Origin of the sequence: Salipiger mangrovisoli, from assembly GCF_015223355.1 — a bacterium.
In the GTDB taxonomy this organism is placed as follows: domain Bacteria; phylum Pseudomonadota; class Alphaproteobacteria; order Rhodobacterales; family Rhodobacteraceae; genus Salipiger; species Salipiger mangrovisoli.
The window spans coordinates 162,296-275,451 of the sequence record NZ_JADFFK010000004.1 but is presented as its reverse complement, the minus strand read 5'-3'; the positions used below and the strand labels follow the sequence as shown (position 1 = coordinate 275,451).

The 113,156-nt window shown below is 66.2% G+C and carries 101 protein-coding genes and 3 tRNA genes (2 of these 104 running past the window's edge); 58 read left to right on the top strand and 46 right to left on the bottom strand.

Annotation, left to right across the window (positions count from 1 at the left end; genetic code table 11):
• Positions 1-536, top strand: partial view of an ABC transporter permease gene (locus tag IQ782_RS07790; protein WP_194134053.1) — the 3' portion only. Its footprint begins 295 nt before the window's first position; the window shows 536 of its 831 coding nt (coding positions 296-831); the start codon falls outside the window, past its left edge; the stop codon is at positions 534-536.
• 82 nt (positions 537-618) lie between these two features.
• Positions 619-1,239 (top strand): COG3650 family protein, encoded by a 621-nt coding sequence (locus IQ782_RS07785; RefSeq protein WP_194134052.1) that lies wholly within the window; start codon positions 619-621, stop codon positions 1,237-1,239.
• Positions 1,240-1,257: 18 nt separating this feature from the next.
• On the opposite strand, the gene IQ782_RS07780 is transcribed toward IQ782_RS07785, so the two are convergent.
• The gene (locus IQ782_RS07780) at positions 1,258-1,863 is read right to left on the bottom strand and encodes an alpha-ketoglutarate-dependent dioxygenase AlkB family protein (protein ID WP_194134051.1); all 606 of its coding nucleotides are present in this window, start codon (positions 1,861-1,863) and stop codon (positions 1,258-1,260) included.
• Between the two features lie 221 nt (positions 1,864-2,084).
• Between IQ782_RS07780 and dnaK the strand changes: the two genes are divergently transcribed.
• From dnaK to radC, 3 genes are all read left to right on the top strand, one after another.
• Positions 2,085-4,016, top strand: coding sequence for a molecular chaperone DnaK (gene dnaK, locus IQ782_RS07775; RefSeq protein WP_194134050.1), 1,932 nt, complete (start codon positions 2,085-2,087; stop codon positions 4,014-4,016).
• Positions 4,017-4,092: 76 nt separating this feature from the next.
• Positions 4,093-5,244: a molecular chaperone DnaJ gene (gene dnaJ / locus IQ782_RS07770; RefSeq protein ID WP_194134049.1), complete on the top strand. Its 1,152-nt coding sequence runs from the start codon at positions 4,093-4,095 to the stop codon at positions 5,242-5,244.
• 115 nt (positions 5,245-5,359) lie between these two features.
• Entirely contained in the window at positions 5,360-6,124 is a 765-nt protein-coding gene (gene radC, locus IQ782_RS07765; RefSeq protein WP_194134048.1) for a RadC family protein, read from the top strand.
• Here radC and IQ782_RS07760 read toward each other — a convergent pair.
• The 3 genes from IQ782_RS07760 to secA all read right to left on the bottom strand — a co-directional run bounded on the left by IQ782_RS07760 (position 6,121) and on the right by secA (position 11,554).
• On the bottom strand, positions 6,121-7,695 hold the full coding sequence (locus IQ782_RS07760; protein WP_194134047.1) for a phosphate ABC transporter substrate-binding/OmpA family protein: 1,575 nt from the start codon (positions 7,693-7,695) through the stop codon (positions 6,121-6,123). The genes radC and IQ782_RS07760 overlap by 4 nt on opposite strands.
• Positions 7,696-7,717: 22 nt before the next feature.
• Complete coding sequence (locus IQ782_RS07755; protein ID WP_194134046.1) at positions 7,718-8,677, bottom strand: translocase; 960 nt, start codon at positions 8,675-8,677, stop codon at positions 7,718-7,720.
• Positions 8,678-8,830: 153 nt separating this feature from the next.
• Entirely contained in the window at positions 8,831-11,554 is a 2,724-nt protein-coding gene (gene secA, locus IQ782_RS07750; protein ID WP_194134045.1) for a preprotein translocase subunit SecA, read from the bottom strand.
• A 184-nt stretch (positions 11,555-11,738) separates the two neighbouring features.
• Between secA and IQ782_RS07745 the strand changes: the two genes are divergently transcribed.
• The 4 genes from IQ782_RS07745 (at position 11,739) to IQ782_RS30155 (ending at position 14,618) form a co-directional block, all read left to right on the top strand.
• Complete coding sequence (locus IQ782_RS07745; RefSeq protein ID WP_194134044.1) at positions 11,739-12,614, top strand: peptidylprolyl isomerase; 876 nt, start codon at positions 11,739-11,741, stop codon at positions 12,612-12,614.
• Positions 12,615-13,844: a bifunctional glutamate N-acetyltransferase/amino-acid acetyltransferase ArgJ gene (gene argJ / locus IQ782_RS07740; protein ID WP_194134043.1), complete on the top strand. Its 1,230-nt coding sequence runs from the start codon at positions 12,615-12,617 to the stop codon at positions 13,842-13,844. It abuts the gene before it with no gap.
• A gap of 90 nt (positions 13,845-13,934) precedes the next feature.
• A complete protein-coding gene (gene mutT / locus IQ782_RS07735; protein WP_194134042.1) occupies positions 13,935-14,336 on the top strand; it encodes an 8-oxo-dGTP diphosphatase MutT in 402 nt (133 codons plus the stop codon).
• A 159-nt stretch (positions 14,337-14,495) separates the two neighbouring features.
• Positions 14,496-14,618 carry a hypothetical protein gene (locus IQ782_RS30155; protein ID WP_092423579.1) on the top strand — a complete coding sequence of 41 codons (123 nt, stop codon included), beginning with the start codon at positions 14,496-14,498 and terminating at the stop codon, positions 14,616-14,618.
• Between the two features lie 324 nt (positions 14,619-14,942).
• On the opposite strand, the gene infB is transcribed toward IQ782_RS30155, so the two are convergent.
• The 4 genes from infB to rimP are packed head-to-tail and all read right to left on the bottom strand — an operon-like array spanning position 14,943 to position 20,363.
• Complete coding sequence (gene infB / locus IQ782_RS07730) at positions 14,943-17,471, bottom strand: translation initiation factor IF-2 (protein WP_194134041.1); 2,529 nt, start codon at positions 17,469-17,471, stop codon at positions 14,943-14,945.
• Between the two features lie 10 nt (positions 17,472-17,481).
• The gene (locus IQ782_RS07725) at positions 17,482-18,135 is read right to left on the bottom strand and encodes an RNA-binding protein (protein WP_194134040.1); all 654 of its coding nucleotides are present in this window, start codon (positions 18,133-18,135) and stop codon (positions 17,482-17,484) included.
• Between the two features lie 7 nt (positions 18,136-18,142).
• Complete coding sequence (gene nusA / locus IQ782_RS07720) at positions 18,143-19,774, bottom strand: transcription termination factor NusA (protein ID WP_194134039.1); 1,632 nt, start codon at positions 19,772-19,774, stop codon at positions 18,143-18,145.
• Between the two features lie 4 nt (positions 19,775-19,778).
• A complete protein-coding gene (gene rimP, locus IQ782_RS07715; RefSeq protein ID WP_194134038.1) occupies positions 19,779-20,363 on the bottom strand; it encodes a ribosome maturation factor RimP in 585 nt (194 codons plus the stop codon).
• Positions 20,364-20,684: 321 nt separating this feature from the next.
• Between rimP and IQ782_RS07710 the strand changes: the two genes are divergently transcribed.
• Positions 20,685-21,641 carry a zinc-binding metallopeptidase family protein gene (locus tag IQ782_RS07710; RefSeq protein WP_194134037.1) on the top strand — a complete coding sequence of 319 codons (957 nt, stop codon included), beginning with the start codon at positions 20,685-20,687 and terminating at the stop codon, positions 21,639-21,641.
• Positions 21,642-21,650: 9 nt separating this feature from the next.
• Here the strand turns inward: IQ782_RS07710 and IQ782_RS07705 are convergent, their stop codons facing one another.
• Together IQ782_RS07705 and IQ782_RS07700 are read right to left on the bottom strand one after the other, a co-directional pair.
• Positions 21,651-23,507: an FUSC family protein gene (locus tag IQ782_RS07705; protein ID WP_194134036.1), complete on the bottom strand. Its 1,857-nt coding sequence runs from the start codon at positions 23,505-23,507 to the stop codon at positions 21,651-21,653.
• Positions 23,504-23,965 carry a MarR family winged helix-turn-helix transcriptional regulator gene (locus IQ782_RS07700; protein WP_194134035.1) on the bottom strand — a complete coding sequence of 154 codons (462 nt, stop codon included), beginning with the start codon at positions 23,963-23,965 and terminating at the stop codon, positions 23,504-23,506. The genes IQ782_RS07705 and IQ782_RS07700 overlap by 4 nt, the downstream gene beginning before the upstream one ends.
• Before the next feature lie 200 nt (positions 23,966-24,165).
• On the opposite strand from IQ782_RS07700, the gene IQ782_RS07695 reads away from it, so the two are divergent.
• Complete coding sequence (locus tag IQ782_RS07695) at positions 24,166-25,887, top strand: tetratricopeptide repeat protein (protein WP_194134034.1); 1,722 nt, start codon at positions 24,166-24,168, stop codon at positions 25,885-25,887.
• The gene (locus IQ782_RS07690) at positions 25,874-26,758 is read left to right on the top strand and encodes a 4-(cytidine 5'-diphospho)-2-C-methyl-D-erythritol kinase (RefSeq protein ID WP_194134033.1); all 885 of its coding nucleotides are present in this window, start codon (positions 25,874-25,876) and stop codon (positions 26,756-26,758) included. Before IQ782_RS07695 ends, IQ782_RS07690 begins: the two co-directional genes overlap by 14 nt.
• Before the next feature lie 10 nt (positions 26,759-26,768).
• On the opposite strand, the gene IQ782_RS07685 is transcribed toward IQ782_RS07690, so the two are convergent.
• Positions 26,769-27,770 (bottom strand): polyprenyl synthetase family protein, encoded by a 1,002-nt coding sequence (locus tag IQ782_RS07685; RefSeq protein WP_194134032.1) that lies wholly within the window; start codon positions 27,768-27,770, stop codon positions 26,769-26,771.
• Positions 27,771-27,824: 54 nt separating this feature from the next.
• Here IQ782_RS07685 and IQ782_RS07680 point away from each other — a divergent pair, with 54 nt between their 5' ends.
• From IQ782_RS07680 to IQ782_RS07670, 3 genes are all read left to right on the top strand, one after another.
• Positions 27,825-28,046, top strand: coding sequence for a putative signal transducing protein (locus IQ782_RS07680; RefSeq protein ID WP_194134031.1), 222 nt, complete (start codon positions 27,825-27,827; stop codon positions 28,044-28,046).
• Positions 28,043-28,822, top strand: a complete 780-nt coding sequence (locus IQ782_RS07675; protein ID WP_194134030.1) for a methyltransferase — start codon at positions 28,043-28,045, stop codon at positions 28,820-28,822. Before IQ782_RS07680 ends, IQ782_RS07675 begins: the two co-directional genes overlap by 4 nt.
• A gap of 114 nt (positions 28,823-28,936) precedes the next feature.
• Positions 28,937-29,110, top strand: a complete 174-nt coding sequence (locus IQ782_RS07670; RefSeq protein WP_194134029.1) for a YdcH family protein — start codon at positions 28,937-28,939, stop codon at positions 29,108-29,110.
• Positions 29,111-29,429: 319 nt separating this feature from the next.
• Here the strand turns inward: IQ782_RS07670 and IQ782_RS07665 are convergent, their stop codons facing one another.
• From IQ782_RS07665 to IQ782_RS07650, 4 genes are all read right to left on the bottom strand, one after another.
• Positions 29,430-30,353, bottom strand: coding sequence for a VOC family protein (locus IQ782_RS07665; RefSeq protein WP_194134028.1), 924 nt, complete (start codon positions 30,351-30,353; stop codon positions 29,430-29,432).
• 179 nt (positions 30,354-30,532) lie between these two features.
• The gene (gene phbB / locus IQ782_RS07660; protein WP_194134027.1) at positions 30,533-31,255 is read right to left on the bottom strand and encodes an acetoacetyl-CoA reductase; all 723 of its coding nucleotides are present in this window, start codon (positions 31,253-31,255) and stop codon (positions 30,533-30,535) included.
• Positions 31,256-31,400: 145 nt separating this feature from the next.
• The gene (locus tag IQ782_RS07655) at positions 31,401-32,576 is read right to left on the bottom strand and encodes an acetyl-CoA C-acetyltransferase (RefSeq protein ID WP_194134026.1); all 1,176 of its coding nucleotides are present in this window, start codon (positions 32,574-32,576) and stop codon (positions 31,401-31,403) included.
• Positions 32,577-32,816: 240 nt separating this feature from the next.
• Positions 32,817-33,644: an EAL domain-containing protein gene (locus tag IQ782_RS07650; RefSeq protein ID WP_194134025.1), complete on the bottom strand. Its 828-nt coding sequence runs from the start codon at positions 33,642-33,644 to the stop codon at positions 32,817-32,819.
• Positions 33,645-33,897: 253 nt separating this feature from the next.
• Between IQ782_RS07650 and rpsD the strand changes: the two genes are divergently transcribed.
• The 3 genes from rpsD (at position 33,898) to preA (ending at position 37,354) form a co-directional block, all read left to right on the top strand.
• A complete protein-coding gene (gene rpsD / locus IQ782_RS07645) occupies positions 33,898-34,518 on the top strand; it encodes a 30S ribosomal protein S4 (RefSeq protein ID WP_194134024.1) in 621 nt (206 codons plus the stop codon).
• Positions 34,519-34,717: 199 nt separating this feature from the next.
• A complete protein-coding gene (locus tag IQ782_RS07640; protein WP_194134023.1) occupies positions 34,718-36,040 on the top strand; it encodes an NAD(P)-dependent oxidoreductase in 1,323 nt (440 codons plus the stop codon).
• A gap of 12 nt (positions 36,041-36,052) precedes the next feature.
• A complete protein-coding gene (gene preA, locus IQ782_RS07635; RefSeq protein WP_194134022.1) occupies positions 36,053-37,354 on the top strand; it encodes an NAD-dependent dihydropyrimidine dehydrogenase subunit PreA in 1,302 nt (433 codons plus the stop codon).
• Between the two features lie 28 nt (positions 37,355-37,382).
• On the opposite strand, the gene IQ782_RS07630 is transcribed toward preA, so the two are convergent.
• Positions 37,383-38,018 carry a TetR family transcriptional regulator C-terminal domain-containing protein gene (locus tag IQ782_RS07630; protein WP_194134021.1) on the bottom strand — a complete coding sequence of 212 codons (636 nt, stop codon included), beginning with the start codon at positions 38,016-38,018 and terminating at the stop codon, positions 37,383-37,385.
• Positions 38,019-38,216: 198 nt separating this feature from the next.
• Between IQ782_RS07630 and IQ782_RS07625 the strand changes: the two genes are divergently transcribed.
• From IQ782_RS07625 to IQ782_RS07595, 7 genes are all read left to right on the top strand, one after another.
• On the top strand, positions 38,217-39,467 hold the full coding sequence (locus IQ782_RS07625) for a Zn-dependent hydrolase (protein ID WP_194134020.1): 1,251 nt from the start codon (positions 38,217-38,219) through the stop codon (positions 39,465-39,467).
• Positions 39,468-39,579: 112 nt separating this feature from the next.
• Positions 39,580-41,031: a dihydropyrimidinase gene (gene hydA, locus IQ782_RS07620; protein WP_194134019.1), complete on the top strand. Its 1,452-nt coding sequence runs from the start codon at positions 39,580-39,582 to the stop codon at positions 41,029-41,031.
• 67 nt (positions 41,032-41,098) lie between these two features.
• On the top strand, positions 41,099-41,917 hold the full coding sequence (locus IQ782_RS07615) for an ABC transporter ATP-binding protein (RefSeq protein WP_194134089.1): 819 nt from the start codon (positions 41,099-41,101) through the stop codon (positions 41,915-41,917).
• 282 nt (positions 41,918-42,199) lie between these two features.
• Positions 42,200-42,616: a GNAT family N-acetyltransferase gene (locus tag IQ782_RS07610; RefSeq protein ID WP_338092561.1), complete on the top strand. Its 417-nt coding sequence runs from the start codon at positions 42,200-42,202 to the stop codon at positions 42,614-42,616.
• Positions 42,613-43,473: an ABC transporter permease gene (locus IQ782_RS07605; RefSeq protein WP_194134017.1), complete on the top strand. Its 861-nt coding sequence runs from the start codon at positions 42,613-42,615 to the stop codon at positions 43,471-43,473. Before IQ782_RS07610 ends, IQ782_RS07605 begins: the two co-directional genes overlap by 4 nt.
• Positions 43,470-44,309 carry an ABC transporter permease gene (locus IQ782_RS07600; RefSeq protein WP_194134016.1) on the top strand — a complete coding sequence of 280 codons (840 nt, stop codon included), beginning with the start codon at positions 43,470-43,472 and terminating at the stop codon, positions 44,307-44,309. The genes IQ782_RS07605 and IQ782_RS07600 overlap by 4 nt, the downstream gene beginning before the upstream one ends.
• Before the next feature lie 55 nt (positions 44,310-44,364).
• Positions 44,365-45,357: an ABC transporter substrate-binding protein gene (locus tag IQ782_RS07595; RefSeq protein WP_194134015.1), complete on the top strand. Its 993-nt coding sequence runs from the start codon at positions 44,365-44,367 to the stop codon at positions 45,355-45,357.
• A 220-nt stretch (positions 45,358-45,577) separates the two neighbouring features.
• On the opposite strand, the gene IQ782_RS07590 is transcribed toward IQ782_RS07595, so the two are convergent.
• Positions 45,578-45,952, bottom strand: coding sequence for a response regulator (locus tag IQ782_RS07590; protein ID WP_194134014.1), 375 nt, complete (start codon positions 45,950-45,952; stop codon positions 45,578-45,580).
• Positions 45,953-46,029: 77 nt separating this feature from the next.
• On the opposite strand from IQ782_RS07590, the gene IQ782_RS07585 reads away from it, so the two are divergent.
• Entirely contained in the window at positions 46,030-46,761 is a 732-nt protein-coding gene (locus IQ782_RS07585; protein ID WP_194134013.1) for a Crp/Fnr family transcriptional regulator, read from the top strand.
• 5 nt (positions 46,762-46,766) lie between these two features.
• Here the strand turns inward: IQ782_RS07585 and IQ782_RS07580 are convergent, their stop codons facing one another.
• Entirely contained in the window at positions 46,767-47,789 is a 1,023-nt protein-coding gene (locus IQ782_RS07580) for a LacI family DNA-binding transcriptional regulator (protein ID WP_194134012.1), read from the bottom strand.
• Between the two features lie 134 nt (positions 47,790-47,923).
• Here IQ782_RS07580 and IQ782_RS07575 point away from each other — a divergent pair.
• The 5 genes from IQ782_RS07575 to IQ782_RS07555 all read left to right on the top strand — a co-directional run bounded on the left by IQ782_RS07575 (position 47,924) and on the right by IQ782_RS07555 (position 53,379).
• Positions 47,924-48,000, top strand: a tRNA-Arg gene (locus IQ782_RS07575).
• A gap of 95 nt (positions 48,001-48,095) precedes the next feature.
• Positions 48,096-48,983: a LysR family transcriptional regulator gene (locus IQ782_RS07570; RefSeq protein ID WP_194134011.1), complete on the top strand. Its 888-nt coding sequence runs from the start codon at positions 48,096-48,098 to the stop codon at positions 48,981-48,983.
• 74 nt (positions 48,984-49,057) lie between these two features.
• On the top strand, positions 49,058-49,771 hold the full coding sequence (locus IQ782_RS07565) for an ATP-binding cassette domain-containing protein (protein WP_194134010.1): 714 nt from the start codon (positions 49,058-49,060) through the stop codon (positions 49,769-49,771).
• Between the two features lie 4 nt (positions 49,772-49,775).
• On the top strand, positions 49,776-52,136 hold the full coding sequence (locus IQ782_RS07560; protein ID WP_194134009.1) for an ABC transporter permease: 2,361 nt from the start codon (positions 49,776-49,778) through the stop codon (positions 52,134-52,136).
• A 4-nt stretch (positions 52,137-52,140) separates the two neighbouring features.
• The gene (locus IQ782_RS07555; protein WP_240989152.1) at positions 52,141-53,379 is read left to right on the top strand and encodes an efflux RND transporter periplasmic adaptor subunit; all 1,239 of its coding nucleotides are present in this window, start codon (positions 52,141-52,143) and stop codon (positions 53,377-53,379) included.
• Between the two features lie 73 nt (positions 53,380-53,452).
• On the opposite strand, the gene IQ782_RS07550 is transcribed toward IQ782_RS07555, so the two are convergent.
• A complete protein-coding gene (locus IQ782_RS07550) occupies positions 53,453-53,698 on the bottom strand; it encodes an accessory factor UbiK family protein (protein ID WP_194134008.1) in 246 nt (81 codons plus the stop codon).
• Between the two features lie 94 nt (positions 53,699-53,792).
• On the opposite strand from IQ782_RS07550, the gene lgt reads away from it, so the two are divergent.
• The 4 genes from lgt to IQ782_RS07530 all read left to right on the top strand — a co-directional run bounded on the left by lgt (position 53,793) and on the right by IQ782_RS07530 (position 57,526).
• Positions 53,793-54,680: a prolipoprotein diacylglyceryl transferase gene (gene lgt / locus IQ782_RS07545; protein ID WP_194134007.1), complete on the top strand. Its 888-nt coding sequence runs from the start codon at positions 53,793-53,795 to the stop codon at positions 54,678-54,680.
• Positions 54,677-55,741, top strand: coding sequence for a class I SAM-dependent methyltransferase (locus IQ782_RS07540; RefSeq protein WP_194134006.1), 1,065 nt, complete (start codon positions 54,677-54,679; stop codon positions 55,739-55,741). The genes lgt and IQ782_RS07540 overlap by 4 nt, the downstream gene beginning before the upstream one ends.
• Entirely contained in the window at positions 55,738-56,493 is a 756-nt protein-coding gene (pgeF, locus tag IQ782_RS07535) for a peptidoglycan editing factor PgeF (RefSeq protein WP_194134005.1), read from the top strand. The genes IQ782_RS07540 and pgeF overlap by 4 nt, the downstream gene beginning before the upstream one ends.
• A 352-nt stretch (positions 56,494-56,845) precedes the next feature.
• The gene (locus IQ782_RS07530) at positions 56,846-57,526 is read left to right on the top strand and encodes a Hint domain-containing protein (RefSeq protein WP_194134004.1); all 681 of its coding nucleotides are present in this window, start codon (positions 56,846-56,848) and stop codon (positions 57,524-57,526) included.
• A gap of 47 nt (positions 57,527-57,573) precedes the next feature.
• Here the strand turns inward: IQ782_RS07530 and IQ782_RS07525 are convergent, their stop codons facing one another.
• Complete coding sequence (locus IQ782_RS07525) at positions 57,574-58,074, bottom strand: Lrp/AsnC family transcriptional regulator (protein WP_194134003.1); 501 nt, start codon at positions 58,072-58,074, stop codon at positions 57,574-57,576.
• 191 nt (positions 58,075-58,265) lie between these two features.
• On the opposite strand from IQ782_RS07525, the gene trxB reads away from it, so the two are divergent.
• From trxB to IQ782_RS07510, 3 genes are all read left to right on the top strand, one after another.
• Entirely contained in the window at positions 58,266-59,270 is a 1,005-nt protein-coding gene (gene trxB / locus IQ782_RS07520; protein WP_194134002.1) for a thioredoxin-disulfide reductase, read from the top strand.
• Between the two features lie 249 nt (positions 59,271-59,519).
• Positions 59,520-61,238 (top strand): bifunctional sulfate adenylyltransferase/adenylylsulfate kinase, encoded by a 1,719-nt coding sequence (locus IQ782_RS07515; protein WP_194134001.1) that lies wholly within the window; start codon positions 59,520-59,522, stop codon positions 61,236-61,238.
• Positions 61,239-61,502: 264 nt separating this feature from the next.
• Positions 61,503-62,411 carry an autotransporter domain-containing protein gene (locus IQ782_RS07510; protein WP_194134000.1) on the top strand — a complete coding sequence of 303 codons (909 nt, stop codon included), beginning with the start codon at positions 61,503-61,505 and terminating at the stop codon, positions 62,409-62,411.
• 19 nt (positions 62,412-62,430) lie between these two features.
• Here the strand turns inward: IQ782_RS07510 and IQ782_RS07505 are convergent, their stop codons facing one another.
• Genes IQ782_RS07505 through IQ782_RS07495 form a run of 3 tightly spaced genes read right to left on the bottom strand, consistent with a single transcriptional unit; the run spans position 62,431 to position 63,966 of the window.
• Complete coding sequence (locus tag IQ782_RS07505; protein WP_194133999.1) at positions 62,431-63,315, bottom strand: PhzF family phenazine biosynthesis isomerase; 885 nt, start codon at positions 63,313-63,315, stop codon at positions 62,431-62,433.
• A gap of 9 nt (positions 63,316-63,324) precedes the next feature.
• Entirely contained in the window at positions 63,325-63,552 is a 228-nt protein-coding gene (locus tag IQ782_RS07500) for a DUF1150 family protein (protein ID WP_194133998.1), read from the bottom strand.
• 3 nt (positions 63,553-63,555) lie between these two features.
• Complete coding sequence (locus tag IQ782_RS07495; RefSeq protein WP_066104369.1) at positions 63,556-63,966, bottom strand: Hsp20 family protein; 411 nt, start codon at positions 63,964-63,966, stop codon at positions 63,556-63,558.
• 159 nt (positions 63,967-64,125) lie between these two features.
• Between IQ782_RS07495 and IQ782_RS07490 the strand changes: the two genes are divergently transcribed.
• The 4 genes from IQ782_RS07490 to IQ782_RS07475 all read left to right on the top strand — a co-directional run bounded on the left by IQ782_RS07490 (position 64,126) and on the right by IQ782_RS07475 (position 66,706).
• Complete coding sequence (locus tag IQ782_RS07490) at positions 64,126-64,350, top strand: YdcH family protein (protein ID WP_194133997.1); 225 nt, start codon at positions 64,126-64,128, stop codon at positions 64,348-64,350.
• Between the two features lie 259 nt (positions 64,351-64,609).
• Positions 64,610-65,425: a pyrroline-5-carboxylate reductase gene (gene proC / locus IQ782_RS07485; RefSeq protein WP_194133996.1), complete on the top strand. Its 816-nt coding sequence runs from the start codon at positions 64,610-64,612 to the stop codon at positions 65,423-65,425.
• Positions 65,418-65,756: a tRNA-binding protein gene (locus IQ782_RS07480; RefSeq protein WP_194133995.1), complete on the top strand. Its 339-nt coding sequence runs from the start codon at positions 65,418-65,420 to the stop codon at positions 65,754-65,756. Before proC ends, IQ782_RS07480 begins: the two co-directional genes overlap by 8 nt.
• The gene (locus IQ782_RS07475) at positions 65,753-66,706 is read left to right on the top strand and encodes a 2-hydroxyacid dehydrogenase (RefSeq protein ID WP_194133994.1); all 954 of its coding nucleotides are present in this window, start codon (positions 65,753-65,755) and stop codon (positions 66,704-66,706) included. The genes IQ782_RS07480 and IQ782_RS07475 overlap by 4 nt, the downstream gene beginning before the upstream one ends.
• Before the next feature lie 49 nt (positions 66,707-66,755).
• Here IQ782_RS07475 and IQ782_RS07470 read toward each other — a convergent pair whose 3' ends face one another.
• Positions 66,756-67,343, bottom strand: coding sequence for a thymidine kinase (locus tag IQ782_RS07470; protein WP_194133993.1), 588 nt, complete (start codon positions 67,341-67,343; stop codon positions 66,756-66,758).
• A 217-nt stretch (positions 67,344-67,560) separates the two neighbouring features.
• On the opposite strand from IQ782_RS07470, the gene IQ782_RS07465 reads away from it, so the two are divergent.
• Entirely contained in the window at positions 67,561-68,382 is an 822-nt protein-coding gene (locus IQ782_RS07465) for an autoinducer binding domain-containing protein (protein ID WP_194133992.1), read from the top strand.
• Positions 68,383-68,759: 377 nt separating this feature from the next.
• On the opposite strand, the gene rimO is transcribed toward IQ782_RS07465, so the two are convergent.
• The 3 genes from rimO to IQ782_RS07450 all read right to left on the bottom strand — a co-directional run bounded on the left by rimO (position 68,760) and on the right by IQ782_RS07450 (position 72,892).
• Positions 68,760-70,133, bottom strand: a complete 1,374-nt coding sequence (gene rimO, locus IQ782_RS07460) for a 30S ribosomal protein S12 methylthiotransferase RimO (RefSeq protein WP_194133991.1) — start codon at positions 70,131-70,133, stop codon at positions 68,760-68,762.
• Between the two features lie 214 nt (positions 70,134-70,347).
• The gene (locus tag IQ782_RS07455) at positions 70,348-72,129 is read right to left on the bottom strand and encodes an SLC13 family permease (protein ID WP_194133990.1); all 1,782 of its coding nucleotides are present in this window, start codon (positions 72,127-72,129) and stop codon (positions 70,348-70,350) included.
• 157 nt (positions 72,130-72,286) lie between these two features.
• On the bottom strand, positions 72,287-72,892 hold the full coding sequence (locus IQ782_RS07450; protein ID WP_194133989.1) for a GcrA family cell cycle regulator: 606 nt from the start codon (positions 72,890-72,892) through the stop codon (positions 72,287-72,289).
• Between the two features lie 123 nt (positions 72,893-73,015).
• On the opposite strand from IQ782_RS07450, the gene IQ782_RS07445 reads away from it, so the two are divergent.
• Positions 73,016-73,825 carry an ABC transporter permease gene (locus tag IQ782_RS07445; protein WP_194133988.1) on the top strand — a complete coding sequence of 270 codons (810 nt, stop codon included), beginning with the start codon at positions 73,016-73,018 and terminating at the stop codon, positions 73,823-73,825.
• A gap of 79 nt (positions 73,826-73,904) precedes the next feature.
• On the opposite strand, the gene IQ782_RS07440 is transcribed toward IQ782_RS07445, so the two are convergent.
• From IQ782_RS07440 to dapF, 4 genes are read right to left on the bottom strand one after another with little or no spacing between them, the layout of a single operon-like run.
• Positions 73,905-74,609 carry a CDP-alcohol phosphatidyltransferase family protein gene (locus tag IQ782_RS07440; RefSeq protein WP_194133987.1) on the bottom strand — a complete coding sequence of 235 codons (705 nt, stop codon included), beginning with the start codon at positions 74,607-74,609 and terminating at the stop codon, positions 73,905-73,907.
• 39 nt (positions 74,610-74,648) lie between these two features.
• On the bottom strand, positions 74,649-75,275 hold the full coding sequence (locus IQ782_RS07435; protein ID WP_194133986.1) for an FMN-binding negative transcriptional regulator: 627 nt from the start codon (positions 75,273-75,275) through the stop codon (positions 74,649-74,651).
• 4 nt (positions 75,276-75,279) lie between these two features.
• Positions 75,280-76,542 (bottom strand): tRNA (N(6)-L-threonylcarbamoyladenosine(37)-C(2))-methylthiotransferase MtaB, encoded by a 1,263-nt coding sequence (mtaB, locus tag IQ782_RS07430; protein ID WP_194133985.1) that lies wholly within the window; start codon positions 76,540-76,542, stop codon positions 75,280-75,282.
• Positions 76,539-77,372 carry a diaminopimelate epimerase gene (gene dapF / locus IQ782_RS07425; protein WP_194133984.1) on the bottom strand — a complete coding sequence of 278 codons (834 nt, stop codon included), beginning with the start codon at positions 77,370-77,372 and terminating at the stop codon, positions 76,539-76,541. Before dapF ends, mtaB begins: the two co-directional genes overlap by 4 nt.
• 179 nt (positions 77,373-77,551) lie before the next feature.
• On the opposite strand from dapF, the gene IQ782_RS07420 reads away from it, so the two are divergent.
• Both IQ782_RS07420 and IQ782_RS07415 read left to right on the top strand, forming a co-directional pair.
• Positions 77,552-77,627: transfer RNA gene (locus IQ782_RS07420), tRNA-Lys, on the top strand.
• 23 nt (positions 77,628-77,650) lie between these two features.
• Positions 77,651-77,726: transfer RNA gene (locus IQ782_RS07415), tRNA-Lys, on the top strand.
• Positions 77,727-77,964: 238 nt separating this feature from the next.
• Here the strand turns inward: IQ782_RS07415 and IQ782_RS07410 are convergent.
• Complete coding sequence (locus tag IQ782_RS07410; RefSeq protein ID WP_194133983.1) at positions 77,965-79,443, bottom strand: O-antigen ligase family protein; 1,479 nt, start codon at positions 79,441-79,443, stop codon at positions 77,965-77,967.
• Between the two features lie 199 nt (positions 79,444-79,642).
• Positions 79,643-80,572, bottom strand: coding sequence for an oligosaccharide flippase family protein (locus tag IQ782_RS07405; RefSeq protein WP_194133982.1), 930 nt, complete (start codon positions 80,570-80,572; stop codon positions 79,643-79,645).
• Between the two features lie 323 nt (positions 80,573-80,895).
• On the opposite strand from IQ782_RS07405, the gene IQ782_RS07400 reads away from it, so the two are divergent.
• From IQ782_RS07400 to IQ782_RS07355, 10 genes are all read left to right on the top strand, one after another.
• Complete coding sequence (locus tag IQ782_RS07400) at positions 80,896-82,062, top strand: GumC domain-containing protein (RefSeq protein ID WP_194133981.1); 1,167 nt, start codon at positions 80,896-80,898, stop codon at positions 82,060-82,062.
• Between the two features lie 62 nt (positions 82,063-82,124).
• Entirely contained in the window at positions 82,125-83,369 is a 1,245-nt protein-coding gene (locus IQ782_RS07395; RefSeq protein WP_194133980.1) for a glycosyltransferase, read from the top strand.
• A gap of 240 nt (positions 83,370-83,609) precedes the next feature.
• On the top strand, positions 83,610-83,891 hold the full coding sequence (locus tag IQ782_RS07390; protein ID WP_194133979.1) for a hypothetical protein: 282 nt from the start codon (positions 83,610-83,612) through the stop codon (positions 83,889-83,891).
• A gap of 581 nt (positions 83,892-84,472) precedes the next feature.
• Positions 84,473-85,462: a UDP-glucuronic acid decarboxylase family protein gene (locus tag IQ782_RS07385; protein WP_194133978.1), complete on the top strand. Its 990-nt coding sequence runs from the start codon at positions 84,473-84,475 to the stop codon at positions 85,460-85,462.
• 93 nt (positions 85,463-85,555) lie between these two features.
• The gene (locus IQ782_RS07380; RefSeq protein WP_194133977.1) at positions 85,556-86,713 is read left to right on the top strand and encodes a pectate lyase family protein; all 1,158 of its coding nucleotides are present in this window, start codon (positions 85,556-85,558) and stop codon (positions 86,711-86,713) included.
• A 457-nt stretch (positions 86,714-87,170) separates the two neighbouring features.
• Entirely contained in the window at positions 87,171-88,385 is a 1,215-nt protein-coding gene (locus tag IQ782_RS07375; protein WP_194133976.1) for a sugar transferase, read from the top strand.
• Between the two features lie 139 nt (positions 88,386-88,524).
• Complete coding sequence (locus tag IQ782_RS07370) at positions 88,525-94,620, top strand: malectin domain-containing carbohydrate-binding protein (RefSeq protein WP_194133975.1); 6,096 nt, start codon at positions 88,525-88,527, stop codon at positions 94,618-94,620.
• Positions 94,621-94,669: 49 nt separating this feature from the next.
• The gene (locus tag IQ782_RS30290) at positions 94,670-95,791 is read left to right on the top strand and encodes a glycosyltransferase (RefSeq protein ID WP_194133974.1); all 1,122 of its coding nucleotides are present in this window, start codon (positions 94,670-94,672) and stop codon (positions 95,789-95,791) included.
• A complete protein-coding gene (locus tag IQ782_RS07360; protein WP_194133973.1) occupies positions 95,788-96,948 on the top strand; it encodes a glycosyltransferase in 1,161 nt (386 codons plus the stop codon). The genes IQ782_RS30290 and IQ782_RS07360 overlap by 4 nt, the downstream gene beginning before the upstream one ends.
• A 12-nt stretch (positions 96,949-96,960) precedes the next feature.
• The gene (locus tag IQ782_RS07355) at positions 96,961-98,136 is read left to right on the top strand and encodes a polysaccharide biosynthesis/export family protein (RefSeq protein ID WP_194133972.1); all 1,176 of its coding nucleotides are present in this window, start codon (positions 96,961-96,963) and stop codon (positions 98,134-98,136) included.
• Positions 98,137-98,152: 16 nt separating this feature from the next.
• On the opposite strand, the gene IQ782_RS07350 is transcribed toward IQ782_RS07355, so the two are convergent.
• The 11 genes from IQ782_RS07350 to IQ782_RS07300 form a co-directional block, all read right to left on the bottom strand.
• A complete protein-coding gene (locus tag IQ782_RS07350; protein ID WP_194133971.1) occupies positions 98,153-99,091 on the bottom strand; it encodes an MYG1 family protein in 939 nt (312 codons plus the stop codon).
• 68 nt (positions 99,092-99,159) lie between these two features.
• Positions 99,160-100,647 carry an acyl-CoA dehydrogenase family protein gene (locus IQ782_RS07345; protein ID WP_194133970.1) on the bottom strand — a complete coding sequence of 496 codons (1,488 nt, stop codon included), beginning with the start codon at positions 100,645-100,647 and terminating at the stop codon, positions 99,160-99,162.
• A gap of 111 nt (positions 100,648-100,758) precedes the next feature.
• Positions 100,759-101,634 (bottom strand): amidohydrolase family protein, encoded by an 876-nt coding sequence (locus IQ782_RS07340; protein WP_194133969.1) that lies wholly within the window; start codon positions 101,632-101,634, stop codon positions 100,759-100,761.
• Positions 101,635-101,644: 10 nt separating this feature from the next.
• Positions 101,645-103,513, bottom strand: a complete 1,869-nt coding sequence (locus IQ782_RS07335; protein ID WP_420832630.1) for a feruloyl-CoA synthase — start codon at positions 103,511-103,513, stop codon at positions 101,645-101,647.
• Between the two features lie 27 nt (positions 103,514-103,540).
• Positions 103,541-104,314 carry a crotonase/enoyl-CoA hydratase family protein gene (locus IQ782_RS07330; RefSeq protein ID WP_194133967.1) on the bottom strand — a complete coding sequence of 258 codons (774 nt, stop codon included), beginning with the start codon at positions 104,312-104,314 and terminating at the stop codon, positions 103,541-103,543.
• A gap of 32 nt (positions 104,315-104,346) precedes the next feature.
• Positions 104,347-105,111: an SDR family NAD(P)-dependent oxidoreductase gene (locus IQ782_RS07325; RefSeq protein WP_194133966.1), complete on the bottom strand. Its 765-nt coding sequence runs from the start codon at positions 105,109-105,111 to the stop codon at positions 104,347-104,349.
• Positions 105,112-105,121: 10 nt separating this feature from the next.
• On the bottom strand, positions 105,122-106,402 hold the full coding sequence (locus IQ782_RS07320) for a TRAP transporter large permease (protein WP_194133965.1): 1,281 nt from the start codon (positions 106,400-106,402) through the stop codon (positions 105,122-105,124).
• Entirely contained in the window at positions 106,402-106,950 is a 549-nt protein-coding gene (locus IQ782_RS07315) for a TRAP transporter small permease (protein WP_194133964.1), read from the bottom strand. Before IQ782_RS07315 ends, IQ782_RS07320 begins: the two co-directional genes overlap by 1 nt.
• Before the next feature lie 71 nt (positions 106,951-107,021).
• Positions 107,022-108,125, bottom strand: coding sequence for a C4-dicarboxylate TRAP transporter substrate-binding protein (locus IQ782_RS07310; protein ID WP_194133963.1), 1,104 nt, complete (start codon positions 108,123-108,125; stop codon positions 107,022-107,024).
• Between the two features lie 57 nt (positions 108,126-108,182).
• Complete coding sequence (locus IQ782_RS07305) at positions 108,183-108,656, bottom strand: MarR family winged helix-turn-helix transcriptional regulator (RefSeq protein WP_194133962.1); 474 nt, start codon at positions 108,654-108,656, stop codon at positions 108,183-108,185.
• A 112-nt stretch (positions 108,657-108,768) separates the two neighbouring features.
• The gene (locus tag IQ782_RS07300; protein ID WP_194133961.1) at positions 108,769-110,628 is read right to left on the bottom strand and encodes an FAD-dependent monooxygenase; all 1,860 of its coding nucleotides are present in this window, start codon (positions 110,626-110,628) and stop codon (positions 108,769-108,771) included.
• Between the two features lie 102 nt (positions 110,629-110,730).
• On the opposite strand from IQ782_RS07300, the gene IQ782_RS07295 reads away from it, so the two are divergent.
• Positions 110,731-111,162 (top strand): MarR family winged helix-turn-helix transcriptional regulator, encoded by a 432-nt coding sequence (locus IQ782_RS07295; RefSeq protein ID WP_240989150.1) that lies wholly within the window; start codon positions 110,731-110,733, stop codon positions 111,160-111,162.
• A 113-nt stretch (positions 111,163-111,275) separates the two neighbouring features.
• Positions 111,276-112,148 carry an MBL fold metallo-hydrolase gene (locus IQ782_RS07290; RefSeq protein WP_194133960.1) on the top strand — a complete coding sequence of 291 codons (873 nt, stop codon included), beginning with the start codon at positions 111,276-111,278 and terminating at the stop codon, positions 112,146-112,148.
• Between the two features lie 58 nt (positions 112,149-112,206).
• Here IQ782_RS07290 and IQ782_RS07285 read toward each other — a convergent pair whose 3' ends face one another.
• Positions 112,207-112,857 carry an isochorismatase family protein gene (locus tag IQ782_RS07285; RefSeq protein ID WP_194133959.1) on the bottom strand — a complete coding sequence of 217 codons (651 nt, stop codon included), beginning with the start codon at positions 112,855-112,857 and terminating at the stop codon, positions 112,207-112,209.
• A gap of 1 nt (position 112,858) precedes the next feature.
• Positions 112,859-113,156: the 3' portion of a flavin reductase family protein gene (locus IQ782_RS07280; RefSeq protein ID WP_194133958.1), read on the bottom strand. 194 nt of this gene lie beyond the right edge of the window; 298 of the gene's 492 nt are visible here — the last part of the coding sequence; its start codon lies off the right edge, out of view; its stop codon occupies positions 112,859-112,861.

Below are 113,156 nucleotides of genomic sequence, written 5' to 3'. Positions count from 1 at the left end.
CGGCGAGCCCGATGATGCAACACGCGCCGATGAACACGGCGATCGCCATCGCCTCGGCCATGCTCTCGACTCTCTACATCCAGGTCCTGTCGCTCTTCGCGATCCTCTTCGTCTACGACGTGGCCTTCAATCCCTTCGTCATGTCGGAGATTCACGATCCCATCGGCGCATTGGCGATGCTGATGCTGTCGTGGTTCTCGGGGGCGGCGATCGGCATGGTGTTCCTGGCGGCCAAGCCGTGGTTCCCGACCCCGGTGTCGATCCTGACCACCATCTACCAGCGGGCCAACATGATCGCCTCGGGCAAGATGTTCGTCGCCAATTCTCTGACGCCCGGGATGCTGGCGATCTTTGACTGGAACCCCCTGTTCCACACCATTGACCAGTCGCGTGGCTATGCCTTCGCCAATTACTTCCCGCGCAACTCCAGCTGGGAATATGCGCTTTGGGTGTCGATCGTGCTGCTGATGATCGGCCTCATGGGCGAATTCTACACCCGCAAGCACGCCTCGGCCTCCTGGTCGGCCCGCCGCTGAGTTGCCGCCCGCGCCCGTCGCGCTGGACGCGGGGCGGGCCTCTGCCTCATGATGGGGGAGACGGAGCCGGGAGGAGCCCTTCATGCGACATGCCTTCACGCGACATGCAATTTTCCTGACCGCGGCGCTGCTCGCGGCACCGGTCACGGCGCAGGATCTGCCCGCCTTCTACGCGGTGACCGGCGTGGCGGCGGACGATGTCTTGAACATCCGCGCGGCGCCCGACTCCGGGGCGGACCTGCTGGGCACACTGGCTCCCGATGCCATCGACATCCAGGTCAGCGCGCTGAACGATGCCGGGACCTGGGGGCGGATCACCACGGGCGAGGGGGTCGGCTGGGTCTCGATGAGCTTTCTCGCTCCGGAGGAGAACGGCAGCCTGCCTCAGGTCGCGGGGCTGCGTTGCTTTGGTACAGAGCCCTTCTGGACCTACGAGGTTCGCCAGGGAGAGAGCGCCAGCTGGTCCACGCCGGATGACCCGGAAGACCTGCTTCAGGCGGGTCCCTTCGAAACCGCGAGCGGCCGCAGCTGGCCTTTCAGTTCGGTGGCGGGGGCGGATCAGCTGCAGGCGGTCCTCGTCGCAAGCCCCGAATCGCAATGCAGCGACGGTATGTCTGACCGGCTCTATGGGCTGGCCGCGACACTGGTGCTGACCGGCCGGATCAGCCGCACGCTGGGCGGCTGCTGCGAGCTGATGCGCTGAGGCTGAGGCAACCGTGCCTCAGGTGACCACCCGCAGGGTGAGGTTGATGCGCCCGCCCTGTGGCAGCAGCGTGGAAGAGCCGAAGCGGATGCGGTCAACCCCGTGATGCTTCAGCCGGGCCTCGCCGCCCATGACGACCACGTCGCCGGACTTCAGCCAGACCGACTCGGTCTTGCCGCCGCGCGCCTCGTTGCCCATGCGGAAGAGCCCGTCGTCGCCAAGCGAGACCGACACGACGGGACAGGAAAAGTCCGCCTCGTCCTTGTCCTGGTGCAGCCCCATGCGCGCGCCCTCTCCGTACCAGTTGATCAGGCAGCATTCGGGCGCGCGGGCCACGCCCGCGACCTCGCGCCAGATCGTCAGAACTTCCTCTGGAATCGGCGGCCAGCCCATGCCTGCGGGGTGCTGCGGCTCATAGCGGTAGCCGCGGCGGTCGGTGACCCATCCGAAGCGCCCCGCTGCGCTCATCCGAACCGACATCTTCTGCCCGCGCGGCGTGACGGGCTGGTAGAGCGGCGCGGCCCGCAGCAAGCCGCGCAGCACGGCGACCAGCGCCTCCTGTGCCGGACGGTCGAGATGGCCGGAAAACAGCCGGAAGCCGCGGATATCGAGAGGCGAGGTCATGGCCTTTTTCTGCGGCATTCCGTGGCGGCGGGCAAAGAATTTCCCGCTAAATGCAGGCAAAGCCCCGCCAAGGCCGCTTGCAGGGCTCAAACCCCCTCCTTATATACCCTCCGAACGCCGCGAGGCCCCCGCCGGACGGCTTCTTCAACAAGCGGGGCTGGATGCCGTAACGGGTCCGTATGCCTCGCGTCATCGCCTTGAATTGGAAAAGGGATCGAATCATGGGCAAAGTGATCGGTATCGACCTCGGCACCACGAACTCCTGCGTCGCCATCATGGACGGCAGCCAGGCGCGCGTGATTGAAAACGCCGAAGGCGCACGTACCACCCCGTCGATCGTCGCCTTCACCGACGACGAACGCCTCGTTGGCCAGCCCGCCAAGCGGCAGGCCGTGACCAACCCGGAAGCCACCATCTTCGCCGTAAAGCGTCTGATCGGCCGCCGCACCACCGATGCGGAAGTGACCAAGGACCAGAACATCGTCCCCTACAAGATCGTGGACGGCGGCAATGGCGATGCCTGGGTTGAGGCCAAGGGCGACAAGTACTCCCCGTCGCAGATTTCCGCCTTCATCCTCGGCAAGATGAAGGAAACCGCCGAGAGCTATCTCGGCGAAGAGGTGACCCAGGCCGTTATCACGGTTCCGGCCTACTTCAACGACGCCCAGCGTCAGGCCACCAAGGACGCCGGCAAGATCGCCGGTCTCGAAGTGCTGCGCATCATCAACGAGCCGACCGCGGCTGCGCTGGCCTATGGCCTCGACAAGAAAGAATCGAAGACCATCGCCGTCTATGACCTCGGCGGCGGCACCTTCGACGTGACCATCCTCGAGATCGACGACGGTCTCTTCGAAGTGAAGTCCACCAACGGCGACACGTTCCTCGGCGGTGAAGACTTCGACATGCGGATCGTCAACTACCTGGCGGACGAGTTCAAGAAAGAGCACTCGGTCGACCTGACCAAGGACAAGATGGCCCTGCAGCGTCTCAAGGAAGCTGCGGAGAAGGCCAAGATCGAACTGTCGAGCTCGAGCCAGACCGAGATCAACCAGCCGTTCATCTCGATGGGCTCGAACGGCCAGCCGCTGCACATGGTCATGAAACTGACCCGCGCCAAGCTGGAAAGCCTTGTCGGCGACCTGATCAAGGCCTCTCTGAAGCCCTGCGCGGCCGCGCTGAAGGATGCCGGCCTCTCCAAGGACGAGATCGACGAGGTCGTTCTGGTCGGCGGTCAGACCCGTATGCCGAAGGTCATCGAAGAGGTGACCAAGTTCTTCGGCAAGGAGCCGCACAAGGGCGTGAACCCGGATGAAGTGGTCGCCATGGGCGCCGCCATCCAGGCCGGCGTTCTGCAAGGTGACGTGAAGGACGTGGTCCTGCTCGACGTGACCCCGCTGTCGCTGGGCATCGAGACGCTGGGCGGCGTGTTCACCCGCCTGATCGATCGCAACACCACGATCCCGACCAAGAAGTCGCAGATCTTCTCCACCGCCGAAGACCACCAGTCGGCCGTGACGATCCGCGTCTTCCAGGGTGAGCGCGAGATGGCGGCCGACAACAAGCTGCTCGGCCAGTTCAACCTCGAGAACATCCCGCCCGCACCGCGCGGCATGCCGCAGATCGAGGTGACCTTCGACATCGATGCCAATGGCATCGTCTCCGTGTCGGCCAAGGACAAGGGCACCGGCAAGGAACAGAAGATCACCATCCAGGCGTCGGGTGGCCTCTCGGACGAGGACATCGAGCGCATGGTCAAGGATGCCGAGGAAAATGCCGAGGCGGACCACAAGCGCAAGGAACTGGTCGAGGCCCGCAACCAGGCGGAAAGCCTCATCCACTCGACCGAGAAGTCGATCGAGGAGCATGGCGACAAGGTCGATCCGTCGACCATCGAAGCCATCGAGCTGGCGATTGCCGCGCTCAAGGATGACCTCGAGAAGAGCGATGTCACCGGCGAGAAGCTCAAGTCCGGCATCCAGAACGTGACCGAAGTGGCCATGCGTCTGGGCGAGGCGATCTACAAGGCCCAGGCCGAGTCGGGCGATGCTTCCCCCGAAGCCGAGGACCCCGATGCGGCCAGTTCCGGCCCGTCGGAAGACGACAACATCGTGGACGCGGACTTCGAAGACCTCGACGACCGCAAGCGCAGCTAAGCCATAGCGGAACCAGACGGGGGCCGGTCCGGATGCCGGACCGGCCCTTTTCTGTTCCGGGCCAAGGAGGGCATCTATGTCCAAGCGTGACTATTACGAGCTGCTCGGCGTTGCCAAAGGGGCCTCTGCGGACGAGATCAAGAAGGGCTATCGCAAGAAGGCGAAGGAACTTCACCCCGACCGGAACGCGGACAATCCTGACGCGGAAGCGCAGTTCAAGGAAATCAACGAAGCCTATGAGGTTCTGAAGGACGCCGACAAGAAGGCGGCCTACGACCGCTTCGGCCACGCCGCCTTCGAGGGTGGCATGGGCGGCGGCGGACGTCCGGGCGGCGGTTTCGGCCAGCAGGGCGATTTCGCCTCGGCCTTCTCCGACGTGTTCGACGATCTTTTCGGCGATTTCATGGGTGGCGGGCGCGGGGGCGGCGGACGCCAGCGCGCGGCGCGTGGTGCCGACCTGCGCTACAACCTCCGCGTGACGTTGGAAGAGGCCTTCGGCGGCCTTCAGAAGACCATCAACGTGCCGACCTCGGTGCAATGCGGGTCCTGCCATGGGTCCGGCGCCGAGGGCGGCGCCGAGCCGGTGACCTGTCCGACCTGTTCGGGCATGGGCAAGGTCCGTGCGACGCAGGGCTTCTTCACCGTCGAGCGCACCTGCCCGACCTGCTCGGGGCTGGGGCAGATCATCAAGAACCCCTGTTCCTCCTGTGGCGGCCAGGGCCGCGTGCAGAAGGAGCGGTCCTTGTCGGTGAACATCCCGGCGGGGGTCGAGACCGGCACCCGCATCCGTCTGGCCGGCGAAGGCGAGGCGGGAATGCGCGGCGGTCCTCCGGGAGATCTCTACATCTTCATCGAGGTGAAGAAGCACGGGATCTTCGAGCGCGAGGGCACCGAGCTGCATTGCCGCGTGCCGGTGTCGATGACCACCGCGGCGCTTGGCGGCGACATCGAGGTGCCGACCATCGACGGCGGCCGCAGCCGGGTGAAAATCCCGGCAGGCAGCCAGTCGGGCCGTCAGATGCGCCTGCGCGGCAAGGGCATGCCGGCGCTGCGCGGCGGCGCGGCCGGGGACATGTTCATCGAACTTGCCGTGGAGACGCCGGTCAACCTGACGTCGCGCCAGAAGGAACTGCTGCGCGAATTCGAGGACCAGTCCGAGGACAACAACCCGGAGTCGAAGAGCTTCTTCTCTTCGGTCAAGGGCTTCTGGGATTCGATGAAGGGCTGAGCGCCGGGCGGATGCCCGATCGCTGATCGAGAAGAGTGATCCGAAAGGCCGTGCCTCTGGTGCGGCCTTTCTGCGTTTAACTCTTTCCTAACGACGTTGCGGTCAGGCTGCCGCCATGAGCCCGCCCCGCCACTTTTCTGAGAGCCAGCCCTCGCTTTTCGCCGGAGACGAGCCGCCTGTACGGCCCGCGCCCGCGGCGCGAACGTTGCCGTCGTATATCCGCGACCACCGGAAACGGCTCAGAGACCGCTTCCTCGCGGGCGGGGCCGAGGCCGTGCCCGACTACGAGTTGCTGGAGCTGCTGCTGTTTCGCGCCATACCAAGGCAGGACGTCAAGCCACTTGCGCGCCGTTTGCTGGAGCGACTGGGCGATTTCAACGCGGTTGTCTCTGCTCCGGCGGCACGGCTGCGCGATGTGGAGGGGGTCGGCGATGCGGTGGTGCTTGAGCTGAAGATCGTCGAGGCGGCGGCGCATCGTCTCGCCCGTAGCCGCGTGCTGCGACGGCAGGTGGTCAGTTCCTGGGACGCGCTGCTTGCCTATTGCCAGACCGCCATGGCGCACCAGCCGATCGAGCAGTTCCGCATCCTGTTCCTCGACCGCAAGAACGTGCTGATCGCCGATGAGGCGCAGGCGCGGGGCACCGTGGATCACGTGCCGGTCTACCCGCGTGAAGTGGTGAAGCGCGCCTTGGAGCTGAACGCCAGCGCGCTGATCCTCGTGCACAACCACCCCTCTGGCGATCCCACGCCCAGCAGCGCCGACATCGAGATGACCAGGCAGATCCAGGCGGCCGCCGAGGTGCTGGGCATCACGCTGCACGACCACCTTGTGATCGGCCGCTCGCGTGAGCTGAGCTTCCGGGACCTGGGGCTGCTCTAGCGCAGCCAGACCTCGACGCGGCGGTTCACCTGGCGCCCCCAGACGGTATCGTCGCAGGCCATGGGCATGGCCTCGCCGAAAGCATCGGTGTCCAGCGTGACGCCCGCAAGGTCGGTCGCTTCGGCCGCCGCGATCACCGCCTCGCGGACCGAGGCGGCGCGCTCGGTGGCAATCGCAAGGTTGTCGGCGCTCGGTCCCTGTCCGTCGGAGAACCCGACGAAGACCAGCGCGTGCCCGTCGTATTCGCCAAGTTCGAGGGCCCGTGCGAGTTGCTGCACGTTCGAGCGCGACTGCGCGTCGAGATCGGCGGACCCGGTTTCGAAGCGGAAAGAGGTTGTCAGCCGCCGCATCGTTGCCAGGGTGCCAGCGAGCCGCTTCAGCTCGGCCAGCCCGTCCTCGCCCTCTGCGACGGCGACGGCATTGGCCAGCCGGTCTCCTTGCGCGTCAATCGGCAGCTCTTCGGGTGTCTGGTCGACGAAGCCGGCGCGGCGGATCACGATCTGCGCCGGGGCGGAGCGGGTGAATTCGAGGAACTCGCGGGCCAGCTTCGGCAGCCGGCGCGCGGGCACATAGGCAAAGACCGGCATGGTAAGCGGATAGTCCTCGGTCTTGATGGCCTGCCGGGTGCCCCGAAGACGAAAGCCGCAGCTTCCGGTGAGGACGATCGCTCGGCTGTTGCCAATCTCGGCGGCATTGACGAAACCCAGACCGAGCGGGTCCTCTGCCACCGCCGCCGCTAGTCCGGCGGCGCTCTCGTGGCGGCGGGTCTCGGTGCTGCGCAAGGTCAGGGCGGGCGGATGCAGCAGCTGGTCCTCCAGCGCCTGCACCAAGCCCGAGCCCTCGCGCGGGAGGTGCAGAACGATGGGCGCATCCGGCCCGCCGAGATCCTGCCAATTGTCGATCTCGCCGGAGAGCACGGCCGCAAGCTGGGTCAGCGAAAGCGCGGTGACCGGATTGCCCGGCGCGACCACGGGCAGAAGCGCGTCGAGCGCCAGGACACGGCTCCGGTTCGGATGGGCAAGATCTCCCAGTCCGGCCTGCTGGGCCAGCTCGCGCTCGGCCGGGCGGATCTCGCGCAGGGCGATCACCAGATCAGCTTCGTCCGCGAGCAGGTCGGCGAAGCCCTCGTCGGTCGAGGAGGGCAGCACGTCGAACCGGCCGATCACCCGCGCGCCGTCGCTCAGGGTGAAGCGGATGCCGCCATCGGCGATCGTGGCGCGCGCCGCGCTGAAATCATTGCGCTGCGCGAAACTCTCGATCAGCGCGGGGATCAGCAGATCGCCCATGGTCGCGGCACCGGAAATGCGCAGCTCGGCGACGAAATCGGTGAGCGAAGGGCAGCCGACACCCTCGCAGAGCACCCCCGACGCATCGACCGTCAGCTCGCCATAGCGGCTGTCGATCCGGTAGAACTCGCCATCGAAGCCAAGCATCGTGCCACTGAGCTCGATGCCGCCATCGCGCGAGCGCAGCGTGACATCCTGGGCATGTGCCGGCGTGGGGAAAAGCAGGCCCGAAAGGGCGCCCGCAATGAGAAGTGCGGCGATGTTCGCCGCACGGACCTGTCGCATCGGGGCCTCTTGACCGCTCGTTCTAGTTGGCGGCGATCTTCAGGTCTTCGAGCAGGTTTTTCAACACCAGAAAGTCACCGGTGGCACTGCAATCGGGCATGGCGAGGCTCAGGTCGCGCGCGCGCAGGCTGTTGCCAAGGCGGCGCTCCAGCGTCTGCGCGTCCAGCTCCTTGCCGCAGTTGGCCGCGGTGATCTCGGCCTCGATGGTCAGCGACACGGCACCCGCCGTTTTCGAGGCAGCGGCCGGGAAAGTATATACCTCGGCCAAGCGGGCTTCTGCGCTGGCGGCATCGCCGAGCCGGGTCAGAAATCCGCCTTCGCCGCGCGCGGTGCGGGTCAGATCGCCCGCGGCGGCGGCCCAGACGTGGCCCGCCTCGTCGCCCGCGGCACCGAACTCGTTGGCATGCAGGGAAAGTCCGCCGTTGCCACGCCATTGCAGCACGACGCGGTCATAGAAGGGCAGGGCGGGCACTTCGGCCAGGGCGGTCGCGCCAGCGCCATTGGCAAAGGCGGCGATGAAAAGCGCCTGTTCGGCCAGCGCGGGCACCTCGACGCGGAGCGTGCCGTCGGGCTGGGTAACCTCGGTGAACATCAGCCCGTTGTGATGGATCGTCAGCCGTTCCGAGGCGAAGCAGGGCGCGTCGATCGACACGGTGACCATAGCGCCGGCGCCGGTGCGGGCAGCCATGCTGACCGCGCAATCGATGGGCCTTGCCTCGACTTCCTGCGGCAGCGTGGCCGGGGCAGCCTTTGGCTCCGCCACTGCGGCGGCAAGCGTATGCTGCGCGTCGGGCAGGCGCGGCGCGGCGGCGCGATCATCGGGGATGCTGGGCAATGCGGCGGAGGAGGTGTCCTCGATCCGGGCAATCTGTATCGTTCCGGCGCGCTTGCTGCGCGCGTCATGCTGCTGCATCGCGAAGCCGATGCTCACGGCTGCGCTGAGGGTGACAACTGCAAGCCTGTAGGTCTTCATCCGTCCCATGATGGTCCCCGACACTCGAACTCGTACGGGAAACAATCTGCCGCGAAAAAGCGGCGGTGTTGCGGCGAAGGGGGGGAGTCATCAGGGCGAGCCCCGGGCATCTCCGCCCCGAACCCGCCCCGAAATGTCAGTTCTTCTGGTCAGCTACGCCGCTCAGGCGAGGCTGCCGTGGCAGTGCTTGAACTTCTTGCCCGAGCCGCAGGGGCAGGGGTCGTTGCGGCTGGGGGTGCCCCAGGTCGCCTGATCGTTCTCGTCGAAGCCATCGACCAGCGGCTCGTGCGATTCGGGTACGGCGACGTTCTCGCTCGGTCCAACCGCCTTGGCCTGCTCGGCGAGCTTCTGCTGCTGAAGCTGCTGCGCCGCCATCTGCTGGAGCATCTTCTGCTGCTCTTCCTCGGTCATCGGGCGCACCCGGCCAAGTTGCTCGGTCACGCGCTCGCGCAGCGATTCCAGCATCGACTCGAAAAGCTGGAAGGCCTCGGTCTTGTATTCGTTGAGCGGGTCACGCTGCGCGTAGCCGCGGAAGCCCACCACCGAGCGCAGGTGTTCGAGCGTCAGAAGGTGCTCGCGCCACTTGGTGTCGATGGTTTGCAGCAACACCTGCTTCTCGATCTGACGCATGGTCTCGGGGCCGAAGGCCTCGGCCTTCTCGGTCATCTGCTTGTCGGTCGCGTCCTCGATGCGCTCGCGGATGGTCTCGGCGTCGACACCCTCCTCCTCGCCCCAGGCGATGACCGGCAGGTCGATGCCGAGCTTCTCGATGCTGGCGGCGTAGAGACCCTGCATGTCCCACTGGTCAGCATAGGCCTTGGTGGGAGCATAGGTCTCGACCAGCTCATCGATCACCTCGTGGCGCATGTCCTCGACGATCTCCGACAGATCCTTTGCCTCCATGATCTCGAGGCGCTGCGCAAAGATCACCTTGCGCTGGTCGTTCATCACGTCGTCGAACTTCAGCAATTGCTTGCGGATGTCGAAGTTGCGGCCCTCGACCTTGGCCTGGGCGCGTTCCAGCGACTTGTTCACCCAGGGGTGGATGATTGCCTCGCCTTCCTTCATGCCCAGCTTCGAGAGCACGCGGTCGAGCCGTTCCGAGCCGAAGATGCGCATCAGGTCGTCTTCCAGCGACAGGTAGAACGAACTGCGGCCCGGATCCCCCTGGCGGCCTGAACGACCGCGCAGCTGGTTGTCGATGCGGCGGCTCTCGTGGCGCTCGGTGGCCAGCACGAAGAGGCCGCCTGCCTCCTTAACCTCGGCCTCGGCCTTGGCGTGCTCGGTCTCGATATGGGCGCGGATCTCTTCGGGATCGGCCTCGGGATCGGCGGCGATCGCCTCCATCACCAGGAACTCGAAGTTGCCGCCCAGTTTGATGTCTGTGCCCCGGCCGGCCATGTTGGTGGCGATGGTGATCGCTCCCATCTTGCCCGCGTCGGCGACGATCTGCGCTTCCTGCTCGTGCTGGCGCGCGTTGAGCACGTTGTGCGTCAGCCCTGCCTTGGTAAGCAGCTGCGACAGCATCTCGGATTTCTCGATCGAGGTGGTGCCGACGAGCACCGGCTGGCCCTTCTCATGGGCCTTCTTGATCTCTTCGGCGATCGCCGCGTATTTCTCGGTGGCGGTGCGATAGACCTTGTCGTCCTCGTCGATCCGCGCGATCGGCCGGTTGGTCGGCACTTCGACCACGCCCAGCTTGTAGATCTCGGCGAATTCCTCGGCTTCGGTCAGCGCGGTGCCGGTCATGCCGCCCAGCTTCTGGTAAAGGCGGAAGTAGTTCTGGAACGTCACGCTGGCGAGGGTGACGTTCTCGGGCTGGATCTGGCAGCCTTCCTTCGCCTCGATCGCCTGGTGCAGGCCGTCGGACAGCCGACGTCCGGCCATCATGCGGCCGGTGAATTCGTCGATCAGCACAACCTGACCGTCACGGACGATATAGTCCTTGTCCTTGGTGTAGAGCTTGTGCGCGCGCAGGCCCTGGTTCACGTGGTGCACGATGGTCGTGCTTTCCGGATCATAGAGCGTCTGGCCCTCGGGCAGGATGCCGCGGCGGTGCAGCATCTGCTCCAGCGCCTCGTTGCCCTCGTCGGTGAAGGTGACGTTGCGGGTCTTCTCGTCGAGCGTGTAGGCGTCTTCGGGCAGCTCGGGGATGATCCGGTCGATCGCCACGTAGAGGTCGGAGCGGTCCTGCGACGGGCCCGAGATGATCAGCGGCGTACGGGCCTCGTCGATGAGGATCGAGTCCACCTCGTCGACAACGGCAAAGCCATGGCCGCGCTGCATCATCTGGTCCAGCTCGGACTTCATGTTGTCGCGCAGATAGTCGAAGCCCAACTCGTTGTTGGTGGCATAGGTGATGTCGCAGGCGTAGGCCTGCTTCTTCTCGGCTTCGGGCTGCTGCGGGTAGACCACCCCGGTGGTCATGCCGAGAGCGGCAAACACCTTCGACATCCATTCCGCGTCGCGGCGCGCAAGGTAGTCGTTCACCGTCACCACGTGCACGCTCTTGCCCGAGAGGGCGTTGAGGTAGGAGGGGAAGGTGGCGACCAGCGTCTTGCCTTCGCCGGTCTTCATCTCGGAGATGTTACCCTGGTGCAGGAAGACGCCGCCCATCAGCTGCACATCGAAGGCGCGCAGACCAAGAGCGCGCTTGGCGGCCTCGCGGCAGTTGGCAAAGGCCTCGGGCAGCAGCGCATCGAGGGTTTCACCCTCGGCGAAACGCTTGCGGAATTCCTCGGTCTTGGCGATCAGCCCGGCATCGTCCAGCGCCTCATACTCGGGTTCCAGAGCGTTGATCTGGACGATCAGCGGTCGGGTGGCCTTGATCTTGCGGTCGTTCGGAGTTCCGAACATCTTCCGCGCGAGTTTTCCCATTCCGAGCATTTGGCCTGCCTGTGCTGTCTGACAAAGTCGTGTTCTGCGTGAGGCATCCGCTTGCCCGCCTCGCACTCAACCCATATGACACAGGGGAACGACCGGCCTTGCAGAGCCTTCAGGCGATGTAAGCGGCGGGTTGGTAAGTGTCAACGCCGCCCTGTGGCGGGCGGCCAACTGGAAGGACGCCTAGATGCCCAAAACCCTCACCAAACTGGGGGCGGCAGCGCTTGCCCTGACCCTTGCGATGCCCCTCCACGCCCAGGAACAGGCCCAGGAGCAAACCGAGGCGATGAGCGCCGACACCGTCGTGGCCACGGTGAACGGCACGGACATTACCCTCGGCGAGATGCTGGTGGTCCGGGCCAGCCTGCCCGAGCAATACCAGCAACTCGGCGATGACGTGCTTTGGGATGGCATCCTCGACCAGCTGGTGCAGCAAGAAGTGCTGGCCCAGGACGAGAAGGCCGTCGAGACCAAGCGCGTGGACCTGTCGCTGAAGACCGAACGTCGCACGCTGCTCGCTGCCGAGACCGTTTCGGCCGTGGCCGATGCCGCGGTGACCGACGAGGCGCTGCAGGCCGCCTATGACGCGCAGTTCGCCGATGCCGAGCAGGGCCAGGAATACAATGCCTCGCACATCCTCGTGGAAACCGAGGACGAGGCCAAGGCGATCATCGAGGAACTGAACGGCGGTTCCGACTTCGCCGAGGTGGCCAAATCGAAATCCACCGGCCCGTCGGGCCCGAATGGCGGTGAACTCGGCTGGTTCAGCAAGGGCATGATGGTCGAGCCCTTCGAGACGGCCGTCGAGGGCATGGAGCCCGGCACGATCTCGGAGGCACCCGTGCAGACCCAGTTCGGCTGGCACGTGATCAAGCTCAACGAGACCCGTGCCAAGGAAGCGCCGAAGCTCGACGAGGTGCGCGACCAACTGGCCCAGCAGGTGCAGCAGGAGGCCGTGGCGGCCTATATGGACGAAGCCGAGGCCGGTGCCGAGATCACCCGCAAAGCATCGGGGGATGTCGATCCCTCGATCCTGTCCAACCTCGAGCTGCTGGAGGACTGAGTGGCCAAGACCCTCGCCGTTTCCCCGCTGGCCCCTGCGGCCTTTCCCGACCTGCCGGTGATTGAGGGGGTTCGTTTTGCCTCCGTCGCGGCGGGGGTGCGCTACGCAGGGCGCACTGACGTCATGCTTGCCCTGCTCGACGCGGGCAGCACCATGGCGGGGGTCTTTACCCGCTCGGCCACGCGGTCGGCACCCGTGCTCGACTGCCAGGCCAAGATCGGCGGCACCTCGGATGAGGGTGCCGCGATCATCGTGAACTCGGGCAATTCCAACGCCTTCACCGGCCGCAACGGCATCGAGTCCACCCGTGCGGTGACCTCGGCCGTGGCGGCGGCGACCGGCCTGCCCGAGGCCCGCGTCTTTTCCTCTTCAACCGGGGTGATCGGCGAGCCGCTGCCCCACGAGCGCATCACTGCCAAGGTCGATGAACTGGTGGCCGCGCTCGACGCCGGCGGAATTGCCGGCGCGGCCAAGGCGATCATGACCACCGACACCTTCCCCAAGGGCTCGACCGTCACGGTCGAGTTGCCGGGCGGGCCGGTGAAGATCGCCGGCATCGCCAAGGGTTCGGGCATGATCGCGCCCGACATGGCGACCATGCTGGTCTACGTCTTCACCGACGCGAAGGTGCCGCAGCCGCTGCTGCAGAAGCTGGTCAGCCAGATCAATGACCGCAGCTTCAACTGCATCACGGTGGACAGCGACACCTCGACCTCGGACACGCTGCTCATGGGCGCCACGGGCGCCTCGGGAGTCGAGGTGACCGAGGCTGACAGCGCCTTTGCCGAGGCGCTCGAGGGCGTGTTCCTCGATCTCGCGCATCAGGTGGTCAAGGACGGCGAGGGGGCGACCAAGTTCGTCACCGTCGAGGTCACCGGTGCCGCGAGCGATGCGGACGCGCGTACCCATGCTTTGGCCATCGCCAACTCGCCGCTGGTCAAGACCGCCATCGCCGGCGAGGATCCCAACTGGGGCCGCATCGTCATGGCGATCGGCAAGTCCGGCGCGGCGGCTGATCGTGATCTGCTGACCATCCGTTTCGGGGACGTGCTGGTGGCCGAGAAGGGCTGGCGCGCGCCGGACTACCGCGAGGAAGACGGCGCGCGACTGATGAAGGCGCCCGAGATCACCCTCTCGGTCGATCTCGGGCTCGGGCAGGGCAGGGCCACCGTCTGGACCTGCGACCTCACCCACGGCTACATCAGCATCAACGCCGATTACCGGTCGTAACGGGGTTGCCCCTTCTTCTAGGGGCAAATATCCCGGGGAGCGCGAGGGGCAGAGCCCCTCGCCTTTTTGCATCCACCAAAGGCGCCGCCCATGAAAAAGATCGTCCTTGTCTCCGCCGTTGCGCTCATCGACGTCGAGGGGCGCGTGCTGCTGGCACAGCGGCCCGAGGGCAAATCGATGGCCGGCCTCTGGGAGTTTCCGGGCGGCAAGGTCGAGCCCGGCGAGACCCCAGAGGCCGCGCTGATCCGCGAGCTGCACGAGGAACTGGGGATCGAGACCTGGGACAGCTGCCTTGCGCCGCTGACCTTCGCCTCGCATGCCTACGAGGATTTCCACCTGCTGATGCCGCTCTTCGCCTGCCGCAAATGGCAGGGCGCGCCGCAGGCACGCGAAGGTCAGCGACTGAAATGGGTCCGCGCCCGCGAGTTGACCGACTACCCGATGCCGCCAGCGGACGTGCCGCTTATCCCGATTCTCAGGGATTTGCTATGATCAAGGGTTTTCTGACGCCAAGGTGCCCTTGATCATTAATTCATCGTAAAAACATGCAGATTTGCCTACAATTGAAACAGATTTGTGCAATTTTCATGTAGTTTTGTCGCTCTTCCTGGGGTAATAATCTGCCCATAGAGTTTTAGTTGAGGACACAACATGTTGCGCACCATCATCATGGGTAGCTGCATTTCGGTCCAGGGCTTTCTTGAGAAGACTCTTCCCGATGGACGCATCATGGTGCGTGTCGGGCAGCAGATCTTCACCGGGCGCCCGGTCTGAATTGACGCCCACAGAAGTCAACGACATGCGAGTCGCCTGAAAAGGCGGCTCGCATTTTTTTTGCTGCATCGCATCGTGTCGGGCGGGGGTGATCCAATGGCGTCTCGCTGAGCGTGAACGTGCCGAAAATCCCAACGCCGGGGCAGGCGATCAGCACGAAGCACCAGGGCCGCGCCCTTGGGCACATCTTTCCCCACAGGCGTCAGCTACGCACTGGTGAAGGCGTTCGGCCACGGTGCGCCAAGACATCCGAGGTGCCAAGAAGAAAGCCCCGGCGAAATCGCCGGGGCTTGTCGGTGTTCTGTCCTGCGGAGGGCAGGGAGGTCAGAGCGAGCGCTCGACTTCCTCGCGCTCGAAGATCTCGATGACATCGCCGGGGCGGATATCGTCGTAGTTCTCGAAGGCCATGCCGCATTCCTGGCCGGACTGCACTTCGGCAACCTCGTCCTTGAAGCGCTTGAGGGTCTTCAGCGTGCCTTCGTGGATCACCACGTTGTCGCGCAGCAGGCGCACGCCGGCGGAGCGGCGGGCAACGCCCTCGGTGACCAGACAGCCGGCGACCTTGCCGACGTTGGACACCTTGAAGACTTCCTTGATCGCCGCGTAGCCGATGAAGTTCTCGCGGATTTCGTTCGACAGCAGGCCCGAGGCCGCGGCTTTCACGTCGTCCACGAGGTCGTAGATCACCGAGTAGTAGCGGATCTCCACGCCCTTCTGGTTGGCCCCGTTGCGGGCCGGAGCGTTGGCACGAACGTTGAAGCCGATGACCGGGCAGCCCGACGCTTCGGCAAGGCCGATGTCGGTCTCGGTGATCGCGCCGACACCCGAGTGGATGACGCGCACGCGCACCTCGTCGTTGCCGACCTTCTCGAGCGCCTGGACGATCGCTTCCGCCGAGCCCTGCACGTCCGCTTTCACGATGACGGGCAGTTCCGAGACGTTCTCGTCGTCCTTGGCTTTCTGCATCAGCTGCTCGAGGGTCGTTGCGGCACCTGCAGCGGCGCGCTTGTCCTTCGAGACATGTGCACGGTACTCGGCGATCTCGCGGGCCTGCGCTTCGGTCTCGGTGACGTTGAGAACGTCGCCGGCCTCGGGCGTGCCATTGAGACCCAGCACCTCGACGGGCACCGACGGTCCGGCTTCCTGCACGCGCTCACCCTTGTCGTTGATCAGCGCACGGACCTTGCCGTACTGCTCGCCCACGACGAAGATGTCGCCCTGCTTGAGCGTGCCGTTCTGCACGAGCACCGTCGCGACCGGGCCGCGGCCCACGTCGAGCTGCGCTTCGATCACGGCACCTTGTGCGGCGCGGTTCGGGTTGGCCTTGAGCTCGAGGATCTCGGCCTGCAGCGCGATGGCTTCGAGCAGCGAGTCGAGACCCAGGCCGGTCTTGGCCGAAACCTCGACATCCTGCACTTCGCCCGACATCTCTTCGACGACGACTTCGTGCTGCAGCAGGTCGGTGCGCACCTTGGTCGGGTTTGCCGAGGGCTTGTCGACCTTGTTGATCGCCACGATCATCGGCACCTTGGCCGCTTTCGCGTGGCTGATCGCCTCGACCGTCTGCGGCATCACGGCGTCATCCGCCGCGACCACCAGCACCACGATGTCCGTCACCTGTGCGCCACGCGAGCGCATCGAGGTGAAGGCGGCGTGACCGGGCGTGTCGAGGAAGGACAGCACGTCGCCGTTCTTCGTCGTCACCTGGTAGGCGCCGATGTGCTGGGTGATCCCGCCGGCTTCGCCGGAGGTCACGCTGGTGTTGCGGATCGCGTCGAGCAGCGAGGTCTTGCCGTGGTCGACGTGGCCCATGATCGTGATGACCGGCGGACGCGACTGGAGGTCCTCCGGCTTGTCGTCCACGGTCTTGATCACGTCTTCGACGTCGGCATCGGACACGCGGGTCACGCGGTGGCCGAATTCCTCGATGATCAGTTCCGCGGTGTCGGCGTCGATGGTCTGGTTCTGCGTCACCATGATGCCGCTCTGCATGAGCGACTTCACCACGTCAGCCACGCGCTCGGCCATACGGTTGGCGAGTTCCGCCACCGTGATCGCCTCGGGAAGCTGCACGTCACGCACGACCTTTTCGCGGGCCTGCGCCCCACCCATCGCCTTCTGACGCGCACGCTCCTGCTTGCGCTTCATCGCGGCCATGGATTTCTGCCGTCCGCCTTCGCCGCCCAGAGCCTGGTTCAGCGTCAGCTTGCCGGAACGGCGCTCGCCATCGTCGCGGCCACGGGTCGACCGGCCACGCTCTTCGCGCTCGCGGTCGGCCTTGCGCTGCTGCGGCTGTGCCGGCGCGGAGGGCTTGGCACCCGGAGCCGCGGCGGTACGGGCCGCCGGAGCAGCCGCGTCGTCCTTGGCCGCCGCCGGTTTCTTGGCAGCGACTTCGGCCTTCTTCGCGGCTTCAGCAGCCTGTGCGGCCTCGCGGACCTTGCGCTCTTCTTCCTCGGCTTTCGCCTTGGCGCGCTCTTCGGCCTCGCGCTGCTCGCGCTCTTTTTGTTCCTTTTCGGCGCGCATGCGCTCACGCTCCTCGGCGCGGGCCTTTTCCTCGGCCTCGCGCTGAGCAGTCTCTTCGGCTTCGCGCGCCTTGGCGGCCTGCAGCGCACGCAGCCGGCGTTCCATCTCCGCATCGGTGATGCCCGCCGGGCGTTTGCCCGATCCGCCATGCGATCCGCCGCCCGAACCCTTTGCACCGCCAGCGGCGCCCGTTTTCGGCACCACGACGCGTTTGCGCTTGGTCTCCACCACGACGTTCTTTGTGCGGCCGTGGCTGAAGCTCTGCTTCACGTTCCCCGAGTGGGACCCGCCGCGCAAACCCAAAGTCTTCTTGCCGTCGTTATCGCTCATTAAGATTCTCTTATCCTTTCCGGCGGCTGTTGCCGCCCGCGGCAGCCCCTGCTGCCGGTCTCGCGTCCGCCGATGCGACGCGCAGGCCCTTCAAACGTTGGGCTTCCTCTACAACACGTTTGGTGAGTCCACCAGCGCCAAGCGCGGCATGTATCACCTTTTCACGTCCGAAGGCCAGCCCCAGCTCGTCTGCGGTGAGCCAGCCGATGTAGTTCCCCCCGTAGGGAGTACTCAATTTCGTCTTTCCACGGGCCGATCCATCCTCGGCCTGGATCAGGACGCGGGCTTCCTCTTTCATAAGCCAGTCCTTCACCTTCTCGTAGCCCGAGACGGCGCCGCCGCCCTTGCGGGCGAGGCTGATCAGCTCGACCACCCGCCGGGCGAGCATGCCCTCGACAAGGTCGGGCAGCCCCTCGGGCACGGTCACCGGTGCCTTGGCTGCGCGGGCAAAGAGTCCTTTGCCCGCCGCCTTTTCCAATGCCTTGCGATCGGCCGAGACCCAGATGCCCCGACCGGGCAGCTTGCCCGCGAGGTCGGGAACGACCTGACCCTCGGGCCCGACCACGAACCGGATCAGACCGCCCTTGGGCTCCACGTCGCCGGTGGCGATGCAGCGCCGTTCGGGACCGTCTTCCCTGTCTTTTTCCTGACCTCCGCGACTCATCTGTGGCTCAGGCCTCCGCCTCGTCCGATTCGCCATCCTCGGCGTCGAGCTCATCGCCCTCTGCCGCGCTGGCAACCAGTTCCTCGGGGTCGACCCAGCCCAGCATAACGCGGGCAGTCATGATCAGGTTCTGCGCCTCGTCGAGGTCTACGCCGAATTTCTCGAGCAGGCCGTCGTCCTTCTGGCGCTGGCCGTCGACCGTGGTCCACCCGCCGGCCAGTTCCCAGTCGGCGCAGGTGGCGAAGTCTTCGAGCGACTTGATGCCGTCTTCGGCCAGTGCCTCTACCATCTGGGGGGTGAGGCCCTCGAATTCAATGAGGCTCTCCTCGACACCCAGTTCGCGCGCCTTCTCGAGCGCCTTGCGGGCCTGCTCTTCGATGAACTCGCGGGCACGGGTCTGCAGCTCTTCGGCGGTGCCTTCGTCAACGCCGTCGATCACCAGCAGCTCGTCAAGCTCGACGTAGGCCACTTCCTCGAGGTTGGTGAAGCCTTCGGCGACCAGCAGCTGGGCGAAGAACTCGTCGACGTCCAGCGTTTCCATGAACAGCTTGGTGCGCACTTCGAACTCGGCCTGGCGGCGCTTGGATTCTTCTTCCTCGGTCATGATGTCGATATCGAGACCGGTCAGCTGCGAGGCGAGGCGCACGTTCTGGCCGCGACGACCGATGGCCAGCGACAGCTGCTCGTCGGGCACGACGACCTCGATGCGCTCTGCATCCTCGTCGAGAACCACCTTCGACACTTCGGCCGGCTGCAGCGCGTTGACGAGGAAGGTCGGCATGTCCTCGTTCCACGGGATGATGTCGATCTTCTCGCCCTGCAGCTCGTTCACCACGGCCTGCACGCGCGAACCGCGCATACCGACGCAGGCGCCGACCGGGTCGATCGAGCCATCGTAGGAAACGACGCCGATCTTGGCGCGCGAGCCGGGGTCACGGGCGACGGCCTTGATCTCGATGATGCCATCGTAGATTTCCGGCACTTCCATCTTGAACAGCTCGGCCATGAATTCCGGCGCGGTGCGCGACAGGAAGATCTGCGGGCCGCGGGCCTCGCGGCGCACGTCCTTGACGTAGCAGCGGATGCGGTCGCCGGGGCGATAGCTTTCGCGGCCGATCTTCTCGTTGCGGCGCAGGATGGCTTCGCCACGGCCGACGTCGACGATGACGTTGCCATATTCCTCGCGCTTGACCTGACCGTTGATGATCGTGCCCTGACGGTCCTTGAACTCTTCGTACTGGCGGTCACGCTCGGCTTCGCGCACCTTCTGCAGGATCACCTGCTTGGCGCTCTGCGCGGCGATCCGGCCGAGGTCCACGGGCGGGACCTCCTCGACGAACTGGTCGCCCACCTTGGGGTCGGCCATGTACTGCTTGGCCTGCTGGACGGTCATCTCGGCCTGGTAGTTCTCGAGCAGGTCGTCCTCGACCACGGTGCGCACGCGGGTGAAGCTGGCGCGACCGGTCTTGCGGTCGATCTTCACGCGGATGTCCATCTCCGAGCCGTAGCGGCTCTTGGCGGCGCGGGCGAGGCTCTCCTCCATCGCTTCGATCACCAGCGAGGGGTCGATCATCTTCTCGCGAGCGACGGCTTCGGCGGTCTGCAGAAGCTCGAGCTGGTTGGCAGAGGTGATTGCCATGGTCTTAGTCCTCCTGAGCGGCCGCGTCGTCGGCCTCGATGTCGTCGAATTTGGTTTCGTCCACTTCCTGCGCCTTGCGGGCGCGGAGCATGTCTCGGATCAGATCGTCGGTGAGCACCAGCTTGGCGTCCGACAGCCAGTCGAATTGCAGGCCGATGGTCTGCTCCTCGCCGCCTTCCTCGATGTTGAGCAGTACCTCGTCACCTTCGACACCCGCGACGACGCCGCGCCAGCGCTTGCGGCCGTCGATCATCTCGGAGGTCTCGATCTTTACCTCGTAGCCCTCGAAGGTCTCGAAGTCCTTGAGGCGCGTGAGCGGGCGGTCGATGCCGGGCGAGGAAACCTCGAGCGTATAGGCGTCGATGATCGGATCCTCGACGTCGAGCACGGCAGACACTGCCGTGGAGATATTGGCGCATTCATCGACTTCGATGCCGCCTTCGGGGCGTTCGGCCATGATCTGCAGGGTCGCGGTCTTGCCGCCCATCAGGCGAATGCGCACGAGTTCGAACCCCATGTCTTCGATGACGGGGCCGATGATCTCGGCGAGGCGCTTGTCGAGCGAGGACTTGGCGATGAGGTCGGTCATTTTCTCCGACTCCTTCGGAAACAAAAATACGGGCGCGCGGCCCGTCGATGTTTCCCGGTGGAGCTTCGGTGCAGGACCGACGCGCCGCTGTTGAAGGGGCATATACGTGCCCGTGACGGATTTCGCAAGGGTGATTCACCCGCGAGACCGCGTGGGCCGCGGGCTGGCGGCCTCTGACCGGCGAGCCCGCGCGAAGCGACCTGTCATCAGTCCTTCATGCAAGGCGCTTCCCATGCGTCGTCCCTTGCGGCTTCATTGGCGTCGGGAACGTCTGCCCGTCTTGCGAAGTTACCGACCCGTGTCCAGCACATGAGGCTCTCGATGCAAATCTTCCGCTGCCCCGCTTGCGCCAGCCCGGTCTATTTCCACAACCTTGCCTGCGGATGCGGGCAGGAGGTCAGTTTCGATCCCGACGCGCAGGCGATGGTGGCGGGGGCCGCGCATTGCGCCAACCGCGATGACATCGCCTGCAACTGGGTGGCCGAGCAGGGTGGACTCTGCCGCGCCTGCGCCATGACCGAAACCGTTCCCGACCTGCGTGCCGAGCAGAACCTGCCGCTTTGGGAGCACAGCGAGCTGGCCAAGCGGCGGATGCTCGCCGAACTGGCCCGCTGGGGCTGGTTCACACCCGCTGATCCGGGTGCGCGCCCGGTGTTCCGCATGCTGTCGGAAGAGACACTTCATGGCGAGGCGGACGTGATCATGGGACACGCCGATGGTGTCATCACCATCAACGTGTCCGAGGCGAGCGGCGCCGTGCTGGCCGAACGGCAGGAGCAGTTCGACGAGCTTTACCGCACCATGCTTGGCCACATGCGGCACGAGATGGCGCATTTCCTGTTCCTGCGGCTGGCCGAGTTGCCAGAGTTCCTTGCGGATTTCCGCTCGCTGTTCGGCGACGAGCGTTCCGATTACGCGGAAGCCCTGCAACGGCACTACGACGCGCCGATGGAGCCGGGCGAGCAATACATTACCACCTATGCCACCGCTCACCCGCACGAGGACTGGGCCGAGACGCTGGCGCATCTCCAGCACCTCGTCTCGATGCTCGACAGCGGCGTGGCCAGCGGGCTGCGCCTGCCGGAGATCCCCGGCGAGGGCTATGACCCCTATCGAGAGGCCGACACCGAGGCGCTGATCAGCCGGGCCGTGCACCTGTCCATCGCGGTGAACCACGTGAACCGGGCGCTCGACCTGCCAGACCTCTATCCCTTCGTGTTGACCCAGCCGGTACGCGAGAAAATGGCGCTCGCGCACCGCTGGCTGCGGCAGGTCTGATCGGGCCGGTCACCCCGCCAGCGAGGCGGCGCTGCGGGCGGCGTGGCGGAAGACCTCGGCGTCCGGGCCGGCCGCGCGGCGGGCGAGACGGCTGAGCGCGCCTTCGGCCCGGCCCGGCGTTTCGCCGATCCGCTCAAGGCGCGCCAGTGCGGCCCTCAGGGCACGGCGCTCGGCGGCCGGAGTGTCCGGCGCGGCGAGCATCTCATGCGCCCGCATCGTCGCATGGCCAAGATCGAGCAGCGCCAGCCCGCTGTCCAGCGCAGCGCGCTGTGCCCGCGACGAGCGTTCGGTCAGCCGGAACATCCTCAGCATCCGATGGTAGAGCCGCGCCCGCCAGATCGCGCGGTGCGCAAGGGCCTGCGCGTCGCCGGCCAGCGCGGCCACGTCGTGCAGCATCATCTTCGCCAGCGTCACCTGCTTGCGGCGCAGGGTTGGTGGATAGACCGAGCGGTAGGCCAGCAGCGCCGCCAGGGGGGCGGCGACCACCGCCAGTCCCATCAGCATCGAGGTGCCGACATCGCCTGTGAGGGGCAGCGCCGGTTGCAGCAGCAGAAGCATCACCATGTTGTAGTCGAAACTGACCTTCATGCCCCTGTCGTGCCCCGCGAGAAGCGCGCCGAGGAAGACAAACGGCAGAACCATCGCCACCAGCTGCCATTCCGACCCGGCCTGCGGCCAAAGCAGCCAGCGGATCGCCAGGGCCGTGCCCGCGCCCATGAGTTGCCCAAGGAAGGCGAAGGGCAGCATGGCAATCGGGTTTTCGAAAGTGGAGAAGATCGAGATCATGATCGACATGCCGAGCAGCAGGAACGCCCCGGCCGCAAACCCGGTGATCTGCCAGAGCGCGCCGAAGATCAGCAGCGCGCCGGTGGCGCGGATCGCCGCTTCCCGTGCGCCGATCCAGTCGCGGTGGAGCACGACGGGAACCGCGGGCTCGGCGCCGGGGGCGGTGCGGTTCTCGGGCGCGCGCCAGCGGGCGAGCGTCGATACCAACGGGCCGAGGGTCTCGTGCAGACCGGGCAATGCCGCCGCGCGAGCGAGGGCCTCCTGTGCCGCGGCGCTGTCCCCGGCGCGCAGGGCGACGGCGGCCGCGGTCACGGCAAGCCGGGCAGGTTCCGGGAGCGCGGCACCGTCGCGGCCGCGTCGCCAGAGCAGCACCGAAAGCGCGGTGGACAGAAGCGCGCGGCTGGCGCGGGTCTCGCGGTGCGAGCGCAGCGAACCGGCGGCATGGGGGTCGAGCGACTCCTCGGTGCTGGCCATGGCAGAGATCAGCTGACGCGCGGCCTCGGGGTCGGCGGGGGTGGCGGCAAGCTGGTCGCAGAGATCGGCGAGGATGCCGCGGATCCGGACGCGCAGGGCGGTGCCGTCGGCAGCGGGGGCAAAGAGCCAGCCCACCAGCAACGCCGCCAGCACCCCCACCAGCACCGTCGCCATCCGATCCGCGCCAAGCGTCAGCACGTTCTCGGGGTGGCCGACGTCGAGCAGGGCCACCATCGCGGCGGTGTATCCCGCCAGCACCGTGCCATAGGCCACGAAGCCACGCAGCAGGTTGGCCAGCCCGGTGCAAAGGCCCACCCAGAGCGCAAGGCCGACCACCAGCAGCGCCGGGTGCACTTGCAGAAGCAGGATCAGCCCGACCCCTGCAATGGTGCCGATCACCGTGCCCGCGAACCGAAAGAGACCCTTTTCCAGAAGCTGGCCGCGTACCGGTTGCGAGGCGGCCCAGACGGTCATCCCGGCCCATTGCGGATGCTCAAGCCCAAGCAGCCAGGCCACGATCAGCGCAACGCAGGCGGCAAGGCCGGTGCGCAGCGCGAAGGCGAGCCTTGCGGGGGTGAAGCCGAATGAAGCGAGCCGGGCGTTCATGCAGAAACCTCTTCGCTCAGCGTGGCCTCAGCGCGGGCGGCCATGCGCGCGAAGCCGTCGAGCATCGCGGCAAGCTCGTCATCGCCGAGGTCCGCAAGCAGGTCGCGCTCGGCCTCCAGCAGCATGGCGCGGATATTGGCAAGCTCGGTCCGGCCGTCGCCCGTCAGGTGGATGCGGCGCGCGCGGCGATCGGAGGGATCGATCCGCCGTTCGACCAGGCCGCGCGATTCCAGCAGGTCGAGGAGGCGCACCAGCGTCGAGGTATCGAGCCCGATCCGCGCCGCGAGGTCGCGCTGGCTGATGCCATCGCCGCCCTCGGCAAGATGCACGAGCGGACGCCAGGTGGCATCTGTCAGCCCGGCTTCAGCCAGTCGCTTGTCGACCACGCGGTGCCACTGCCGTGCGAGCGTGACGAAGGCGAAGCCGAAGCGGTTTCGGGGAGAGGATATCTGGGTCATCGAAATGATGTATATTAAAATGATTTGCATTGCAAACTAAAGTGCCTCAGCCAGCCTCAGCCAAAAGAGCCAAAAGATCTTGCACCAGGTGGGCCGGTCCTCGGCAGGCTCTCGCGCTCGCCTTCGCGTGAACGGTGGCTGGATTGCGCCGGGGGGCGGCGCGGTCTAGTCTTTGCCCCAAGCAGACAACAGGAGGCGGCATGTCGGGCAAGGCATACGGGACACTTCGCGGCACGGTGCTCGCACTTGCGCTCATGGCGGCAGGGGCGGCGTCCGCCGAAAGCCTTTCGGGCGACTATCTCGCGGCACGGCAGGCCAGCTTCGAGGGCGACTTCAAGGCGGCGGCGCTCTACTACGGCGAAGCGGTCAAGCACGACCCGGAAAATGCCGACCTGCTCGAGCGCGCCGCCCTGTCGAACATCGGTCTTGGCGATTTCGTGCGGGCCGAGGCATTGGCCGAACGGCTGACTGCGCTGGGACACACGAGCCAGATCGGCCAGCTTGCCGAGATCGCCGTGCTGGCGCGCGCCGAGGATTACGCTGAGCTGCTGAAGCGCGTCGAGGAAGACCGCTCTGCCGGGCCGCTGATCGATGGCCTGCTGAAGGCCTGGGCCGAGCTTGGCCGGGGTGACGTGAGCACCGCGCTGACGTCCTTCGACGCTGTCGCCAAGGAACGCGGGCTTGCCGGGTTCGCGGCCTATCACAAGGCGATGGCCCTGGCCTCGGTCGGGGATTTCGAGGGGGCCGAGGCGATCTTCTCCGAGCCCGCAGCCGGAGCCATGCAGATGACCCGCCGGGCCGTGCTGGCGCGGATCGAGATCCTGTCGCAGATCGACCGGCAGGCCGATGCGGTGGCGCTGATCGACGACGCCTTCGGGCCGCAACTCGATCCGGGCATGACGGAGCTGCGCGGAAAGCTCGACGCGGGAGAGACGCTGCCTTTCGACATCGTGACCTCTGCACGGGACGGTATCGCCGAGGTCTTCTTCACCATCGCCGGTGCGCTCGCCAGTGAGTCCGCCGAAGATTACACGCTGCTGCACGTGCGTGTGGCGGAGTACCTGCGCCCCGACCATGTCGGCGCGCTGCTGATGGCGGGTGAATTGCTCGAGAAGATGGGCCAGTACGAGCTCGCCGCCGCCACCTACCGCCGCGTGCCGCGCGACGATGCCGCCTTCCACGTGGCGGAACTGGGCCGCTCCGACGCGTTGCGCGCCGAGGGGAAGATGGACGCGGCCGTCGAGGTTCTGGAACAGCTCGCCGACACGCATGGCAACCTGCCAGCGGTGCAATCCGCTCTCGGCGACCTGATGCGCCAGCTCGAACGCTACGGCGAGGCGATCGAGGCCTATGATCGCGCGCTTGCCACCTTTGGGGAACCTGATCCGGCGCAATGGTTCCTCTATTACGCCCGCGGTATCTGCAAGGAACGCGATGGCGACTGGGAGGCCGCGGAGACGGACTTCCGCGCGGCGCTCGAGTTCGCTCCGGACCAGCCGCAGGTGCTGAACTACCTTGGCTATTCCATGGTCGAGCACCACGTGAACCTCGACGAGGCGCTGGAGATGATCGAGCGTGCGGTCGAGGCGGAGCCGCAGAGCGGTTACATCGTCGACAGCCTTGGCTGGGCGCTTTATCGCCTCGGCCGCTACGACGAGGCGGTGGGCCACATGGAACGCGCCGCCGAGCTGATGGCGGTGGACCCGGTGGTCAACGATCACCTGGGCGACGTCTATTGGGCCGTGGGCCGCAAGGTCGAGGCGCGCTTCCAATGGCAGCGCGCGCTGTCTTTCGTCGGCTGGGAGGACGCCTCGGATGATGTCGATCCCGAGCGCATCCGCCGCAAGCTGGCGGTCGGGCTGGACACGGTTCTGGCCGAGGAGGGCCGGCCGCCGTTGAAGGTGGCGCATGACGCCGACTGACGTCTTCGCCCCGGCGAAGATCAATCTGACCCTGCACATCACCGGCCAGCGCGACGATGGGTATCACCTCCTCGACTCGCTGGTCGTCTTCGCGCCGGTGGGCGATGTATTGCGCCTCGTGCCCGCGGCGGAGCTGTCGCTGAGTCTCGAGGGACCGGAGGCCGCAGGGCTGCCCGCCGACGGGGACAATCTCGCGCTGCGCGCCGCCGCGATGGTGGGCGACGGGCAGGGGGCCGCGATCGCGCTGGAAAAGCTGCTGCCGGTCGCCTCGGGCATTGGTGGCGGTTCGGCCGATGCGGCGGCGACGGCGCGGGCCATGCTGGCCGCAGCCGGGGCGCTGGACGAAGGCGGTCTGGCGCGGGCAGGGACCGCGCTTCTCGCGCTCGGGGCTGACGTGCCCATGTGTCTTGCGTCTCGCCCTGTCCGGGTGCGCGGCATCGGCGAAAGGCTGGAGCCGGTCAACCTGCCGCCGCTTCCCGCCGTGCTGGTCAATCCGCGCGTGCCGGTCTCGACCCCTCGGATCTTCCGCAGCCTGACAGCGCGCGACAATCCCCCGATGCCCGAGCCGCTGCCGGAGTTTCCCGACGCAGAGGTGCTGATTGCCTGGCTGAAGGACATGCGCAACGACATGGAGCCGGCGGCAAGCGCGCTGGAGCCGATGATCGGGGTGGTTCTCGGGGAATTGGCGGCGCTGCCGGGCTGCCGCCTCGCACGCATGTCGGGATCCGGGGCGACCTGCTTCGGCCTCTTCGCCACGATGGCAGACGCCGGTGCAGCGGCTGCCGCGCTGCGCGTCGCGCGACCGGACTGGTGGATTGCCGAGGGTCTTCTGGGGGATCAGCAGGCGCGAGCGATGCCGCGCCTGGGGTGAGGAGGCGGGCTCAGTAGAGCCGCGCCACCACGAAATCAGCCAGTTCGATCATCACGTCGCGCACTTCGGACTGCGGCAGCCGCGCCATCGAGGCCTTGGCCTTTTCCGACCATCCGAGCGCGTCTTCGCGGGTGGCGTCCAGCGCGCCGTGCTTGTTGAGCAGCTTGAGCGCGTGCTCGAGATCGCCGTCTTCCTGCTTGCCCTTCTCGATGGTGCGCTGCCAGAAGGCGCGCTCTTCGGCGTCGGCGGCGGCGACGGCCTTGATCACCGGCAGGGTCAGCTTGCGCTCGCGGAAGTCGTCGCCGACATTCTTGCCGGTCGCCGAGCTGTCGCCCATGTAGTCAAGCAGATCGTCGGCGATCTGGAAGGCGATGCCGAGCGCGTCACCATAGTCGAAGAGGGCCTGCACCTGTGCCGGGTCTGCCCCTGCGATCACGCCGCCCACCTCGGTCGCCGCCGAGAAGAGTGCGGCGGTCTTGCCGCGCACCACCTGAAGGTAGATGTCCTCGCTCGTGCGCAGGTCCTGCGCCGCGGTCAGTTGCAGCACCTCGCCCTCGGCGATGGTGGCCGAGGCGTTCGACAGGATCTCGAGCACCCGCAAGTTGCCGGTTTCGGTCATCAGCTGGAAGCTGCGGGCAAAGAGGTAGTCGCCGACCAGAACTGAAGACTTGTTGTCCCACAGCAAGTTGGCGGTGGGGCGGCCACGGCGCTGCCCGCTCTCGTCCACCACGTCGTCATGCAGCAGCGTCGCGGTGTGGATGAACTCCACCGTCGCGGCGAGATGCACGTGGAAGGGGCCGTCGTAATTACAGATATTCGCCGCTGCGAGCGTCAGCATCGGGCGCAGGCGCTTGCCGCCCGCTTCGACCAGATGCGCGGTCACCTCAGGAATGCGCGGCGCGTGTTTCGACGCCATGCGCTCGCGGATCAGCGCGTTCACCGCGCCCATCTCGTCGGACAGCATCGTCGCCAGGCGATCGTGCGGTTTCGCTTTTGCCGTATCCAAGCCCATCAGACCCCCGTCACAGGCTCGACAAGGCCGGGGCCCTGTCCTTACATCCCCAGTATGGAAGAACTTCTGCGCACAACCGACATCACACTGATCCCGCTGGCGAAGACCCTCCTAGATGGGCAGGGTATAGACAGCTTTGAGTTGGACGTAAATATGAGCGTCCTCGAGGGCTCGCTCGGCATCCTTCCGCGCAGGCTGATGGTCCGCAGCGGGGACTTGCAGGCGGCACAGCGGGTGTTGCGCGACTTCGGCGTCTCCTTCGAGGCCGGGTCGTGAGAGCCGAGCCCTTCGCCGAGGAGGCGCTGCGCCGTGACGATTTCCTTGGGGGGTCTGCGAAAATATGGCAGCCAAAACAGGGTCTTGGATATAGGGCTGGCGTGGATCCCGTATTGCTTGCGGCAAGCGTCGAGGCGCGTCCAGGGCAGGACATCCTGGAGCTGGGCTGCGGCGCGGCTCCGGCTCTCGTGTGCCTTGGTGTGCGCGTCGGCGACCTGCGCTTGGTGGGGGTCGAGCTCCAGCCTGCCTACGCCGCCCTCGCGCGCCGTAACATTGCCGAGAACGGATTGCAGGGGGAAATCCTTGAAACCGACCTGGCACGGCCGCCCGCCGAGCTGAAAGCGCGGTCCTTCGATCACGTTCTCGCAAACCCTCCGTATTTCGAGCAGGGCAAGCGCAGCGCCGCGCTGGACGCGGGCGTCGAACTTGCGCAGGCCGGGGCGCTTCCCCTGGCCGATTGGGTCGCGCTTGCGGCGAAACGCCTCAAGCCGCGTGGCACGGCCACCTTCGTGCAACGCGTGGAAAGGCTGCCCGAACTGCTGGCGGCCCTGAGCATGCATCTGGGCTCTGTCGAGGTGCTGCCGCTGGCTCCGCGGGTGGGCCGCGCGCCCCGGCTGATTCTCGCCCGCGGACGCAAGGGCGGCCGGGCGGCTTTCCGCCTCTGCCCGCCGCTCGTGCTTCACGCTGGCGCGGCCCATCTTGAAGACGGCGAGGATTATACAAATGTCGTTAAAGCAGCCTTGCGTGACGGAAAACCGATCATCTTTGACGGGTAAGCGAAAGTCCGAGCATCGACTTGAGCCTGCGTAAAGCAATGCTGCGGGTGCGGCGTGACAGAATGTAAAAGTTATGCTGCACTGTACCTGCCCAAAGCAAAAAAGGAGGACATAATGAGCTTAACTTCTCACCTGCAGGAACTGAAGAAGAAGCACCAAAACCTCGCCACGACCGTGGAAGAAATGCAGCGCAGTCCGGGCGTGGATGACCTGCACGTCGCCGCCCTAAAAAAACAGAAACTTCGCATCAAGGAAGAGATTAGTCGGCTCTCGGCCGAGGCCAGCTGACGCGGCCAGGGCAGGTCGCTTCCCACCGAGGAGAGCCACCCACCCGCCTAGAGAGCGATCAGGTCCCAGCGGCTGCCGCGCCGCAGGACCGCAGAGGATCCGGGCCCGAGATTCGGGCCCGGGCAGCAGGGCGAAACGCCGAGCGGCTTTTTCGGATCACTTCTTTTCGACACGCATCCCTTTTCTCCCCTTGCAAGGATGGCTTTGGCTCCCTCAGCCTGCGCCTGCGAAAGGACGTGCGTGTCTTGCCCTGCAAAGAAATGCGCCCCCGGAGAGCCAAGCTCCGGAGGCGCAAACGTGAGAAGGGGGCCGGGCGCGGTCAGTCCAGCGGCTCGAGCGTCCGTTCGAGCTGCGCGCGAAGATGCGCGTGCTGGGTCGGCAGCTTCAGGGCCTCGCCGAGATGGGCGCGCTCCTCGTCGCGGTCGAAGCCGGGTTCGTTGGTCGCCACCTCGAAGAGCACGCCACCGGGGCTGCGGAAGTAGATCGCGTAGAAATAGTCCCGGTCGATCTGTGGCGTGATCTGGAAGCCTTGTTCGGTGAGGGCCTTGCGCACTTCGAGCTGGGCCGCGCGATCCTCCACCGCAAAGGCGATGTGGTGCACGCTGCCTGCAGCTTGTGTTCCGCGCGGGGCGTCGACCGTTTCGATATCGATGGTGCCAGCGCCGTTGTGCTCCGGCAGCACCAGGCGCATCACGTTGGCCTGGCGACACTCTTCCTGGTAGCCCATCGCACCGAGCAGCTCCGCGGTCGGCCCGGCGTCGCGCAAGCGCATCTGCACCGAATGAAAGCCGCGGATCGCCATGTCCGCCGCGACAGTGCCGCCCGTCCAAGGGGTGCGGTCGTCTTCGGCTTCAACCAATGCCAGGCCCTCGCCGTCCGGCCCTTCGAAGGCGAGCCTGTGCTCGCCGTAACGGTTGAGCCGGTCGAGCCCGGTGACGCCCGCTTCGGTCAGCCGGGCCTCCCAGGCATCCAGAGAGCCCTCGGGCACCGTGAAGGCGGTGGTCGCGACCTCGCCGGTGCCCCGGCGTCCGCGGGCGGCCTGGGGGAAGGGGAAGTAGGTCATGACGCTGCCGGGCGTGCCAAGTTCGTCACCGTAGTAAAGGTGATAGACATCGGGGGCGTCGAAGTTGACGGTTTTCTTGACCCGGCGCAGGCCGAGCGTGTTGGTGAAAAAGCTGTTGTTTCGAGACGCGCTGCTGGCCAGCGCGGTCACGTGATGCAGGCCCTTGATCTGTGTAAGCATGGTCTCTCTCCTGATGAGGATTTGACCCCGATATAGGCTCAACTGGCTTTCCGGAAAACGGACATCCCCGCGCGGAAGGGCTGCACCAGTGCACAGCCAGCCCTCGATCCGCGGCGTTCACGCAAAAAGGCCCCGGCGCGGCAGCGCTCGGGGCCTTCCGTTTCCATGCCGCGCGGCGCTCAGACGAAGAACTGGCCGCCGTTGGCCGAGATCGTCGAGCCGTTCACGAAGCCGGCCTTTTCATCCGCGAGGAACACCACGCAGCGCGCGATCTCCTCGGGCTCGCCGAGGCGCCCGGTGGGGATCTGCGCGATGATCTGCTCGCGCACCTTCTCGGGCACGGCCATGACCATCTCGGTGGCAATATAGCCGGGGCAGATGGCGTTGGCGGTGATGCCGTAGCGCGCGCCTTCCTGCGCCAGGGACTTGATGATCCCCAGGTCCCCGGCCTTGGTCGCGGCGTAATTCACCTGCGCAAACTGGCCCTTCTGGCCGTTGATCGAGGAGATCACGATGATGCGGCCGAACTTGCGCTCGCGCATTCCCGGCCAGACCGGGTGCACGGTGTTGAACACGCCGGTGAGGTTGGTGTCGATCACCTCTTTCCATTGCTGCGGTGTCATCTTGTGGAACGGTGCGTCGCGGGTGATGCCGGCATTGGCCACCACCACGTCGATCGGACCAAGATCGGCTTCGATCTGCGCGATTCCGGCCTTCGATGCCTCGTAGTCCGCCACGTCCCATTTGTAGGTCTTGATGCCGGTATCTGCGGTAAATGCCTGCGCCTTCTCGTCGTTTCCAGCATAGGTCGCTGCCACTTCGTAACCTTCGGCCTTGAGTGCCTTCGAGATCGCCTCCCCGATCCCGCGGCTGCCGCCGGTGACCAATGCAACTTTCGCCATTCTGTCCTCCAATTCGGAACTTCCACAGTTCAGTAATGTTATTACTGAACTTAAATAAATCTAGCAACAATGTTGCGTCGTCATTTTGCGCATGCAGCATGACCGCGCAAGGAAAAGGGGCGCCGCAGCGCCCCTTTCCAATTCGTCAGTCGCGTTCGACGCAGAGCGCGACACCCATGCCGCCGCCGATGCAGAGCGTCGCGAGGCCCTTCTTGGCGTCGCGGCGCTTCATCTCGAACAGCAGCGTGTTGAGGATCCGCGCGCCCGAGGCGCCGATCGGGTGGCCGATGGCGATGGCGCCGCCGTTCACGTTCACGATCGACGGATCCCAGCCCATGTCCTTGTTCACCGCGCAGGCCTGCGCGGCGAAGGCCTCGTTCGCCTCGACGAGGTCGAGGTCCTCGGGCTTCCAGCCAGCCTTTTCCAGCGCCTTGCGCGAGGCGTGGATCGGGCCAACGCCCATGATCGACGGATCGAGGCCGGCGGTGGCGTAGGAGACGATGCGCGCGAGCGGTTCGATGCCGCGCTTTTCGGCGTTGTCCGCGCTCATCAGCAGCACGCCGGCGGCACCGTCGTTGATCCCGGAGGCGTTGGCCGCGGTGACCGAGCCGTCCTTGGTGAAGGCCGGGCGCAGCTTCTGCATGGCCTCGATGGTCGCCCCGTGGCGGATGTACTCGTCCTTGTCGACCACGATGTCGCCCTTGCGGGTCTTCACGGTGAAGGGGATCACCTCGTCGTCGAACTTGCCGGCCTTTTGCGCCGCCTCGGCCTTGTTCTGCGAGGCAACGGCGAACTCGTCCTGCTGCTCGCGGCTGATCTGCCACTGCTGCGCGACGTTCTCGGCGGTCTGGCCCATGTGGTAGCCGTTGAAGGCATCCCAGAGGCCGTCGCGGATCATCGTGTCGATGTAGCTGACGTCGCCCATCTTGTGGCCCGCGCGCAGGTGCGCGGCATGGGGCGAGAGGGTCATGTTCTCCTGTCCGCCGGCACAGACGATGTCGGCATCGCCCAGCAGGATGTGCTGTGCGCCCAGCATCACCGTGCGCAGGCCAGAGCCGCAGACCTGGTTGATCGACCAGGCAGAGCTTTCCTTCGGCAGGCCGGCATTGATGTGCGCCTGGCGCGCCGGGTTCTGGCCCTGCGCCGCGGTCAGCACCTGCCCCAGGATGGTTTCGGATACCTCGCCCTTGTCGATGCTGGCGCGGGCGACCAGCGCTTCGAGCATGGCAGCACCGAGATCATGGGCGGGTGTATTGGCAAAGGAGCCGCTGAAGCTACCCACGGCGGTCCGTGCCGCGGATGCGATTACGACGTTGGTCATGAAGTTCTCCCTCCAAGCAAAGCGTAGTGTGAGCGCTTTTCCTCCGCCCTCAGCGGCCGAGGGAAGCGGCTCGGTCATTGGCCTCAGGGATGTTGATAGCCTGCCATTCTGCGGCTGCACAGGGGCGGTTTTCGGGAAATGTCACTGTTTGCGCAATTCGTCGCAGGCGCGCCGCAGTGCGGCATCCGGCGGGCCGCGCTCCAGATGACGCGCCTCAGGCCGCGCCGGGAGAGCGTGGCGTCACCCGCGTGCAACTCCGGGGCTGGAGTCGCGCCAGGCCGGGCGCAGAACCGGCGAACCGTAGAGATACCCCTGCATGCAGGTCACGCCGCAGGCGGCAACCAGCGCGGCCTCGGACGCGGTTTCCACCGATTCGGCAATGGTGAACATGTCAAACTGCTCGGCCAGGGCGACGATGGCGCGCAGGAGGACCTGATTGTCCGGGTCCTGGTCTATGCCGCGGATCACCTGACCGTCGATCTTGAGCATGTCGAAACTGAACCGCTTGAAGTGGCGAAGCACCGTCTGGCCCGCGCCGAAGTCATCCATGGCAAAGGTGATGCCGCGCTTGTGCAGATCGGCCATGAAGCCGATCACCAGCTCGGGCAGCAGCATGGCCGAGTTTTCGGTGATTTCCAGGATTAGACGCCCGGCGAGTGTGGGGTCGGCGGCAAGTCCCCTCTCGAGAAGGCGCATCCAGCGGCGGTAGCCGATCGATCGGGCGGACATGTTGATCGACAGTCGCAGGTCGGGCGTACGGATCAGCTCGGCCATCCCCTGCTCGAGCGCAAGACAGTCGAGAATGCGCCCCTCTTCCAGTTCCTCGACCTGGAAGATGAACTCGCGGGCCGGAACGATCCGCCCGGTTTCGTCCATCACCCGCAGCATCGCCTCGTGAAAGGCAACGGTGGCCGGAGTCCGCGCCTGAACGACAGGTTGAAACACCAGCATCACCTGTCGATGGCGGATCGCCTCCCGCACGCGGTGGACGATGTCTCGGTCGCGCAGGTCGAGCGCGCTGTCGAGCAGGGCGCCCGTGCCGGCGGCCGGTCGCTTGGCGATATGCATCGACGAATCTCCTGAGCATTGTTCACTGCCGCCAAACGGGGGGGCGGCTGTCAGTCTGTGGCCGAAGGGTTTAACCTGTGATTAAACGGGGTCGCGCGGTGAAAGCGGTTCAAGCCTGCGATGAGCGGTTGACTCCCCCCGCAATCCCCATATAAGCGCCCGCTCATTGGTGTTGGTGGCCCCCGCAAGGGGATGCCTGTCGGCCTTCGGGCAGAAGGACAACGCCCTTCACAACTTATGAAGGAGATCAGCCGTGACCAAACGCACGTCTGCCAAGTACAAAATCGACCGCCGCATGGGCGAAAACATCTGGGGCCGTCCGAAGTCCCCGGTGAACAAGCGCGAATACGGCCCCGGCCAGCACGGCCAGCGCCGCAAGGGCAAGATGTCGGACTTCGGTCTGCAGCTGCGCGCCAAGCAGAAACTCAAGGGCTACTACGGTGACCTGACCGAGAAGCAGTTCCGTCGCATCTTCGGCGACGCGGAACGCCTCAAGGGTGACACCGGCGAGCTGCTGATCGGCCTGCTCGAGCGCCGCCTCGACGCCGTCGTCTACCGCGCCAAGTTCGTGCCGACCGTCTTCGCAGCCCGTCAGTTCGTGAACCACGGCCACGTGCTGGTGAACGGCAAGCGCGTGAACATCCCCTCCTACCGCGTGAAGGAAGGCGACGTCATCGAGGTCCGTGAGAAGTCGCGGCAGATGGTCGTTCTGCTCGAGGCCGTCCAGCTCGCAGAGCGTGACGTTCCCGACTACATCGAGGCCGACCACTCCAAGATGACCGCGACCTTCGTGCGCACCCCCGGCCTCGCCGACGTGCCCTACGCGGTTCAGATGGAACCGAACCTCGTCATCGAATACTACGCGCAGAACTGATCCTTCTGCCCGTACGATCCTTGGAAGGCCGCGCAGCGATGCGCGGCCTTTCTGCGTTTCCCGACCGGCTCTGCACGACTTTTGGGCAGGCATCACGGCTTTCCCCCGCACGGTTCCCTGCAATTATTTTACCGATTGATAAAAAAATCGACCTGTGAGACCGTTTCCCCATTGCGCACAGGCAGCGGGGAGGCGACCGATGGACGCAAGGCAACTGGCAGCGGGGATCCGCGCGGGACGGCTGGAGCCGCAAGCGCTGGACGAGGGTTTCTCGGACCTGCACCCTCCATACGACGATCACGAGGCTCTGGTGGCGGCGGACCGCTGCTACTTTTGCCATGACGCGCCCTGCGCGACGGCATGCCCGACCTCGATCGACATTCCACTCTTCATTCGGCAGATCGCCACCGGCACGCCCGAGGCGGCGGCCAAGACGATCCTGTCGCAGAACATCCTCGGCGGCATGTGCGCGCGGGTCTGTCCGACCGAGACGCTCTGCGAGGAGGTCTGCGTGCGCGAGGTGGCCGAGGGCAAGCCGGTCGAGATCGGCCGTCTGCAGCGCTACGCCACCGACCGTATCATGGCGCGCAACATCCACCCCTTCGAGCGCGCCGCGCCCACGGGCAAGCGCGTGGTGGTGGTGGGGGCGGGGCCCGCGGGCCTGTCCTGCGCGCACCGGCTGGCGATGAAGGGTCATGACGTCGTCATCCTCGACGCGCGTGCCAAGCCCGGCGGGCTCAACGAATTCGGCATCGCCGCCTACAAGAGCACCGACGATTTCGCCGCGCGCGAGGTGGACTGGCTGCTTGGCATCGGCGGCATCACCATCGAGACCGGACGCATGCTCGGGCGCGACCTCACGCTGGCGGAGCTGACTTCCGACTATGACGCGGTCTTCCTTGGTATCGGCCTTGGCGGGGTCAACGCGCTGGGCATCGAGGGCGACGACCGCGACGGCGTGCGCAACGCGGTGGAATTCATCTCCGACCTGCGGCAGTCGGACGATCTGACCGCGATGCCCGTGGGCCGCGACGTGGTGGTGATCGGCGGCGGCATGACCGCCGTGGACGCTGCCGTTCAGTCCAAGCTTCTGGGCGCGCTCAACGTCACCATCGTCTACCGCCGCTCGCAGGAGCGCATGGCGGCGAGCGCATTCGAACAGGAACTGGCGCAGGCCAAGGGGGTGCGGATCATCTGCAACGCGACGCCCAAGGCCGTGCACGGCAATGGCGCGGTGCGCGAGATCGAGTTCGAGTTCACCGGCGACGACCTCACCCCGACGGGCGAGAGCTTCCGACTGCCCGCCGATCAGGTGTTCCGCGCCATCGGCCAGAGCCTGATCGCCGATGGTCTGCCCGCGCTCGCGGGCCGCAAGATCGCGGTCGAAGGGCCGGGGCGTACCTCGGTGGCCCGGGTCTGGGCCGGGGGCGATTGCGCCGCCGGGGGTGATGACCTGACCGTCACCGCCGTCGCCGAGGGCCGCGACGCGGCCGAAGACATCCACGCCACGTTGATGCGCTGAGGAGGGACCGACATGGCTGATCTGACAAGCACCTTCGTGGGCATCAAGTCGCCCAACCCGTTCTGGCTCGCCTCGGCGCCGCCGACGGACAAAGAGTACAACGTGCGCCGCGCCTACGAGGCGGGCTGGGGCGGGGTGGTCTGGAAGACCCTCGGCGAGGAAGGCCCGCCGGTGGTCAACGTCAACGGCCCGCGCTACGGCGCGATCTGGGGCGCGGACCGGCGGCTCTTGGGGCTCAACAACATCGAGCTGATCACCGACCGCCCGCTCGAGGTGAACCTGCGCGAGATCAAGGCGGTCAAGCGCGACTACCCCGACCGCGCGCTGGTCGTCTCGCTGATGGTGCCCTGCGAGGAGGCGGCATGGAAGGCGATCCTGCCGCTGGTCGAGGAGACCGGCGCCGACGGGGTCGAGCTCAACTTCGGCTGCCCGCACGGCATGAGCGAGCGCGGCATGGGCTCGGCGGTCGGGCAGGTGCCCGAGTACATCGAGATGGTGACGCGCTGGGTGAAGCAGAACAGCCGCATGCCCTGCATCGTCAAGCTGACGCCCAACATCACCGACATCCGCAAGCCCGCCGAGGCCGCCAAGCGCGGCGGGGCCGACGCGGTCAGCCTGATCAACACGATCAACTCGATCACCTCGGTCGATCTCGACCTCTTCGCCCCCGAGCCGACCATCGACGGCAAGGGCGCGCATGGCGGCTACTGCGGCCCGGCGGTGAAGCCCATCGCGCTCAACATGGTGGCCGAGATCGCCCGCTCGCCGGAAACCCGCGGGATGCCGATCTCGGGCATCGGCGGGGTCACGACATGGCGCGACGCGGCGGAGTTCATGGCGCTCGGGGCGGGCAACGTGCAGGTCTGCACGGCGGCCATGACCTACGGCTTCAAGGTCGTGCAGGAGATGATCTCGGGCCTGTCGCAGTATCTCGACGAGAAGGGCGTGGGGCTGTCCGATCTGGTGGGCCGGGCGGTGCCGAACGTGTCGGACTGGCAGAACCTCAACCTCAACGCCATCTCGAAGGCGAAGATCGACCAGGACCTCTGCATCTCCTGCGGGCGCTGCTACGCCGCCTGCGAGGACACGTCGCACCAGGCGATCGCCATGTCCGAGGATCGGGTCTTCACCGTCAAGGACGATGAATGCGTGGCCTGCAACCTCTGCGTCAACGTCTGCCCGGTCGAAGGCTGCATCAGCATGGAGCGGATGGACGTCGGGGCGACGGACCCGCGCACCGGCAAGGTGGTGCCGGCCGAGTTCGGTGATTGGACGACCCACCCGAACAACCCGATGGCCCGCGCGGCGGAGTGATCCGAGGGGCGGGCCCATGGGGCCCGCCTCACCCCGTCGGCGTCAGGATCGCCCGGAAGATCGTCTCCACATGGGCATTCGCCGCGTCCCAGCCCGCGACCTCGTCGGGCACCAGAACCCGCACCTGCGTGTCGAAGTCGGCGAAATGCTGGGTCAGCGCCCAGATCGACATGATCAGCTGCTGCGGGTCCTGCAGTGCCAGCTTGCCCGCGTCCATCCACCCCGCGATCAGCGCGCATTTCTCGTCGAAGAGCGGCTTCAGGTCGCTCTCCAGGTGCGGCAGCATGCGGGGCGCGCCCTGGATGATCTCGATGGCGAAGAGCCGGCTCTCGCGCGGGAACTGGCGGCTCATCTCCATCTTGCGGCGCACGTATCCGAGGATCTCCTCGAGCGGATCGCCGGATGCATCCATCTCGCGCAGCGGGTCGAGCCATTCGGTCATCAGCGCGTTCAGCAGGGCGACGTGGATCGCTTCCTTGCCGTCGAAATAGTAGATGAGGTTGGGCTTGGACATGCCCGCGGCCTCGGCGATCTGGTCGAGCGTCGCGCCGCGGAATCCGTGCTGCGAGAACACGTCGAGCGCGGCGTCCATGATTTTCCGGCGGTTGCGGATCTGGATTCGACTGCGCTTCTTCTCGGGGGTCTTCGCGGGAGGAGCGGGCATGGCATTCCTTGGCTGCTGCTTTTCCGGGCGGGGCTGCCCGCTCTATGCGCATCGGTGCCGGGGGCCAAGGCAGGGATTTCTTGACAGGTCCGGGGCGCATTGCAATCGTGGCTTTACCAAATGGTAAAAAACACGCGCGGCCCGCGCAAGCGCGACCGCGCAATGCAAGACGCAAAGCAAGGCAGCGAGGACAAAAAGATGGCGGCACCGGGCGAGAACCTCCGGATCGATGGCGACCGACTCTGGGACAGCCTGATGGAGATGGCCAAGATCGGTCCCGGCATCGCCGGGGGCAACAACCGCCAGACGCTGACCGACGAGGACGCCGAGGGCCGCGCCCTGTTCCAGAGCTGGTGCGAGGCGGCGGGCATGACCATGGGGGTCGACGCCATGGGCACGATGTTCGCCACCCGCGCGGGCGAGGATTCCCAAGCGCTGCCGGTCTACGTGGGATCGCACCTCGACACGCAGCCGACGGGCGGCAAGTACGACGGCGTTCTCGGGGTGCTCGGCGCGCTCGAGGCCGTGCGCACGATGAACGACCTCGGCATCAAGACCAAACACCCGATCGTGGTCACCAACTGGGCCAACGAGGAGGGCGCGCGCTTCGCCCCCGCCATGCTGGCCTCGGGCGTCTTCGCCGGGGTGCATGATCTGGACTACGCCTATGGGCGCAAGGACCTCGAGGGCAAGAGCTATGGCGACGAGCTGAAGCGCATCGGCTGGCAGGGCAGCGAAGAGGTCGGCGCGCGCAAGATGCACGCCTATTACGAGCTGCACATCGAGCAGGGCCCGATCCTCGAGGCCGAGGGCAAGGATATCGGCGTGGTCACCCATTGCCAGGGGCTGTGGTGGCTCGAGTTCACCCTGACCGGCCGCGCCGCGCATACCGGATCGACGCCGATGAACATGCGTGTGAACGCGGGGCTCGCCATGAGCCGCATCTTCGAGATGGTGCAGGAGGTGGCCATGGCCGCCCAGCCCGGCGCCGTCGGCGGCGTGGGGCAGGTGACCTTCTCGCCCAACTCGCGCAACGTGCTGCCGGGCAGCGTGGTCTTCACCGTCGACATCCGCTCGCCGGACCAGGCCAAGCTCGACGGCATGCGCGCCGAGATCGAGCGCCGCGCGCCGGAAATCTGCGCCGAGCTGGATGTCGGCTGCGCGGTCGAGCCGGTCGGCCATTTCGACCCGGTGACCTTCGCACCCGAGCTGGTCGAGAACGTCCGCAAGGCCGCCGAGCGGCTTGGGTATTCGCACCTCGACATCATTTCGGGCGCGGGCCACGACGCCTGCTGGGCCGCCAAGGTGGCGCCCGCGACCATGGTCATGTGCCCCTGTGTGAACGGCATCTCGCACAACGAGGACGAGGAGATCTCGAAGGAGTGGGCGACCGCCGGGACGGACGTGCTCTTCCACGCGGTGCTCGAGACCGCGGAGATCGTCGCCTGAGGCGAGGGCCAGATAAGGGGCTCTGCCCCGCCCGCGGCCCAAGGGCCGCGGACTCCCCGGGATATTTTCGCCTAGAAGAAACCCCGGGCACCGAGTTCCAAGGGAGGAAACCATGTCCACTGTGATCAAGGGCGGTACCATCGTCACCGCCGATCTGAGTTACGAGGGCGACGTGCGGATCGAGGGCGGCCGCATCGTCGAGATCGGCGCGAACCTGACGGGCGACGAGGTGCTGGACGCCTCGGGCTGCTACGTGATGCCGGGCGGGATCGACCCGCACACCCACCTCGAGATGCCCTTCATGGGCACCTATTCGGCCGACGATTTCGACAGCGGCACCCGTGCGGCGCTGGCGGGGGGCACCACCATGGTGGTCGACTTCGCGCTGCCCTCGCCGGGGCAGGGGCTGCTCGACGCGCTGCAGATGTGGGACAACAAGTCGACCCGCGCGCATTGCGACTACTCCTTCCACATGGCGGTGACCTGGTGGAGCGAGCAGGTGTTCAACGAGATGAAGGAGGTGGTCGATCGCGGCATCACCACCTTCAAGCACTTCATGGCCTACAAGGGCGCGCTGATGGTGAACGACGACGAGCTCTTCGCCTCGTTCCAGCGCTGCGCCGAGCTGGGGGCGATCCCGCTGGTGCATGCCGAGAACGGCGACGTGGTGGCCGAGCTCTCGGCCAAGCTGCTCGCCGCTGGAAACAACGGTCCCGAGGCGCATGCCTATTCGCGCCCGCCGCAGGTCGAGGGCGAGGCCACCAACCGGGCCATCATGATCGCCGACATGGCGGGCGTCCCGCTCTACGTGGTGCACGTCAGCTGCGAGGAGAGCCACGAGGCGATCCGCCGCGCGCGGCAGGCGGGAAAACGGGTCTGGGGCGAGCCGCTGATCCAGCACCTGACCTTGGATGACAGCGAATATGCCAACCCCGACTGGGATCATGCCGCGCGCCGGGTGATGTCGCCACCGTTCCGCAACAAGGCGCATCAGGACAGCCTCTGGGCCGGGCTGGCGGCGGGCTCGCTCTCCTGCGTCGCCACCGACCACTGCGCCTTTACCACCGACCAGAAGCGCTACGGCGTGGGTGATTTTACCAAGATTCCGAATGGCACCGGCGGGCTCGAGGACCGGCTGCCGATGCTCTGGACGCAGGGCGTCGCCACCGGCCGGCTGACGCCGCAAGAGTTCGTCGCGGTCACCTCGACCAATATCGCCAAGATCCTCAACATCTACCCGCGCAAGGGGGCGATCCTCGCGGGGGCCGACGCCGATATCGTGGTGCTCGATCCCAACCGCGAGAAGGTGATCTCGGCCAAGACCCAGCAGTCGGCCATCGATTACAACGTCTTCGAGGGCATGACCGTGAAGGGCCTGCCGCGCTTCGTGCTGAGCCGCGGCAAGGTCTCGGTGACCGAGGGCGCGATGAGCTCGGAGGAGGGCCACGGCCAGTTCGTCGCCCGCACGCCCGCCGGGCCGGTGAACAAGGCGCTGAGCTCGTGGAAGGAGCTGACCGCGCCGCGCAAGGTGGAACGAACCGGCATCCCGGCCTCCGGGGTGTGACATAGACAGATCAAGACCGGGGCAGGGGGCCGGAAGACGCCCCCGCCCCGCACAGGGAATGAAGATGATGACAGAACAAGTGGCCGCGCCAGCGGCCAGCGTCCCGCAGGCCCCGACGGTGATCTCGGCGCAGGGGCTGAACCTCGTCTACGAGACGAGCGACGGCCCGGTGCAGGCGCTCAAGGACGTGGACCTGAAGATCGACAAGGGCGACTTCGTCTCCTTCATCGGCCCCTCGGGCTGCGGCAAGACTACCTTCCTGCGGGTGATGGCGGATCTCGAGACGCCGACCTCCGGCACGGTGCTGGTCAACGGCGTGACCCCAGAAGCGGCGCGCAAGGCGCGTGCCTATGGCTATGTCTTCCAGGCGGCGGGGCTCTACCCGTGGCGCAGCATCGGCGGCAACATCCGCCTGCCGCTGGAGATCATGGGATATTCGAAAGCCGAGCAGGCCGAGCGCGTGCAGCGCGTGCTGGAGCTGGTCGAGCTTTCGGGCTTCGATAAGAAATACCCCTGGCAGCTCTCGGGCGGCATGCAGCAGCGGGCCTCGATTGCCCGCGCGCTGGCGTTCGACGCCGACATCCTGCTGATGGACGAACCCTTCGGCGCGCTCGACGAGATCGTCCGCGACCACCTCAACGAGCAGCTGCTGGCGCTCTGGTCGCGCACCGAGAAGACCATCTGCTTCGTCACCCACTCGATCCCCGAGGCGGTGTACCTCTCGACCAGGATCGTCGTCATGTCGCCGCGTCCGGGGCGGATCACCGACGTGATCGAAAGCCCGCTGCCGAAGGAGCGCCCGCTGGAAATCCGCGACAGCCCGGAGTTCCTCGAGATCGCCCACCGCGTGCGAGAGGGGCTGCGGGCGGGGCATGCCTATGACTGATCCCGGCAAGAGGGGCATTCGGGGACGTCCAATGGCTGCGACCCGGAGCGCGCCAAGAAATCGGCGCGCCCCGGTACCGCCCCGCAGAGGGTCTCGGAACGCGGGCTCCCCTTTCATCGTTCGCGGTCATCGGCTCGCCAGCCTGTACCGCGCGGCCACTCCAACACATGATCCTTTCATTGTTCTTAAAATACGCATGGCACCGTCCTTGGGCAGCCGTGCGCCATTTGCGTATTTGCGGAACAATGAAACGGCAGAGGTGGCACGATGACGGGGCTCCGAGTGAGACGCGCCACCGAGGCCGATGTGCCCGGCTGCGCGGCGGTGGTGAACGGCTGGATCGATGCCACGGGGTGGTTCCCGCGCGTGCATTCGCACGAGGAGATCGAGGGCTTTCTGCGCGAGGCGCTGCCGGCGCGCGAGATCTGGGTGACCGGCGATCCCATCGAGGGCTACGTCTCGGTCGATCCGGAGATCGGCAAGGTCGGCGCGCTTTACTGCGCCCGCAGCGGGGCCGGGCTGGGCAAGGCCCTGCTGGACAGGGCGAAGGAGGGGCGGGCGCGCCTCTTCCTGCACACCCATGTGACCAACCTCGCGGCGCAGCGCTTCTACCGGCGCGAGGGCTTCCGGGACGCGGGCGAGGTCGATCCCGAGCCGCCCGAGACCCTGCGTGAGTTGCGGATGGAGTGGCGGCGATGAAAAACGTGATCCCTGTTCTGACCGTCGTTCTGGCGATCCTGCTGCTCTGGTACGGCGGTGCCATCTTGCTCAACAAGCAATGGGTGCTTGACCAGGCGGCGCGGCAGGACCGCGTGCTGACCACGCCCGAGCTGATCGCCGAGACCTGGGCGCAGGACAAGCCCAAGCTGCCCGCGCCGCACCAGGTGGCTGTCGAGCTCTGGGACACGGTGGCGATGAAGAAACCCACCTCCAAGCGCAGCCTCGTCTACCACGCCTGGGTGACGATGAGCGCGACGGTGCTGGGCTTCGGCCTCGGCACGCTGCTCGGCTTCGCGCTGGCGGTGGGCATCGTCTACAACCGGGTGATGGACAAATCGGTCATGCCCTGGGTGATCGCCAGCCAGACCATCCCGATCCTCGCCATCGCGCCGATGATCATCGTGGTGCTGAACGCCATCGGAATCTCGGGGTTGCTGCCCAAGGCGATGATCTCGATGTACCTGTCGTTCTTCCCGGTGGTGGTGGGCATGGTGAAGGGGCTGCGCAGCCCCGACGCGATGCAGCTTGACCAGATGCGCACCTGGAGCGCCACGCGGGCGCAGGAGTTCCGGCGGCTGCGGCTGCCGGCCTCGATGCCCTATCTCTTCGCCTCGATGAAGATCGCCATGGCGGCGAGCCTCGTCGGCGCCATCGTCGGCGAGCTGCCGACCGGCGCGGTGGCGGGGCTGGGCGCGCGGCTGCTGGCGGGCAGCTACTACGGCCAGACCATCCAGATCTGGTCGGCGCTGCTGATGGCCGCGGCGCTGGCGGCGGCGCTGGTGGGGCTGATCGGCCTCATCCAGCGGATCACCCTCAAGCGGATGGGCATGGCATGAGCTGGATACTCGCGGGGCTGATCGTCTGGGCGCTGGGTCTCTGGGCCAACGTCCGGCTGTCGAAGCGCAAGGGCCGCGCCGCCGCGCTGGCGGTGCCGGTGATCTTCGGGCTGGTGCTCGTCTTCGTCTGGGAGGCGGTGGTGCGCGGTTTCGGCATCTCGCCGGTGCTGCTGCCGGCTCCCTCGGTGATCGCGGCGCGCTTCGGGCAGTCGTCGGGCGTGCTCTGGCAGGATTTCGTGCAGACCGTGCTGAAGGGCGCGCTCACCGGCTACGTGCTGGGCTGCGGCGCGGCGCTGCTGACGGCGATCGTGGTGGACCGCTTCGACTTCCTGCGGCGCGGCCTCTTGCCGGTCGGAAACTTCGTCGCGGCGCTGCCGATCATCGGCATCGCGCCGATCCTGGTCATGTGGTTCGGCTTCGACTGGCAGTCGAAGGCGGCGGTCGTGGTGGTGATGGTGTTCTTCCCGGTGCTGGTCAACGCGGTGCAGGGGCTGGCGGACACCAGCGCCATGCAGCGGGACCTGATGCGCACCTATGCCGCCAGCTACTGGACCAGCCTGTGGAAGCTGCGCCTGCCGGCGGCGCTGCCGTTCATCTTCAACGGGCTGAAGATCGCCTCTACCCTCGCGCTGATCGGCGCCATCGTGGCCGAGTTCTTCGGCTCGCCGATCACCGGCATGGGCTTTCGCATTTCCACCAGCGTCGGGCTCTTGCAGCTCGACCTCGTGTGGGCAGAGATCGTGGTGGCCGCGCTCGCGGGCTCGGCCTTCTACGGCGGCGTGGCGCTGATCGAACGCGCCGCGACCTTCTGGCACCCGTCGCAGCGGGGCCGGTGAAACATCAGACTGCGGTGAAAAGACAAAGAAACGCGCAATGCAACAGGAGAGAGTGATGACCAAGTTTACCGGATGGGGGATCGCCTCGGCGATGCTGCTCGCGGCGGGCGGCGCACAGGCTGCGGACGAGCTGACGCTGCAGCTCAAGTGGGTGACCCAGGCGCAGTTCGCCGGCTATTACGTGGCCGCCGAGAAGGGCTTCTACGAGGAGGAAGACCTCGACGTGACGATCAAGCCGGGCGGGCCGGACATCGCGCCCGTGCAGGTGCTGCTCGGAGGCGGCGCCGACGTGATGGTCGACTGGCTGCCCTCGGCACTGGCCGCGCGCGAGAACGGCGCGCCGATCGTCAACATCGCGCAGCCCTTCAGGTCCTCGGGGCTGATGCTGACCTGCCTCAAGGAGCACGGCATCGAGAGCCCCGCCGACTTCCCCGGCCACACGCTGGGCACCTGGTTCTTCGGCAACGAGCTGCCGCTCTATTCGTGGATGTCGAAACTCGGCTACGCGACCGACGGATCCGAGGGCGGGGTGACCATCCAGAAGATCAACTTCAACGTCGATCCGCTGCTGCAGAAGCAGGTCGAATGCGCCACCACCATGACCTACAACGAGTACTGGCAGGTGATCGACGCGGGGCTGACGCCCGAGGACCTGGTGGTCTTCAAGTACCAGGACGAGGGCATCGCGACGCTCGAGGACGGTCTCTACACCACCGAGGAGAATCTCGCCGATCCCGCGATGACCGAAAAGCTGGTGCGCTTCGTGCGGGCCTCGATGAAGGGCTGGAAATACGCCGAGGAGAACCCGGACGAGGCGGCCGAGATCGTGCTCGAGAACGACGAGACCGGCGCCCAGACCGAAGAGCACCAGAAGCGCATGATGGGCGAGATCGCCAAGCTGACCGCCGGCTCGAACGGCGCGCTGGACCCTGCCGATTTCACCCGCACCGTCGAGGTTCTGCTGAGTGCCGGCGCTGATCCGGTGATCACCAAGGACCCGGGCGAGGCCGCCTGGACCCACGCGATCACCGACGAGGCGCTGAAGTAAGCGATCCGCATCGCAGGTAAGAAAACGGGGGTGGCGCCAAGTGCCACCCCCTTCTTCATTAAATCACTGATTTTTCTGACCGGGGGTGCGCGGGAAATTCCGCCTGGTGACCACGGCACTCATCAAGAACAGGCCCAGTCCTACTTGGCGTGCGTGACAGCCGCATGACGGGACCGTGACACGCTCGAGGCTTACCCGCGCCGACAGGCGCCACGACGGTTCAGGCGCTGCGCGCCCGGCTTAGGGTCTGAAGCAGCGCGGCACTGTTGAACGGGCGTTGCAGCACCTCGTAGGCGCATTTCTCGCCCTGTTGCTCTGCCGCGTCTCCGGCCAGCGCGATGCGCGTACCGGCGGCGTGAAGCCATCGTCCGAGCGCGCTGCGCGGCACGTCCTCCGGGGCCATCTGGAGCAGCGCAACCGCGATCTGCCCCCCTGACTGCACCAGCAACAGGGCTGCCTCGGGGCTCTCGGCGCAAACCACGCGCGCCGTGGGATCATGTTCGGAAATGCTGCGTACAACGTCTTCGGCCACGAAGGGATCGTTCAGCAGCACGAGAAACCCCGGCCCTGAGGCGGGCGTATCATCGGGAATCATGCGCAGTCTCCTCTCGCTGCGCGTAAACTGGAACCAATCGAGGCGGGGCGCATTAATCTGTGACATAGGAGCCCGAGATGCGACAGATTTCCTGCAAGAGCTGCCCGCTGCGCCGAAAATCCCTATTCCGCGCCTTCGAGGAGGAGGAACTGACCTTCATGGAAAGGTTCAAGGTGGGGGAACTGAGCGTTGATCCAGGCACCCATCTACTGATCGAAGGGGCGAATTCACCGCAAATCTTCACCGTTCTCGAGGGTATGGGTCTACGTTACAAGACGCTCGAAAATGGCCGCCGGCAGGTGATCAATTTCCTGCTGCCCGGCGATCTGACAGGGCTTCAGGCCGGTCTTCTGGGCGAGATGAAACACTCGGTTCAGGCGACCAGCGCCATGCGCCTGTGCGTCTTCAACCGAGCCGACCTTTGGATGCTTTACCGCAAGCAGCCATCCTTGGCCTATGATGTGACATGGATCGCCGCCTCCGAGGAGCATTTCCTGGGCGAGACGCTGGCGACAGTTGGCCAGCGCGACGCGGCGGAGCGGGTCGCCTGGGCGCTGCTCAAGATCTACCGCCGGCTTGCCGAGATGGGGATCGGGCAGGGCGCGCGGGTGCCTCTGCCCTACCGCCAGCAGGATCTGGCGGATGCGCTTGGTCTGTCGTTGGTGCACACCAACAAGACCCTGGCCCGGCTCCGCGCGCGCGGGCTGGCCGAATGGAGCGAGGGCGAGCTGCACATCAGCGACCTCGACGGCATGGCCGAACTGGCCATGGCCGAAACCGAGGAGCCTTCGGTGCGCCCGCTGCTCTGACGGGGTCAGCGGCGCAGCGTGTCGCCGTAAGCGATCTTGGGGGTCAGCTCGACAATTCGCTCGTATTCCGCCTCGGGGTTTTCGACGCGCGAGGCGATGATCTGTGCCGCCTTGCGTCCGATCTCGGCCCGATGCGCGTCCATCGTGGCCAACTGGCGCGGCAGCCCCTGCAGCAGCTCGACCCCGTTGAACCCGGCCAGACCGATCTCGCCGGGAATATCGCGGCCCTGTTCCATCAGGTAGAGCAGCCCGCCTGCGCCGATCATGTCGTTGGAGTAGTAGAGAAAATCGATCTCGGGCTCGCGCTCGAGGATGGCCTGGGTCATCTCGCGGCCCTTCTTGAGCGCCGAGCCGCCCGAGTAAAACTCCTGGTCCACCACCTCGACGCCGCTCTTGGCCAGCGCCTCGGTAAACCCCTCGAAGCGCTTGCGCGCGCGATGGTCGAGCGGCATCTTGGTGCCGAGGAAGCCGATCTTCTGGTATCCGGCGCGCAGGATCGCCTTGGCCATTTCGCGCCCGGCGCGGCGGTGCGAAATACCCACGGCGCAATCCACCGGGGTGCCGTCGATATCCATGATCTCGACCACCGGAATGCCGCTGGCCTTCATCATCGCCTTGGCAGCCTCGGTATGCTCCAGCCCGGCGATGATCACGCCGGAAGGACGCCAGGACAGCATCTCGTAGAGCACCCGCTCTTCCTTTTCGGGCAGGTAGTCGGTGATGCCGACCACCGGCTGCAGCTCGGTGTCCTCAAGCACCGAAGCGATGCCGGCCATCACTTCGGGGAACACCATGTTGCGCATCGACGGAATGATCACCGCAACGAGGTTCACCCGCTGGCTGGCAAGCGCGCCGGCGATCTTGTTGGGGACGTAGCCGAGCGTCTTGGCGGCTTCGAGCACCTTGGCCCGCGTCGCTTCGGAGACGTCCCCGCGGTTGCGCAGCACCCGGCTCACGGTCATCTCGGATACGCCAGAGGCTTCGGAGACGTCTCTGAGGGTGAGGGGGCGGGGATCGGTGTCGGCCACGGGAGGCTCCTCCAGAGTACTAAATACCTGAATGTTAGCCTTTCTGTCGGGGCATACAAGCACAAGCGGCCACGCGGAGGAATTTCCGCTTGATGGGTGACAACGGAGCGGACCCGCGCTAAGGGAGGGCGGAAGGTCCCGTGGCTCAACTGGATAGAGCAGCCCCCTCCTAAGGGGCAGGTTACAGGTTCGAATCCTGTCGGGATCACCATCCCTTCGTTTCTTTCGCAGCCCTGAGACGCTCGCATTGCGCAAAGCGCTTTGAAAGGTGATCATGATCGAAATCATGAAGTTCGATAGGTCAAGATGATCGCCAAGTTGGAAATGTTCATTGCCCTGGCGCGGGAGAAGCATTTTGGACGGGCGGCCCTCAGTCTCGGCATCACCCAGCCGACGCTTTCCACCGGCATACGCCAGCTCGAGGAGCAGCTCGGCGTCAAGCTGGTGCAGCGCGGCTCGCGCTTCGGGGGGCTGACCCCCGAGGGCCAGCGTGCGCTCGTCTGGGCGCGGCAGATCGTCGGCGACACGCGGCGGCTGCGCGACGAGATGCGCGCCTCGCGCGAAGGGCTGGCAGGGCATCTACGCCTGGCGGTGATCCCCACGGCGCTGACCTGGGCCTCGACGCTGGCCGCGCGCTTCAACGAGCGCCATCCCCGCGTCACCTTCACGGTGTTGTCGCGCGCCTCGGCGGATATCCTGACGATGCTCGATGATCTCGAGATCGACGCGGGCATATCCTATCTGGACAACGAACCGCTGGGACGGGTCACGACACGTCCGCTCTACCGCGAGGCCTATCAGTTGGTGTGCCGGGCCGATCACCCCTTGGCGGGACGAGATAAGCTGGACTGGGCGGATCTTGGCAGCCTGAAACTTTGCCTGCTGACCCCCGAGATGCAGAACCGCCGGATCATCAATCGGCAGTTCATGGAGGCTGGCGTCACGCCCGTCTCGGCGATCGAGTCGAATTCGACCGTGGTGCTGGTGAGCAACGTGCTGACCGGCGACTGGGTGACCATCCTGCCGACCGACCTCGCGCGCTTCCTGGCAGAGGGCAAGGCGCTGTCGCTGGTGCCGCTGGCCACCGACAGCCGCGCGCATGAGGTCGGGCTGATCGCGCCCTGGCAGGAACCCTATACGCCGGTTCTCCAGGCGCTGCTCGACGAAGCGAAGGGTTTGGCGCGGCCCGGCTGAGAGGGGAATTTGATCCGCCTCAAGACAGCCGCCGCGGACCTGCCCTAGGGTTGGCGGCAGAGGAGGGTGCCCCCGTGTCGCAACCACCGCCCATATACCGTGTCGAAAGGCTCACCCGTGTCTATGGCACCGGGGCGTCCGCCGTGCAGGCGTTGCGTGGCGTCGATCTCGACTTGCCACCCGGCGAGATCACCGTGCTGCTCGGCCCCTCGGGCAGCGGAAAGTCGACCTTGCTGAACATCCTCGGCGGGCTCGACCGACCGAGCGCCGGCCGCGCGTGGTTCCGTGGTGAAGAGCTGACCACCATGTCCGACCGGGCGCTCACCCGCTACCGGCGCGACAATCTCGGCTTTGTCTTCCAGTTCTACAACCTCATGCCCTCGCTGACCGCCGAGGAGAACGTCGCGCTGGTGACCGAGATCGCGCGCGACCCGATGACCCCGGCAGAGGCGCTGGCGCTGGTTGGACTGGCTGCGCGCAAGGATCACTTTCCCAGCCAGCTCTCGGGCGGCGAGCAACAGCGCGTCGCCATCGCCCGCGCCGTGGCCAAGCGCCCTGACGTGTTGCTCTGTGACGAGCCGACCGGGGCGCTTGACAGCGCCACGGGGCGCGAGGTTCTGGGAGTCTTGCAGCAGCTCAATCGCAGCCTCGGGACCACGGTGATGATCGTCACCCATGCCGCCGCCACCGCCGAGATGGCGGACCGGGTGATCCGTTTCACGGATGGCGAGATCCGCTCGGTCGACGTCAACGCCGCGCCGCGTGCCGCGACCGAGATCGAATGGTGAGCGCATGAGCACGCTCGACCGCAAGCTCACCCGCGATCTGTGGCGGATGAAGGGGCAGGCGGCGGCGATAGCCTTGGTCATGGCGCTGGGCGTGATGATGCAGGTGATGATGGCGGGGCTGGTGGTCACGCTGGACGAGACCCGCCGCGGCTATTACGAGCGCTACCGTTTCGCCGAGGTCTTCGCCCCGGTCACTCGCGCCCCGGCGCATGTGCTGCATCAGGTCGCCGCGTTGCCCGGCGTGGCGTGGGCCGAGGGCCGCATCTCGGGCGCCGCTCGGATCGAGATACCGGGTCGGTCGGTGCCGGTGGCGGCGCAGGCGCTGTCCCTGCCCGATGATGCCGAGCCCGCGCTCAATGCCATCCGTCTGCAGAAGGGGCGGCTCTTCGAAGCCGGCGCGCCAGAGGAGGTCGTGCTGCTGGACACCTTCGCGACCGCGCATGGGCTGCGGCCGGGAGACCGCCTTCAGGTGGTGATGAACGGCGTGCGGCGCAGCCTGCGGATCACCGGGCTTGCCCGGTCTCCGGAGTTTCTCTACGCCGCCGCGCCCGGAGAGATGGTGCCGGATGACGCGCGTTTCGCGGTGCTGTGGATGTCACGCGAGGCGCTCGCCGCGGCCTTCGACATGAAGGGGGCCTATTCCGAGTTCCTTGTCATGCTCAGCCGCGGCAGCGATCCGCGCGGCGTGATTTCGGTGCTCGACCGGGTGCTGAAGCCCTGGGGCGGGGCAGGGGCCTATGACCGCGAGGACCAATTTTCGCACCGCTTCGTCTCGGAAGAGATCAGCGGGCTGCGCGACACGGCGGCCGCGATCCCGCCGGTCTTCCTAGGTATCGCGGCGTTTCTGCTCAATATCGTGATCGCCCGCATGGTGCAGGCCGAGCGCGAGGAGATCGGCCTGCTCAAGGCCTTTGGCTACCGTGGCGCCGAGATCGGCGGGCATTACCTCAAGCTGGTGCTGGCGATCGCCGTGGCGGGCGCGTTGCTGGGCGCGCTGCTCGGCATCCTGAGCGGGCGGGCGATGGTGCAGCTCTACCTGCATTTTTACAAGTTTCCCTTCCTCGTCTTCCGGCTCGACCCGGGCGCGCTGGCGCTGGGACTGGGGGTGAGTGTGTTGGCGGCGGCGGCGGGCGGCGCGGTGGTGCTGCGTCGCATCTTCGGCCTGCAGCCAGCCGAGGCGATGCGCCCGCCCGCGCCGGCCGATTACCGCGGCGCTGGCCGCTGGGCGCGGGCAGTCAGCCGTCTCGATCAACCCACGCGGATGGTGCTGCGCCGCTTTACCCGCACGCCGTTCCGGATGCTGGGGGCCATCGTCGGGATCACCTTCGGCATGGGGCTCTCGGTGGGGATGCTGACCATCCACGCCGGGTTCAACCAGGCGGTGGCGCTCAGTTTCGACGTGCTCGATCGCTCTGACGCGAGCGTGACGTTCACCCATCCGGTGTCGCAGAAGACCCTGCTGGAGCTGGTGCGCCACCCCGGTGTGCTGCGGGCCGAGGGCACGCGGTCCGTGCCGGTGGTCCTGCGCAATGGCCGCCTGACCCACCGCGGCTCGATCACCGGGCTGCCGCCCCGGCCGGAACTGGCACGTGCCCTGACCCCTGCCTTCATGGCCATCGATCTCGACGGGCCGGGGTTGGTGCTGAGCTCGGCATTGGCCGGCAAGCTGAAGGCGCGGGCCGGGGACGTGCTGACCGTCGAGGTGCGCGAGGGCACGCAGCCGGTGCTGCACTTGCCGGTCACCGGCGTGTCGGAGACCGTGCTGGGCGCGCCGGCCTACATGGCGCTCGAGGCGCTGGATCGGGCCCTCTTCGAACCGGGCCGCATTTCCGGCGCTGCCCTGCGGCTCGATCCGGCGCGATCAGAGGCGGTGCAGATCTGGCTGCGCGACATGCCCGTGGTGGCGGGCGTCAGCCTCAAGTCCGAGGCACGCGACGCTTTCGAGCGGGTGATGAACCAGGGCACAGGGGCGACGCGCTTCATCATGGCGGCGGTGGCCTTCACCATCACCTTCGGCATCATCTACAACGCCGCCCGCATCGCATTGGCCGAACGTGCGCACGACCTCGCCAGCCTGCGGGTCATCGGCTTCTCCAAGGGAGAGGCCGCCTACGTGCTGCTCGGCGAGCTGGGGCTGGTGACGCTGCTGGCGCTGCCCTGCGGCGCGCTGCTCGGCTGGGGCATCGCGCATCTGCTGGCCGCTGCCTATTCGTCTGACCTCTACACGATCACGGTGGTGTTCCGGCCCGCCGCCTTCGGGTTCGCCGCCCTGGTGGTGATCTCGGGCGCGGTGCTGTCGGGATTGCTGGTGAAACGCGATGTCGACCGCGCCGATCTGGTCGCGGCGCTCAAGACACGGGATTGATCACATGGCTCTGAACCGACCCCGCAATCGCACCCGGCTGATCCTCGGCCTCGGCCTTGCGCTGCTGCTTGGGCTGGCGCTGGCCGCCGCCTTCTGGCCGCGCCCCGAGTTGGTGGACTTCGGACGGGTGACGCGCGGGCCGCTGGTGGTAACGATCGACGAGGAGGGCAAGACCGAAGTGCGCGACGTCTATGTGGTGACCACGCCCGTCGCGGGGCGGCTGCTGCGGGTGCAGGCGGTGGACGGCGATCACGTGGTCCAGGGCGACGTGGTGGCGCACATGCGCCCGGCCGCGCCCTCGGTGCTCGACCTGCGCACCCGAGAGCAGGCACGGGCGGCGGTGGCGGCGGCGCAGGCGGCGCTCTTGCAGGCCAAGGCCGAAGTCAACGTGGCGCAGGCGGACGTGGAGCTGGCGGTCTCGGATCACGACCGTGCGAACACGCTGGCGGCGCGGGGCACGATTTCGACGGCGGCGTTGGACCAGGCGCGGACCGCCGCGCTTGCGGCGCAGGCCCGGCTCGAGACGGCGCGCGCGGCCGTGGCCATGCGCGAGGCGGAACTGGCCAACGCGCAGGCGCAGCTCATCGGCTTCGACGATCAGGGGCTGGCCGAGGCGCTGGCCGAAGTCGGGGCCTCGGACATTCCGCTTCGCTCGCCGGTCGACGGGCGCATCCTGCGGGTGGTGGAAGAGTCGGAGACATCGCTTGGCGCCGGGGCCCCGGTGCTGGAGATCGGCAATATCGCGCAGGACCTGCAGGTGGCGGTGGACCTCATCTCCTCGGACGCGGTGCAGGTCGTGCCGGGCGCGCGCGTCATGCTCGACGACTGGGGCGGGCCGGGGCTGCTGGCGGCCGAGGTCGAGCGCATCGCGCCGCTGGGCACGACCGAGGTCTCGGCGCTGGGTGTCGAGGAGCAGCGGGTGCGCGTCATCCTGCGCTTCACCGCCCCGGCCGAGGCGCGCGCGGCGCTGGGGCATGGCTACCGGGTGCTGGCGCGGATCGTGATCTGGGAAGACGAGACCGCTTTGCAGATCCCGCGAAGCGCCGCCTTCCGCGAAGGCGGGGACTGGGCCGTGTTCCGGGTCGAGAATGGCCGCGCGCAGCGCGTGCCGGTGACGCTCGGGCAGGGCAACGGGATGCAGGTGCAGGTTCTGGAGGGGCTGGCCGAGGATGACGAGATCGTGCTCTACCCGCCGGCCGATCTGTCCGATGGCGGTCTCGTCGCGCAGCGGCAGGCGGGGTGAGCCGCGCAGGCCGTGGCCCGGGGCTGGACGCCCCGGGCCGGAACTCAGGATCGGGCGGGTTGCCCGGCGCGGGTCAGCCCTGCCGCTTCTCCAGCGCGTCGAGCCGCGCCTTCAGGGCCTCGTTTTCTTCGCGGGCTTTCTGCGCCATGGCGCGGACCGCGTCGAATTCCTCGCGGGTCACGAAGTCGCGATCCGCCAGCCAGCGGTCGATCACCGACTTCATCGCCGTTTCGGCCTCTTCCTTCGCGCCCTGCGCCACGCCCATGGCGTTGGTCATCAGTTGCGAGAGATCCTCGAATACCTTGTTGCGCGTCTGCATGGGGCTCTCCGTCATATGCTTGGCTCCTATATGGGCCGAGAGGCCCCCGGTCACAAGGTTGACTTCCCCCGGAAACTCCCGTCACTCATCGCGCATGAAAGCTGCCATTCCCTTTCCGCCCCTGTCCTCCGAGGTCTTCTCGATCTCGGTTTTCGGCATGGAATTCGCCCTGCGCTGGTACGCGCTTGCCTACATCGCGGGCATCATCATCGGCTGGCGCATCGCCGTCGCCGCGGTGAAACGCGTGCACCTCTGGCCGGGCGATCAGCCGCCGATGAGCCCGGCGCAGGTCGAGCAGCTGCTGACCTGGGTGATTCTGGGCATCATCCTTGGCGGACGGCTGGGCTTCGTGCTGTTTTACCAGCCCGCGTACTACCTGACGCACCCGGCCGAGATCCTCATGGTCTGGCACGGCGGCATGTCTTTCCACGGCGGCTTCCTCGGGGTGTTGATCGGCTTCCTCGGCTTCTGTCTGAAGAACCGCATCCCGCTCGGCTCGACCGCCGACATGCTGGCGATTTCGGTACCGCCGGGGCTGCTGCTGGGTCGCATCGCCAATTTCGTCAATGCCGAGCTCTGGGGCCGCCCGACGGACCTGCCCTGGGGGGTGATCTTCCCCGGCGAGGCGGCGCAGGCCTGCGGTCAGGCGCTTGGCGCGCTCTGCGCGCGGCACCCCTCGCAGCTTTACGAGGCGGCGCTCGAGGGCATCCTGCTGGGCGGGTTGCTGCTCTGGCTGGCGCTGCGCAAGGGCGGGCTGAAGCGGCCGTGGCAGCTGGCGGGTGTGTTCGTCGCCGGCTACGGCATCGCGCGCTTCCTCGTCGAGCTGGTGCGTCAGCCCGACGCGCAATTCGTCTCGCCGGGCAATCCGCTGGGGCTCGCCTGGCACATCGGCGGCTACGGGCTGACCATGGGCCAGATGCTGTCGCTGCCGATGATCCTCGTCGGGATCGGTCTCATTCTCTGGGCGCGGCGGCGCGCATGAGCGCGCTGCTGCCGCTGCTTCAGGCGCGCATCGCGGCCGAAGGCCCGATGAGCGTGGCCGAATACATGACCTGGTGCCTGCTGCACCCGCTGCACGGCTATTACACCACCCGCGATCCACTCGGCGCGCAGGGCGATTTCACCACTGCCCCCGAGATCAGCCAGATGTTCGGCGAACTGCTTGGCATTGCGCTGGCGCAGAGCTGGATGGATCAGGGCTGCCCCGAGCGGTTCATCCTGGCAGAGCTGGGGCCGGGCCGGGGCACGCTGATGGCCGATGCGCTGCGCGCCATGCGCGCGGTGCCGGGGCTTATCGCCGCGGCCGATCTGCATCTCGTCGAGGCTTCGCCGACGCTGCGGGCCGAACAGACGAAGCGCCTCGGCGGTTTTGCACCAACGTGGCACGACAGCCTTGCCGACCTGCCCGAGGGACCGCTTTTCCTGATCGCCAACGAGTTCTTCGACGCGTTGCCCGTGCGCCAGTTCCTGCGCGACGGAGAGGGCTGGCGCGAGCGCGTGGTGGGCTGGCACGAGGGGCGACTGTCCTTCGGGCTGACCGATATCTCGGCGCAGGCGGCGCTCGAGCATCGTCTGGCGGACACCGCGCAGGGTGACATGGTCGAGACCTGCGCCCCTGCCGAGGCGATCGTGCAGGAGGTCGGGCGGCGCATCGCGGCTTACGGCGGCGTTGCGCTCATCGTGGACTATGGCGACTGGGGCAGCCTTGGCGACACGCTTCAGGCGGTGCGGGCGCATGAAAAGACCGGCGCACTCGATGCGCCTGGCCAGGCCGACCTGACGGCGCATGTGGATTTCCGCGCGCTGGCGCATGCCGCGGCACCCGCCGCCCATGCGCCATTGACGGCTCAGGGCGTGGTTTTGGAGCGGCTCGGGATCACCGAACGCGCGCGGGCGCTGGCGACGCGGCTTTCGGGTGACGCGCTGGAAAGTCACATCGCTGCACATCGCCGGTTGACGCACCCCGGTGAAATGGGAAGTTTGTTCAAGATTCTGGCGCTCTATGCGCCGGACGCACCGACGCCGCCCGGAATGGATACATGACGCTGGAAATCATTACCGCAGACTCCCTGGCTCCGCTCAGGCATGGGTTCTTTACTCGCAGGGGCGGCGCATCCTCGGGGGTATTCGCCGGGCTCAACTGCGGTCCCGGCTCGTCGGACCAGCGCGAGATCGTGGCCATCAACCGCGCCCGCGTGGCGCAGGCGATGGACGTGCCGGTCGAGGCTCTGGTGACCGTCAGCCAAGTGCATTCGCCCAGGGTGGTCACCGTGACCGGACCGCTGACCGACCCGCGACCCGAGGCTGACGGGCTGGTCACCGACCAGCCGGGACTGGCGCTGGCCGTTCTGACCGCCGATTGCCAGCCGGTGCTTTTCGCCGATGCCGACGCCGGGGTGATCGGCGCGGCCCATGCGGGCTGGCGCGGCGCGCAGGGCGGGGTGCTCGAGGCGACGGTGGAGGCGATGATCGCCCTCGGCGCCAGCCGCGAGGGGATCCGCGCCGTGATCGGCCCGACCATCAGCCAGCGCGCCTATGAGGTGGGACCGGAATTTCTTGAGGAGTTCCTCGGCGAGGATCCGGGCAATGGCCGATTCTTCGCTGGCGGTCAGGGAGACCGTGCGCAGTTCGATTTGCCAGCCTATGGGCTGCACCGTCTGCGTGCCGCGGGGATCGAGGCCGAATGGACGCGGCATTGCACCTACTCGGACCCGGAGCGCTTCTTCTCCTTCCGCCGGGCGACGCACCAGCGCGAAGCCGATTACGGCCGCCTGATCTCGGCAATCCGACTCTGAACTGAACGGCTGCGCCCGTCACGATTCGTCCTCATGGTTGCCGAATTGTGTCAAAGCGGTTCCCGAGGGTGAGACAATCCCGCCAGCGGTGTGGGATTATCCGCGCAATACTCGGAAAATTCACCGAAATTTTGACAGAAATGCCAGAATGAGGCCTGATCTGGGCCAGTCGATTAGACGTCCTTCTGTCGTTGTTGGTGGGGGCCAGCACGGATGTGACAGCCTGCCAAGGGATGTTGAAATGACCAGTACTCATCACGCGGCCTTCGGTCGCGAAGGTGTTTTTTCGAAAGAAATTTCCAAAGCTCCGGTCTCTCTCCGGGACGGGCGGCCTCGGCGCGCAAGCTCTCTCATGCGCAAATACGAGGTCGCCGCCTTGTTGCCCGATCTTTCCATATCGATGAAACAGCAGGTGGCCCCGGCGCTGCCGCTCTTCGAGGACGCCTGCTCGGCCTTTGCCCGCGGGACGCTGATCCAGACCACGCGTGGTCCGGTCGCCATCGAGGATCTGCTTCCGGGCGATTACATCGAGACCAGCCGCGGGACGCAGTCGATCACCTGGATCGGCTCGACCACTTACGTTCCAGGGGTGCTCTGCGAGGAAAGCGGGCTCGGTTCGCTGACCCGCGTTACATCCGATGCCTACGGGCTCGGCCGGCCGGCTGCCGACCTGTTGCTCGGACCCTCGGCCCGGCTTGTGGTGACGCGTTCGAGGTTCCGGGCGCTGCTGGGTCAGGACAGCGTGCTGGTGCCGGTTGCAGACGAGGCGGACTGGGACCGTATCGTGCCGGTGACCCCGGCCGGGGGTGTCCAGCTCTACCACCTGATGGTGCGGCACCATGCGACGATCAAGGTCGGTGGGCTCGAAATGGAGACCTACCATCCCGGCAAGGCTTTGCATGCCGTAAGCAGTCCGAACCTGCGGGCGCTGTTCCTGTCAATGTTCGACAATCTGTCGGAGCTTCAGGACTTCGGCGAGCTGTCCATGACCCGCTCCTCGCGCGAGGCGGTGGACAGCCTGATGGCGAGCTGAAGCACGGATAGCCCCCGGCCATATACCGGGGAAGGGCCGGTCCGCCGTCAGGCGGTCCGGCTCAGCCGTTCTTCGAGGACATCGAAGGGCACGCCCGGCTCGTCCTTGGCGCCACGGATGACCAGCGAGGTCTTGACCGAAGCGACGTTCGGCGCGGTCAGCAGCTTCTCGGTCAGGAAGGCCTGGAAGGTCGACAGGTCCGGCGCCACGCATTTCAGGATGAAATCCACCTCGCCGTTCAGCATGTGGCACTCACGCACCAGCGGCCAGCTGCGGCAGCGGTCCTCGAAGGCGCGCAGGTCTGCTTCGGCCTGACTCTGCAGGCCGACGCTGGCAAAGACCTGCACCTCGAAGCCCAGTTCGCGGGAATCGACCTCGGCATGATAGCCCCTGATGAACCCTTGCTCCTCAAGCGTGCGCACACGGCGCAGGCAGGGCGGCGCCGAAATGCCCACGCGGCGGGCGAGTTCGACGTTGGTCATGCGGCCGTCGGCCTGCAATTCTGCCAGAATCTTGCGGTCGATTGGGTCGAGCCTGTGGGCGGGCATGCGTCTTCCTTGAGCTTTTCGCGAATATTATACCAGACGGGACAACGCCGCAATAATCTTTCATATTCTTGAAAGATTCTTAACGGGACGAGATTCCGGGGGAACAGGCAGAGGCGCGGGGTTTGCGTCGCCGCCGCGCGTGGCTATATGCAATTCCCAAACCGAATGCCATAGCTCGCGAGAGGCACGACATGTCCGACACCCGCCACACACGGCTCCTCATCATCGGCTCCGGCCCGGCCGGTTACACCGCAGGCGTCTACGCCTCGCGCGCCATGCTTTCCCCGCTGCTGGTGCAGGGGCTCGAGCCGGGCGGCCAGCTGACCACCACCACCGAGGTCGAGAACTGGCCCGGCGAGACCGAGATCCAGGGCCCCGACCTGATGGTGAAGATGGAGGCGCACGCCCGCGCCATGGGCTGTGAGATCATCGGCGACATCATCACCGACCTCGACCTCGGCCAGCGCCCCTTCGTGGCCAAGGGCGACAGCGGCACGACCTACACCGCCGACGCCGTGGTCCTCGCCACCGGCGCACGGGCGAAATGGCTGGGCCTGCCGACCGAGGATGCGTTCAAGGGCTTCGGCGTCTCGGCCTGCGCCACCTGTGACGGATTCTTCTACCGCGGGCAGGAGATCGTGGTGATCGGCGGCGGCAACACCGCCGTGGAAGAGGCGCTGTTCCTCACCAACTTCGCCTCGAAGGTCACGCTGATCCACCGCCGCGACGAGCTGCGCGCCGAGAAGATCCTGCAGGAGCGCCTGTTCAACCACCCCAAGATCGAGACGCTCTGGCACCACCAGCTCGAGGAGGTGCTCGGCGAGGACATGCCCAAGGGCGTGACCGGCGTGAAGGTGAAGCACGTGACCACCGGCGAGATCAAGGAGATCCCCGCCAAGGGTGTGTTCATCGCCATCGGCCACGCCCCGGCGTCGGAGCTGGTGAAGGACCAGCTCGAGACCCACATGGGCGGCTACGTGGTGACCAAGCCCGGCACCACCGAGACCTCGATCCCCGGTGTCTTCGCCGCGGGCGACCTGACCGACCACAAGTACCGCCAGGCGGTGACCTCGGCGGGCATGGGCTGCATGGCGGCGCTGGAAGCCGAGCGCTGGCTGGCCGAGCAGGGGCTGGACGAGGGCAAGGACACCTCCGAGCCGCTGGGTTACGGCGCGCCGGTCGAACAGGCGTCCTGATCCGCCGCTCCTGACCTGATCCAGAGCGCGATGCCGCCCCGCGGCATCGCGCTTTTTTCATTCCTGCTTTCGTTTCGCGGCGCGGGGCCGGCCACGCTGCGAGATTTCGCGGCGGGCGATGCGGGAATGCCTCACCGCGAAAAGATCGGCCTTCCCTGATAGTTGAAAAATTCTCGAACAGGTTTCTACTGGCGGCATTGATCCATTCAGGCGCGCAGGCGCCGCCCATTCAGTGAAGAGACCAGTTTCATGACGATGCCCAGCAGTCTGGCCCCGATTCCCGAACTCTACGTGTCTTATGACAGTGCCCAGAAGTTGAAGATGGAGGCGGCCGACCTGGTCAGCCACGATCTCAGCCCCCGGCAGATCTGCGACCTCGAACTGCTGATGAACGGCGGCTTCCACCCGCTCAAGGGCTTCCTGTCGGAGGAGGACTACAACGGCGTTGTCGAGACCATGCGGCTTGCCGGCGGGGCGCTTTGGCCGATGCCGATCACCCTCGATGTGAAGAGGGACTTCGCCGAGAAAATCGAGATCGGGCAGGATATCGCGCTGCGCGACCAGGAGGGGGTGATCCTTGCCACGCTGACCGTCACCGACAAGTGGGTCCCGGACAAGGCGAAGGAGGCCGAGAAGGTCTTTGGCGCGGATGACGACGCGCACCCGGCGGTCAACTACCTGCACCACACCGCGGGCGAGGTCTATCTGGGCGGTCCGGTCACCGGCATCCAGCAGCCGGTCCACTACGACTTCCGCGCCCGGCGCGACACGCCGAACGAGCTGCGCGCCTATTTCCGCAAGCTCGGCTGGCGCAAGGTGGTGGCCTTCCAGACCCGCAACCCGCTGCACCGCGCCCATCAGGAACTGACCTTCCGCGCCGCGCGCGAATCCGAGGCGAACCTGCTGATCCACCCGGTCGTCGGCATGACCAAGCCCGGCGACGTCGACCACTTCACCCGCGTGCGCTGCTACGAGGCGGTGCTCGACAAGTACCCGGCCTCGACCACCACCATGTCGTTGCTGCCGCTGGCCATGCGCATGGCCGGCCCGCGCGAGGCGGTCTGGCACGGGCTGATCCGCAAGAACCACGGCTGCACCCATTTCATCGTCGGACGCGACCACGCCGGGCCGGGCAAGAACAGCGCCGGCGAAGATTTCTACGGCCCCTACGACGCGCAGGATCTGTTCCGCCAGCACGAGGCCGAGATGGGCATCGAAATGGTGCCCTTCCGGCACATGGTCTACGTGCAGGAGCGCGCGCAATACGAGCCCAACGACGAGATCGCCGACAAGGACAAGGTGACGATCCTCAATATCTCGGGCACCGAGCTGCGCCGCCGCCTTGCCGAGGGGCTGGAGATCCCCGACTGGTTCTCCTTCCCCGAAGTGGTCTCGGAACTGCGCAAGACCAAGCCTCCGCGTTCGAAGCAGGGCTTCACGGTGCTGTTCACCGGCTTCTCGGGCTCGGGCAAGTCAACCATCGCCAACGCGCTGATGACCAAGCTGATGGAGATGGGCGGGCGGCCGGTGACGCTGCTCGATGGCGACATCGTGCGCAAGAACCTCAGTTCCGAGCTGGGCTTTTCCAAGGAACACCGCGATCTCAACATCCTGCGCATCGGCTACGTCGCGTCGGAGATCACCAAGAACGGTGGCATCGCGATCTGCGCGCCGATCGCGCCCTATGCCACCACTCGCCGCAAGGTGCGCGAGGGAATCGAGGAATACGGCGCCTTCGTCGAGGTGCATGTCGCAACGACGATCGAGGAGTGCGAACGGCGCGACCGCAAGGGGCTCTACAAGCTGGCGCGCGAGGGCAAGATCAAGGAGTTCACCGGCATCTCCGATCCCTATGACGTTCCCGCAAATCCCGAATTGCGGGTCGAGACCGAGGGCACCGACGTGGACAACTGCGCGCATCAGGTGGTGCTGAAGCTCGAGGCGATGGGGCTCATCGCGGGGCACTGAGCTGTCAGTCGCGGGAAGATAGGGAGAGGCCGGGCACGCGCCCGGCCTCGTGCCGTTCTTGAGCCAAGTTGTGCGCGACGCGGCGCCTCTCGCGCGAAATTGAGCGGCCTGCCGTCGCGGAGGGGTTTGATGACCACGACGCGCCGCATATTTCATGGACACACCACACGACCCGAAGGACTCGCCCCGGCGCCCGATGGCGGCGCACGGACTCAACGCTGACGCACGGCAGCATGTCGCCCGACCTCTCTCCCGGAGGACGCCATGAAGACCGCACGCCTGATAAGCGCATTTGCGCTGCTGACCTGCCTGCTTCCGGCATCGCCGGGCCAGGCGGAAGAAGCGCTGCGCTCGGCCTATCGCTCCAGCGTCTCGACCACGCTGAACGCCTCGATTGGTGCGTTTGACAGCGTGCTGGGGCATGCGCTGAACGGCTATGGAAGGGTGCGGATGAACAGCAGGGGCGTGTTCCTGGCGACCAATGCGTCGGACAATGCGCCGCGCATGTGGTGGGCGCTCGAGGCGCGCGAGTATCACGGCAGCACAAACGGCCGAAAGGTCGACATTCTGCTGGGTCTCGAAAGGCCGCTGGGGACCGATTCCCGGCTCGGATTCGCCACTGGCTATGGCGTCGCCGCCTTGGACACGGGACGCGACATCAAGACCCAGACCTTAAGTTTCGCGCCCTATATTGCGACGTCGCTGACCGAGCACATCGGGTTGAAGGCCTGGGCGGCGCTCGCGCGGCCGGATTACCGGCTCGGCAGCACGCCGCGGACGGCCTGGCGCACCGCGGCGGGGCTTAACGCCAGCGGGCGCTACGAGTTGCCGCGGATGAACCTGTCGGGTTCGGCGGGTCTGTCGCTGTCGCAGCAGGTCAGCAGCGGGGTCGGGGACGTCTCGGGCTGGCAGGTGGGCAAACTCTCGGCGACGCTGCGGACCCGCGCCACGCTGCGGCTGGAGCGGAACTTCCGGCCCTATTTCGAACTTGGCTACAGCTACGGGGCGTGGGTCGATGCAGGCAGCTCTGGGGAGACGCAGGCTCCCAGCCTGAAGACGGGACTGAGCTGGAGCTACAAGAAACGCAGCTTCACCATGAGTCTCAATGGCACGCAGGTGTTCGATCCGGTGCAGCCGCTGGTCCTGAGCACCAATTACAACATCCGCTTCTGAGCCCCGCGACAGGGGCGGCTCAGATGTGAATGTCGCCCGAGATCAACACGTAGGCCTGCCCGGCCACCTGCACGCCACGGATCGCTTCGGGCGGGCCGAGCACCTCGACCTGCGCCTGTCCCGGCCGGCCCATGCCATGACCTTGCTCTGCGATGAAGCAGGGGCTTTCCATCAGTCCCTTTGACCAGAGGTAGGCCGCCATCGCGCCGGTGGCAGAGCCGGTGAAGGGATCCTCGGGGGGGCTCGGCGGGGGCAGCAGCAGCCGGGCATAGGTGTCGCCGGCCGCGGTCGCGCCCTCGAGCGTGACGAGGAAGGGTTCGGCAAACTCGGCCTCGCCCCGCCCCATGGCGGTGCGGAGGCGGACCAGCGCCTCGGGGTCCAGCACGGCGCGCTCCAGCGCGGCACGATCCTTGAGCACCGTCACGCAGCAGGGCAGCCCGGTCGAGACAAGTTGCGGCTGGCCGAGGATGTCGGAGGGCGACAGCGAGACCGCATCCGCCACCAGCGCCTTGTCGGGGCAGACGCCGAAGAGCGGGGCGTTCTGGGTCATGACAATGCGCGGCGGGCTCACCGAGCGGTCGATCTCGATCGGGACGATACCCGCCTTGGTCTCGAGCGTCAGCGTCTCACCCGCGACCAGCCCCCGGTGCAACAGCGCCGCAACCGTGGCGATGGTGGGGTGCCCGGCAAAGGGAATCTCGCCGCCGGCAAGGAAGTAGCGCACATGCACGTCCGCCACGTCGGAGGGGCCGGTGAAGGTGCATTCGACCAGCGAGGTCTCGCGCACCACGGCCTTGCAGGTCTCGTCGTCCAGAACCGCGCCGCCGTGCAGAACGGCGCAGCCGTTGCCGCCAAACGGCCGGTCGGTGAAAGCGTCGACCCAGTCGAGCGGCAGCGAGGTCACGCCGCGCCCTTAGTGGACGGTGACGGGGGCAAGGTCGTTCTGCCGCGCCAGCGCGAAGGCAAGGCCGCGGTCGCGCACCAGCGCCAGCCGCTCGCCGTCGGCGCGGTGCACCGCGTAGAGGCGGGTCTGGTCGCCGACCTGATCCTGCACGTCCTGCGGCAGGTCGCTCACTTCGACGGAGCGGACATAGACGATGCGCTCGGCGTCGAAATCGGAAAAGTCATATTTCGTGTTCATGGCTCAACCCTTTCTGATGTTGATGGTCTGCACCACCGTCTCGGGACGGGACATGGTCAGATCCACATGCAGCAGACCGTTCTCCATGACCGCTTCCCCCACCTCGACCCCATCGGCCAGCACGAAGCTGCGCTGGAATTGCCGCGCCGCGATGCCGCGGTGCAGGAAGATCCGGTCGGACCCGTCGTCGCGCTGCCGACCGCGGATCACCAACTGGCGGTCCTCGACGGTGATGGCGAGATCGGCCTCCGAGAAGCCGGCCACGGCGAGCGTGATCCGGTAGGAGTGATCCGACGTCTGTTCGATGTTGAAGGGGGGGTATCCCTCGCTCGACTTGGCCGTGCGCTCGAGCAGGCGCTCGAGCTGCTCGAAGCCGAGCATATGCGGATAGGAACCCAGGGTCAGTTTGCTCATGACATGTCCTTGACAGGGAAGCGACCGTCCGCCGGGCCCCGTTAGCGGCAACCCGACACTTGCGAATATGGGAAGCACCGCAAGGCAGTGCAAGGGCTTTGCGGGCGCGGCAAGAGTTGATATTCTATCACTTCCCGTGAGGCCTTAGGACTGATCCCCATGAATGCGCCGCAAGACATCTCGATGAAGACCGAAGAGGTGTTGCGTGTGGAGCTCGAGGTTTTCAAACGCGAGCACCGCGATCTCGACGAGGCGATCCTCGCGCTGCAAGAGCGCGGCACCGCCGACCAGCTGACCCTTCAGCGGCTGAAAAAGAAGAAGCTCTTCCTCAAGGACAAGATCGCGATGATCGAGGATCGGCTGACCCCGGATATCATCGCCTGACCGGCCCCGGCAGAGGTCTGCCGGAGGCTCGTCCCGCGCGGCTTGACCGCTCGCGGTTTCTGCGCCCTCCCGGAGCGCGGGGGCTGGGCTAGGACGGCCGCGTGGCCGACTTGCATCTGGCCCGCGAAAGCGTGCCCTGCCGGGATATTTGCCCGCGCATGACGCAGAAAGGCCCCACTCTTCCGTCCTTTGGCCGGGGCCGTTGCGCGATCTGGCCTGCCCGCGTATCACTGCCGCGACGTCGACAGGAGGGATCGCCATGAAGGACGGTGAGCTGGCGCAGCGCGGCTTGGTGCTGCTGGGATGCGGGAAGATGGGATCGGCCATGCTGGAGGGCTGGCTGGGACGGGGGCTGCCGCCTGCCTCGGTCTGGGTCAACGACCCGCGCCCCTCGGACTGGGTGAAAGCGCAGGGCGTGCATCTGAACGAAGCGCTGCCCGCCAGTCCGGCGATCGTGCTGATCGCGGTGAAACCTCAGATGATGGCCGACGCGCTGCCGGTGCTGGCGAGCTACGGCAATGCCGACACGGTGTTCCTGTCGGTGGCCGCCGGGGTGACCATTGCCACCTACGAACGGATGCTTGGCGCGCAGACCCCGATCATCCGCGCCATGCCCAACACCCCCGCCGCCGTGGGGCAGGGCATCACCGCGATCGCAGGCAATGCCATTGCGAGCCCCGAGAACCTGGCGATGGCCGAAGAGCTTCTTTCGGCCGTGGGCGAGGTCGTGCGGCTTGAGGGCGAGGGGCAGATGGATGCGGTCACCGGCGTCAGCGGTTCCGGCCCGGCCTATGTCTTCCACATGATCGAATGCCTCGCCAAGGCTGGTGAGGCCGAGGGGCTGGCCCCCGAGCTGGCCATGCAGCTCGCCAAGGCCACCGTCGCGGGTGCGGGTGCGCTGGCGATGCAGGCCGCCGAGGATCCGGCGCAGCTGCGCAAGAATGTGACCTCGCCCAACGGCACCACACAGGCAGGTCTCGAAGTTCTGATGGATGAGGACAAGGGGCTGCCGCCGCTGATCCGTGCCACCGTCGGAGCCGCCGTGCGCCGCTCGGAAGAACTGGCCAATGGCTGAGATCAGCTACGACGACTTTCTCAAGGTCGATATCCGCGTGGGCCGCGTGACCCGCGCGGAACCCTTCCCCGAGGCGCGCAAGCCCGCCATCAAGCTCTGGATCGATTTCGGCCCGGAGATCGGCGAGAAGAAGAGCTCGGCGCAGATCACCGTGCATTACGCGCCCGAGGAGCTGGTCGGTAAATCCGTGATGGCGGTGGTGAATTTCCCGCCTCGGCAGATTGGCCCCTTCATGTCCGAGGTTCTCGTTCTAGGTTTCTCGGATGAGAGGGGGGCGATCGTTCTGGCGACGCCCGACAAGACCGTACCGCCCGGAGGACGCCTGCATTGACCAAGATCCTGATCGCCCGAAACCTGCCCGAGAGCGTCGTCGCCGAGGCGCGCGAGGCCTTCGACGTGACCTACCGCGACCGGCCCGACCCGATGAGCCGCGACGAGATGCTCGCCTCGCTGACGGAGTATGACGGCGTACTGGTGACGCTGGGCGACAGCTACAACGCCGAGGTCTTTGCCGCCGCTGGCGTGCCGCGGGCGCGAATTCTCGCCAACTTCGGTGTGGGCTTCAACCACATCGACGTCGAGGTGGCGCGCAACGCCGGGGTCACCGTGACCAACACCCCCGGCGCGGTGACCGATGCCACCGCGGACATCGCCATGACGCTGATGCTGATGTCCTGCCGCCGCGCGGGCGAGGGTGAACGCATGGTGCGCGCGGGCAGCTGGCAGGGCTGGCACCCGGTGCAGATGCTGGGGCTGCACATGACCGGCAAGACCGTCGGCATTCTCGGCATGGGCCGTATCGGCCAGGCCATCGCACGGCGCTGCCACTACGGCTTCGGCATGGATGTTGCCTACATGAGCCGCTCCGAGAAGGCGCTCGACCATCCGGCAACGCGCTACGACACGCCCGAGGAACTGGCGGCCAATGTCGACATCCTCGTCACCGCCCTGCCGGGCGGCGCGGCAACGCGCCACACGGTGAATGCGGATGTGCTGGCGGCGATGCGGCCGCACGCGCATTTCGTCAATATCTCGCGCGGTGACGTGGTCGACGAGGCGGCGCTGATCGCGGCGCTGCAGGAGAAGCGTATCGCCGGGGCGGGGCTCGACGTCTACGAGTTCGAGCCGCAGGTGCCCGAGGCTCTGCGCGATCTCGACAACGTGGTGCTGTTGCCGCATCTCGGCACCGCCGCCCTGGAAGTGCGCGAGGAAATGGGCCGCATGGCCGTGGCCAACCTCTGCGCCTTCTTTGCCGGAGAGCCGGTACCCAACCCGGTCTGATTGCCTGCGCCCCGGACGTGCCGCGTCCGGGGTTGCCCCAGGTGCCGCCTCAGGCGGGCGTATCGCCCATTGCCGCGCGCCAGTGCTTGCGGCAGAGCGAGACATATGTCTCGTTGCCGCCGATCTGCACCTGTGCCCCGTCGGTCAGCGCCTTGCCCGAGCCGTCCTGCCGGATGACCATCGTCGCCTTGCGGCCGCAATGGCAGATGGTGCGCACCTCGCGCAGCGAATCCGCCAGCGCCAGCAGCGCCGCCGAGCCGGGGAAGAGCTGGCCGCGGAAGTCGACCCGCAGCCCGTAGGCCATCACCGGCAGGCCCAGATCGTCCACCACCCGCGCCAGTTGCCAGACTTGCTCTTCGCTGAGGAACTGCGCCTCGTCGATGAAGACACACGCCAACGGCGTCTTGTCATGCGCCGCGGCGATGACCGCGAAGAGATCATCCTCGGTGCCGAAAGTCTCGGCTTCCTGCCCCAGTCCGATGCGCGAGCCGATGCGGCCGAGCCCGGCGCGCGTATCGAGCTGCGCGGTCAGCAGGAAGACCTCCATGCCGCGCTCGCGGTAATTGTGCGCCGCCTGCAGGAGCAGCGTCGACTTGCCGGCGTTCATGGTGGAGTAGTGGAAATGCAGCTTGGCCATGGCGCTCTCCTGCCGCAGCGGCGCGCGCGGTGCAAGCCTGACCCCGCAGACGGTCCCGGAAGCGGGACGGATTTGCCAAACTCCGGGTCTTGTCCGACTATGCGCCGGTCTGTGATCGGGTCATGAGCGGGAGGTGGCGTGATGGACCAGGCTGGGACAGGGCTTGCCGAAGCCACCGGGGTGGTGCGGCCCAATGCGCTGGGCGCGGAGCCAGACCGTGGCTGAACCGTCGCAGGCCCCGCTGCCTGCCGCGTGCCACGTCCCCGAGCTTCTGCAGTGGTTTCTTGCCCGGCTCGAGGCAACCCGCGGGTCCGAGGATGTCTGGCGGCTGTTCATCCGCTTGGGCCAGAAGCTCGATCTTCCCTACGTCGATTACGTCACCGCAAGGCCGGGCAGTGCGCAGGCGCTGTCGCTGCGCGCCTCCTACGATGCGGGCTGGCTCCGCGGGCATGCGGCCGAAGGGTCCGTCGGCCGCTGGAGCTATCTCTGGGGTCACGCCGCCGAGCGGCTTACGCCCATCGCCGTGGGGGTCGAATTCCTGGAAGAATACCATCCGTTGCCCGAGGCGCGGGTCGCGGTGCTGAAGGAGGCGGCACGGCGCGGGATGCGGGCCGGCTTCAGCATCCCCCTGCGCCAGAGCGCTCCGCCACGGGTCGGCCAACTCAGCTTCGCCGGCGGCCATTCCCGGCGCGAGATGCTGGCCATCATCCACGCGCATGGCTGGACCCTGAACGTCGCGGCGCTGTCGGGGCATCAGCGCTTCGTGGCGCTCTTCGCGCAGGAATTTCCCGAGCGGAACCAGATTACCGAAAAGCAGCTCGAACTGCTGGCCATGATCGGGGCGGGCCTGCAGGACAAGCAGATCGCGGAGCGGCTGGTGATATCGGTCTCGGCGGTGCGCCACCGGCTCGAGGCGCTGTCGGAGCGGACCGGCCGTGCATCGCGCACCGAACTTGCGGCGCTGGCCATGGCTCTGGGGGTATTGCCCGATCCGAAGGCCGACGCGGCGTCTTCTCCGGACGATCCGCTGTTGTTCTGAAGCCCGAAAAAAGGATGCTCCCGGTGGTCCGGGAGCATCGACGCGATTTGAAATCCACAGGCAAAGTCATTTTTCTCCGAAGAGGCAAATGTCATATGCGCATGAAAGGTGAATTTCAGTCTGGCGAAAAAGCCTTCCCCCTCTGCGCGGCCCATGCCGCTGGAACTCGAAACAGTCTGAGCCCCCTCCGCATTGGCCCAATGGCGCGATTATACCACGGATCGCGCGGCGGAGCGTTGTGCGGTGTGGCCGCGGCGGAGCGTGTCGACGGGCCCGGCGCGGCTGATTTGTGTCAGCGGCGTCGGCGCCCTGTCGGAATCGACATCTGTACAGACGCGCGTCCCTGCGCGAGGTGCGGCGGGCCGAGTCGCGACTCGTCAGTCCGCGGCGATGAGTCGGCCCCAGAGGTCGTATTCCCCGGCCTCGTCGACCTCGACGGTGACCATGTCGCCGGGCTTGAGATGCTCGAAACCCTCGTCGATGAACAGGTTGCCGTCGATTTCCGGCGCATCGGCCTTGGTGCGGCAGGTGGCAGCCTCCTCGTCGACCTCGTCGACCAGCACCTGCATCCGGGTGCCGACCTTGGCCTCGAGCTTGGCTTCCGAGATCGCCTGCGCCTTTTCCATGAAGCGCTCCCAGCGCTCCTGCTTGACCTCTTCCGGCACGTGGTCCGGCAGGGCGTTCGAGCGCGCGCCGTCGACGTTCTCGTACTTGAAGCAGCCGATCCGGTCGAGCTGCGCCTCGTCCATCCAGTCGAGCAGCGTCTGGAACTCGGCCTCGGTCTCGCCGGGGTAGCCGACGATGAAGGTCGAGCGCAGCACGATCTCGGGGCAGTCGGCGCGCCAGGCGGCGATCTCGTCAAGCGTGCGCGCGGCGGCGGCGGGGCGCGCCATGCGCTTCAGCGTCTCGGGATGGGCGTGCTGGAAGGGGATGTCGAGATAGGGCAGGATCAGCCCCTCGGCCATCATCGGGATCATCTCGCGCACATGCGGGTAGGGGTAGACATAATGCATCCGCACCCAGGCGCCGAGTTGGCCCAGCTCGCGCGACAGCGACAGGATCGGGAACTTCTCGTCGCGGTCCTTCCAGTCGGTGCCATAGGCCGAGGTGTCCTGAGAGATCACCAGCAGCTCCTTCACCCCCGCCTCGACCAGCTTCTCGGCCTCGCGCACGACGGCGCGCTGCGGGCGCGAGGTGAGCAGGCCGCGCATGTCCGGGATGATGCAGAACTTGCACTTGTGGTTACAGCCCTCGGCGATCTTGAGGTAGCTGTAGTGCCGCGGCGTGAGCTTCACGCCCGAGGCCGGCAGCAGGTCGACGAAGGGATCGGGGGAGGGCGGCACGGCGCCATGCACCGCGTCGAGCACCTGCTCGTACTGGTGCGGGCCGGTCACCGCCAGAACCTTGGGGTGCACGCCGGTGATGTACTCGGGTTCCGCGCCGAGACAGCCGGTGACGATGACCCGGCCGTTCTCCTTAAGCGCCTCGCCGATCGCCTCGAGGCTCTCGGCCTTGGCGCTGTCGAGGAAGCCGCAGGTGTTGACGATCACCGCGTCGGCGCCCGAGTAGTCGGCCGAGATGCCGTAGCCCTCGGCGCGCAGCCGGGTGAGGATACGCTCGCTGTCGACCAGCGCTTTCGGGCAGCCAAGCGAGACCATGCCGATGGTCGGCTGGCCATCGCGGCGGGTTTCCGTGACGCGGGCGCGGGCAAGGTCGGGGCGAAGATCGGGCGGATTCTGCATGGGCGGCATATACGCGCTCTCGCGCCGTCCGGAAAGGGCGGTTGCACAGGCCGCGTCAAACAGCGCCTCGGCGCCCGTGGCACCGGCAGGAGGGGCGTATTTGGAAAGAGAAGAAGCGGCAGCGGCGTGCGCAACTTCTTCTTCTCTTTTCAAATACGCAGGGGGTGAGGCGCGCAGCGCCGAGGGGGCATGGCCCCCTTCTTCAGGTCTTCATGGCGCAAGTTCAGCCGAGCAGCCAGAGGATCCCGGCGCAGGCGGCGAGGGCTGCCACGAGGTTCATCGCGAGGCCGATCTTCAGGAAGTCGGAGAATCGGTAGTTGCCCGCACCGTAGACAAGCGTGTTGGTCTGGTAGCCGATGGGCGTGGCGAAGCTTGCCGAGGCACCGAACATGACCGCCATGGTCAGCGCGCGCGGGTCAAGCCCGGTGCTCTCGGCGAGGCCGATCGCGATCGGGGTGAAGACCACGGCGACGGCGTTGTTGGTCACCGTCTCGGTGAGCAGCGAGGCGAGCAGGTAGACCGCCAGCAATGCGAAAAACGGCGGCAGGCCGGAGATCGGCGGCGCCAGCCAGTCCACCAGCAGGTCCATAGCGCCGGTGTTCTGCAGGCCGATACCGACCACAAGCATGGCGAAGATCAGCACCAGCACCGACCCGTCCACCGCGCCCCAGGCCTCGTCCGCATCGATGCAGCGCAGCAGCAGGATCGCGGCGACGGCGAGGATCGAGAGCGTGGCGATGTCCATCAGCCCGAACGCGGCCAGACCGACCACCGCCGCGAGCGCGGCGAGCACCAGCGGCGCGCGGCCGCGGCGGAAGGCGCGGCCGGTGGGGCGACTTACCGACACCAGCTGGGCCTCTTCCTCGAGCGTCTGGAAGGCGGTGGCCGGCCCTTCCAGCAGCAGCTTGTCCGCCGGGCGCAGGCGCACCGATCCGAGATCCGGGCCGGGGTTGTGCTCGTGGCGATGCGCGCCGAGCACGCGCACGCCGAAGCGCCGGCCGAGCGACATGCTGCGCAGGCTGCGCCCCAGCGAGGACTTGCGCGGCGAGACGACCACCTCGACGGTCACCAGCTCGCCCTCGGGCGGCTCGCCGCGGCGCAGCCCGATCTTCAGCCCCGGATCGGCGTGCAGAGTCAGCAGCTCGGAGGTCGGCGCGCGCAGGATCACCGTGTCGCCCTTTTCCAGCACCTGCTCCTCGAGCGGGGAGGACAGCGGCGCGCCCTTGCGCCGCAGCCCGGTCACCCGCACGCCGCTGCGGCTCAGCGGCGCGATCTCGGCCAGCGGCCTGCCGGAATGGGTCTCGTCGGTGAGCACCGCTTCCGACAGGAAGGTGGTCTCGCCCAGCATCTGTTCGGGATCGCTGGCTTCGCGGTCGGGCAGCAGCAGCGGGCCGAGCAGGGCGAGCGTGAGTCCGCCCGCCAGCGCCACCAGCAGACCAACCGGGGTGATCTCGAAGATGCCGAAGGGGTCGAGCCCCTGTCCGCGGGCCACGCCGTCGACCAGCAGGTTGGTCGAGGTGCCGATCAACGTGCAGGTGCCCCCGAGGATGGCCACGTAGCTGAGCGGGATCAGCAGCCGCGTCGGGGCCTTGCCGAGCGCGGCGGAGAGGCGGATCACCACCGGGATCAGCACCAGCACGACCGGTGTGTTGTTGACAAAGCCGGAGGCCAGCAGGGTCACCGCCATGATCACGCCGAGCGCCACGCCCGGACGCTCCTGCGCCTGGGAGATCACCAGATCGGAGATCGCTTCGAGCACGCCGGTACGCACCAGGGCGCCCGAGAGCACGAACATCGCCGCAATGGTCAGCGGGGCCGGGTTCGAGAACACCGAGAGCAGCTCGTCGGGACCGACGTAACCGAGCGCGACGAAAAGCGCTGCCAGCCCCGCGGCGGGCACCTCCGGGGGGTAGAGTTCCAGCATGAACAGCGCGAAGAGGCCGACGATCAGCCCCAGAGCGATGAGTGCATCATGTTCGGCGATCAGGGAAAGCGCTTGCGTCATGGGAGTCCACTCTGGTGTCTTCCACAACGCTGGAACTCTGGCTCTGGTTGCGCAACCCCCTGCCGTTGCGCAAGAAAATTCTCAGCGCTCGAGGGCGGGCAAAGACAAAGCCGCCCGTGCCTGGGGCACGGGCGGCTCTGATTTTGCTGCGGCGGGCTCAGCGGCGCCGATCGCGGCGCGAAGACATCGGCTGGAAGGCCACGCCCACATGTGCCTCGCAATAGGGTTTGCCCTGCTGCACGGGCAGACCGCAGAACCAGAAGTCGTCGGTCGCCGGGTCGCCGACGGGCCATTTGCAGGTCCGCTCGGTGAGGTCCATCAGCGACAGCTTCTTGGCCTTCTTCTCGATCTCGTTGACCTTGGCCAGCGCCTCGGGGCTGATCTCGTTGGCCGAGGGCTGCGGCGGCAGCGGCTGTCCCGCGGGCACGATCGGCTTGCGCGAGGGGCCGAGCGGGGCCGGGCGCGTCTCGACCGCGGTGGCGGTCTCACGCGCGGGTTCCGGGGCCGCCGCCGGCTCCGCCTTGGGGGCGGGTTTGGGCTTGGCCTCTTTTGCGGCGGGCTTGGCTTCCTTGACCGGCGCCGCCGGTGCGGCAGGGGCCGCGCCGCCCGCCGGTGCGGCGCGGTTCGACAGGCCGAGCCGGTGCACCTTGCCAATCACCGCGTTGCGGGTCACGCCGCCAAGTTCCTTGGCGATCTGGCTGGCCGACTGGCCCTCGGCCCACATCTTCTTGAGAAGCTCGACGCGCTCATCCGTCCAGGACATGTCCGATCCTTGCTTGAGAAAAAGCGGCCCGAGATACAGGGCCGCCTGAAAATTCCATCAGGGGGCCTATTGTAGTCATGAACTGCCGAGTTACAAGCCGGACCCAAAGGGAAAGGAGACCTTATGGACAGCCAAACCCGCTATGAGCCCGGGGCACGCCGTTTCGGTGCCGTGAACTGGCTCGGCCTTGCCACGCTCTGCCGCCGGGAAACCCAGCGTTTTCTTGCGGTCTGGACCCAGACCCTGCTGGCGCCGCTGGTCACCGCGGGACTGTTTCTGATGATCTTCACCATCGCGATAGGCCCGAGCCGCGGCGATGTCATGGGTGTGCCCTTCACCCGCTTCATCGCGCCGGGCATCTTGATGATGACGGTCATCCAGAACGCCTTTGCCAACACCTCCTCGTCGATCGTGATCTCGAAGGTGCAGGGCAATATCGTCGACACGCTGATGCCGCCGCTGGCACCTTTCGAACTGGTGATCGGCTATCTCGCGGGCGGAATCGCGCGCGGACTGGTGGTGGCCTGCGCGATCCTGCTGGGGCTCTGGGCGACCACCGGCCTGGTGCCGGCGCATCCGCTGATCGTGCTGGGCTTCGTCCTGCTCGGCGGTACCTTCCTCTCGGCGGTGGGCATCGTGGCGGGGCTTTTTGCCAATAAGTTCGACCAGATGGCGGCGATCACCAATTTCATCGTCACCCCCTTGGCCTTCCTGTCGGGCACCTTCTACTCGGTCGAGGCGCTGCCGCGCGGGCTCTACGAGATCACCCATTTCAACCCGGTCTTCTACCTGATCGACGGGGCGCGCTACGGGGTGCTGGGGGTGTCGGATGCAAGCCCGGCGCTCGGGGCGGCGGTGGCGATCCTTGCCACGCTGGTGGTCTCGCTTATGGCCTGGGGGCTGTTCCGCACCGGCTGGCGTCTCAAGGCCTGACCGTTGCGGAAGAGGGGGCCTTCCGCCCCCTCGGCGCTGCGCGCCTCACCCCCGAGGATATTTGCACCTAGAAGAAGGCTCAGGCGCGCTCGAGGGCGGACTTGGGCAGGATCTGCTGGGCGACGCCGGCGAAGAGCAGGTAGAGCGAGGTGAGCACGAGGCCCCAGTGCGCCCAGCTTTCCGGGTGGAAATCGACCCAGGCCGCCCAGCCGGCGAAGAAGGTCCAGGCCAGCGCGATGGGCAGCGACAGAGCCCGCCAGCGCTCGGTGCGCACCGGGTGGATGAACTTCAGCGGCAGGAACATGGCCACCGCAAGCAGGGTCACCAGCGCCAGGATCACCCAGAAGTTCGGCTGCAACGCGAAGAGCACCAGGACCAGCATGTTCCAGCAGCCCGGAAAGCCGTGGAAGGAGTTGTCGGAGGTCTTCATCCGGCTGTCGGCAAAATACATGGCCGAGGCGAAGGTGATGATGATGATCGCGATCCAGCCGGTCCAGCCGGGCAGCAGCCCCGAGTGGAACAGCGCGAAGGCCGGGATGAAGACATAGGTCAGGTAGTCGATGATCAGGTCGAGCAGCACGCCGTCGAAACGGGGCGAATTGACCTTGACGTCATACTTGCGGGCCAGCGGGCCGTCGATGCCGTCCACGAAGAAGGCCACGACGAGCCAGAGGAACATGATCGACCAGTCTTCCTGCGCGGCGGCAAGCATGGCGAGCATGGCGAAGACCGCGCCGGTGGCGGTCAGCAGGTGAACGATGAGAGCGCGAGTTTTCAGGGTCATGCAGCGTGACATGACGGATCTGCGCGCGCCTTGCAATCGTCACGCCCCGTCGCGCGGCGGATCCTTCATCAGCGTGGCGAGCGTGCCGAGCTCCTGGCCGAAACCCGTCTCGAGCCGCGCGGCAGCGGCGCTGCGCATCTCTTCGGTCTTGTTCTGGGAGAGCTTCCAGGTGCTGTCGATCTCGTCGATGTGCAGGCGGAAGGGCAGGATCATGCGCTGCAGCTTGGCGCGAACGTCCGGGTCCATCTTGTCCATGGACCAGGGGTGCTTGGGCGCGAGCCGGGCCTCGAAGGCGGCGCTCTGTGCGGCGAGCAAAGGGTCGATCTCTTCGGGCGGCAGCGGCTCGAGCCGGCCGATGAGGTGCACGGCGACGTAGTTCCACGTCGGCACCTGGCCGGGATCGCCGTACCAGTCGGGCGAGACGTAGCCGTCAGGGCCGGTCACCGCGAGCCGGGCCGCGATTCCCGCGCGCGCGGCGCGGCAGATCGGATTGGAGCGCACCAGGTGCAGATCCGCGTGGGCGGCATCCTCCGCCAGCAAGAACGGCACATGCGACAGCAGAGGCGCGGCCTCGGTGCTGATTGCCAGCGTGCCGAAGGCCCGGTCGCGCACCAGCGCGAGGCTCTGCGCCTTCTCGGTGCGGCGGAAGATCGGGTTCGGGTGCACCGGGTCAGGCCGCCGTCAGCTGCGTGCCACGGATGCCGGTGATCGTCGCGGTGACAATCGCACCCTCCGTCTGCGGGGCATCGAAGAGCACCTCGGTAAACTGCTCGGTGCGGCCCATCTCGGGGCTTTCCATCAGGATGTGATGGGTGCGGCCGGGCTGCACGGCGAGATGGCGCGCCACGGCGGCATCCCCGGCGGCGCGCAGGCGGGCGGCGCGCTCCTTAATGACATTGCCGTTCACCTTGCTCGGGATGCGCGCGGCAGGGGTGCCGGGACGCGAGGAATAGGGGAAGACGTGCAGCCAGGTCAGGTCGCAATCCTCGACCAGCTTCAGCGAGTTGGCGAAATGCTCCTCGGTCTCGGTCGGGAAGCCGGCGATGATGTCGGCGCCGAAGGTCATCTCGGGGCGCAGCTTGCGCGCCTCCTCGCAGAAGCGGATGGCGTCGTCGCGCAGGTGGCGGCGCTTCATCCGCTTGAGGATGAGGTCATCGCCGTGCTGCAGCGACAGGTGCAGGTGCGGCATCAGGCGCGGCTCGGTGGCGATGGCCTGCATCAGGTTCTCGTCGGCCTCGATGGAATCGATCGAGGAGATGCGCAGGCGCGGCAGGTCGGGGATCAGCCTGAGGATGCGCATCACCAGATCGCCCAAGCGAGGCGTGCCCGGCAGGTCGGCGCCCCAGGAGGTGAGGTCCACCCCGGTCAGCACCACCTCGTTGTAGCCCTGCTGCACCAGCCGCTTGATCTGGTCGACGACCACGCCGGCGGGAACCGAACGGGAATTGCCGCGGCCGTAGGGGATGATGCAGAAGGTGCAGCGGTGATCGCAGCCGTTCTGCACCTGTACGTAGGCGCGGCTGCGGGTGCCGAAGCCGTCGATCAGGTGGCCGGCGGTTTCGGTCACCGACATGATGTCATTGACCATGACGCGCTCGGTTTCGCCGATGAAACCGTTCGACAGCCGCGACCATGTCTCGGGGGCCATCTTCTCGGTGTTGCCGATGACGGCGTCGACCTCGGTCATCGCGGCGAAGCTGTCGGGGTCGATCTGTGCGGCGCAGCCGGTGACGATCACCTTGGCATCTGGGTTCTCGCGGCGCAGGCGGCGGATCTCCTGACGCGCCTTGCGCACGGCCTCGGAGGTCACGGCGCAGGTGTTCACGATGACCGCGTTTTCCATACCGGCCTGCGTGGCCAGATCCTTCATCGCCTCGGTCTCGTAGGCGTTGAGGCGGCAGCCGAGGGTGGTGAACTTGGGTGCGCCGGTCACGAGACCATCTCCAGCCAGTCGTGGGTGAAATGCCCGTCGAAGACATGGGCGGTGGGGCCGGTCATCCAGACGCCATCCTCGCGCCAGTCGACCTGCAGCGTGCCGCCGTCGAGCTCGATGGTCACCTTGCGCCCGGTCAGGCCGCGGCGCGCGGCGGCGATGGCGGTGGCGCAGGAGGACGAGCCCGAGGCCAGCGTGAGGCCCGCGCCGCGCTCCCAGACGCGCATGCGCAGGTGGTCGGGGCCGATCAGGCTGGCGACCTGCACGTTGGTGCGCTGCGGATAGAGCGGGTGATGCTCGTGCGCCGAGCCGAAGGTCATGATGTCGACCGCCTCGGCATCCTCGACGAAGAAGGTGCAATGCGGGTTGCCCATGCCGGTGGCGGTGGGCTTGCCCTCGATCGGCAGCTCCAGCGTGTCCATCTCATGCGCGAGAGGGATCTCGTCCCAGCGCAGCTGCGGCTGGCCCATGTTGACCGAGGTACGCCCGTCGCCGGCGTCACGCGCGAAGAGCGTGCCGCGCTCGGTGGTGAGCGTCAGCGCAGGTTTGCCGGTCTCGTCCATCAGGAAACGCGCGATGCAGCGCGTGGCATTGCCGCAGGCCCCCGCGGTCGAGCCATCGGCGTTGTAGAAGGTCAGATGCGCATCGCCGCTGCCGGGCTCGATGATCGCCAGCTGGTCGAATCCGACGCCGCGGTGTCGGTCGGCGATGGCCATGGCGAGGGCAGGGGTCATGGCGATGGAGCGCGCACGCGCGTCCAGCACGACGAAGTCGTTGCCAAGCCCGTGCATCTTCATGAAGGGCAGAGAGTTTGTGCGCGCGTGTTTCATCCGGGCGCATATACGCCTGTTGACGGAGCGTTTCCAGCCTGCGTTGCGGGGGGCTGCCTTGCCTCTGGCGCATGCACCCGCGGGGCGCGAGCCGGGCAGTCTCGGACAAGTTCGGCAGAAATATCATTTTTCCGCTTGACCCCCCCCGCCACAGTTCCTAGAAGCCGCCCACACACAGTGGGCCGTTAGCTCAGTTGGTAGAGCAACTGACTTTTAATCAGTGGGTCGCAGGTTCGAATCCTGCACGGCTCACCACTGTGTTAAAGTCCCGAGAGAGTGGGCCGTTAGCTCAGTTGGTAGAGCAACTGACTTTTAATCAGTGGGTCGCAGGTTCGAATCCTGCACGGCTCACCACTCTGGAACCTTACCCTGAAAAATCAAGACTTTAGCCTCGCTCTTCGCAGGGGCTACGGGGCTGTTTCGGCGCGAAGCGCTTGATGACGTGGCGGCGAATCCCGCGCGAGATCGTCGCATTCGAATGCAGCCGGCGGGGGCAGGAGAAATTGGCCGCCTCCGAACATTTTCCGCAGAGCTGTCTGGACACCCTTTGGCCGTGAACCATGGTCGCCGCAACCGCGAGGCGCAGAATCGGTCAGGGTGTCTCGATCGGGTAGGGGCCTGTTTCGCGGCGACTGGTGAACGTCAGAGCAGGATGATTGGCGTAGATGCAGCGCACGATCATGTACGATTCCGCAGACAGAGACACCATGTACCAAAGGAATCGCGGGTACGCGTCCTGCAGGAAGGTCATCGCGGCGAGATAGCCGACGAAGCCACCGCAGAACGCGATGAGCCTGCGCGCCATCAACTCGTCTCCGAGGCGACGGGCCAGGGCGGCCCCGCGAAAATAGTTCACCACACCCAACGCGGCGATTCCAAGGAAGACGAGCAGCCCAACCAGCCCTTGTTCGGTCAGGAACTCGAGATAGAGACTGTGAGTGGCCCGGCCCTCGCCCCGGAAGATCAGCCCGTCCTCGAGCGCACCATTCTGATAGTGGGCCTTGAAGTTACCCAGCCCGACGCCGAACCACGGGTTCTGGTTGAACAGGTTGTAGGCGACGGTCCAACTGGCCAGACGGCCCTCTGTACTCTTGTCCTGCGCCTCGCCGGCGGCGGCGGTATCGACGATGCTGGCGAAGCGGTCGATCAAATCGTCGCTGGCCACGATCCCGGCAAGCATCACGACCAGGACGCCGATGGCACCGGCGGCGAGGAACTGCTTGCGGGTGAAGCTGGTGCTCAGGACGATCAACCCCAGCGAAAGCCCAATCAGCGCGCCGCGCGATTCCGTGGCCAGCAGGCCGGCAATCAGCGCGCCGGAGGCCAGTATCCAGAAGATGAGCGTCCCCGGCCGGCGGGCGTTGAGCAGGTGGAACAGCGCCAATGGAATGGTGAAGACCACGATGGCGGCAAAGAAATTCGGATCGAGCAGCATGCCGGAAAAGCGCGACGAGCCATCGGTGATCCGCGAGAATCCGAAAAAGCCGGTGGGCGAGGGGCCGACGACAAGCTGATAGAGCCCCAGGCCGCAGACGATGACAATGGGCAGGGTGGCGGCGAGGGCTACGGTTTCAAAACCGCGCTTGTTGTTCATGAAAGCCAGGGCCAGGATCGCCACCGCGGCTTCCTTGAGGAAATCGATGGAAAGTTCGATGCTCAGGTTCCAGCGCAGCGCATAGATCGCACTCATCAGCTTCATGGCGAAGACGATCAGCAGGCAACAGATCGTCACGCGCGGAATGTAGGGCAGGTCGCGGTAGAGCGCATATCGTGCGGCGAGCAGGAGAAAGAGACCCGGTGCCGTGATCTTGGCCAGGGAGGGGATGCTGAATGCCTCGATCAGGTTGTCCGAGGTGTTGGAGATGACGAGCGCGATCAGCCCTGCGAGCGCGATCATCGGGTACCGGATGCCGACCGCAAAGATCAGCAGCGCGACGGGAAGCGCCATCATCAGCGACGTGCGGTTCGCAAGAACCAAGGTCACCGCCAGCGCAAACAGACCGCTGAGAAGGACGGCCAGCCAGCCGCGCCAGTCGAAGCCCGTGCGGGCGGGAAGGGGCAGATCACTCATTCCGACCTCCTGGGTGCTTCGCGAGCGTCGGGGCGCTCGCTTCTGAAGGCGCCGCGCATTTTTCGGGCGCTACCGAGCAGATCGCGCGAGGCGTGATGCAGCGATACCCAGCCGACCTGATCCCGCCGCATCTGGCCGGGGCGGCTGCTGGCAAAGAACGGAGCGGCGCGCAATGCGTCCTGCGGGTGTCTCGGCGAAGTCATGCGTGTCTCCGCTTCAGGGTGGAGCGATGGCCTGCGCCGATGCCCAACATAGGCAGCGCGAAAGAGCGCAGCGATTGATCGGCGTATTTCGTCAGATCCTCGGACTGGGTCTGCATCTTCAACGTCACCGGGTGCAGCACCGTGCCAGCGAAGGTGACGACGCGCTCGATGGCGAACTCGGGAATTCGGAAGGCGAGGGCATAGGTGCCACGCGCCGCGGGACCGAGAAACGTGCCAACGAGGAATTTGTCGACCAATCGCGGTGTGGCGCTGATGGTTTCGGCTCCGGTCGAGCAAGACCCGCAACCCATCGCGAAGCGCCCGCGCGGCCGGTCTGGCAGGGCGCTGGGCTTCCACGGGCGAATCCAGAACAGCATCAGCGTTGCGACACGCGCACCGGCCAGATAGCTGGCCACCAGCGACCGGGTCCCGAAGCCAGCGATCGCCAGGATGATCGGGGTGAGACCCCTCACGAGCCCCTGTGCCACGTCGGGAAGCAGCTTCTTGCGAAACTTGCGCGCACTGTCGTGCGCCGAGCCGATCGCCTGGATCACCAGTATGACGCAGATCGCGCCGAGCAGCTGTTGGATCTCGGGCGAGTCGAAAAGTCGCGCCGTGGGGACGGCACCGAGCCAGAGCAGGATCGCCATGAGCGAGGCGGCGAGGAGGGCGCAGAAGATCCTCGCGTGGCCGGTCTCCTGGTGCCGGTCCTGGGCCGAGACCAGAGCCGAGCCAAGGCCGATGCTCGACATGATCTCGGAGTAGCCGATGATCGCGAGGCAGATTGCCATCAGCCCGAGGTCGGCGGAATCGACGTAGCGGGCAATGATGATGACCGCGACGAAGTACAGGAGTTTGGTGGGGGAGAGGGCGGGAAAGGCCCAGAACAGGTCCTTGGACGTGGCCTTGTCGGGAGAGAATGCCATGCAGCAGGTCCTCGAAAACATGAGGAAGAAAAATAAAATTCCAGCCAGAGAAAATGCGGCGGCCGGATGCGAGAATCGAGGTCAGTCTACGGTCATCTCGTGCAAGGGCAAAGCGTTAAACCGCTTCGGACGGGCTGCTGCCCAAGATTGCCGCGTTCGGATCTCAAAGAGGCTCACTTGCCCGTGAACTCTTGGGAAACTCTCTCGAATTGTTGCCGCAGGGCAGCATGGGTGCTACAGTTACAAATCGAACGAGAACATTTTTCGTCTAATTTAATTTCTTTTTTGCCGACACCTCAGGGTGTCCATGGATTGGTTATACCGTGAAACGCATCATTCTTGCTATTGTCGTGTTCGGCGCTGTTATCACTCCCCTTCTTTTTGCCATCAAGCAGTCGCACCCGGTTTTCGAGGCGCGATCACTGGTGTCCTTCGCGCTTGGTCGTGAATACGTCTATGTGCCCGACCCGAGCCTCACCGACATTCGGGCGCCGAATCCCGGCAACTTTGAGGGCTTCGTGAACGCCGAGATGCTGCTCTTGGACAACCCGAAGCTGGTGCGCGAAGCGATCGAGAAGGTCGGGCTCAACCGCGTCTATCCGGACATGCCGGACACTGAAGACGGGTTGATCGGGGCGACTATCAGGCTCGACGAAAGCACGATGATCGAGTTGATCACCGGGTCCTACGTGGTCAAGATCTCGGTGTTCCACACCAACCCGGTGATTGCCGCCGAGCTGGTCAACGCGCTGGTCGAGGCTTTCCTCAATCACCGCCGCGTCATGTACACCGAGCGCGAGCTGACCACGATCACCGCGCGCCTCGACAAGGCGCAGCAGGAGGCCGAGGAAATCGAAGGGGCGCTGATCGACCTGCTGGGCGGGCCGGATGCCACGGGCCTTCAGATCGAATACGAGAACGCTGTGCGCGACGAGGTCTCGCTCAACTCGGAACTGCGCGAAGCGCGGCTCAATATGATCTCGCTCCAGCAGCGCAAGTCCTCGCTACAGAACCGGCTCGGATTCGAGGCGGAGGCGCTTGCTGCCGAAACCGAGATCGAGGAAGCGCAGAGCCGCATCACCTATCTTGAGCGAGAGCATCAACAGACCAGGGCGCATATCGCCGACCTGTCCGAGGTGATGCCCAAGGCCCGGCTGCTCCAGGCCCGTCAGCAGGCACAGACCGACCGTATCGCCGAGCTCGATCTGCGGCTGCGGGATGCGCGCGCGGTGGAGGTCTCGGGCTTTGACAACGTGAGGGTGATCGAAGAGGGCACCCCGCCGATCAATCCGGTCAGCATGTCGGAAAATGCCCAGGTCGCCATTGCACTGATCGTCGCCACCATCGCCGCGCTTGCCGCCTTCATGATCGCGACGCTGCTGAGGTCGCGCCCGAAGCGACCCAGCGATGAAGAACTGAATGCGCCGGGGGTGACGGTGATGAAGCAGTCTCCGCGTGGCGATGACCGTCAGGCGCATCTTGCGCGCTGACCAGCCCGCGCGCGGCGGAGTCCTGTCGCGCGCAGACTTTCTCTTTTAAGACGGACTCTCCCATGAAGTCTGCCAAGATTGACCTCCCCGGACATATGCTTGCCGTGGACGCGCCTGCGCCGCTGCGCGTGGGCTACCTGATCGACACGCTGCTCACCGGCGGTGCCGAAAGGCTTGTGCTGACCTTTGCCGAAGCGGTGCGCGGGCGCTCCGACATGAGCTTGACGGTCTTCGTGCTGAGCGATCTGAACACGCCCTTTCTGGAGCGTCTGCGCGCCTCGGGCACCGAGGTCGTGCTGCTGCCGGGCCGCAACCTCGTGGACGCCGGGCGCTTCCGGAGGCTGCTGCGCGCGCTGCGCGAGAAGCGCATCGAATACCTGCATGCGCATCTTGCCTCGGCCAGCACGCTCGGGGCCTATGCCTCGCGGCTGCTCGGTATTCCCTTCATCACCACGATTCACAATGTGAAACCCTCGGTCCGCCGTATCCGTCCCGGTCGGCGCCTGCTGCAGGGACTGGCCATGCGGCTGCCGGGGGTCAACAAGATTGCCGTCGGCGAGGCCGTTGCCGAGGCTGCGGCAGGAGAGATCGGCAGATCGGGGTGCCGGGTTGTTCCCAACGCGGTGTCCGAAACGGTGGTCGCGCCGCCTGCCGCCCGCGCGCGCATGCGCGCCGAACTGGGGCTCTCCGAGGATCAGATCGCCCTGGTTTGCGTCGGGGCGATCATTGGTCAGAAGGCGCATGAGGTGCTACTCGACGCCTTCGCGACGATCCGGGAGCACGCGCCGACCTGCGTTCTGCTGCTGGTCGGCGATGCGCGGGACACCTCGCGCCATGAGGCGCTTCTGGCGCAGGCGCAACGGCTCGGGCTCGGCGAGGACCTGCGGTTCCTCGGGATGCGCGGCGACATTCCCGAGGTGCTCGCAGCGAGCGATATCTTCGTCAGCTCGTCGCATTGGGAAGGGGCACCGGTCTCGCTGCTCGAGGCCATGGCCAACGGCCTGCCGCCTGTGGTCACGGACGTCGGAGAGAATGCGCTGGTGCTCGAGGGAACCGGCGCCATCCTGATCCGGCCGCGCGATCCCGAGGCGTTGGCGCGCGGGGTGATCGAGATGATCGAGACGCCGGGCCTGCGCGCCCGTACGGGTGACGCGGTGCGCGCGCGTGCGCTGGGGCGCTACGGGGTCGCGACATGGGTCGAACGGCTGCTGGCGATCTACGCCGAAACCGGGCGCCGCAAGGATTGGCACTGCCCGCGCGCGGATGTGCCCGTGCCGCGGCTGCAATCCGGGCGAGTGGCGCGGTGACAGGCAGTTCGGTCACGCTTAGGTGCGCGCTTCGGCGCCGGGCCCATAATGGCTTGACGGGTCTTCCGGGCGTTGCGTATCGTCAAGGCATAGTACCGCGTAAAGGGTCTGGCGCGCTCTCTGCTCAGAACCCGAATTTTTGGATTTTGTCCCGAGCTTTTAGGGGGACCTTGTGTCGGCCATCACCGCCAAACCGGTTGAAACGTTCACGGATTTCATCCGACTGTTCAGGAATGGACGATGCCGCTCAACGCATTAGAAAGGAGGCTCCGCATCAAGCGCGGTCAGGGCTCGTCCGACCGCTCGCACATGTCGCCTATGGACAAAAGGGCTGAGCAACCGCCGCGGCGGGACCGTCCCTATCTCCGACAGGCGATCCTCTTAATTACTTGTTCGCTTACCGCAATTTTTTACGCTTGGCTTATTTCTTTCTTCGTTGGTTTCAGTCTTGGGGTCGGCGCCTGGATTGGGATTGCAGCTTTGGGCGCTCTGGCCGGGTTCATTCTTTCGATCATCCTGTGATCGCCTGACCCGAACGTCCCTCTGGCCTCTGTGCGAGGCTGGCGCATTTCCCTCACTCGAGCGCTCCTCGCGAATTCTCCTCCGGCGCAATTGACGCCGCGGCCCAAGGCAATCGGCGATGCAGTAGGAGACGCTGCCCGTGTCGACGCATTCTCTCCCGTCCGGCCCAGAACCCGTTTCCGGGACGCGCCTCTTTGGGTCGGCCGCATATATCGGCGCGCCGAAATGCGGGAAGTTGGTGCTTGTCCACGACCTGTCGCAACATCCGCACCTGGGCTGCAGCAGCCCCAAGGAACCGCATTTCTATTGGCATGATCTGCGCGGCCCGTGCCTGTGCGAGGCTCTTGAGTCCCATCGCGCCAACGTCCCTCCCGGCCCGCACGCCCGAGTTCCTCGGGTTCGCGAACATCGCGTTGGCCTACGCCGACGACACGCTGCTGCAAGAGCCTGTCGGACGCGATCTTGCTGCATTGGACTGGCTGACGCCGGACCCCGTGCAGCCCAAATCCGCCACGGGGGCTGACCTCCCGCGGCACCAGTTTTTTTGACCGAATTGATTTTTATTTTGAAAGGGAAACAACATGTTGAAGCGCAACTACAACAGTCGCAAGCGCATCCTCGTGACTGGCGGCGCCGGATTTCTCGGCTCGCATCTGTGCGACAGGCTGCTGGAAGGTGGGGCGGAGGTTCTGTGCGTCGACAACCTCTTCACCGGCACCAAGCGCAACATCGAGCACCTGCTCGCCAATCCGCGCTTCGAGTTCCTGCGCCATGACGTGACGATCCCGCTCTATGTCGAGGTGGATGAAATCTACAATCTCGCCTGCCCGGCGTCGCCGATCCACTACCAGCACGATCCGGTGCAGACGACCAAGACCTCGGTACATGGCGCGATCAACATGCTCGGGTTGGCGCGGCGGCTGAAGTGTCCCATCCTTCAGGCCTCGACGTCGGAGGTCTACGGCGATGCGCTGGTCAGCCCGCAGGCCGAGGGCTACTGGGGCAACGTGAATCCGATCGGAGTGCGGTCGTGCTACGACGAGGGCAAGCGCTGCGCCGAGACGTTGTTCTTCGATTACAACCGCCAGCATGGCCTGCCGATCAAGGTGGTGCGCATCTTCAACACCTACGGCCCGCGGATGCATCCGCAGGACGGGCGCGTGGTGTCGAACTTCATTCGCCAGGCGCTCTATGACGAGGACATCACCATCTACGGCGACGGCAGCCAGACCCGCTCCTTCTGCTATGTGGATGAGCTGATCGAAGGCATCATCCGGATGATGGGCACCGAAGAGGGCGTCACCGGACCGATTAACCTCGGTAACCCGCAGGAGTGCACCGTCAAGCAGCTGGCAGAGATGATCGTGGCGCAGACCGGCTCGCAATCGCAGTTGGTGTCGCGCGAGCTGCCCAGCGACGATCCGGTGCAGCGCCGTCCCGATATCACCCTGGCGCGCGAGCACCTGGGGTGGAATCCTTCGGTCGACCTGTCGGAGGGCATCGCCAAGACCATCACCTATTTCGAAGGGCTGCTGGGCAAGAAGGCGCGCCAGATGCAGGCCACGACCTGACCTTGGCCGTGCGGGCCGCGTGCCCGCACGAGTCTAATGGTGACCTGGACGCCGCTGCGTCCGGGCGTTGATCCTTTTTCAGGGTAGCAGGCAATGGCCCCCTTTTCGCATATCGGACGCCGCAGTCTCCTGGCGTCGCTTCTGGTGTCCGCCGCTGGCGCGGCCACGCTCCTGCCGCGGGACTCCGCGCGCTCCGAAGAGATGGCTCTTGCCGGTGTGCAAGAGCCGGTCGGCTTTGGCAGCGGCAGTAAAGGTGGTGACGACGGGCGCATGCTTCTGGTGACGAGCCTGGCGGACGACGGGCCGGGCAGCCTTCGCTGGGCGGCGGAGGAGGAGCGTGGACCGCGCATCATTCGCTTCGACATCGGCGGCACGATCGACCTGTCGCACCAACTCGAGATCGGGCCGGATGTGACCCTTGACGGCACGACCGCGCCCGGCGGGATCACGATCACCGGGGGGCGGCTGCGGGTGGTCGGCAGCAATGTGATCATCCGCGGGATGCGCCTGCGCCCGGGCGACGGTCCGGGAGATGCCCCTGACAACCGCGACGGGCTGTCGATCGGTGAGGGACCAAAGCCGATCCGCAACGTACTGGTCGACGGCAACTCGCTGAGCTGGTCGATTGACGAGGCCCTGGCGGTCTGGGGAGACGTCGCGGATGTGACCATCTCGAACAACATCATTTCCGAAGCGCTTGACCAGTCGATGCATCCGAAAGGGCGGCACAGCATGGGGCTGCTCATTGGCGGCGGCGCGGCGAAGCGCATCACCGTGATCGGCAACCTGCTGGCGCACAACCGTCACCGAAATCCGGCCATCAAGGACGGCAGCCAGGACATCGAGTTCATCAATAACCTGATCTACAACTGGGGGCCGAACGGCTTCCAGGGGACGGGGTCGAAGGTCAACATCATCGGCAATGTCTACGTGCCTGGCCCGAACAGCGTCGACCGTCCGCCGTTGCACCTGCAGGACGGCGAGACTCCGGGGCCGAATTTCTACCTGTCGGACACCATCGGCGCCGTGCGCAGCGATGCGGATGTCAGGCTTTCAGATACGCCCGTCTTCGAAGGCAGCAATCCGCCGGTGCGGCCGGCATCCGAGGTCGAGGAGGCGGTTCTCGCAACCGCCGGCGCGCGCCTCCCGGAGCTTGATTCGGTGGACCGGCGTGTGATCGAGGAAGTGCGGAGCCGAAGCGGAGGCATCATCGATTCGCCCCAACAGGTGATCGGCGGCCGAAAGCCCTGAGAGCCGTCTCTGCACACGCCGAGATTGTGTCAAAGTCTCCACTCATCAAGGGGTTGATTGCGGCTCAAGTGGGGCGGATGTGTGGCCAGGGATGACGCTTCGGTAAGAGATGGGTGGATCTATTGTTGCGACAGTGTGCACAGTGTCCGTGCAGTCGGCGCGCGACACGGGCCTGCAAGGCCCTGTTCTTCCGGGTTTGCAGGTATAATGGCAAAAAACAGCTTTGCACCGCCGGTCCATAAAGTTACTATTTTCTTAAGAATGATACGAATTGTTTAACTCACAAAATGTCGTGCTCCCTTATTGGTCAGGGGCACATTGAGGCAGTTTCTAGCCTGAAGTCCGAGCATCGCCGACCTTTTTTAGATCGCCGCGCGTTCATGCGGCTCGTTTTGTATTTTAGCTTTTTGGCCTGGGGTTTCCCCGTGGTTCCTTGAGTTTGCCGAGGATATTTCCGATGGATTTTTCAACCAGCAATGAAATCGAAAAACAGAACACATACAAAGTCATAGACGAAGATTCCTCCTCCCGGTTCAGCAGCTTCAAAACCTCCCACTATCGCGTCGAGCTTCCCTCCAAGGGGACACGAAATACTGTCTTCGCGGCTCAGGCGGTTCCTCAGGCCGCAGCATGGCCGGCTCCGTCCCGACGCCCCGTCTGGCCGCGTCTCTCGGTCGGTTTCCAGCCGCGTTCGCGTCTGCTGTACCGCGCCTACAACTTTACCATCGGCATGACGCTGTTTCTCATGATCCTCCCCCTGTTCCTGGTGATCACTGCGCTTCTGGCCCTCACCCAGGGTGCACCGATTTTCTACCGAGGACCGCGGATCGGCGAGAACGGCGAGCTGTTCGACGTCTACAAGTTCCGCACGCTCGACAGCGCCAAGGCGGCTCAGATCACCAAGGACAAGGTCCTGCCAAAAGGCTCGGGAATCGAAACCCCGATGGGTCTGTTCCTGCGCGAGACCCGTCTCGACGAGATCCCGCAACTGCTGAACGTGATCAAGGGCGACATGAACATGTGCGGCCCGCGCCCCGTGCGTCCCGAGATCGCGGCGCAATACGCGGCCGCGATTCCCAACTACGAACGTCGCTTCCGCGTGAAGCCCGGCATGATCGGCCCGGCTCAGGCCTACATGAGCCATGGCACCTCCAAGGCCATCCGGTCGCGGCTGAACAACAAGCTGTGCGGGACCGATGTCTCTTACCTTGGCGAGATCTCCCTGGTGTTCATCGTCGGAGCCTGCGTGCTGGCGCGAACCGTGGCTCGGGTTGGTGCGTCGGTCTTCGGCAGAAAGACAGAGCGTATCGAGGCGGCACGCGCGCGGGTCTACGACATGCGTTTCGTCTCCGACGATGGTCAGTCACGCGCGGTATTCTGGGTTGATGAGGATCAACTCATCCTCGACCAGGGCAATGTGCTGAACGTCCCTGTGAGCGGGCGTCTGACGATGATCCTGCCGGATGGCCAGACCCGCAGCGCGGCGGTCGAACTCAGCACGATCCAGGCCACTGCGCCGAACGGGCGTGTGCAAGTTGCCTATAAGCCCAAGAGCGAATTCAGCGAGCACATCCTGAGCCGCTACTTGTTCCAGTCGGTCGTCGTACCGCACCGTTCCGAGTTCCTTTCCGCAAGACTGCGCCGGGCGCTCACCCGCTCGCGTGCTGTGTAAAACAGGTCGGGAGTTAGTCCCCGGCAAGTGTGAAGTCCTGAACCGGCGCAGAGTAGCGCCAATAACCTAAAATCATAATAATACTAAAGAAAATTGATTTTATAGTTGATTTTACCCCTCTCGTTAGAGGACTCCCAAAATGGCCGAGGATATTACTTTCGGTGTCACCGATCTGGCGGCGGCGCAGAGCACGAACCCAACGGCGCTGGATTTCAGCGAAACCGGAAACCCTGTGCTCTTCGTGGCGCAGCAGAACGGGACGATCTACCGCTACGAGATCGAACGGCAACCGGATGGACCGGATGCTGACACAAGTCCCGATTTCGTCGCCACGTCGACGATGGCGATCAACGTCATCAAGAACGACACCCAGAACTTCAATGATGACGGGACACTGAACACCACGGCGAAGCGGCAGATGACCGGGCTCGTCGCGACCACCGACGAGGACGGGAACGATGTTCTCTACGTCACGTCGTCGGACTGGCGGATCGCGGTGGGCGAGGACAGCGGGCTCGACACCAATTCGAGTCAGATCCACCGGATCGTGCTCGACCCGGATACCGGGGCGGTGTTGTCAAACGTCGCCATCGTGCGCGGGCTGCCGCGATCGGAGGAGAATCACGCGATCAACGGGCTCGACCTTTCGGTCGACCCGGACACTGGCGACACCTATCTGTGGGTCGCCATCGGCGGCAACACCAACAAGGGTGCGCCCGGCAACAACTTCGCCGGGACGGTGGATTTTGCCTATTCGGCGTCGGTCATCAAGATCAACCTGACCGACCTAGAATCCTACGATATCCGCACGGACGCCAACGGAAACCTGTACATTCTCGACTTGCCGACGCTGGACGATCCGTCGCGGCCCAACGTCAACCTGGCGTCTCTGGATATCCAGAACCTCGATCTTGACCCCAATTTCACGCTCGACAACAACGGCAGCAGCGGCGGCGTGCTGCAACCGGACTGGGCAGGCGGCAACAACGGCCTCAACATGGCCAAGATCACCGATTACGTGCTGGTCAGCGAAGACGGTCAGCTCAAACTGGTAGACAACCCGCTGACCATCCACTCGCCCGGTTTCCGCAATCCCTACGATGTCCTCGTGACCGAGGACGGACAGGTCTACACCTGGGACAATGGCCCCAACGGCGGTTGGGGCGGTCAGCCGCTCTCCTATTCCGATGGTGCGGTGGTCAACGACTGGACTTCGGAATTCGCCACCAACGAGTTCAGCGAAGAGAGCAGCAAGGGGTATGGCGACCAGCTGCACTACCTTGGCGAGATCACCGACGCCTATGGTCCCTATGGTGGCCACGCGAACCCGATCCGCGCCGCAGCCGAAGCGCTCTCGCTGGCGTTCAACGCCGACGGCAGCTACGCGGGGGCCACCTCTGGCTCACCGATCATGGCCTATGGCGCGGTGCTCTTTGCCAATGAAGCCGCGGCGCGTGACTTCCTGTCGGAACTGCTGATCATCTATGGGCAGGACTCCTCGGGAAGCTGGATCGACACGACCTCGACCACCGGGCTGCCGGCAGACTTTTTCGACGTCGTCTCCGGCTATGACTGGGAGCATCCGGGCAGCTCGATCGCCAATGTGCTGGCCCATTTCGACGGCACGTCGGTGATGGACGGCACGGCGTATTCGCCAGAATCCCAGCTGCTGGACCAGACCCAGGACGGTTCCCTGCTGACGCTGCCCGAGTCCACCAACGGGCTTGAGGAATACACCGCCAGTTTCTTCGACGGAGCGCTGCAGAATACCATCATCGCGGCCAGTTTCGACGGGACGCTCTACTTCACCCGCGTGGTCGATACCGACGGCGATGGTCGCATGGACTCGGCCTCGGTTGTCTACCAGTTGAGCAACTTCGGCTCGCAGCCGCTGGCCGTGACTGCGCTCGGGGACAACGGGCTTGGCACGTTCATCGACAACGACGGCGATGGGCTGGACGACTTCGCGGGCCTCATCGTCAGCGGCGTGTACGGCAAGGACAACATCGCGATCTTCATCCCCGGCGGCGAGCCGCTGGACGCCAGTGATGATCTCGATCTCGACGGCGTGGACAACACGCTCGACAGCCATGTCGGCGATCCGACCGACGGAACCGGCGCCGTGGTGGGGCCGAATTCCACCTCGCGCTGGGATTTCGAGCTGAACAATCCCGCCTCGACCCCGCCCGGCGCTGTTCCGAGCGGCGACAGCATCGCCGGCGGCATCGGCGTCAATGCCGTATGGCGCAACAACGTGCTGCCGCAGACCGACAACGGCGGTGACCCCACGCAGGGCCTCTATTACGGCGGCGTGTTCAACCTCGGCGGAGCGTCGAGCTTTGTCAGTATCGACGAGGCCTATGCCGGTACCGCAGAGGGCACCGCCAACTCGCAGCAGAACGTGCTCGGGATCGGCTTCATGTCCGCCGGCGCGCAGCAGCTGTCGATCACCAGCGAGATGGTCAACATCTTCACCTATTCGCTGAACAACGACGCCCCGGCAAAGACCTGGGATGGCGGCGAGAAGGTCGGGCTGATGGTGGGGCCGGGCGATCAGGACAACTTCGCCGAGGCCACCATCGCGGTGATCGATGACGGCGGCACGATCAAATATGGCGTGCAACTTCTGGTCGAGACCAACAACAGCTTTGTCACCAGTTTCGTCGAGGTTCCGGGAATCGAGGACCCGACGATCCTCGGGGTCGGCGATCCGAACTTCGAGGTGGCGATCGATCTCGACATGACCGCGGGGGCCGAGACCGCCACCGCGCGGGCGCGCTACGTGGAGAACGGCGTCTACACCGCCTGGGTCTCGACCGGCTCCCTGGCGCTGCCCGCAGCCGTCGTCAGTGCGGTGAAGGGCCAGTACAACAACCTTGGTGCCATCACCGGCGCGGTGGTGGGCATGGTCGCCTCGACCGAGGTCGGCGATGACAGTTTTGCCGCCTCCTGGGATTGGATCGAGGTCACCAACACCTCAAGCGGCGAGGTCGTGCATCGCTGGGTGGCTGGCAATGCCGACGTTGCCGCGACAGACGGCGGCATGGACTGGAGCAGCGACACCTCGGTGATCGTCGCGGGCACGACCTCGGTGACGACCTTCAATATCACCACGCTCGACAGTTCCGTGCCTTCGAGCACCCCGGTCGGCGTCTTCACGCAGGAACGCTGGGCGCGGCCCACCGGCGACGGCATGCAGTTCGAGTTTGCCGTCGATCCCGGCAGCTATGCGATCCGCCTTTACATGGGCAACGGCTATGCCGGAACCGATCAGCCGGGCGAGCGCATCTTCGACGTGTCGATCGAGGGCGCGCTGTTCCTGAACGACTTCGACATCGTCAGCGCCTTCGGCAGCGGAGTCGGTGGGATGATGCAATGGACCGGCGTGATCGATGACGGCATCGCCGACATCGACTTCGCCGCGGTGCTTCAGAACCCGCTGATCAATGGCATCGAGATCGTCGCCATCGACGCCGTCGAGGAAGGACCCTCCATCTCGGTCGCGGATTCGGTGGTTGCCGAGGGCGAGGGCGCGGTGACAGTGGCCATCTCGGCCAGCAACTACGTGCCCTCGGAAAGCAGCGTGCTCGTGCAGTTCGAGGTGCGCCCTGTCTCGGCCACTGCCAGCAGCGACTACACGGTGGTCGGGGCCACGCTCAATGCGGCGACGGGCGTCTACAGCGGCACACGGACTATCGCCGGAGGCTCGGCGGATGCCAGCGTTCAGGTCAACATCATCGATGATGCCCTGGCCGAGTCGAACGAGAGCTTCGAGGTGGTGATCACCGGGGTGACCGGGGCGAATGCCACCATCGGCGACGACACCGCCACGGTGATCATCCTCGACAATGACAGCTCCTCGGGCGGTCCGACCGGCAGCGGAGCGGTCACGCTGGCAATCACGCCGAACAACGACAACGTGCAGAAGTCGAATTACGACAGCGGCTCGTTCATTCTCACCAACGTCGGCGACAAGGTGGTCACCAAGGTCGAGATCGATGTCACGAACGCGGTGCTGACGGATGCGGTCTTCGACCCCTACGGACTCGCAGGGGACACGGTCGCCAAGCCGCTGACCATCAACAACGCGGGCAGCACCGGTGTCGTGGCCCCGTCCGGCCAGAGCTACGTCGGGGCCGGCGGGACCGCCGGTTTCGAGGCCATCGTGCTGACCTTCGATCAGGCCACCGACGGCGGGTTCGAAGCGGGCGAGAAGGTGACCTTCTCGGTCGATATGGATCCCAATTCGATCGCCGGGGCGAAGAAGACCACGCTCGACGCTGGCACCGACCCGGACTGGGACGTCGGCGGTGTCTCGGGGGCCGAACTGATCGGCTCGCGCTTCACAGTCACCTACGCCGACGGCACGACCAGCACTGGCTACCTGCATGGCACCGACACGCAGGCGGGGTCGCGCGGGCTGGCGTCGCAGGCATCGCTTGGCACCGAGGCCAACATCGTGGTCAACGGGTTGGGCGAGGGCGGGGTTGGCACCTACAGCGCTGATGACTTCAGCCTGATCGTCAGCGGGCCCGCGGGCGCGGTGATGCGGGTGGTGCTGATGAAGGGCATGATCCAGCCGACCACCAATGCCTTCACCAACGGAACCAGCCAGGAGCGGATCTACGCGCCGCAGCTCGATGCGCAACTCGCCGCCCTCGCGGCGTCGGATTTCCCCGCCAACAATGCGGTGGAGCTCCAGACGGTCGACGTTACCCTGACCGGCGGCGCACAGGACATCTCGTCGATGTTCGATCTCTCCGGGGTGGCGGCCTATGACTTTGCGGGCGAAGACCAGCTTCCGCTTGGTATCGTCGCGGCGGTGATCGATCCGACGAACGGCAACCTGCCTCTCGGACCGACCACAGATGCAATCTACCTGACCTACGATGCGGACAGCTCAAGCGGTGGCGGCGGTGGGGGCGGCGGCATTCCTGTCGGCGATCCCTTCCGTGTCGAGGCCGAGTCGATGACACTGGTGCAGGGCTTTGCGGCCCAGTCCAACCCTCATGCCTCGGGTGGCGTCTTCATCCAGGCCACCAATTCGGGCACGCAGGTCGCAAGCTACGGCATCACCACGGCCGGGACCTTCGACATCACGCTGGGCTACTTCGACGAGTCCGACGGTCAATCGACGCTGAACGTGCTGCTCAACGGCACGGTGATCGACAGCTTCACCTGGAATCTCGACGCGGGCGACGCGACGGCGAACCGCACGTCCTTTGCCGAGCACACGATTTCGGGGGTGGAGCTGTCGGTGGGTGACACGCTGATGCTGTCGGGGGTCTCCAATGGCAAGGAGCCGCTGCGCATCGACTATGCCGATTTCACCCCGATCGAGGGCGGTACGGGGGGCGGCGGGTCCGAAACCCCTGTCGGCGATCCGTTCCGTGTCGAGGCCGAGACCCTCAGCATCGTGCAGGGCTTCGCAGCTGTCAGCAACCCGAACGCCTCGGGTGACATGTTCATCCAGGCCACCAACTCTGGCACGCAGATCGCCAATTACACCGTCACGCAGGCCGGAAGCTTCGACATCACGCTGGGCTACTTCGACGAGTCCGACGGTCAATCGACGCTGAACGTGCTGCTCAACGGCGCGGTGATCGACAGTTTCACCTGGAATCTCGACGCCGGCGATGCGACGGCAAACCAAACGTCCTTTGCCGAGCGCACGATCTCTGGGGTGACTCTGGGGGTCGGCGACATCCTCCAGCTCTCGGGCACGTCGAACGGCCGTGAGCCGCTGCGTGTCGACTACCTCGACTTCGCCCCGTTGTCGGGCGGAGGCGGTGGCGGGAGTGCGCCCTCTGGCCCCGGCGAGTTGGTGCACGTCGAGGCGGAGAGTTTCTCGCTCGATCAAGGTTTCATCATCAACAACAACAACCATGCATCCGGGGGGCAATTGATCCAGGCGGGGAATGCGGGCGTGCAGAGCGCAAGCTTCGTCTTTGCGGATGCCCCCGGAACCTATAACCTCACCCTTGGGTATTTTGACGAGTCCGACGGTCAGTCGCAGCTCGATATCCTGGTGAATGACACGGTCGTAGACAGCTTTGTCTGGAATCTCGACGCTGGCGACGCAACGGTGAACAAGACGTCCTTCGCCGAGCACAGCACGCTGGGAGTGGACCTCGAGTCTGGCGACATCCTGACATTCACCGGTACTTCGGACGGCGGCGAACCGCTTCGAATTGATTTCCTGGAATATATTTATGTGGATGGGATCATTGGGTGAAATGAAGGATTTTTCAATGGTGGGGCCCGCGCGGTTGCGGGGATTGTACGTGATCCGCGGGAGTTTCTCGCACATCAACGCCCAGCTCGAGGCGGCCCTGCGAAGGGTCCGCCCCGAGATGGAGTTGGACGTCATCGACGTCGGCAAGGAGTTCAAGGACAACATGCTGAGCCAGCTGCGCTGCCTTCTCGGGGTGCAGCGCGAATACGGGCTGTCCAGCTGGAGCTCCAAGGATATGCTGCGCTATCGGTTGGCGCGCTCGCAGGCCTACTATCGCGCGATCAGCGCCTTGATCGGCGACCGCTTCGATCCGGCGGAATATGATTTCACCCTTCAGACCCAATCGCTGTTCAACGCCGCGCTGCCCGGTGTTCCGAACTTCGTCTACACCGACCACGTGGCGCGCGCCGGCATGTCCAGCCTTCAGGGCCGATTTGGCGCGCCAAGCGTCGGCTGGTTCGACTGCGAGCGCGAGATCTACGCGCAGGCCGAGAATGTCTTCACCTTCGGGCCGAAGATCCGCCGGATGCTGGTCGAACAATATGGCATCGCTCCGCAGAGGGCCTCGGCGATCGGTGCCGGGGCCTCGGTGATGCCCAAGCACCCGGTCGAACTGAGCCCGGAGCGGTTTGCTCGGCGGCGCATCCTGTTTGTCGGCGTGGACTGGGAGCGCAAGGGCGGGCCGGAACTCGTCGAGGCCTTCAAGCTGCTGCGCGAGCGGCTGCCTGATGCGACGCTGACGATCATCGGATGCAGCCCCGACGTGCAGGTCGAAGGCGTCGAGGCGCTGGGCCGGCTGCCGCTCGAACAGGTGGCCGAACATTTCCATCAGTCCTCGTGTTTCTGCATGCCGTCGCGGCTCGAGCCCTTCGGCGTGGTTTTCGTCGAGGCGATGCAATTCGGCCTGCCTGTCGTGTCGACGGACGTGGGCGACATCGGCTCGATCGTGGTCGAGGGTGAAACCGGCCATGTCGTCCCGGCGCGCGATCCGGCCGCACTTGCCGAGGCGCTGTTCCAGACCCTCGCAATGCCGGACCGCGCGCTGCGGCTGGGCACTGCGTCCAAGACGCGGGCTGCGCAGTTCACCTGGGATGCGGTCGCACGGCGCATCGCCTCGCATTTCCCCGGCGAGCCGGCCCTGGCGCAGGCCGAGTTGGAGGTGGCCTGGTGAGCAAGCGCATCCTCTACGTGATCGACAGCCTGAAGATCGGGGGCGCCGAGATGCTGCTGCTCGGGCTGCTCGATGCCGTCCAGGCGCGCGGCGGAGAGGCACATGTGGCCTATTTCACACCCGGCCCGCTTCAGGCGCGGGTGGCCGAGCGCGGTGTCGGCATGACCCGCCTCAGCGCCAAGGGCCTGCGTGATCCGGGCGCGCTCTCCCGCTGCCTGAAACTGATCCGCGAGTTCCGGCCCGACATTCTGCACAGCCATCTGATCAAGAGCGATCTCGTCGGCCAGCTGGCCGCACGCCTGTCCGGCGTGCCGCGGCTGATCACGCTGCACAACACCGACCCCTGGCGCGAGAAGAAGGCGATGAGCCTGGTGTATCGTGCCGTGACCGCCGGGGCCGACGCCTGCATCGGTGTGTCCGAGCGGGTCACCGATCACGTCGCCCGCACCGGCGGCTTCCGAGCCGACCGGATCGAAACCATCGTCAACGGCATCGACCTCGACCACTTCGACCGCGACAGGGCCGAGCCTCTCGACCTTGCCGCCTATGGCGTGCGCCCCGGGGCGAAGGTGGTTGCTGTGGTCGGCAGCCTTACCCCGCAGAAGGACCACGAGACCTTCTTGCGCAGCGCCGCCACGCTTGCGCAGCGCATGCCTGATGCGGTGTTCCTCGTGGTCGGCGAGGGACCGCTCGCGCCGCAGATCGAAGCGCAGGCGCGGGCGCTCGGGCTCGGGCCGGAGCGGCTCATCCTGACCGGCGCGATCACCCGGATGCGCGAGCTGCTCGCCGCGCTCGACGTGCTGGTGATCTCGTCGGCCTGGGAAGGGCTGCCGATGATCCTGCTCGAGGGCATGGCGATGCAATGCGCCATTGCTTCGACGGCGGTTGGCGGCATTCCCGACGTGTTGGAAGACGCTGTCAACGGCCGGCTCGTGCCCGCGGCTGACCCCGAAGCGCTTGCACAGGCGGTGGCAGGGCTGCTGGCCGATCCCGCGGCCGCGGCCGAACTAGGCGCCGTGGCGCGCCGCACCGTTGCCGCGCGGTTCAGCGCCGAGGTCATGCGCGAGCGCATCTTCGCCCTTTACGACAGCAAGCAAAGGCCGCGCCCCGGCGCGCGTCGCCAGCCGGGTGCGCCCCGGCTGGACAGTCCCAACTGAGGAGTAGCGAGAATGGTTGTTTTCCTTCGCCAGATGTCCGCCGGTGCGGCGCTTGTCCTGGCACTCACCTTTGGCGGCGGCGGTGTCCGGGCGGAGACGCCGGACTACCTCGTCGATGTGGGCGACCGGCTCACCATCTCGGTGTACGGCAAGCCAGAAATGTCTGGCACCTTCCAGGTCCGCGCCGATGGCAATGTCGCGCTGCATCTTCTCGGGCCGGTCAGCGTTGCCGGCCTCACCATGCGGCAGATCGAGGAACGTATCGAGAGCGACGCGCGCGAGCGCTTCTCCAGCCATGAATCGGTGGTGGTCGACATGCTCCAGTACCGCGATGTCTTCGTGCTGGGTGCGGTGGATAACCCCGGTGCCTACCAGTATCGCCCAGGCATGACGGTGATGAAGGCCGTCGCCATGGCTGGTGGTTTCGAACGGGTTCAGGAAGAGATGGGCAGCGATCGCGACATCGAGAACGCCCGCAACACGCTCGCCGATGCGCGGAGCCGCCTGACCTTCGCCCAATCCGAACGGGATGCGCTCGCCCGCGAGCTGGCGCGGCTCGACGGCGTTGCGCCCGAAGCCGAGTCGGCCGATGCAGATCTGGACCTCCAGCAGGAGCAACTGGTGGGCTTGCGCCGCTCCCTGATGGAGGACCTGATCTCGGGGGCTACGTTGCGCAGCTCGCTTGCCGATGAGGAGGCGGGGATGCTTGACCAGCGCCGGTCTCTGGTCAACGAGCGTCTCGACGCGACTCAAGAGCAGCTCGATGGCATGATGGAGCTCGAGGCCCGCGGCCTTGCGCGCAAGGAACAGACCTTGGGCCTGAAGATCGACCTGTCCGAGTATAACGCCGACCTGCTGGAGATCGCGGCCTTCATCTCGCGCGCCAAGCAGACCCGCGCCAATGCCGAGAGCGACATGCAGGAGGCGCAGACAGAGTACCGGCTGAACCTTCTTCGCGACAAGCTCGAGGCCGACCAGCGCGTCGCGCAGGAACAGACCGACCTTGAGATGGCGCTGGATTTCCTGCGCCGTGCCAGCCCCGCCGCCGCCGCTGACCTAGGCACCGCGGTCGAGACGATCTACGAGGTCTACCGCAACGGCTCCGACACTGCCGAGCGCGTGCCGCCGACCGCCCTGCTTGGGCCGGAGGACGTGCTGCAGGTCAGCTTCGAAGCCGTGATGCAGTGATCTTCGCGGGCGCGGCTCAGGCCGCGCCGGCCACGGCTTCGGCCTCGCGTACGGCAAGCTCTGCCATCGCGAGGATTGCCTCTCGGCTGCCCGCCACGGCGATGAACCGTCCGTTGTGGCAGAATTTCGCGCCCTGCACGCCGCTCGCCTCTTCCAGCGCAGCGTCGGTCAGCCCGGCCCATGCGGCAGGCAGATCGGCGCGCTGATCGAAGCCGTCGGCATTCTTGCGGATGCCGGTGAGCGCCCAGTCCTCGCCGCGCGGGTGCACCACGAACAGCAGGTGATCCGCGCCCGCCGCCACCACCGCCGAGCGGAAGGGCATGCCTTGCGGCAGCTCGAGCACGCGGCTTGCGCCGGCGGTCTCGATGGCGGTCATCACCTGCGCTTCGGCACGGCGCTTGGCGGCCTTGCGACGGACCTGCGCCTCGACGAAGGCGCGGGCGATGTGCAGCGCGCCCGCAAAGGCCATGTCCTCGGCCTCGGGCGCGTTGTCGTCATAAACCGGCTTGAGGCTTTCCAGCAGCATCGGCAGCGTCAGGTCCGACAGCATCGGCCCGGCCTCGGAGGGGCTGAGTGCGCCATTGTCCATCAGGTCCACCGGCAGCACGAAGCCTGCGTCGAAGCTGGCGTGAATGCCCGCAACATCGGCCTCGGGCACGCCCGACGCGCGCAGGTAGTCTGCGCCGTAGTGCGCCCAGATCAACCCGAAGGAGCTGTAGGGCTGCCCATCCTCGCGCAACGGCGCGTCTTTCTGGTGGTGGTCGTAGATGCCCCGCGCGTGGTCATAGTCGCGACCCACGTCGTAGATGATCTTGCCCGCGCCGGGCGCGTTCCAGCCGGCATCGCGGGTGCGGATGATCTCGGCGTCCGGGAACAGGCGGGTGAGGATCACCGAGGACAGCAGTTCATCGGCGTGGAAGCCGCCGGAATGGGTGACAAGGTGGGTGATCTGCATCGTCGGGCCTCTGGATTTCTCGCCGCCCCCATAGCGCGGCAGCGCTCCGCTGCCAAGGCGCGAGGTCCTCAGGCGCGCGCGAGTCTCAGCCGCACTGCCCGCGCCAGCAGATCCGCCGTCTCCTGCGCAAAGCCATGCGCCGCGGCCCGGACCTCTGGCGTCTCGGCGAGGGTCCGGGCACGGGTCTGCCACGCCCCGCAGGCCACCGCCAGCTCGGGGTCATCCCCGCCAAGCCGCGTCAGCAGCGCCGCGAACTGCCCGATCGCCGCGCCACCCTCCAGCTTCAGGCCGCGTGTCGCGAGGGTCAGCGCGTGGATGCCGTTCGCACCCTCATAGATCGCGGTGATCCGCGCATCGCGCCAGACCTGCGCAACGCCGTATTCCTCCAGATAGCCGTAACCGCCGAGGATCTGGATGCCGAGGTCCGCCGAACGGATGCCCGCCTCGGTGGCATATATCTTGCACAGCGGGGTGAGGAACTCGATGAGGGCAGGGGCCTCGGCCTTCTCCAGTTCGGCCAGTGCGAGATGGCACATGCCGCGGGCCGTGCGGGCGAGGTCCTGTTGCTCTTCCAGCATCCGCGCCACGTCGGGATGGTCGGTCAGCAGCGCGGGATCGCCGTCGGGGGTGCGGCCCTGTTTGCGCTCGCCAGCATAGGCGCTGGCGATGGCGAAGGCGCGGGTGGCGTGGGCCACGCCCTGCAAAGCCACATCGAGCCGGGCGTGGTTCATCATGGTGAACATCGCCGAAAGCCCGCGGCCTTCAACCCCGATCAGCTCGGCGGTCGCGCCGTCGAATTCCATCTGGCAGGTGGGCGAGGCGTGCAGGCCGAGCTTTTCCTCGATCCGCGTGACCGTGATGGCGTTGCGAAGCCCATCGACATCTGACGTGCAGAGGAAGAGCGACAGACCCTTCACCCCGTCCTCGGGCGCGCCGGTGCGGGCGAGGACCAGGTGAAGGATGCCCTGCGACATGTCCTGGTCGCCGCCCGAGATGAAGATCTTCTGCCCCTCGATCTTCCACGCGTCCCCCACCCGCGTCGCCTTGCAGCGGATGCGCGAAAGGTCCGACCCCGCCCCGGCCTCGGTCAGGCACATGGTCGAGAGCCAATCGCCCGACGTGAGGCGCGGGATATAGGCGGCCTGCTGCTCGGGCGTGCCGTGGGCGAGCAGGGTCGAGATCGCGCCGGGCACCAGACCGGTCACCATTTGCAGCGCGTGGTTGGCCCCCGAGAAGATCTCCGACACAGCCGCCGCCGTCAGGTGATCGAGCGCCTGTCCGCCAAAGGCCTCGGGGGCGGTGAGCCCCTGCCAGCCACTCTCGGCGAGCTCGGCATAGGCCGCGCCGAAGCCCTCGGGCATCCGCACCCGGCCGTTCTCGAGCCGACAGCCCTGCCGGTCGCCAGGCGCGTTGAGCGGCGCAAGCACGCCCTCGGCGAAGGCGGCAAAATGCTGGGTGATCTCCAGCGACAGCTCGGCATCCCACCCGGGGGCGTCCCCGGCAAAGAGACGCAGGCTGCGGAAAATCTCGTCGGTGGGGGCCTGGAAAGGGATCATCTGTGCCTCGGCTCGCGGGGGGCTTGGCGGCGCGGGAGCGCTGCCGCGGAGCCTGCTGCGGCTCCACGCGTGAAGGAGGGAAGTCCGCGCGCCGGAGCGCGCGGGAGTGGGTCAGGTCGGGATGCCCAGCAGGCGCATCGCGTTTTCCTTGAGGATCAGCGGGCGCACCTCGTCCTTGAACTCGGCCTTGTCGAAGGCGTCGAGCCATTTCTCGGGGGCGATCATCGGCCAGTCCGATCCGAAGAGCATCTTCTTCTTCAGGATCGAGTTGGCGTATTGCACGAGGATCTTCGGGAAGTACTTCGGCGACCAGCCCGAGAGGTCGATGTAGACGTTGGGCTTGTGCTGCGCGACCGAAAGCGCCTCTTCCTGCCAGGGGAAGGAGGGATGCGCCAGGATGATCGGCATGTCGGGGAAATCCACCGCCAGATCATCCATGTACATCGGGTTCGAGTATTTCAGCCGCATGCCGTTGCCACCGCGCATGCCCGAGCCGACGCCGGTCTGCCCGGTGTGGAAGAGCGCCGGCACCCCGGCCTCGGCAATCGCCTCGTAGAGCGGATAGGCCATGCGATCGTTGGGATAGAAGCCCTGCATCGTGGGGTGGAACTTGAAGCCCTTGATGCCGTGGTTCTGCACCAGGTCCCGCGCCTCGCGCGCGCCGAGCTTGCCCTTGGCGGGGTCGATCGAAGCGAAGGGTATGAGGATGTCGTTGTTCTTGGCGCAGGCGTCGGCGACCTCGTAGTTGTCGTAGCGCCGGTAGCCGGTCTCGCGCTCGCTGTCGACGGGGAAGATCACCGCGGCGATGTTCATCTGCCGGTAATGCGCGGCGGTCTCGTCGATGGTCGGCGGATGCGCCCAGGGCGCGCCGAAGTACTTGGCCATCGTCGACTGCAGTTCGTCGTAGCCGTCGTCGGTATGACAGCCGCAGGCTTCCTCGGCGTGGGTGTGGAAGTCGATCGCGCGGATCTTGGCGAAGTCGATCATGGATGCCTCCTCAGACGCGGATCAGCGCCGGATCTTCGTTGTCGTAGAGCCGCTCGAGCAGGTCGGCGCGGCGGGTCAGGATCTTCTTGATGTTGAGCGAGCCCTTGTCGGTGATCTCGTGGTGTTCGAGCGAGGGCGCTTCGGCCAGCACCAGCGCACGGGTAATGCGCTTGGCAGAGCCGGTGACATGGGCGTTCATCTCGCGCAGGCGCAGCTCGATCTTGGTCATCAGCTCGGCGTCGGTGATGGCGCCCTGGGTCTCCTCGCCGGGTTTGGCGGCACCGGGGACGGGGAAGATGAAGAGCCCGACCTCGCCGCGATCGTGCCCACAGATCACCACGTCCTGCGCGATCCCGGCCAGCTCCTTCAGCGCGGCCATGCGCAGGTTGCCCGCCTGCACCCATGTGCCGGTGTCGAGCTTGAAGTCCTCCGAGACGCGGCCGTCGAACACCAGCCCGCGGTTGGCGTCCTCGGGATCGACGAAGCGCACCGCGTCGCCGGTGATGAAGAAGCCCTCCTCATCGAAGGCCTCGGCGGTCTTCGCGGGGTCGTTGAAGTAGCCTTCCATCACGTTGGGGCCCTTCACCCGGACCTCGCAGCGCATGTCCTCGTCGGGGATCAGCTTCACCTCGACACCCGGAAGCGGCACGCCGATCACGCCCGAGCGGCCGATGGGCTCGTGCACCATCAGGCAGGCGGGGGCGGTCTCGGTCAGGCCCCAGCTCGAGATCATCATCGGCAGCCCGCCGCGGGCGTGGATGCAGAACTGCTCGAGCGCCTCCCAGACGTCCTGCGGCAGCGAGGCCCCTGCGTAGAACAGCAGCTGCTGGTCCTTGAAGAGATGCTGCTGCAGCGCCGGGTCGTCCTTGATCGCGCCGACCAGCATGTTCCAGCCGACCGGCACGTTGAAGGCCAGCGTGCCGGGCCGGTCTGTGCGGTTCTTCAGCGTGGTCTCGAAGCCCTTGCCGGTGGGCTTGCCGCTGTCGATGGTCAGCGTGCCGCCGTGCGCGAGCATCATGTTCACGTTGTGCGAGCCGCCGAAGACGTGGTTCCACGGCAGCCAGTCGGTGATGCGCGGCGCGTGGTCCATCAGGAAGGGCAGGGCGACCTGCATCTGCACCTGGTTGACGCACATCATCCGGTGCGTGGTCAACACGCCCTTGGGATCGGAACTGGAGCCGGAGGTGAAGAGGATCTTCGCCAGCGTGTCCGGGCCGACGGTCGCGTGCACCGCGTCGAGCTTGGGGCTTTCCCCGGTGGCCAGCAGTTCGGCCATGGTCGTGACCGGACGCCCGGCCTCGCCACGCGCGGCGACGACCTCGACGTCCGCGAGCTGCGGCAGGGCAAGGGCGGAGGCATAGCGCGTCGCGTCATCGACGAAGGCGATCTTGGGGGTGACCTTGTCGAGTACGTAGATCAGCCGCCCGTGGGCCTCGGGGATCAGCGAGTACTGCTCGGCCAGCGGCACCACCGGCACGCCGATGTATTGCGCCGCCAGCGAGACCAGCAGGTGATCGAGCCCGTTGCCCGAGAGCATGGCGATGGTGTCGCCCTTATCTAGCCCGCGTGCCAGCAGCGCCGAGGCGATGGCGCGCACCTGTTGAAGCAGCTCCTGATAGGTCACGTTGCGCCAGCCGGGGCCCTCGGTGGGGCGCTCCGAGACGGCGACGCGATAGGGGGCCTCCGCTGCCCAGCGATGAAGCCACGCGCCGGTGTTGGGCACCGCCACGGGCAGATCGTAGCCCGAGCGCAGCAGGATGGTGCCATCCTCGCGGTCCTCGCGGAGCACCTTGTGCGGCACGTAGCGGTTCAGCGTGTGTTGGCGGGCCCATGCCGCGCGGGCCTCATGGCCTGTCGGCGCCGGTTCGATGAGTTTCATGTCCATTCCTCCTCCCTCCGGTTCGGTTCAGCGGAACACGGGCGCGCGCTTTTCGAGGAAGGCGTTGAGCCCCTCTTCTGCGTCCGGGGTGGTCTGCACCAGCGCGGCGCAGAGGCTCTCGGTGAATAGGCCATCGCTGCGCGACATGTCGTTGATCCGGCTCAGGGCCTGCACCATGAAGTAATTGGACATGGGCGCATTCCCGGCGATCTGCTCGGCCAGCTTGCGGGCCAGCGGCAGCGCCTCACCCGCCTCGACGCTGTAATGGGTCAGCCCCAGCCGCAGCCCGTCCTCGGCACCGTATTTGCGCCCCGTGAGCATCATCTCGACCATGCGATCCGCCCCGAGGATACGGCCCACGCGCACCGAGGCGCCGCCGCCGACGAAGATGCCGCGCCGCCCCTCGGGCAGCTGGAAGATCACCGAAGGCTCGGCGATGCGCACATGGGTCGAGGCCGCCAGCTCCAGCCCGCCACCGATCACCGCGCCCTCCATGGCCGAGATCGTCACCTTGCCGCCGAACTGGATCATCTCCATCACCCGGTGCCAGTTGCGCGAGTGGTAGACGCCATCCTCGGCGCTGCGCGAGACATGTTCCGACAGGTCCAGCCCCGAGCAGAAATGCCCGCCCGCGCCGGTCAGGATCACCACGCGCACCTCCTTGGGCAGGGTCACATAGGCGTTCTCCAGCGCCGCGATCAGCCCGTCGCTCATGGCATTGCGCTTGTCGGTGCGGATCATGGTGAGGGTGGCGATCTGGCCGTCCACCTCGGTGGTCAGGTACTTGGCGTGGTCGGACATGGCAGTCTCCTTCGGGGTCTTGGGGCGGGCGGTCATTTCGGGGCGAGCCGGACGGCGCTGTCGAGGCGGATCACCTCGCCGTTCAGCAGCGGGTTCTGGATGATCTGCTGCACCAGCAGGGCGAATTCGTCGGGTCTGCCCATGCGCGAGGGGAAGGGCAGGCCAGCCTCCAGCGCGGCGCGTGCCTCGGGCGGCAATCCGGCGCTCATGGCGGTCTCGAAGAGACCCGGCGCAATGGTCATCACGCGGATGCCGAAGCGGGCCAATTCACGCGCGGCGGGCAGGGTGAGCGAGGCGATCCCGCCCTTCGAGGCGGCATAGGCGGCCTGTCCGATCTGCCCGTCCTGATAGGCGACGGACGCGGTGTTGAGGATGATCCCCCGCGCGCCGTCCGCATCGACGGGCTCCAGCGCCGACATGGCGCGGGCGGCGTGGCTGAGCACGATGTAACTGCCGAGCGTGTTGACCTTCAGCGTGCGCTCGAAGGCCTCGATGGGCAGCGCGCCATCGCGCGGGAGGATGCGGGTGGCGGTGCCGATGCCGGCGCAGTTGACCGCAATGCGGGGGGTGCCGAGTTTCTCGGTGACCTCGGCGAACGCACTTTCCACGGCAGCAGCGTCCGAAACGTCGACCGCCACGGCGAGCCCGCCGATCTCGCCTGCCACCCGCTGCGCGGCCTCGGCCGAGAGGTCCAGCACCGCGACCTTTGCGCCCGCCGCCGCCAGCCGCCGCGCGGTGGCCTCGCCGAGGCCGCTTCCGGCACCGGTGACGAGGGCGATGGTTCCATTGATGTCCATGGGGAAATCCTCAGAAGAAGCCGCGCACGGCGAGCAGGCCGCCGACCAGCACGAGGTCGGCGAGGATGAAGGGCACGATCCCCGCGAAGACCTGCTCCAGCCGCACGTAGTCGCGGGCGACGGAGTGGATGACGAAGACGTTGAGCCCCACCGGCGGCGTGATCATGCCGATCTCCAGCAGCTTGGCGACCAGCAGGCCGAACCACAGTTTGTCGACGCCGTGCTGGGCAAGGATCGGCAGGAAGAGCGGCAGGGTCAGCAGCAGCGCGCCGATCGGCTCGAGAAACATGCCGAGGATCAGGTAGATCAGCACGATCACCAGCAGCAGCGCGAAGGTGCCGAGGCCGAGCCCCTCGACGAACATGCCCATCTGCATCGAGAGGCCCGACATGGCGACGAGCCGGGTGAAGAGGTTGGCGCCGATGGCGATGATGAAGAGCGCGCCCGAGGAGAGCAGCGTGTCGACGATGCTTTCCTTGAAGTCGGCCCAGCTCAGCGAGCGGCGGGCGATGCCGAGCAGCAGCGCGACGAAGCTGCCGAAGGCCCCCGCCTCGGTGGCGGTGAAGAAGCCGGAGAAGAGCCCGCCGAACACCGCGCCGATGAGCAGCAGCACCGGCCAGATCTCGGCGGTCTTCTTCCAGCGATCGCCCATGGTGTAGGGCTCGGCGCGCGGCAGGCTTGCGGGGTTGCGCAGCCAGACAACCAGAACGGCGCAGATGTAGAAGGCGAGCGACGCGAGGCCGACGAAAAGCCCGCCGAGGAAAAGGTCGTTGATCGAGGTCTCGGCCTGGATGCCGAAGAGGATCAGGATGATCGACGGCGGGATCAGCGCGCCGATGGTGCCGCCTGCGGCGACCGCGCCGGTGGCGATGCGCAGGTCGTATTTCTGCCGCGCCATCTCGGGCACCGCGATGCGGCCGATGGCGGCGGAGCAGGCAACCGACGAGCCCGACACCGCGGCAAAGCCCGAGGCCCCCGCCAGCGAGGCGATGGCCAGCCCGCCGGGCAGCCAGCCCCACCAGACCCGCGCCGCCTCGAAGAGGCCGCGGGTGAGGCCGGAGTGGTAGGCGATGTAGCCCATCAGCAGGAACATCGGGATCGAGCTGAGCGTCCAGCTCGCCGAGGTGGTGTAGGGGATGGTCGAGATCATCGAGAGCGCCGGGCGGATGCCCGCGACAGCCCAGATGCCGACGAAGGAGACGAGGATCAGGCTGGCGGCGATGGGCACGCGCAGGCCGATCAGGATGAGCAGGGCGGCAAGGGCGAGAATGCCGATGGTGACGGGATCCATCAGAGGGTCTCCCCGGAATTGGACATGTCTTCAAGTGCGCCGACGGGATCGTGGTCATGTTCGCCGAAGCGGCCGGTCAGCACCTCGAGGATGCGTATCGCCATGATCAGCAGGGCAAGGGCGAAGGAAATCGGCAGGATCCAGTAGCTCGGCCAGGTGACGAAGCGCAGGGTGCCGGCCTCGATGTAGGCGCCGCGCGACATCTGGCGGAGCGCTTCGAGGCTGGAGCCGTAGGTCAGCACGGCAAGCACCGCCGCAAAGATGCCGAAGCCGAGCAGCTGGACCAGTTTCAGCGGAGTGCCGGTCAAGGTCTGGGTGAAGACCGTCGCCTCGATATGGCGGCGCTTCAGTTCGGTCAGCGCGAGGGGCAGGACGCTGACCGCGACCATGTAGTACTTGCCGACGAGATCGGCGGTGGCGGGGAAGCCGGCGCCGAGAAAGGCGCGCATGAAGACGTCCACCACGACCTGCAGCATCATCGCCAGCAGCACGAAGCCACCCAATATCATACTGATCCGCGCCACGGCGGTCTCAATCGGAGCAAGCATCCGATCCTCCGGGGATGAGGGGAAATGTCTGGGAGGCGCGCGCCGGAGGAGCGCCGGCGCGCGCGGCAGGATCAGCTGCCGTAGGAGGTCAGGTCGATTTTCGACCAGATTTCCTCGGTGCGCAGGGCGGCCAGCTCTTCCGGGGTCATGTCGGGGGTGACCAGCTCTTCCCACTTGTCGATGAGCGCCTTGTAGCGGTCGATCTTGGTTTGCGCGTCGGCAACGCCGCGGCCCTCGAGGATCGAGGCGGCATTGGCGAGACGCTCTTCGTTGAAGCTGTCACGGGCGTCGATCAGGCTCTGGTCGGGCTCAATGAACTCGACCATCTCGCCGGCGCGCACTTCCTCGATCTGGCGGTCGAAGCCGGCCATGCCCGCAGCGATGCCGTATTGCGCCGCGGTCGCCAGCGCCATGCGGTCATCGGCATCCATGCGATCCCAGAGCATCGCGCTCGCAGTGGTGATCGCAGCGCCATTGAACACGCCCTCCTCGATCTCGGTCACGTAGTCCACCACGTCGCCGAGCCGGTTTGCGATGATCTCATGCGGCGAGGAAAAGGTCGCGTCGATCACGCCCTGGCTGAGGCTCTCGAAAAGCTCCGAGGACGGCATCTGCACGGGCGCGCCGCCGACGCTTTCGACGAAGGCCGCATAGAAGGGCGAGCCGGAACGGACCTTGAGGCCCTTCATGTCGTCGGCGGTCTTCACCGGCTTGGTCGACAGCAGATCGTAGAGCGGCGTGGTGTCGGAGCCGAGGTAGATCTGGCCGTTGCGGGTGAATTCCGCCTGGCAGGGCGCGCAGGTGGCGATGTACTCGGTCACCGCCGAGCTGACGACGGCGGCGCTGGAGCCCAGCATCGAGAGTTCCGAGACCAGCACGCTGTCGGGGTATTCGGCGACGAAATAGGGCATCAGCAGCGCGCCGAACTCGGTCACGCCGTCGCGCAGGCCGGTCGACATCTCGTTGGGCGCGACCAGCCCCGAGGGCGTGTCCTGGCCCGTCCAGCGCCCATCGGTCAGCTCTTCGAGCTTCTTGAAGAGCGTCGGGTAGACGTCCTTGGCGACGGCGTGGTTGGGACCGAAGCCGCTGGTGGCGCGGATGGTGTCGGCCGAGGCGCTGACAGCCAGCGCAGAAATCGAGCAGGCGAGCAGGGTCGCCGCAAAACGCGTTTTCATGGTTATCCTCCCTGTGACAGTTCGCGGCCGGCCTCCTCTGCCGCCCGCATTGTTCGCTCAGCGCGTGTTGTCCTCGAGCCGTTGCAGAACGGCCATAAGATGCGCGCGGTCTCTTTCGTCGAGCCGGCCGATGATTTCGTCTTCGGCGGATCTGACTTTTTCGGCGGCACGGTCGCGCAGGCGCCGTCCGCGCAGCGTGGCCGTCAGCGCATAGCGCCGGCGGTCGGTGGGAACCTTCTTGCGGGTGATGAGACCACGCTGCTCCAGCTCGTCGATGATCACGACGAGATTCGAGCGCTCCATCTGCAAGGCATCCGCAAGCTCCGACTGCACGATCCCGGTGTTGTCGGTGATGATCGACAGGCACGAGAAGCTGACCACCCGCAGGTCGTCCTCGGCCAGCACGCGCTGCGCCTGGGGCTGGATCTGCATGTAGGCGCGTTTCAGCCGGTATCCGATCAGATCGCCGAGCACCGTGTCCTCCACAGTCGGCCCGCCACGGTCTTCGGAAAGGTCGTCAGTCTGCGGCATGGGGTTCCTCCTGTCAAAAACGGTATGAAGGATAATAGTTATAGTCAATAACTAAATTGTCGCCTGCTTTTCGGGCCGCCGCGGGGGCGGCGGCCCGAGGGCTTCCGTGGGGTTACGCTGGGAGCAGGAAGCCGTTGAGGAATTTGGAAATTTCGTTCACCGCATCGAGCGGAAGAACCTGCGCGACATGCTGGTCGGGGCGCAGAACGAGCAATGCGCCGCGAGCGCGGTCAATGCCGCGAAGGTCGAAGATATCGGGACCGTTCGGTGCCGCGCAGAAGACCTTTTCATAGTCGGTCAGCCGGTGCTGTCCCTTCTTCGGCAGCAGCACGGGGGGGAGGTCTTCGAGCCGGAGCTCGCGGTGCGGCACCTGGAAGACGGCGCGCAGATCAAGGACGCTGTCCGGGTCGGTGCCCTCGGGGGTGAAGCTCGCGATCACCGGCTCCAGCGCGGTGCAGAGCCGCGCGACTGCGCCGCCTGGCAGGCCCATGTCCCCGGCCGGCGCGAAGGCCAGCACGCGCCAGCGCCCGTCGGCCAAGAAGGCATGACCGAGCTGCATGGGCTTCGCGTCCGCCAGACGCACCACAGGGGCAGAGTGGAATCGCTTGCCCACGCGCTGACCGGTTGCGAGCGCCTGATTCTCGGTGCCCCCGGTGATCAGCGAGGGATCGTAGCGCGTCTCGACCCCGGCGGTGTAGCGACCGTGCTGCTTGAAATAGCGCTGGAACTGCGCGGCCTCGGCGTCGTCCTTCGGCTTGGCGCTGAACAGGCGGGCCATGTCGCGGTCGAAGTCGATCAGCTCCTTGGCCTTGGCGCGTCGTTCCTCGGAGTAGGTGTCCAGAAGGGCAGGTGCGGCGCGCCCACGCAGCACCGCGGCGAGTTTCCAGCCAAGGTTGAACGTATCGGCCATGCTGACGTTCATACCTTGCCCAGCCTTGGGGCTGTGGGTGTGGCAGGCGTCCCCGGCGATGAAGACGCGTGGACTGCGACTGCCGCGCTCGGTCTCTGGTACGTCGTCGAAGGCGTCGCAGACCCGCTGGCCGATCTCGTAGGCGGACCACCAGGCGATTTCTTTCACGTCGAGCGCATAGGGGGCGAGGATCGCCTGCGCCTTGGCGATCAGAAGTTCGGCGCTCACATCGCGGTCAGCGGCGCGCTCGGTGCCGTGCAACTCGCCCAGCTCGATGTACATGCGCACCATGTAGCCGCCCTCGCGCGGGATGATCAGCACGCTGCCCTGATTGGCGGACTGGATCGCCGCCTTGAGGCGGATGTCGGGAAAATCGGTGACCGGCAGCACGTCCATCACCCCCCAGAGCTGGCGCGCCGACTCGCCTTTCAGCGCGTGGCCCATCGAGGCGCGCACCGTGCTTCGGGCGCCGTCGCAGCCGACGACATAGCGGGCGCGGAGGGTCTCGGTGCCGCTCCCGTCGAGGCATTTGAACGTCGCTTCGATCGGGTAAACGTCATCCCCAGTCTCGGTCAGCTCTATCAGCTCGCGGTTGTAGTCCGGCGTCAGGCGGCGCGGTGAATTGCGCATGATCTCGAGGTAGAAATCATGCACCCGCGCCTGGTTGAGGATCACGTGCGGCATCTCGGACAGGTCGTTCTCGACGTCCTCAATGCGGTCGGCGCGGTGCAGGGCGCCATCGCCGCCGGGGCGCCAGAAGGCAACCTCGTTAACCCAGTAGCCCTCTTTCACGACTTTTTCGGCAAAGCCGAATGCCTCGAACATCTCGACCGAGCGGCAGGCGATGCCGTCGGCCTGTCCCACCTCCAGCGGGCCGGGCTTGCGCTCGGTGATGCGCACCGAGATCTCGGGGAACGCCGAGAGCTGGGCTGCCAGGGTCAGTCCCGCCGGGCCGCAGCCGACGATCAGAACGTCGATGTCCCGTGCCCTTTCGCCCAAGCCGGGCAGGGCGTCGGCGCGGGCGGGGTCGCCGCTGCGAAATCCGTTCAGGTGAAACTGCATGGCCTGATCCTCCCGATTTAGTAAGTATACGTATTATATTTCTGTAGCCTGGGGCGGAGTCAATATGGTAAGTGCACATATCATATTTCGGAGCCCAACCCCATGACCTCACGGGACGATCTGGCGCAGATGCCCGGCCACCTGATCCGCAGGCTGCACCAGCGCTCTAGCGCGGTCTTCGCCGAACGGATGAAATCGGCGCCGATGGAGCTGACCTCTGTGCAATACGCGGCGCTCGACGTGCTGGCGCGAGAGCCGGGGATCGATCAGGCCCGGCTTGCGTCGCTTATCGCCTATGACCGGGCGACGATCGGCGAGGTGGTGAAACGACTCGAGAAAAAGGGGCTGGTGGCGCGGCATGTGAACGAGGAGGACCGGCGCGCCCGCACTCTGCGCCTGACCGGCGAGGGCGAGGTCGCTCTCGCGCAGGTCGCCCCCATGGTCGCGGCACTGCAGGCGGAGATCCTCGGCAAACTCACCGAGGCCGAGCAGGCACAGTTCCTGCAGCTTGCGCGCAAGGCAGTCGACGCCTGACAGGGGAAAAATCCCCAGTCGGGGGTGACATCTCGAGTCGGAATTATATATTCGTCAGTGTGAATATGATTGAGCCACCTGGCCCGGTCCCCCCTGAGTGCAAGGAGACAAAGATGACGCCGAGCCCCGTCGTGCAGCCTTTCTGGGATGAGCCCACCGGAAGTTGGCAATACGTCTTCCACGATCCACTGAGCATGAAGGGTGCGATCGTCGATCCGGTGCTGGACTTCGACCCGCTGGCCGGTGCCACCGGGACCGGGAACGCCGACGCGCTCATCGCCTATGTGCAGGAGGCCGGGATCGAGATCACCCATATCCTCGACACGCACCCCCACGCCGACCACTTCTCGGCGGCACCCTACATCAAGTCGCAGATCGGCGGGACCACCGCCATCGGTGAGCACGTGTCGAAGGTGCAGAAGCTCTGGCAGGGCATCTACAACTTGCCCGACCTGCCGACCAACGGCGCGCAATGGGATGTGCTCTTTGCCGACGGCGACGAGTTCATGGTGGGCGGCATCCCGGTGCGGGTGATCTTCAGTCCGGGGCACACGCTGGCCTCGATCACCTATGTGGCGGGCGATGCCGCATTTGTGCATGACACCTTCATGATGCCTGACAGCGGCACTTCGCGGGCCGATTTTCCCGGTGGCAGCTCGGGGGATCTCTACGCAAGCCTGATGCGGATCCTGACGCTGCCCGAGGACACCCGGCTCTACGTCGGACACGACTACGCCCCCGAGGGCCGCGCGGCGCAATGCTGTGCCACGGTGGCCGAGCACAAGGCGCGGAACATCCACCTCAGGGGAAGACCGTCCGAGGCCGAATACCGCGCAACGCGCGACCAGCGCGACGCCACCCTGCCGCTGCCCAAGCTGATGCTCGCGGCGCTTCAGGTCAACATCCGCGGCGGGCGGCTGCCCGAGACGGAAGCCAACGGGCGTAGCTACCTGAAAATTCCGCTGAACTATTTCGAGCCGAGGTAGAAAGGGGGCGCCGGGGCACAAAACCCGGCTCCCCGAAGGTCGGGACCCGCTAGGGAGATCAGGCGCTGACCGAGAGGCCGCCACCGGGCTTGGCAAATTCGGCCAGGCAGGCGTCCATGCCGATCACATCGGCATATTTCGCGTTCATGTCGAAAAGGTTCGCTTCGTGCGGCGCGGCGTGGCGGTCGCCGCAGGCCTCGCGCACCACCAGCGTGCGGAAGCCGTGGCTCATGGCGTCGACGCAGGACGCCCGCACGCATCCCGAGGTGGTAAGCCCGGTCAAGATCACGCTGTCGCAGCCCATGGCGGTCAGCGTCGACGCCAGCGAGGTTCCGAAGAAGGCGGACGGGTATTGTTTGGAGACCACCAGCTCGTCTGCCTCGGGCACCAGCCCTTCGGCAAACTCGGCGGTGGCACGGCCGGGCAGGAAGGCCTCGAGCGGAGCGGCCTTCTCATAGAAGCGCCCGCCGTCGATACCGCTCGGATGCAGGGCCACGCGGGTGAGGATCACCGGCACCTGCGCCGCCCGTGCCGCGGCACGCAGCTTCAGCGCCGCTGTCAGAGCTATGACCGCCCCCTCGCCGGCGAAGAGTGGGCAAGTCTCGTCGTAATAGGCTTGGGCGAAATCGATCAGCACCAGCGCGGGGCGGTCCCCGAAGCCGACCGAACGGTCATAGACCCCGGCATAGTTCTCCGCGGCATCCGTCATGTCACACGCTTTCTGTGCGGGTGAGGCTTTCGAACCTGCCATCGTGATACAGCAGCGGATCCGAGACGCTGCCCCAGTCGGTGACCGCCACCACTTCCCCGATGAAGATGGTGTGGGTCCCAAAGGCGCTTTTCTGGGCCGGGCGGCAGTCGAAGCTGACCTGCGCCCCGCGCAGCGCCGGGGCGCCGGTCTCCAGCTCCGTCCAATCGCCCATCTCGAAACGGGTCTCGCGGTCCTTCGGCGTCGCGAAGCGCATCGCCACGTCCTGTTGGCCGCGCGATAGTACGTTCACGCAGAAT

Excerpts from the sequence above, each read along its gene's own strand:
- IQ782_RS07450 (WP_194133989.1), bottom strand. The coding sequence starts at position 72,892 with ATGTCCTGGACGGATGAGCGCGTCGAGCTTCTCAAGAAGATGTGGGCC.
- IQ782_RS07470 (WP_194133993.1), bottom strand. The coding sequence starts at position 67,343 with ATGGCCAAGCTGCATTTCCACTACTCCACCATGAACGCCGGCAAGTCG.
- IQ782_RS07335 (WP_420832630.1), bottom strand. The coding sequence starts at position 103,513 with ATGAAACTCATCGAACCGGCGCCGACAGGCCATGAGGCCCGCGCGGCA.
- IQ782_RS07560 (WP_194134009.1), top strand. The coding sequence starts at position 49,776 with ATGAGCACGCTCGACCGCAAGCTCACCCGCGATCTGTGGCGGATGAAG.
- IQ782_RS07340 (WP_194133969.1), bottom strand. The coding sequence starts at position 101,634 with ATGATCGACTTCGCCAAGATCCGCGCGATCGACTTCCACACCCACGCC.
- IQ782_RS07445 (WP_194133988.1), top strand. The coding sequence starts at position 73,016 with ATGGACAGCCAAACCCGCTATGAGCCCGGGGCACGCCGTTTCGGTGCC.
- IQ782_RS07630 (WP_194134021.1), bottom strand. The coding sequence starts at position 38,018 with ATGCCCGCTCCTCCCGCGAAGACCCCCGAGAAGAAGCGCAGTCGAATC.
- IQ782_RS07700 (WP_194134035.1), bottom strand. The coding sequence starts at position 23,965 with ATGACCCAGATATCCTCTCCCCGAAACCGCTTCGGCTTCGCCTTCGTC.
- IQ782_RS07310 (WP_194133963.1), bottom strand. The coding sequence starts at position 108,125 with ATGAAAACGCGTTTTGCGGCGACCCTGCTCGCCTGCTCGATTTCTGCG.
- IQ782_RS07325 (WP_194133966.1), bottom strand. The coding sequence starts at position 105,111 with ATGGACATCAATGGAACCATCGCCCTCGTCACCGGTGCCGGAAGCGGC.
- IQ782_RS07380 (WP_194133977.1), top strand. The coding sequence starts at position 85,556 with ATGGCCCCCTTTTCGCATATCGGACGCCGCAGTCTCCTGGCGTCGCTT.
- IQ782_RS07375 (WP_194133976.1), top strand. The coding sequence starts at position 87,171 with ATGGATTTTTCAACCAGCAATGAAATCGAAAAACAGAACACATACAAA.
- proC (WP_194133996.1), top strand. The coding sequence starts at position 64,610 with ATGAAGGACGGTGAGCTGGCGCAGCGCGGCTTGGTGCTGCTGGGATGC.
- IQ782_RS07515 (WP_194134001.1), top strand. The coding sequence starts at position 59,520 with ATGACGATGCCCAGCAGTCTGGCCCCGATTCCCGAACTCTACGTGTCT.
- rimP (WP_194134038.1), bottom strand. The coding sequence starts at position 20,363 with ATGACCGACCTCATCGCCAAGTCCTCGCTCGACAAGCGCCTCGCCGAG.
- IQ782_RS07530 (WP_194134004.1), top strand. The coding sequence starts at position 56,846 with ATGCGCAAATACGAGGTCGCCGCCTTGTTGCCCGATCTTTCCATATCG.
- IQ782_RS07500 (WP_194133998.1), bottom strand. The coding sequence starts at position 63,552 with ATGAACACGAAATATGACTTTTCCGATTTCGACGCCGAGCGCATCGTC.
- IQ782_RS07585 (WP_194134013.1), top strand. The coding sequence starts at position 46,030 with ATGCGACAGATTTCCTGCAAGAGCTGCCCGCTGCGCCGAAAATCCCTA.
- IQ782_RS07705 (WP_194134036.1), bottom strand. The coding sequence starts at position 23,507 with ATGAACGCCCGGCTCGCTTCATTCGGCTTCACCCCCGCAAGGCTCGCC.
- hydA (WP_194134019.1), top strand. The coding sequence starts at position 39,580 with ATGTCCACTGTGATCAAGGGCGGTACCATCGTCACCGCCGATCTGAGT.
- IQ782_RS07725 (WP_194134040.1), bottom strand. The coding sequence starts at position 18,135 with ATGAGTCGCGGAGGTCAGGAAAAAGACAGGGAAGACGGTCCCGAACGG.
- pgeF (WP_194134005.1), top strand. The coding sequence starts at position 55,738 with ATGACGCTGGAAATCATTACCGCAGACTCCCTGGCTCCGCTCAGGCAT.
- IQ782_RS30155 (WP_092423579.1), top strand. The coding sequence starts at position 14,496 with ATGTTGCGCACCATCATCATGGGTAGCTGCATTTCGGTCCAGGGCTTT.
- IQ782_RS07570 (WP_194134011.1), top strand. The coding sequence starts at position 48,096 with ATGATCGCCAAGTTGGAAATGTTCATTGCCCTGGCGCGGGAGAAGCAT.
- IQ782_RS07555 (WP_240989152.1), top strand. The coding sequence starts at position 52,141 with ATGGCTCTGAACCGACCCCGCAATCGCACCCGGCTGATCCTCGGCCTC.
- nusA (WP_194134039.1), bottom strand. The coding sequence starts at position 19,774 with ATGGCAATCACCTCTGCCAACCAGCTCGAGCTTCTGCAGACCGCCGAA.
- IQ782_RS07605 (WP_194134017.1), top strand. The coding sequence starts at position 42,613 with ATGAAAAACGTGATCCCTGTTCTGACCGTCGTTCTGGCGATCCTGCTG.
- IQ782_RS07390 (WP_194133979.1), top strand. The coding sequence starts at position 83,610 with ATGCCGCTCAACGCATTAGAAAGGAGGCTCCGCATCAAGCGCGGTCAG.
- mutT (WP_194134042.1), top strand. The coding sequence starts at position 13,935 with ATGAAAAAGATCGTCCTTGTCTCCGCCGTTGCGCTCATCGACGTCGAG.
- IQ782_RS07300 (WP_194133961.1), bottom strand. The coding sequence starts at position 110,628 with ATGCAGTTTCACCTGAACGGATTTCGCAGCGGCGACCCCGCCCGCGCC.
- IQ782_RS07710 (WP_194134037.1), top strand. The coding sequence starts at position 20,685 with ATGCAAATCTTCCGCTGCCCCGCTTGCGCCAGCCCGGTCTATTTCCAC.
- IQ782_RS07345 (WP_194133970.1), bottom strand. The coding sequence starts at position 100,647 with ATGATCCCTTTCCAGGCCCCCACCGACGAGATTTTCCGCAGCCTGCGT.
- secA (WP_194134045.1), bottom strand. The coding sequence starts at position 11,554 with ATGCTCGGAATGGGAAAACTCGCGCGGAAGATGTTCGGAACTCCGAAC.
- dnaJ (WP_194134049.1), top strand. The coding sequence starts at position 4,093 with ATGTCCAAGCGTGACTATTACGAGCTGCTCGGCGTTGCCAAAGGGGCC.
- trxB (WP_194134002.1), top strand. The coding sequence starts at position 58,266 with ATGTCCGACACCCGCCACACACGGCTCCTCATCATCGGCTCCGGCCCG.
- IQ782_RS07305 (WP_194133962.1), bottom strand. The coding sequence starts at position 108,656 with ATGCCGCAGACTGACGACCTTTCCGAAGACCGTGGCGGGCCGACTGTG.
- IQ782_RS07320 (WP_194133965.1), bottom strand. The coding sequence starts at position 106,402 with ATGGATCCCGTCACCATCGGCATTCTCGCCCTTGCCGCCCTGCTCATC.
- IQ782_RS07695 (WP_194134034.1), top strand. The coding sequence starts at position 24,166 with ATGTCGGGCAAGGCATACGGGACACTTCGCGGCACGGTGCTCGCACTT.
- IQ782_RS07670 (WP_194134029.1), top strand. The coding sequence starts at position 28,937 with ATGAGCTTAACTTCTCACCTGCAGGAACTGAAGAAGAAGCACCAAAAC.
- IQ782_RS07590 (WP_194134014.1), bottom strand. The coding sequence starts at position 45,952 with ATGATTCCCGATGATACGCCCGCCTCAGGGCCGGGGTTTCTCGTGCTG.
- IQ782_RS07350 (WP_194133971.1), bottom strand. The coding sequence starts at position 99,091 with ATGCAGATCACCCACCTTGTCACCCATTCCGGCGGCTTCCACGCCGAT.
- IQ782_RS07785 (WP_194134052.1), top strand. The coding sequence starts at position 619 with ATGCGACATGCCTTCACGCGACATGCAATTTTCCTGACCGCGGCGCTG.
- IQ782_RS07525 (WP_194134003.1), bottom strand. The coding sequence starts at position 58,074 with ATGCCCGCCCACAGGCTCGACCCAATCGACCGCAAGATTCTGGCAGAA.
- IQ782_RS07495 (WP_066104369.1), bottom strand. The coding sequence starts at position 63,966 with ATGAGCAAACTGACCCTGGGTTCCTATCCGCATATGCTCGGCTTCGAG.
- IQ782_RS07290 (WP_194133960.1), top strand. The coding sequence starts at position 111,276 with ATGACGCCGAGCCCCGTCGTGCAGCCTTTCTGGGATGAGCCCACCGGA.
- radC (WP_194134048.1), top strand. The coding sequence starts at position 5,360 with ATGAGCCCGCCCCGCCACTTTTCTGAGAGCCAGCCCTCGCTTTTCGCC.
- IQ782_RS07295 (WP_240989150.1), top strand. The coding sequence starts at position 110,731 with ATGACCTCACGGGACGATCTGGCGCAGATGCCCGGCCACCTGATCCGC.
- lgt (WP_194134007.1), top strand. The coding sequence starts at position 53,793 with ATGAAAGCTGCCATTCCCTTTCCGCCCCTGTCCTCCGAGGTCTTCTCG.
- IQ782_RS07640 (WP_194134023.1), top strand. The coding sequence starts at position 34,718 with ATGGACGCAAGGCAACTGGCAGCGGGGATCCGCGCGGGACGGCTGGAG.
- IQ782_RS07650 (WP_194134025.1), bottom strand. The coding sequence starts at position 33,644 with ATGCATATCGCCAAGCGACCGGCCGCCGGCACGGGCGCCCTGCTCGAC.
- IQ782_RS07780 (WP_194134051.1), bottom strand. The coding sequence starts at position 1,863 with ATGACCTCGCCTCTCGATATCCGCGGCTTCCGGCTGTTTTCCGGCCAT.
- IQ782_RS07405 (WP_194133982.1), bottom strand. The coding sequence starts at position 80,572 with ATGGCATTCTCTCCCGACAAGGCCACGTCCAAGGACCTGTTCTGGGCC.
- IQ782_RS07760 (WP_194134047.1), bottom strand. The coding sequence starts at position 7,695 with ATGCGACAGGTCCGTGCGGCGAACATCGCCGCACTTCTCATTGCGGGC.
- IQ782_RS07385 (WP_194133978.1), top strand. The coding sequence starts at position 84,473 with ATGTTGAAGCGCAACTACAACAGTCGCAAGCGCATCCTCGTGACTGGC.
- IQ782_RS07595 (WP_194134015.1), top strand. The coding sequence starts at position 44,365 with ATGACCAAGTTTACCGGATGGGGGATCGCCTCGGCGATGCTGCTCGCG.
- rimO (WP_194133991.1), bottom strand. The coding sequence starts at position 70,133 with ATGCCGCCCATGCAGAATCCGCCCGATCTTCGCCCCGACCTTGCCCGC.
- IQ782_RS07330 (WP_194133967.1), bottom strand. The coding sequence starts at position 104,314 with ATGTCCGACCACGCCAAGTACCTGACCACCGAGGTGGACGGCCAGATC.
- IQ782_RS07680 (WP_194134031.1), top strand. The coding sequence starts at position 27,825 with ATGGAAGAACTTCTGCGCACAACCGACATCACACTGATCCCGCTGGCG.
- IQ782_RS07480 (WP_194133995.1), top strand. The coding sequence starts at position 65,418 with ATGGCTGAGATCAGCTACGACGACTTTCTCAAGGTCGATATCCGCGTG.
- IQ782_RS07540 (WP_194134006.1), top strand. The coding sequence starts at position 54,677 with ATGAGCGCGCTGCTGCCGCTGCTTCAGGCGCGCATCGCGGCCGAAGGC.
- IQ782_RS07615 (WP_194134089.1), top strand. The coding sequence starts at position 41,099 with ATGACAGAACAAGTGGCCGCGCCAGCGGCCAGCGTCCCGCAGGCCCCG.
- IQ782_RS07410 (WP_194133983.1), bottom strand. The coding sequence starts at position 79,443 with ATGAGTGATCTGCCCCTTCCCGCCCGCACGGGCTTCGACTGGCGCGGC.
- IQ782_RS07690 (WP_194134033.1), top strand. The coding sequence starts at position 25,874 with ATGACGCCGACTGACGTCTTCGCCCCGGCGAAGATCAATCTGACCCTG.
- dapF (WP_194133984.1), bottom strand. The coding sequence starts at position 77,372 with ATGAAACACGCGCGCACAAACTCTCTGCCCTTCATGAAGATGCACGGG.
- IQ782_RS07745 (WP_194134044.1), top strand. The coding sequence starts at position 11,739 with ATGCCCAAAACCCTCACCAAACTGGGGGCGGCAGCGCTTGCCCTGACC.
- IQ782_RS07625 (WP_194134020.1), top strand. The coding sequence starts at position 38,217 with ATGGCGGCACCGGGCGAGAACCTCCGGATCGATGGCGACCGACTCTGG.
- infB (WP_194134041.1), bottom strand. The coding sequence starts at position 17,471 with ATGAGCGATAACGACGGCAAGAAGACTTTGGGTTTGCGCGGCGGGTCC.
- IQ782_RS07510 (WP_194134000.1), top strand. The coding sequence starts at position 61,503 with ATGAAGACCGCACGCCTGATAAGCGCATTTGCGCTGCTGACCTGCCTG.
- IQ782_RS07490 (WP_194133997.1), top strand. The coding sequence starts at position 64,126 with ATGAATGCGCCGCAAGACATCTCGATGAAGACCGAAGAGGTGTTGCGT.
- IQ782_RS07285 (WP_194133959.1), bottom strand. The coding sequence starts at position 112,857 with ATGACGGATGCCGCGGAGAACTATGCCGGGGTCTATGACCGTTCGGTC.
- IQ782_RS07665 (WP_194134028.1), bottom strand. The coding sequence starts at position 30,353 with ATGCTTACACAGATCAAGGGCCTGCATCACGTGACCGCGCTGGCCAGC.
- IQ782_RS07355 (WP_194133972.1), top strand. The coding sequence starts at position 96,961 with ATGGTTGTTTTCCTTCGCCAGATGTCCGCCGGTGCGGCGCTTGTCCTG.
- phbB (WP_194134027.1), bottom strand. The coding sequence starts at position 31,255 with ATGGCGAAAGTTGCATTGGTCACCGGCGGCAGCCGCGGGATCGGGGAG.
- IQ782_RS07550 (WP_194134008.1), bottom strand. The coding sequence starts at position 53,698 with ATGCAGACGCGCAACAAGGTATTCGAGGATCTCTCGCAACTGATGACC.
- IQ782_RS07370 (WP_194133975.1), top strand. The coding sequence starts at position 88,525 with ATGGCCGAGGATATTACTTTCGGTGTCACCGATCTGGCGGCGGCGCAG.
- preA (WP_194134022.1), top strand. The coding sequence starts at position 36,053 with ATGGCTGATCTGACAAGCACCTTCGTGGGCATCAAGTCGCCCAACCCG.
- IQ782_RS07315 (WP_194133964.1), bottom strand. The coding sequence starts at position 106,950 with ATGCTTGCTCCGATTGAGACCGCCGTGGCGCGGATCAGTATGATATTG.
- IQ782_RS07395 (WP_194133980.1), top strand. The coding sequence starts at position 82,125 with ATGAAGTCTGCCAAGATTGACCTCCCCGGACATATGCTTGCCGTGGAC.
- IQ782_RS07755 (WP_194134046.1), bottom strand. The coding sequence starts at position 8,677 with ATGGGACGGATGAAGACCTACAGGCTTGCAGTTGTCACCCTCAGCGCA.
- IQ782_RS07655 (WP_194134026.1), bottom strand. The coding sequence starts at position 32,576 with ATGACCAACGTCGTAATCGCATCCGCGGCACGGACCGCCGTGGGTAGC.
- dnaK (WP_194134050.1), top strand. The coding sequence starts at position 2,085 with ATGGGCAAAGTGATCGGTATCGACCTCGGCACCACGAACTCCTGCGTC.
- IQ782_RS07600 (WP_194134016.1), top strand. The coding sequence starts at position 43,470 with ATGAGCTGGATACTCGCGGGGCTGATCGTCTGGGCGCTGGGTCTCTGG.
- IQ782_RS07455 (WP_194133990.1), bottom strand. The coding sequence starts at position 72,129 with ATGACGCAAGCGCTTTCCCTGATCGCCGAACATGATGCACTCATCGCT.
- IQ782_RS07685 (WP_194134032.1), bottom strand. The coding sequence starts at position 27,770 with ATGGGCTTGGATACGGCAAAAGCGAAACCGCACGATCGCCTGGCGACG.
- IQ782_RS07440 (WP_194133987.1), bottom strand. The coding sequence starts at position 74,609 with ATGACCCTGAAAACTCGCGCTCTCATCGTTCACCTGCTGACCGCCACC.